Consider the following 115343-nt stretch of genomic DNA (forward strand, 5'->3'; position numbering starts at 1 on the left):
CCACGACGAGCTGCACACCCTGCTGTCCGGTCTGCCGTTGTTCCCGTACATGGCCATCGCGGTCACGCCGCTGGCGGCGCACCCGTCCAAGGTCGGTCTCTGAGGATCAGTCCTTTCTCTTCGCGAAGAGAGGTCCCTTCGAAACGATCATCCCGATGCCGAAGCCCAGCACCGTGATCCCGAACATGAAAAGGATGAAGCCGCCGATCTTCGCCTCGGCCTCGGTGTCCGGGCTGCGCGACGAATTCGACGAACGGGAGATCACGCCGTCCGGATCGGCGATCGCGTCGACCCCTGTGTAGAACAAGGCGATCGACGCGAGGATCAGGAAGATGCCGCCGGCGATGCGCTTGCCGGTCCGGCCCGGTGGAGCGGTGCCCTGGCTGTCCTCAGTGGAGTTGGGCTCAGACATGGGCCGCAACATATCAGCCGTCTAGACGAAGGTGAGGTGGGAACGGCGCCGCAAGCGGAAGCCCGACACGACGGCGACCGCGCCGAGCAGGAGCACGAACGCCGCCACGCCGTGCGCGACTCCCCGGGTCAGGTAGCCGATGTCCGTGTGGTCGATGGCGTAGGTGCCGATCTCACGGCTGGACCAGAACGGCAGCAGCCGCGCGATCAGGCTCGACGGATCGGCCATCATCTGGAGGCCGACGACAGCCAGCAGGACGAGCGTGCCTTCGAGTTCCCTGGGCAGCACCGCGCTGAGCAGGAGCCCGAACGGCGCCGACACGGCGACCGTCAGCACCATGACCACGGCGACCGAGCCGTACCGGACGTCGTGCTGGTCGACGAGGATCAGCACGAAATACGGCGCGGACAACAGGAATCCGACCGTCCACAGTGCACACAAGCGACCGAGGTACAGGTCGCGGGAGCGGTAGCCCGAAAGCCGCAGCCGGGGCTCCATGGCCCGGCTCGCGCTGCCGGCGAACAGCGCGGCGGTGCTCAGCGCCCAGCCGAGGCCGAGGCAGACGAACCGGATCGACTGTCCGAGGTGGTCACCGCGCCTGCTCAGGTAGAACACCAGCGGCAGCAGCAGGAGGATCAGCAGGACCGACCGGCGCCGCAGCAGTTCGCGCAGCGACATCTCGGCGACCGTCAGGATCTTCTTCACGCGACAGCCTTCCTGGCCGGGGAGAGTTCGAGCACCGTGTCGACGCGGTCCAGCTGGTTGAGCAGGTGGGTCACCACCACGATCGCCTTGCCGGCCTCGCGCCATTGCCAGACCTGGTGCCAGAAGTCGAGGTACGTGCCCTTGTCGAAACCCTGGTAGGGCTCGTCGAGCAGGAGCACGTCCGGTTCACCGAGCCCGGCCAGCACGAGGTTCAGTTTCTGCCTGGTCCCACCGGAGAGGTGCCGGGCCTGCGTGCCCCGTCCGGGCGCCCAGTCCAGTGCCGCGGCACGGGCGGTACCGATCCGCGCCGACTCCTCGCGGGCCATCCCGCGCCCGGCGCCGATCAGGACGAAGTGCTCACCCGCGTCGAGGAAGTCCGCCGTGCCGCCGTCCTGCGGGCAGTAGCCGAGTGCACCGCGCACGCGGACCTCGCCCTTGTCCGGGCCGGTGATCCCGGCGCAGATGCTCAGGAACGTGCTCTTGCCGCAGCCGTTCGCCCCGATCACCGCGGCGATCTCACCCGAGCGCACCACGAGGTCGACGCCGTCCAGCACCGTCCGCCTGCCGTATTTCTTCGTGATCCCCCTGGCTTCCAACAGCACCTCGCCAGGACGACGCCGGGGACGTCCCACGCTTTCGGCCACGGCCGAGGCGTACGCGGCGGGCGGCCCGAAGACGCGCACCGGGTCTCCCCCGCTTTCCCGCAGATGCACGGCCGCCTCCGCGACCACCTGCCGCGCGGCGTCCCCGCCGACGCCCCGGCGGCGCAGTTCGTGCGTCAGCGCGGAAAGCCATCCGTCGTGGTTCATCTTCCCTCCCGCAAGATCGAGGCCACCCCGGCGGAGAACTCCTGCCAGTCGGAGGTGGCGTGCCGCAGTGTCTCCCGGCCTTCCGCGGTGATCCGGTAGTACTTGCGCGCGGGCCCGGCCGACCCGTCCCGCCAGCTCGCGGTGACCAGACCGAACCGCTGCAACCGCAGCAGCACCGGATACAGCGTGCCGCCCTGGATGGGGCCCAGCCCGGCGGCGTCGAGCGACTGGGCCAGCTCGTAGCCGTAGGACTCGCGCTCGGCGACCAGCGCCAGCACGCACGGCGCCAGCACGCCCTTCAACCACTGGCCTCGCCGGTCCTGATCCACGCCGAGCAATGTAGCAGTCCTATCTAGGTAGTGCTACAAGCTAGCCCGCAGCCGTGCACGAAGCCGTAACTCGCGTGCTTGAAGCCGTAACTCGCGTGCTTGGAGCCGGATCACCCGGAGTCACGCGAGTTACGCCTCTGATCACGCGAGTTACGGGATAGCGCCCCGCGGGCTACTCCTGTGACCCGGCGAGGAGCTCCAGGGCGAGCGCCTTGAGTTCCGGGCTCGCCTTCGCGGCATCGCCCGAGTCGAACGGCGGCCGCGGGTCGTATTCGACGGCGAGCTGGATGCCGCGGGCGATCCGCTCGCCGGCCAGCAGCGACGCGAGATAAAACGCGAGGTCGATCCCGGCGGACACCCCAGCCGCGGTGACGACCTTGCCGACCTGGACGTACCGCTCGGCCACGTAACGCACGCCGAAGGTCTTCTCCAGGTAGTCCGCCGACGCCCAGTACGTGGTGGCCCGGTCGCGGAGCAGCCCCGCCGCGCCGAGGATCAAGGATCCCGTGCACACCGACGTGGTCCAGGTCGTGTGCCGGTGGACGCGCCGGATCCAGTCGAGCAGGACCGGGTTCTCCATGGCGGCGACCGTGCCGCGGTTGCCCGCACCCGGGACCAGCAGCACGTCGAGGCGGCTCACCTCGACCACCGAACGTTCCGCCACCACCGCGACGTCCCGGGTGTCGGTGCGCACCGGGCCGCGGTGCTCGGCGATCATCGTCACCGTGGCGCCGGGAAGCCGGGACAACACCTCGGCGGGACCGGTCGGATCCAGCAGGCTGAAGCCGTCGTAGAGCAGGATGCCGATCTTCGGCCCCTTGCCTTCCGCCTGGGCCGTCCCGGTGCCGAGGCCGAACGCCGCGGCCGCCGCGGCCCCCGCCAGCACTGTTCTGCGCGTGGTCTTCGCCTTGTTCATGCCGCGAATTCTGGGCCGGTCAACCGACGATCGGGCGTGGCATGTCCGGCATCCTGCGAAGCCTGTCCCCGGACAACCCGTAGTGGTGACGGAACGCCGTGCGCAGGGTTTCCGCCGAGGCGAACCCGCATTGCCGGGCGACCGCGGCGAGCGGCAGCGCGGTGGACCGCACCAGCTGGGCCGCCGCTTCGGTCCGCGCCGTCCGCACGGTCCTCGCCGGGGTGCTGCCCAGCTCGGCGGTGAACAAGCGGGTGAGGTGCCGGGTGGTGACCCCGGCCCGCGCCGCCAGCGCCGGTGGGCTCAGGTCCTCGGTGAGGTGGGCGGCGATGTACCCCACCAGATCCAGCACGATCCGGTTGCCCGGCGGCGGCGCGGCCAGGAACGTGCTGATCTGCGCCTGGTCGGCCGGGCGGTGCAGATAGGTCACCAGTTCACGGGCGACTTCGCGGGCCAGCGTCGGACCGTGGTCGTCCTCGATCAGCGCGAGCGTGAGATCCAGCGCGCTGATGACCCCGGCCGAGGTGATGACGTTCCCGTCACGGATGTAGAGCGGCGCGGGATCCACTGTCACGGCGGGAAAAGTCGCCGCGAGCAGCTCGCTGTACCCCCAGTGCGTGGTGACCCGCCGGTCGTCGAGCAACCCGGCGGCCGCCAGGACGAACGTCCCCGTGCACACCGACGCCACCCGGCGGCTGCGTTCGGCCAGCCGCCGCACCTGGGTCAGCAGTCGCTCGTCCTTGGCGGCCGCCTCCGTTCCCGCGCCCCCGACCACGAGCATCGTGTCCACCCGCCCCGGCACTTCGGCCAGCCGCCGGACACCGGCGAGCAGGATCCCCGACGAACTCCGAGTCGTCCGCCCGTGCACCGTGGCCAGCTCGACGGCATAGGGCGGCACGGCACCGTGCGAGTTCGCGATCTCCAACGCCCCGCTGGGACAGGCGACATCGAGTATCTGCGCACCGTCGAAGGCGACGATCACCACGCGGCGTACCGATTCCAGTCCAGACCCCACAAGGAGAACCTACCCGCCGGACACGGCGCATTCTCCTGAACTGCCTTCTCCGCCGTCGATTCCCCAGTCCCGGGCCGAATTTCCCTATGCTGGACGACAGGTCGCCGCGCAATGACCACAGTGGACACCGCGCGCGGTCGCCGAGGGGAAAGCCAAACGTGCCGTGAATGCTCCGTTCGCCGTATCCGATGCGGTGAAGGACGCCTTCGTCCCGGCCGGGCACGAGTTCCAGCGAGGGGTGAGCCGGATGCCGAGCGTCGCGAAAGCCACTCGCCGCGGTCAGAACAGGAGAACTTCATGAGCGCCACCCGTGTTCACCTTCCGCGCCGGGCAGGCTCCGTGCACTGGACGGTCGTCGTCCTCTGTTTCCTGGCGATCCTCCTGGACGGTTTCGACACCGCGGCGCTCTCGCTGGCGATCCCCACGATGGCGGCCGAATGGGCGGTCACGCCCGCCGCGTTCACCCTCGCCGTCGTGCTGACCAACATCGGTGTGGTCTTCGGCTACCTGTCGGCGGGGTACCTCGGCGCGCGGATACCGGGACGACGGCTGCTGATCGGTGCCGTCCTGCTCTTCGGGGTGGCCACCATCGCCACGGCGGCCACCCTGCGCCTGGAGTCGATCGCGCTGCTTTCGGCGACCCGCCTGGTCACCGGGGTCGGGCTCGGCGTGGTGGTGCCCGCCGCCGTCGGCCTCGCCACGAAACACAGCGCCGAGAACCGCCGGGAGCAGGTCTCCATCGCGGTGGCGCTCGGTCTCGGGGCGGGCGCCGGACTGGGCGGGCTTCTCGGCGGCCGTCTGCTGAATCTCGTGGGCAGCGACGGCGTCTTCTATGTCGCGGGGATCGTTCCGCTGCTCTTCGCGGCCGTGCTGGCTTGGCTGCTGCCCGCCGAGGGGACCGCGGTCACGGCGACCGTCGGCGACAAGAGCGACGCGAAGATCGGCAGGCTCTTCGACCCGGGTCTGCGCCTGCCCACCACCCTGATCTGGGCCTTCTCCTTCCTCGTCTTCATCACCTCCTACGTCCTGATCTCGTGGATCCCCACGTTGCTCACCGGCTACGGCTTCACTCCGTCCAAGGCGCCGATCGGGCTCGCGTTCCTCACCCTCGGCGGCATCGTCGGCGGCCTGGCGTTGCTGCCGCTCGCCGGACGGCTGGGGATCGCCCGCGCGATGATCCTGATGCCCGCCATCGGCGGGGTTTTCATGATCATCGCGGCGAAGGCGTCCCTCGGCGACACCGCCTTGCTCCTGTGCCTCGCCGGTGCGGGGGTCGGCGTGGTGTCGGCCCAGATCGGCCAGCTGGCCCTCGCGGTGGCGACCTATCCGCCCGGCCCTCGGACCACCGGCGTGGGCTGGGCGGCCGCGCTGGGGCGGCTCGGTTCGATCGTCGGGCCGGGGATCGCCGGCGTCCTCATCGGGCAGGCGCTGGCGACACGCGACATCGTCGTGGCGGCCACGGTGCCGCTCCTCTTCGCGATCGTGTGCGCGGTCATGCTGTCGCGTGTGAAGTCGAAAGCGCGCGTCCAGCCCGCCGCGGAGACACCGATGGTGCTGGAAAAGACGCGGTAGGGCTCAGCCGGCCGCGAGGATCTCGGCCAGCCGGTGGGTGTCCTGGAGATAGCGCTCGTAAGGAAAACCGGCCGCGACGAGTGCCTCGCGGAACTCGTCGTAGAGCGGCTTTCCCGCGGCGTGGAAGGCTTTCCGGCCGAGATCGGTGAGCCGGACCAGCCGGCGCCGCGCGTGTTCGGGGTCGACGGTGATCCGCACCAGACCGTCGGCTTCGAGCGGCTTCAAGGCCCGGCTGATCGCCGGGTCGGAGACCGACAGCGCCTGGGCGAGCCGATGCTGCGTCGCCGGCTCGATCTCCTCGAGCGTGCCCAAGAGCCGTATCTGGCTGTAGGTCAAACCGTCGGGGTCTTCGGCGCGCCGACGGGCCGCTTCGCCCATCAGCATGACCACCCGGTGCAGCAGGTCCGCGAGTCCGTCGTCCACGGCCTCACCCTATCACCAGTGTTGACGAGTTAATATTAACAAGGTAAGACTGTAGTCATGAACGACTTCGCCTACCTCACCCAATCCGCCTTCCCCCTGGTCTGGGTCGTCGTGCCCGCCGCCGGGGCCTTCCTCCGCGCCCGCCACGCGGCGTCACCTCAGGAGCGGCTCGAAATCTGGCAGCGCTGGTGGGCCATCGGCGCCTTCGGCTTCGGCAGCCTGTGGATGACGGTCGCCTTCCTCGCCTTCCCGGACGTCATGGCCACGGCGATCGGCTTCGAGCGGACGCCGTTCCTGTTCGAGATCGCCTTCGCCAACCTCGGCATGGCCGTCCTGGGCTTCCGGGCCGCCTCGGCGTCCGCGCGAGAGCGCATCACCATCGGCATCGCCGGCGGGATGTTCCTCTGGGGAGCCGTGATCGGCCACGTCTACCAGTGGTTCGCCAACGGTGACCACGCCCCCGGCAACACCGGCGGAGTGCTCGTCACCGACGTCCTGCTCCCGGCGGTCATGATCATCCTGGCCGTGCGATCCCGGCGATTCGCGCCCGTCCCGCGGCCCGCCGCGGAGATCGCCGCCTGAGGCCCCGCCATGACGACACAGACCGGCCACACGATCGGAAAGGCCGCCGCCGAGCGGCTCAGCATCTTCGTCGACGCGGTGATCGCGATCGCGCTCACCTTGCTGGCGCTGGATCTCCCGGTGCCCCACGGCGACACCACCGGTGCCATGCTGAGCTCGATCTCGGCCCACGGCAAGGAATACCTCGCCTTCGCGCTCAGTTTCGTGGTGATCTCCGCGCACTGGCGCGCGCACCACGAAATCTTCCCCTACGTCCGTTCTCTGAGCGGCCGCCTGATCAGCCTCACCCTGACCTGGCTGTTCATGCAGGTCCTGATGCCGTTCGCGACGCGGGTCATCACCGCCGAGGGCGCCTTCCCGCTCCGGTTCAGCGTGTACGCGATCGTGCAGGTCCTGGCCTCCGCGTCGTTCGCGCTGATCATCCGGGAGATCCGGCGCGGGCACCTGTACGGGACCGGCGGACCGCCGAAGGTGTTCGCCCAAAGCATGACGCGCAGCGTCTGCCTCGCCGCGGTGTTCGGGATCTCCGTGCCCGTCTCGTTTCTGACGAACGACACCGCCGCCTACCTGTGCTGGCTCGCGGCGCCTGTCGCACTCGCCGTCGCCCGCCGCGTCCAGGACCACCGGCCGCCCGCCACCTGAGCGGCCGGATCGGGTCAGCGCAGGGCCGCCAGGACGTAGTCGTCGCCGAACTGCCAAACCGGGGCCACTTCGGCGAAGCCTGCCTCCCGCAGCAGCTTGGTGTGTTCCTGCGGGCTCAACCGGTTGCCGTAGCCGGTCGAGATCCCGCGCAACTCGCCGGCGGTGAACCGCTCCCGCAGTGCGGGATCGGCGGCGACCGCGGCCCACCAGGCTTTCCATTCCTCGTTGGCGCCGACCCCGGCACGAGCCGCCCGCCGGTCCTTCACCACCTCGGCGAGGCCGCGGATGGCCGGTTGTTCGTCGTAGAGGTGGTCGCCGTTGACGAGCGCTCCGCCCTCCCTCAGCGCTCCGGCGAGGTCGCGGTAGACCTCGGCGAGCCGCTCGGGGCGCAGCCAGTGCAACGCGGTCGTCGAGACCGCGGCGTCGACCGGCCCCCACTTCAGCCATCCGCTCTCGGCGAGGTCCGCCTGGAGGTAGTCGATCTCCGCCTCCCGGGGCCGGGTGGCCCTGGCGAGGGCGAGCAGGAACGGGTCGTTGTCGACACCGACGATCCGTGCGCGCGGGAGCCGCCCGGCGAGCCTCGTGGTCAGCGACCCCGGGCCGCAGCCGAGGTCCAGCACCAGCGGCTCGGCTACGTCACGGCATACGTGCTCGACGACGTCGATCAGCACGGCGAAGCGCTCTTCGCGGTCGGCGACGTAGCGTTCCTGCTGGATGTCCCATCGGCGCACCCAGTCCGCCGCGAGTTTCTCGTCCACCGGCCTCCCCTTCGTGATCTTGATCCTGTGTAGCACACCCCGGGCATGGGTTACCGTGGGCGCCACAACGCAAGAAGTGCCCGTCGGGGGAAGCCGGTGTGAATCCGGCGCTGACCCGCAACCGTGATCGGCCGTGCGCCGAGAGCCGGACTGCCCGCCGGGTACCGCCAGCCCCAACTGTCGTGGAGTACGGAGCGGGGTCCCGTTCACGTGCGGCCGCGCGCCCGGGACAGTGCTCGATGTCCCGGAGGTTCCTTATGACGCGTCATCCGCTCACCCGCCGGCGGCTCCTCGCCCTGGCCGCGCTCACGCCGTTGGCCGCGTGCGGGACAGCGCCGGCGGACACCGGCCGGCTGAGGGTCGCGTTCGCCGCGGGCGGCTCGAAGGAGACCCTCGACCCGTCGCAGGTCTCCCTTTTCGTCGACCAAGCGCGGGCCAAAGCGCTCTTCGACACTCTGGTCGCCTACAACGCCGACACCTCGTTGCGGCCGCGGCTGGCCGAGGCCTGGGAGAGCGACGATTCGGGCACGCGCTGGCGGATCCGGCTGCGGCGGGCGGCCTTCCACGACGGCCGTCCGGTCACGGCGGACGACGTGCTCTACACCTTCCGGCGGATCGCCGATCCCGCACTGGCCTCCTCGTCGCGGCAGTACTTCGCGAAGGTGGATTTCGGCCGCAGCAAAGCGGTTTCCCCCACCGAAATCGAGCTGACGCTGACCGCTCCCGACTTCGAGTTCCCGTCGGGCTGGGGCGCTCCCGGCGCCGAGATCGTGCCCGCCGGTACGACGGACTTCACGGCGCCGGTCGGCTCCGGCCCGTTCCGGTTCGTCTCGTTCACCCCCGGCGGCCCGGCCGTGTTCCGCAGGAACGAGTCCCATTGGGACGGCGCGCCGAGTATCGACGAGCTGGAATTCGTTCCGGTCAACGAGGAAGCCGCACGCGTCAACGCCTTGCTGTCGGGGCAGGTCGACTACGCCCACGATCTGGCGGCCGGAACCGCGGCCCGCTTGGCCGGTGACGCGCGCGTCTCGCTGCTCGAAGCCAGGGGAACGACGATGCAGGGCATGATCCTGCGCGTGACGCAGCCGCCGTTCGCCGACCCGAGGCTGGTGCGCGCCGTACTGTCCGGAGTGGACAGAGAGGCGCTGAACCGCGTCGCACTGGCCGGACGCGGCGAGATCGGCAACGACCTGTTCGGCAAGGGACTCCGCGGGTACGCCACCGGCATCCCCCAGCGCGGGCGTGATGTGGAACTGGCCCGCTCGCTCGTCCGGGAGGCGGGCGCGGAGGGGCTGGCCTTCGCCGTCGAAACCAGCGACGTCGATCCCGGCTTCGCCACCGCGGCCACCCTGATTTCCCAGCAGCTGGGGGAAATCGGGCTGAAGGTCACGCCGAACACACGCGCGTCGAGCACCTATTTCAGCGAGATCAAGACCAAGGGGGTCGCCGCGCTCACCCGCACGGCGACCCTGCCGGTGCCGACGTTCCTCAACCAGCGCTTCCGCACCGGCGGTTCGAACAACGTCAACGGCTTCGCCTCGCCGGAGTTCGACGCCCTCATGGACCGGGCCGCGGCCACCGCGGACGAGAGTGCCCGGCTGGCGCTGTTCGGTGACGCCCAGCGGATCGTGCACGCGTCCGGGGGTCTGCTCGCCTGGGGGTTCAGCACCTGGACGATCGGCGCGTCGAAGCGGGTGTCCGGGCTGGTGACCGCGCCGCCGAACACCTTCGACTGGGCGAGGTTCGACCGCGCCCGGCTGTCCTGACGTGCCCGGTTACCCCGCCCGGCGGCTGTGCTTCGCCGTACTGCAGGCGATGTTCGTGCTGGTCGCGACGTTCGCCGTGACCGCGTTGCTCCCCGGCGACGCGGCGTCGGTCGTGCTCGGCGAGCAGGCCACCGACGAGCAGGTGGCGACCGTGCGTCACCGGCTCGGCCTCGACCAGCCGATCCTCGACCGGTTCGGGCACTGGTTTTCGGGGCTGCTCACCGGTGACCTCGGCCGGTCGCTCGTGACGGGCGCCCCGGTGACCGACGAGATCGCCCGCCGCTTCGCCGCCACCGCCGTGCTCGCCGGGGTGACCCTGCTCGTGCTCGTACCGCTCGCGCCGGCCATCGGGGTGACCTGCGGACTGCGCGAAGGGTCACGGACCGACCGGGCGCTCACCGCGGTCACGCTGTTCCTGCACGCGATCCCCGAGTTCGTCCTCGGTCTGCTGCTGGTCGCCGGATTCGCCGTCTACACCGGGTTGCTCCCGGCGACCGCGGCCGGAACGGACCTGACCGCGCACCCCGAGGTGCTCGTGCTGCCGGTGATCGTGCTGGTCGCCCGGCAGCTGTGCGACGTCGCCCGGCAACTCCGGATCGGGATCGCCGAGCAGACCCGGGGCCAGGTGGCCGGGCACCTGCGCCTGCTGGGCCTGCCTGAACGCACCGTCGTCCTGCGGCATCTCCTGCCCGCCGCCGCGGCCCCCGCGGTGCAGCAACTCGCCCGCACCGTCGAGGGGCTGCTGACCGGCACGGTGATCGTCGAATCCCTGTTCGCCATCACCGGACTCGGCACCGGTTTCGTCGAAGCGGTGCAGAATCGGGACATCCCGCAGGTGCAGGGCTACGTGCTGCTGTTCGCCGGCGTGGTCGTGCTCGGGAACCTCGTCGCGGACCTCGTGGCGCACCGGCTCACGCCGCAGCGGGAGCGTGCCACGTGGTGAAACGGACGTTCGGGTGGTCCCTCCTCGCGGTGCCACTGGTGCTCGCGATGGCCGGGCCGGTGCTCGCGGGCCCCGTGGAATCCGTCGGGGCGCCGTGGCAGGCACCGGACGGCGCCCATCCGCTCGGCACCGACGTCCTCGGCCGCGACGCGCTCACGGTGATCCTCGCGGGCGGGTTCCCCGTGATCGGCATGACGGCCACCGCGCTCGGGCTCGCCTACCTGATCGGGGTTCCGCTCGGTCTCGTCGCCGCCGGGCGCGGACGGCTGGCCGACGAGACCGTGATGCGGTCCCTCGATCTCGTGCTGGCCTTCCCGTCACTGCTGGTGCTCATGGTGCTCGCCGCGACCGGGCACCGTGGACCCGGCGTGCTCATTCCCGTCGTCGCCGTCCTCCAGCTGCCCGCGATCACCCGCGTGGTGCGGGCCGCGGCTTTGGCGCCCGGCTGCCGCACCGCCGTGGAAGCCCTGATCCTGCAAGGACAACCGTGGTGGCGGATCCAGCTCGGGTACGTCGCCAGGCACCTCGCCGGTCCCGTCGCGACCGACGCGGGCACCCGCCTCGGCGTGGTGCTCTACCTGCTGGCGTCGGCGAACTTCCTCGGTCTCGGCCTACCGGCCGACTCGGCGGACTGGGCCGTGGTCATCGAACGCAACAGCGAAGCGCTCTACACCTCGCCCGCGGTGGTCCTCGTACCCGCCGCGCTGCTGATGGCGTTGTGCGTCGGCACGAACCTCGTCACCGACCGGCTGCTCGCCGCCAGGCGGGTGATCTCGTGACCGTCCTGGAGATCACCGGCCTGTCCGCGCGCGCCGGGGAAACCGTGCTGCTCGACGACGTTTCACTGTCCCTCGAACCGGGCCGGGTACTCGTCGTGCTCGGTGCGTCCGGCACGGGAAAGACCACCCTGGGGCTCGCCGCGACCGGACAGGCCCGCCCGGGGATCACGCTGTCCGGGTCGGTGATGCTGGCGGGAGCCCCGCTGCTGAACCGGACCGCTTCCGAACTGCGACGGGCGCGGGCAGGCGTCGTCGGCCACCTGCCGCAGCAGCCGTCGGCGGTACTGGACCCGGTCCGCCGCTGCGGGCCGGTGCTGGCCGAACTCGCCGCGCTCCGCCACCACGGCCGTGCCGCTCGGCTGGCGGCGGCCCGCGCCGCACTTGCGGAATCGGGGCTCGAACAGACTTTGTGGCGGCGGTTCCCGCACCAGTTGTCCGGCGGGCAGCAGCAGCGCATGGCCCTCGCCACCACGCTCGTGAACCGGCCCCGGGTGCTGGTCCTCGACGAGCCGACCAGCGGTCTCGACGCGGCGAACAGGGCCGTGCTCACCGCCCGGCTCACGGAGCTTTCGCGGGCCGGGACGGCGCTGCTGGTGCTGACCCACGACCTCACGCTGGCCCGCGCCCTGGACGGCGACGTCGCCGAACTCCGCGCCCACCGCTTGGAGCCGTCCACGACGATTCCCGACCCCGTGCCCTTCGACAGCCCCCCGCCCACGCCGTCCTCACCGGTGCTCGTCGTCCGCGGGCTCACCGTGCGCGCCGGGCGGACGACGCTCGTCGAGGATTTCGACCTGGAGTTGGCGGCGGGCAGCCGGACCACGCTCACCGGCGTCTCGGGCGCGGGCAAGACGACCCTCGCCCGCGCGCTCGCCGGTTTGACCCCGCCGAGTGCCGGCACGATCGAAATCGACGGCGTCCCGCTCCCCCGCCTCGCCCGTCGTCGTACCCGCGCGCAACTGCGTGCGATCCAATACGTCCACCAGGACAGCCGCGCGTCCTTCGACGAATTCCGCGACGTCCTCGACCAAGTGGCCGACACCGCCCGTCTCCTTCGCGGCCTCGACCGCGCGGACGCCCGGCTCGAAGCGACGGAAATTCTGCGGCGCCTGGGAATCGACGCGGCCGACCGGCGTCCCGGCCAGCTCTCCGGTGGCCAGCTCCAGCGCTGCGCCGTGGCCCGCGCGCTCCTCGCCCACCCCACGGTGCTGATCTGCGACGAAGTGACCTCGGCGCTCGACGCGGCCAACCGTGCCCGGCTGCTGGAGGTCCTCGCCACCGAGGCGAAGCTGCGCGGCACGGCGTTGCTCATGATCAGCCACGAAGACTCCTCGGCTCCGTTCGCGATCAGGATGCCTGGGTCACCGGGGTGATTTTACTGTCCACACTGGACAGTTTCGGGGCTTTGGCTTTCGCCGGAGGGCGGGTCTTGTGGCCGCTCTCTTCAGGGCGCGGGTTCGGGTGGCGTCGCCGACCGACGTTGCGAAAGCCACTTTCCCAACACCCAACGTTGCGAAAGTGGCTTTCACAACACACCACCCCGCAGCACCAGTACCTCACACCACCAACCGACCACCCAGCCCACACCCGTGTCGCCAAAGCCACTTTCGAGACACCAGACGTCCCGAAAGCGGCTTTCGCGACACACCACCCCGCCCCCCAGCCGACCGACGTTGCGAAAGCCACTTTCCCAACACCCAACGTTGCGAAAGTGGCTTTCGCAACACACCGCCACCGCCTCAACCAACCAAAGCGTCCTTTGTGGACAAAAGACCGCCTCAGCGGTAACCCCGCACTTTCTCCCGACGTGCCCGGAAAGCCCAGCCCACCAAGCCGGGGTTCCCCGGCAGCGACCACTCACCACCAGGCCATTCGACCGCCGCCGGGCGCCAGCCGAGCAAGGTCTTCCGGAAGACCAGCTCGACCTCCCCTGCGACCAGCGCTCGCATGAGCGCCGCGAACTCTTCGACGTCTTCCGGCGAATCCACTTCGAACGCATCGAGATCGTCGAGGAACAGCTCCCCCGCCACTTCCGGCCATGCGCAACAGCAAGCGCGGCGCATTGGGCACGGCCGGCTCGACCCGGACGACCGTTTCGGCGTCACCGTGGTCGACGGTGATCGAGACCGCCCCGCTCTCGCTCAGCCGCCGGTACGCGGTTCCGAGTGAATCCACGAACCGGTCGGCTGCTGGCTGCCTCATCGTCGTCCTTCGGTCTGCTGGTGGCAGAACGAGCCTACGCCGGGGGATTACGCGGCCAGCCGCTCCGATAGCAGGTTTCGAGAGACGTCCCGGCAGCCCTTGGACGCATGACCGGATTCGGGTCGTTATCCTGTCGGAGATAGGTGTCGGCCGGAGGTCACGACCCGGCCGGCTTGGGAACGGAGCCCGGACATGCCGCGCAACTTCTGGGCCGGGGAGTACATGGATCCGCTGAACGAGGGCATCCGGTCACCGTGAACCCGAGCACGGCGGCCGTGGACACCGACCCCTTCGTCCACCCAGCGCTGTTCTACCGCGGGCAGGACGACTACCTGACCGCCACTGTCCCCTTCATCCGGCAGGGCCTGGACGACGGCGAACCGGTCGCGGTCTCGGTGCCGGGTCCCAACCTGGAACTGCTGCGTACCGCGCTGGGCAAGGACGCCGGGCGGGTACGGCTGCTGGACATGACCGAGGAAGGCCGCAACCCCGGCCGGATCATCCCCGGCGTCCTCCGGGCCTTCGCCGACGCCCACCCCGACCAGCGCGTCCGCATCATCGGCGAGCCGATCTGGGCAGAACGGTCCGAGCTCGAATATCCGGCATGCGCCCAGCACGAGGCGCTGATCAACCTGGCGTTCACCGGCCGCGAAGTCACCATCCTGTGCCCTTACGACGTCACCCGCCTCGACGCCCGCGCGCTGACGGACGCCGAAGCCACCCACCCGCTCCTGATCGACTCCACCGGTGAGCGCACCAGCACCGGCTACGACCCCGACCGCATCATCACCGGCTACAACACCCCACTGCCTGCCCCATCCCCCACCGAACCGGCCGCGTACACCACCCTCGACGCCGTCACCGGCGAGACTGCTTCCTTGGCCCGCGCCCGTGCGATGGCCCGCGGTCAAGCACAGCGGGCGGGCCTCACGGACGAGCGAGTGGGAGACGTCGAACTCGTGGTCGCCGAACTCGTGGCCAACAGCGTGGATCACGGCGGTGGGCGAGGACGGCTCAGCGTCTGGCAGGAAGCCGGCCTGCTGGTCTGCGAAGTCCGCGACACCGGCCACCTGACCGATCCACTGGCCGGACGGCGGCCCGCCTCCCCCGGGCAGCTGCGCGGCCGCGGGCTCCTGCTGATCAATCACCTGTCCGACCTCATACGCCTCCACACCGGGCCGCAGGGCACCACCGTCCGCGCCTGCTTCGCCACCGCGTAGCGCTCCCGGCCCGGCGCACATGTCGCGAAAGCTCGACGGTCGGCTCACACCGGGCAGGCGAGATAATGGCCCGATCCTCGGTCGCCGGAACCAGGCAGCGAGCGCCCCCGGTCAGTTCACCGTCACGGTCCCGGCCACGGGCAGCTCCTGATCCTCGGGCATATGGCACCCGTAGTAGATCGGCTGGGCGAACATGCGAAGGCCGAGCGTGACGGTGCCCGGAGTCGTGAAGGCGACCTGCTCGGTGCCCTCGATGTACCAGTGCCCACCGACCGGGATTTCCGTCGGATTGATCAGCGGGTCGAACTTGACCTCTCCGCTGGCGGCTCCGCCCAGCTTGACGGAAGCGATGGCCCGGATCGCTCGTGCCGCCAGGGGGCTCCCCGTCCGGGGTTTGACGTCCTGGACCTTGAGAAAGACCGGCACGGGCACCCCGCGGGTCACGGTGGCGGGCGCCGTGATCGTCACGTTCACCGTCCGGCCGATATCCGAACCGTTGACCAGGCAGGTCTGGGTGACCGTGCCGGCCGAGGCGGTACCCGCCGTCACGGTCAGGCCGAACCCGGTGGCCACCGCCACGGCGACGGCAGCGATCTTCCGACGAAACACAGGAAACCCCTTTCCGGTGAGTACGTGAGGACTCACCGTCCCGCATCCGGCCGGAGCGCAGCGTCTTCCCCAGTGCGATCGGCTTCGACACTCCAAGATGCGGGCACCGGCCTCCGGTCGCTAGTGACCGGCCGTGAGTTCGCCGGAGAGCTTCCCGTGCATGCGTGCGCTGTGCTTGTTCAGCCCGACGATCTCGACGGTCTTTCCCCGTGACGCGTACTTGGTGGTGATCGCGTCGAGCGCGGCGACGGTGGAGGCGTCCCAGATGTGGGCGTCGGTGAGGTCGACGACGACCTTGTCCGGGTCGTTCGCGTAGTCGAACTGATAGACCAGGTCGTTGCTGGAGGCGAAGAACAGCTCGCCGGTGACGGCGTAGACGACCTGGGTGCCGTCGGGGTCGACCACGGCGGTGACGTCGACCAGGTGCGCGACGCGGCGCGCGAAGATCACCATGGCGGTGATCGAGCCGACGACGACACCGATGGCGAGGTTGTCGGTGGCCACCACGACGGCCACGGTGACGACCATGACGATGATCTCGCCCCACGGCATCCGCTTGAGCGTGGCCGGCGCGACGCTGTGCCAGTCGAAGGTGCCGAACGCCACCAGCACCATCACCGCCACCAGGGCCGCCATCGGGATCTGCGAGACCAGCGGACCGAAGACGATGCACAGGATCATCAGGAAGGTTCCGGCCAGGAACGTCGACAACCGGGTCCGGGCCCCGGCGGTCTTCACGTTGATCATGGTCTGCCCGATCATCGCGCAGCCGCCCATGCCACCGAAGAAACCCGTGACGATGTTCGCGACACCCTGACCGATCGCCTCCCGGGTCTTGTTGGAATGCGTGTCGGTGATGTCGTCGACCAGCTTCGCCGTCATCAGCGACTCCATCAAGCCCACCAGCGCGAACGCGAGCGCGTATGGCGCGAGCATGCCGAGCGTGGCGAAGGTGAACGGCACATCCGGAACGCCGAGTGCCGGCAGCGAAGAGGGCAGCACCCCCTTGTCCCCCACGGTCGGGACCGCGATCCCCGCGGCGATCGTCAGCGCGGTCAAAGCCACGATGGACACCAGCGGCGCGGGGATCACCTTGGTCAGCTTCGGGAACAGCACCATCAGCACGAGACCGCCCGCGAACAGCGGGTACACCGGCCACGGCACGTCGATCAGCTCCGGCACCTGCGCCATGAAGATCAGGATCGCCAGCGCGTTGACGAAGCCGACCATGACACTGCGCGGCACGAACCGCATCAGCCTGGCCACGCCCAGCGAACCGAGCAGGATCTGGAACAGGCCGCCCAGGATCACCGTGGCGATCAGGTAGTTCAGCCCGTGCTCCCGCGCCAGTGGTGCGACCACGAGCGCGATCGCCCCGGTCGCGGCGGAGATCATCGCCGAACGACCGCCCACGATCGAGATCACCACCGCCATGGTGAACGACGCGAACAGCCCGACGCTCGGGTCCACCCCGGCGATGATCGAGAAGGAGATCGCCTCCGGGATCAGCGCGAGCGCGACCACCAGACCGGCGAGGATCTCGGTGCGGGCCACCTTGGGCGACAACCACGCGGGGCGGGTACCGCGCAGGCGTGTGGACATCTGGGTCACAAGACTCGGCACAGACGGACGACCTGACTTTCTCGGGCGCCACGCAGGGCGCGAAACGACCTCGCGCCTCCGCGGCGCGCTGAAGAGACTTCGTGGGCGCGAGCCGGCCCCGGATCAGTCACGGTGCCGGCCCGGCAACTCTCACCTAACGTTAGAGTATGGATCCTCGGTTCGCGAAGCCGCCCGGCTGGATTGCGGGCGGGATCACGTCCAGCGCTACGACGACCGGGTGCGGGAAGGGTCGTGCGAGCGCAGGAGGGCGGCGAACTCCTCGGCGACCGCCAGCTTCGCGCGCAGCTCCGCACACGCCTTTTCGGCGGTCGCGCCGAATTCCGCCAGGCGAGCCGCCGGGTCCTCGATCTCGGGACTTCCCGGGGTGGGGTCGAGAATGGCCAGCAGGTCACGCATCTCCTCCAGCTGGAACCCCAGCGGCTTCATCCGCTTGATCAGTTCCAGCCGGTCCACGTCCGGATCGGTGTAGAGCCGGAACCCGCCCTGGCTGCGCGCGCTGGGAACCACCAGGCCGACTTCCTCGTAATAGCGGATCGTCCGCAACGACAGCCCGGTGCGCTCGGCCACCTCGCCGATCTGCATCCGCTCGCCCACACCGGTTCCTTCCTCAGCGCAACTCCTCCCGTAACACTATGTCGCCTCGCCTGCCGGACAGACGACAGGGATCAGGTGCTCAGGTCCCGGCGGCGGTAGCCGAGGACCCCGAGTGCCACCAGTACTCCCGTGACGAGCAGGAGGAGGACGGTCGCGGCCCAGTCAGGTGATGTTTCGGGCACGGCGGCCAGGTGGGTGTACGGGGAGAAGTAGGTGAGCCACTCGGGCGCGTGAGTGCTCTGCAGGACCACGGTGAGCAGAAACCCGCCGGCGACCGGGAGCGCCCCAGCCGCCGCGACCGCGCGCGGTGCCCAGCCGAGCGCGAGCGCGGCGGCACCGAGCGAGAGCAAGGCGACCGGTGCGACATTCCCCGCTCCGGCGAGTGCCGCGGTGAAGGACAACGGAGCGTCCACGACGGCCGCGCCGCACCACATCATCGATCCCGCCGCGGCCAGCAGGCCCAGCACCCCCAGCCCCGTGACCAGGAATTCGGTGAGCACGATGCGGTGCCGGGAAAGCGGCAACGCCAGCATCGGGGTCAACCGTCGATCGGTCTCGGCCGCGGCGAAGGCGGCGATCCGCGTCGCGGCGTAGAGACCGGCCGGGATCGTGAGCAGGCTGAACATCGTCGCCGCGAATCCTTCGGCGGTGCCGAGGCCACCGAAACCCGCGGCAGCCGCCAGTTCGGCGAACCGCGGGTTCTCGCTCAGGAAACGCAGAATCGACGCGATGAGGACGCCGACGAGCAGGAAGTAGGCCCCGATCGCCAGCGACCAGGCCGTCGTGGGACGCACCGCGCGCCGGACGGCGAAGCCGGTGACCGAACCCAGCAGCCGTACCCTCGGCCGCCGCCTGCCTCCTGAAAGGTTCAGCAGCCCCCGGCCGACGTCCCGGCGCGAGCAGGCGAACACCGCCGCCGCGGTGAGCAGCACCGGGAACACCGCGAGGACGAGCAACGGAGTGATCCTGTCGTCCGCATAGGGCGCGGCCAGAGCGGTCAACCCGAACGGGGTGCCCCACGAGGCCCAGGACAGCGCACCGACCCCGTCGGCGAGCATGCGCAGGAACAAGCCGCCGCCGAGTGCCGCGACAGCGAGCCCGGTGGCGGTGGAGCGGGCGGGCATGAGCTGCCCGGCGAGGACGCCCGCCGCGGCGAAGGTCATGGTCACGCCGAACAGGCCCGCGGCGTGGACGACCGCTCCCCCGGGCCGGGTACCGGTGACCAGGAGCGCCAAGGCCACCGCAGCGGCGATCGCGGCCGCCGCGGCCCCCAGGACGACCAGCACCCGCCTGAGCTGATCGACCGCGCGCAGACGGCCCGCGAGCAGCAGATCCGCGCGGCCGGCGTCCTCCTCGCCGCGAGTGAGCCGGGTGGCGGTCAGCAACGCCCATACCCCGGCCAGGATCTGGAGGGGTGTGCCCGTGCGCCAGACGGTGAACCCGCCCGGATCGTCCAGTGCGACCGGCGGCCCGAACAGAATCCGGATGGCCGGGTTCTCCGCCAGCGCGCGCAGCGCCGCACCGTTGAGCTCGCCCGCGAAGGCGGCTTGATACTGGCCGGCCACGACAGCGGACATCCCCGCGGCCGCGAGGCCGACCAGCAGCGCACCTCGCCGAATCCGCCGGGCGAAGTGCCGCGTGACGGCTCCGCCCGCATCCCCCCGTGCCGCGATCTCCAGTCCCGGCCGCGGCCTCGTCGTTTCCGCCGGTGCCGTGGTCATCGCGCGGTCTCACCGTAGTAGTCGAGGAAGATCTCCTCGAGCGTCGGTTCACGCATCGTGAGCATGGTGACCTCGGTCGCGGCGAGCGCTCGCAACGCCGGGCCCGGTGGGCCGGACAGGGTGAACCGCAGGCGTTCCTCGTCCAGCCGCTCGACCTCCATCACCCCTGGAACGTCCACAAGGGACGGTTCCGGGCCTCGATGGCCGATCTCCACCGAAGTACGGTGAAGACGGCGCAGCTCGGTGATTCCCGAGATCTCCACCAGCCGTCCGGCCCGGAGTATCCCGACCCGGTCGCAGACGGCCTCGACCTCGGCGAGCTGATGTGAGGAAAGGAAGACGGTCTGTCCCCGCTCCCGCGCCTCGGCCACGCATCGCCGGAACACCTGTTCCATCAACGGATCGAGTCCGCTGGTCGGCTCGTCCAGCACGAGCAACGGCGCCCGGCCGGCGAACGCGGCGACCAAGGCCACCTTCTGGCGGTTACCGGTCGAGTAGGTCTTGGCGGGCTTTCCCAGATCGAGCTCGAAGCGGCGCACGAGTTCGGTGCGATAGCCCGGATCGACGCCCGGCCCGACCCTGGCCAGCAATTCGAGGATCTCGGCGCCGGTCAGGTCGGGCCACAACGCGACGTCGCCCGGTACGTATGCCAGCAGGCGGTGCGCCCGCCGCACATCGGCCGCGGGAACGCCGAACACCTCCGCCGTTCCCGCGGACGGGCGGAGCAAACCGAGCAACAGCCGGATGGTGGTGGACTTGCCCGCACCGTTCGGTCCGAGGAAGCCGAACACTTCGCCCGGAGGCACGGACAACGAGAGATCGTCGACGGCGAGCGTGTGACCGAACCGTTTGGTCAATCCCTCGACGTGGACGGCAGGAGGACGTGCTCGGGCGGCGGAAGACATGGGAAGCCCTTTCGTGGTCGGCGAATTCCGTTGCCGACCAGACTTCCCGGCGCACCTGGGGGAAATGTACTCCCGCCGTCACGCGGGCACCAGGGAATTCGTCAGGCGATGGGCGAACCGCCCGAGATCAACGGCCGACGCCCCGCAGTACCGATTCGATTTCCGCGTCGGTGAGACGCCGGGGGCTGACGTAGTAGAGCACCGACCCGGCCGGGAGTTCACCGTCCCACGAAGGATTGACCACCAGGTCGTCGCCGGCCCGGGCGGCCAGAACCGTGGCGCCGAACGCTCGGCCCAGTGCCATCCGGCATTTCTCGGTGCTCAACCGCCCCAGCGACCCGGGCAAGGTCGCCGAGTACGTCCCCGCTCCGCCCGCCGTCATCAACTCGGAGTAGACCTCGCCGATTCCCGGGGAGGTCAGTTCTTCCGTGACCATCCGCGGCGTGTGCCACTGCACGCATTTGATCCGCGGGTCCACGTAGCGGACCAGCTCGGACTTCTCCATGTCCCGCAACGTCACCACGACATGCGCCGACCGGTTCGCGTGGTCCACGGTCACCGCGACGGCCAAGGCCTCGTTGTCGTCGCCCATGTCGACCAGGATGGTGGCCGCCTCCGCGACGGCGGCCCTGCCGAGCACGTCGGCGGTCGTCGGGTCGCCGCGGACGAAGTCCACCGGCTGCGACGGCATGGGATGCACCTGCACCTCGTCGCTCGCGCACAGGACGAGTCCGGTCGCTCCGTCGGCGATCAACTGGGCGACGATGCGCTCGGTGCGGCCCGGCGTATAGCCGATCAGGAGCGTGTGCCCGCTCGCCCGTACGGCTTCCATCCCCTGCATCCGCCGTCCCTTCGCCTGTTCGAGCCTGGAAGCGAGCTTGGTGAACACCGTGGTGAGCGTCGCGATCCCGCCGATGATGACATAGGCCCCGACGAAATGCCCCGCGGTGGTCTCCGGCGAGAAGTCGCCGTATCCGACCGTCGCGGCCGTGACCACGAAGTACCACCAGTAATTCCCCGCCTGGACGAGCTCACTGCCCGCCGGTTCGGCCAGTGTCATCAGCGGCCAGCTGGTCGCGAAGACGAAAATCACCACGACGACCGGAAGCATCCAGCCCTGCTGCAACGCCCAGCGGGCCAGCAGCCGCGCCAAGACGAACGACACCCCGCCTCCTCACCGGCCGCGACCGCGAGCTCACTCGAACCCGCTCCATCCGGCCGCGGTTTCCGATACCAGACCACACCGTTCTCACCGGCGCAACGGACGTTACCCGACCGCTACGGCGGAAGTCGTCGAAGGAAGGAGGTGTCTGAAAAGGACTGTCCACTGGCGACCGGGACGGTCAGTCCTCGAGCGCGAGGGCGATCGAGTCGGCGATCGGCGTGGTGGGCCTGCCGATCAGACGGCCGAGTTCGCCGCCGGTGCCCGCCAGTTCGCCCTTTTCGATGGCCAGCTCCACCCCGGTCAAGGTCGCGGCGAGCGGCGCGGGGAGCCCGGCGTGTCCGGTCAGGATCTCGGAGAAAGTCTCGGCGGATACGGATTTGTAGGCGATCTCACGGCCGGTCTGCCTGCTGAGCTCGGCCGCGAACTCGGCGAAGCCCCATGCGGTGTCGCCACCAAGCTCGTATGCCTTGTTCTCGTGGCCTTCACCGGTGAGCACCGCGACCGCGGCGGCCGCGTAGTCGGCCCGGGAAGCGGAGGCGACGCGCCCCTCGCCGGCCGCCTGGGTGACGGTGGACGACTGGAGCACCGGGGCGAGCCGCTCGGTGTAATTCTCGTTGTACCAGCCATTACGCAGGAACACGTACGGCAGACCGGATTCGAGGATCGCGGCCTCGGTGCCCCGGTGGTCGTCCGCGAGCGCGGCGGTCAAAGCGCCGGGCGCGCTGGTGTAGGCGAACAGGGCGACTCCGGCCGCGCTCGCGGCGTCGAGGACGATCTTGTGCTGCCCGACGCGGCCCTTGTCGAATTCGTTGCCGGAAATGAGGAGCACCTTGTCGCCTGCCGCGAACAGGCCGTCGAAGCTCTCCGGGTCGTTGTAGTCGGCGACCGCGATCCGGACCCCGCGGGCCGCGATACCGGCGGCCTTCTCCCGGCTACGGGCGACGGCGGTGATCTGCCCGGCCGGAACCTTCTCCAGCAAGCCCTCGATGACGAAACGGCCGAGGCCGCCGGTGGCGCCGGTGACGACGATGCTCATGCTTCTCCTTTGAGGTCGTTCCGCCCAACCTTGATCCCACGCTCACCATTTGGGAAGTACCCACCTTGAAGTAAGGTACTGACATGGACGTAAGTGAGATGACGCTGGTGGACCGCGTCCGGCTCGCCGGACACGACACGATGTGCCCGCAGCGCCTGGTACTCGAACACGTCACGAGTCGTTGGGGCACGCTCGTTCTGATAGCGCTGCTGGATCGCCCGTACCGCTTCAACGAGCTACGGCGGCAGATCGGCAAGGTCAGCGAGAAGATGCTCGCCCAGACACTCCAGACCCTGGAACGCGACGGCCTGGTGCACCGCGACGCCAAACCGGTGATCCCGCCGCGAGTGGACTACTCCCTCACGGAACTCGGCAAGGAAGCCGCCGGCCAGGTGAACGGCCTCGCTCGCTGGACGGAGCAGCGGATGACCGTCGTCGAGGAGGCACGAGAGGCCTACGACGCCGCGAAAGCGAAACTCGGCTGAGTACGTCCGCCTGTGTCCGGGCCGCGGCTATGGTGCGTGCATGGCAGAGTTACCGGTCGGCTCGGTCCTGGTCCGCACTTGGTTCGGCGACGACAGCGCGTGGGAGTCCCTGGTCCACGAGGTGGGGACGCCCAGCGATGAGGGTTTCCAGGCGAGTGTCGCCGTGGTGAACGACCCGGCTTTCGCTGGTATGAGCGCGGAAGCGTTGAAGGCAAAGCAAACCGCTGGCGCGATCGTCTCCTTCCTCGCGGACGAGACGACCCTCACGAACGCCGAACATCCCCTCCTCGCCGTCTGGGTTCTCCCGCTCCGGGGTGCCGACCACCAGCCGTTCCGGGTGGTGTCCGCCGAACTGCCGAGCGTGGAGAACAACATCAACCTGGGGAACATGGACTGGGAGGACTTCACGAGGTCGGTGAGCGGCGACGGTGTGTTCCGTGGGTTCTGACGCGGAGATGGCGCCTCGGTGACCCGCCAGGGCAGGGCCTTCGTGACGCAAGCCGATCACGACGCCGACTGTCCACAACGGACACCAAGAGCGCCCTATTCATCTGATTTGGGCGCTTTCCACGGGGGTCGTGAGTGGCAATTGTCGTTCTAACCGTCATTACCACTCACGACCCCCGCTCGAGAATACTCAAAGTACCCAAATCGGGCGCCGAAGACCGTCCTTTAGTCCCTTGTGGACGATCGTGACCAATGCCTCGAGACCCGGCAAAGTCGGTCTTACCCCTGGACAGATCAACCTGGCGTCCGGCTGACCGCGATCAAATGGCTACTAACACCGAGCAGGGACGGTTCGCTTTCGACAGTCCTGACCGCCTGGAGAATGACTTCGCGGTTTACGGGGTCGTCCCACTGCTCCGCGAGCTCCGGCAGCCAGCCCGCGAGCCCCTCGACACCCAGCACGTCGAGCACGTTCAGCCCCGCGTCGAGGCATTCTTGGCGCAGTTCGCCGGGATGATGGAAGTAGCTGGTGGTGAACCAGTGGGGGTGGTCACCTTCATTGCGGTGCTGCCCGGAGGTCAAGTCGGTGCTCACTATCCGCCGGAATTCCGGGTCGAAAAGAAAACCACGGGCCAGGCCATCGAACAACGAGGCGAAGCGGGAGATCGCCGCGACGAATATCCAGCCGCCGGCGCGGACCGCACGGCGGGCTTCGCGCAAAGCCGTCAGCCGGTCGTCTCGGTCGGTGAGGTGATATAGGGGGCCGAGGAGGAGCGCGGCGTCGAAGCTTCCGTCCGGCACCGGCAATTCGCGGGCGTCCCCCAGGGAAGCGGTCATCCCCGGTGTCCCGGCGGCCAGTCGCCCCGCAGCGGCGAAATGTTCCGGAACGATGTCGAACAACGCCACCTGATGGCCGTCCGCGGCGAGCCAGGCCGCGTGCACTCCGGTGGCTCCGCCGATATCGAGCACACGTTGGGGGCCTGCGGGCAGATGACGACGTACGATCTCTTGTGTCCGTACGAACTCCAGACGACCGGAGGCTTCGGTGAGTCGCGTTCCCTCGTCGGCCGCCTGATAGTGCTCGACGATCTCGTGTGGTAACTCCATCACCGCGTGAACGGTACGGACGGCCGCCGGTCGGCGCATCGCAATTTCAGGTCGTCATCCACGCGCGGAAAGATCACGGCGCGCGGCCCAGACGGTGCGTTCGGTGCGCACCAGCAAATCGTCGCGGCGCAAGATGCCGTCGGAGTCGAGCAACCGGTCGAGCGCCGCGAGATCCTCCGGGGAAAGCGTTTCGGCGACAGCTCGGCGGAGGCGCTGCAGGATTCCGAGCGCGTAGCGGCCGATCGCGTCACCACGGGAACCTGGGATGTTCACCGTGACGGTGCGCTCGCCCTCGACCGTGAATCCGGCCGCGGTCAGCATCGGCCCCCAGTCCGCGCCGCGGTGGGCCGGGTGTCCGGAGTGGCGGCGATCGGCCGCGGCGTGCACGCGCTCCTCCAGGCCTGGCGCGTCCTCGGGAGCGTTTTCGGGCAGGAACCTGGGCTGACCGGCCAGTTCGACGACCGCGAACAGGCCGCCGGGAGCGAGTGCGTCGTGGACGGCTCGCAGCGCGCGGTCGGGGTGGGCCATGTGGTGCATGGAGGCCGAAGCCCACACCAGGTCCGGTGAGCCGAGTTCGGGCCACGCCGTGTCGTCGAGGTCTGCGTGCACGGTGTGCACGCGCTCTTCGATCCCCCGTGCGCACGCCTTCGCGCGGACGCGCTGGAGGTATTCGACGGAGGCGTCGACGGCAGTGACGTGCGCGTCGGGGAAGCGGTCGATGAGGGCGAAGGTGCCCGCACCCGTGCCGCAGCCCAGATCCACGATCCGACGTGGAGGCGTCTTCAGCGGCAGCCACGCGGTGATGGCGGCCGTGTGCTCGGCGAGCACCTCGGCATCCAGGTCGAGGATCTCCGTCAAGTCTGCGTGGTGGTGGGCGTGGTTCATGACTTCACGGTAGAGCGGGCATGCGCCTAAGGCACGGCCTATCCCAGTTTACGCAAGACGAAGGCGTCTGACGCTGCCTGAGACGCAAGACGCGGTCATTCGGGGTCGTTCTCCCGCTGATGGCCGCGGCGCGCGTCGCGGTCGTAGATGCCCAGGACGTCGCACGGGCCGCCCTCGGCGCCGATCGCGTGCGGCATCATCGTGGGGAACTCGGCGGACTGGTTGGCCTCGACGCGGATGCGGCGGTGGCCGAGCATGAGAACCGCGGTGCCGGACAGGACGACGAGCCATTCGCGTCCCGGGTGCGCGCGCATCCGCGCCGGGTTCTCGGGCGGCGGCTCGGTCATGCGGTGGCGCACCACGCTCATACCAGGGTCGGCCTTGATGGTCCAGCGCATCCGGCCGTGCGGGCCGTCGATCGACGGGCTGCCGACCACATCGTCGGTCGCGGTCTCCACGAGCTGATCCAGCGTGGTGTCCAACGCACGGGCGAGCGTCACCAGCTGGTCCAGCGCGAGCCGGCGCTGCCCGTTCTCGATCCGGCTCAGGGACGACTGACTGAGGTGGGCGCGGGCGGCCAATTCCTCCAGGGACCAGCCTTGCGCCACTCGCAAAGCCCGGATGCGTTTGCGCACGAGGCTGTCCAGATCGCCATCTTCTTGCGTCATGAGCAAGATTGTATGCCCAGACAGCAAGGGGCGGCTAGCTTCGGCCTCGACTCGACCTGCTGTCCGAAGGGAATCCATGAGTACGAACCAGCTCGCCCCCGCCGCTGAAGCCGAGGGAGGGGCGACACCGGACTCGCGTCGGCTGCGCGCGATCTTGATCGCCGTCTCGATCGCGCTGATGGCGGTCATCGCCTCGGTCTCCGGACTGAACGTCGCGCAAACCCACCTGGCCGTGGAGTTCGGCGCCTCGCAGAACACGATCCTCTGGATCATCAACATCTATCCGCTCGCGCTCGCCGCGCTGCTGTTGCCGCTCGGCGCCGTCAGCGACCGGCTCGGCCGCAAACCCATGCTGATCACCGGACTCGTCGTCTTCGGCGTGGCCACCGTGGTCGCGGGCCTGGCGCCGTCGGCGGGGGTCATGCTCGCCGCGCGGGTGATCAGTGGCGTCGGCGCCGCGATGATCATGCCCATCACGCTGGCCGTCATCACCTCCACCTTCCCCGAAGACCGGCGGGGCAAGGCGATCGGTGTCTGGACCGGCGTCGCCGGAGGCGGCGGGATCCTGGGCATGTTCCTCTCCGCGCTCCTGGTCGACGTCGCCGACTGGCGCTGGCTGTTCGTCCTGCCCGCACTCCTGACGGTCGCGGCACTGGTCACGACGCTGACCTCGGTGCCCGACTCCCGCGAGAACTCGCCACATCGCTTCGACACCGTCGGCGCACTGGTCTCCGCCACAGCCGTGGCCGCTCTCATCTTCGTGCTGCAGGAAGGTCCCGAACGCGGATGGACCTCGCCCGCGACGTTGATCAGCCTCGCCGCCGGGGTCGCCGCCGCGATCTGTTTCGTGGCCTGGGAACTGCGCCGCCGCGATGCCTCACTCCTGGACATGCGCCTGTTCCGGGAGCGCGGCCTCGCGGGCGGCTCGATCACGCTCCTGGTGGTGTTCGGTGTCCAAGCGGGTATCGCCGTGGTGCTGTTCCCGTTCTTCCAGGCGGTGCTCGGCTGGCCGGGCCTGCTGTCCACGGCGGCCCTGATGCCGATGGCCGTCGCGATGATGCTGACCTCCGGGCTGGCTCCCCGGCTCGCCGCGCGGATCGGCTCCCGTTCGACCATGGCCGCGGGGATCGCGTTGGCCGGCGCCGGACTGGCGTCGATGGCCGTGCTCGTCTCCGTCGACGGTGGCTACCCGACGATCCTGCCCGGCATGATCGCCATGGGTATCGGCATGGGCCTGTCGATGGCGCCGTCCACCGAGGCCATCACCGCTTCCCTGCCCAGGGCGAAGCAGGGCGTCGCCTCCGCCCTGAACGACGTCACCCGCGAGTTCGGTACCGCGCTCGGCGTCGCCCTGCTCGGAGCGCTGGTGGCCAACGGTTACCGCGGCGCCATCGACGGCAGGTTGGACGGCATTCCCCAGGGACCCGCGGACAACGCCCGCGAGGGCGTCGCCAACGCCGTCGCGGCGGCGGAGCACGCCGGTCCGCGCGCGCAGGACCTGATCCACGCCGCCCAGGTGTCCTTTGTGGACGGCTGGCGGCAGGCCATGTGGGCGGGCGCCGCCGTGATGGGCGTTCTGTTCGTCTTCATCGCCACCCGCGGCCCCCGGGAGACTGTCATGAAATCCTAATACCGTGTCGGGCACGCTGTCCGCAGACAGCACAAGCACGCCACGGGGGGACATCCGATGCTCTTCCAGCTCCTCGGCCCGATCGAGGTCACCGTACCCGGACAGCCGCCACTCGCGATCAAACCGGGCAAGCCGGCCACCGTGCTGACCGCGCTGCTGCTCGACCGCGGCAAGTGGGTCGGCGTGGACCGGCTGATCGACGCGGCCTGGCACGGCCGGGCCGCGCCGGCGTCGGCCGGGGGCAACCTGAAGTCCTACATCTGCGGGCTGCGCCGCGCACTGGCACCCGCGGCGGACAGGACACGCATCGAGAGCAGGCCCGGCGCGTACCGGATCGTCGTCGACCGCGAGGACACCGATATCGACCACGTCGGCCACGCCTTCACCGAGGGCCGCGAGGCACTCCGCGAAGGCGATCACGAGCGGGCGGCCAAGCTGCTCACCGACGCGCTGGACCTGTGGCGCGGTACGCCGTTCGAGGGTCTGCGGACCCCGGACGCCCTCGCCGAGGTCGCCCGGCTGGAACGTCTGCACACGCAGATCCGCGAAGACCTGGCCGAAGCCGGCCACGCGCTCGGCAGGCACCTCGACGCGGTTTCGCTCCTGCACGGTCTGATCGACGAGGACCCGCTGCGCGAGCACGCCTGGGCGAGGCTGGTGATGGTGCTGAACGAAACCGGTCAGCGCAGCGAAGCACTCGCCGCGTTCCGCCGTGCCCGAGCGATCATCGTGCGGGAGCTCGGGGTCGAACCGGGCGCCGCCCTCACAGACGCTCACCGGACCGCATTGCTGGGCCACGCCACCGGTTGCCGTCAGGCTGCCTGACCCTCACCTCGTGAGCGGCGATTCGGGACCGATCCCGAATCGCCGCTCACTGGTTCGAGCTATTCGACCGTGACCGTGGCGCTCGACCAGGACGAGCCGTCCGGGCTGGACGTGGTGACCGTCCGGGTCTGGCCCGGCTTCAGGCCCTTGCTGTCCACCGATACGTGCCCGGTGCCCGTCCGCTTTTCGGTCTTCTTCCGGTTCTCGCTGTTCTTCCCCTTGTCCTTGCTGTGCTTGTGCTTCTCGGACTTGAGCTTCTTCAGCTCGCTCTTCGCCTTGTCCAGCTCGCTCTTGGCCTTCTTGACCTCGTCCCCCGCCTTGTCGACGAGCTTCTTGGCCGTGTCCAGCGAGCCGGTGGCCTTGGCGACCGACTCGATGATCTTCTTCGAGCTTTCCCGCACGACGGGAGCGGGCTTCTCGACCACGATCACCCGGGGCCGGGGCTGGACGCGGCTGTCCTTGGCGACGGCCGCCTTGACCACCGGGTGCCGCGTCTTCTGGCGTTGCACCTTCTTCACCGTCACCGCGGCGGGCTTGATCTTGGCCACCTTCTTGACCGGAACCGGTTTCGCGGCCGGAGCCGCGAGGATCGCGGCGGGCGGAGCGACCTGCTGGACGAGCGGGTTGACGGGCGCGGCCGGCTGCTGCGGGGCGGCGACCGGTTTCGGTGCGGCGGCCGCGGCCGGGGCGGGGGTGGCCGACGCGGTCGCTTCGTCCGTCCCGTCGAAGGCGCCGAAGGTCCACGCGCCGACGGCGGCGGTCGTCAGGCCCGCGACGCCGAGCACGCCTACACGCTTGATGTTCATGGGATACCTCGATTTCCTGTTGCCTGCCGTGACGTTCACAGCTGGGGTTCGTCTTCGTGACGGCGTTCGTAGAACTCTTCGGCCAGTGAGCGGCCCATCAGGCCGCCGAAGATCCCGGCGGCCACGCCGACGGCGATACCGACGGGAGTGGCGATGACCAGTCCGGTGGTCACCCCGAAGACCAGGGACGCGGTCCCACCGCCGAAGCCGGTGACCGCACTCTTGCTGAGCGGCTTTTCTTCGTGCTCAAGGTAATAGTCGTACTCGACTCGTTCGTCGTCCTCGGTGTCCGGAGTGGACGGTCGCTGGTTCAGCCACGCCTCCTCCGGGATCACCAGATACCGGGGCTGCGGGACGCGCGGGACGGAGAACTTCCGGAAGGCCGCCCACAGCGACAGTGCGGGCCGTTCGGCGAGGTTCGTGGTCATGGCGCTCAGTCCCGGTCGCCGGTCATGATCTTGACCGGCTTGTCGTGATCCTTGAGTTTCTTGGCGCTTTCCCGGAGCTTCTTCAGCTCGCCCTTGGCCTTCTTCACGTCGTCCTTGGCCTTGTCCAGCACCTTGCTCGCGCGCTCCACCGCGTCGTTCGCGGTGTCGACGGCCTTCGCCTTGTCCCGCAGCTGTTCGCGGATCGTGCGCGGAGCCGGCTCGGCGACCGCGGCGCGAACGACGAACTTCTTCTCCGGGAGAACGCTCGCCAGTTTCGGCACGGCCGTCTTCACCACGCGCGGTTTGACGACCGCGGCCTTCTTCACCACCGGGACCGGGTGGGCCACCTTCTTGACCGTCTGCGCGGTCTTCACCGTGCGCTGCACCGGGGCGGCCTGCTTGACGACCGGGGCCACGGGCGCCTTGGCCGGCACGACAGGGGCCACCACCGGCGGCGGAGGGGTCACCTTTCGCGGCGCGGCCGGTTCGGCTCGCGGCTCGGCTTTGGGCTGGGGTGCCGTCTGCTTCGGCGGGGCCGGCTCCGGAGCCTGGACCTGCTGCGGTCTGGCCGCCTGCGCGGTGTCCTGTACCGGTTTCTCGTCGGGCCGGTCGTCCACCATCGCGTTCGCGGTGGTGGCGCCGATGGCCGCGGTGGCGAGACCGGCGACGCCATAGACGGCCGCCCGCCGGAGATTGTTTTTCTGCTTCATCCGTCCCACCTCGCTGTTCCGTGGCGTCGCTGCTGAGAAGCAGCGTGGCGCGGGACGGTTCAGCACCGGTACATCGGCGGTTCATCCGCACTCCCGCGATCGCGTTCTCCGCATTACTCTGCGGATATGCGACCGGAGGACGGGGAAGCGCTCGGCAGCGGATCGGCCGGTGCCGTCTTCGCCCTGTCGACGGACGAGGGCGACGTCGCGTACAAGGTGTTCCCCGGCAGGCTGTACGAGCGCACCCGCCTCCGGCTGGAACGCGAACTGGAGCGGCTTTCCGCGCTGGACGGGCAGATCCTGGTACCCGAAGCCATCGAGGAACTGCCCGACGGCCGGTGCGCGCTCCGCAGCGAACTCTGCACCCGATCACTGCTCGATCTGGTCGAGAGCACCGGCCCGTTGCCGGTCGCGGACACCCTCGTCCTCGGCTCCGCGATCGCGTCGACGGTCGCGAGGGCGCACGAAGCCGGGATCGTCCACGGCAGGCTCACCCCCGCCAACGTGCTGTTCCGCGCGTCGGGTGAACCCGTGATCAACGATTTCGAGCGCACGCTGCGCCCGGTGTTCGTCCGGGATCCGGACCACGGGAGCGACTTCCTCGCCCCGGAAGGGCCCCACGGCGAAGGCGCGGATCTCTACGGGCTCGGTGCCGTGCTCCACTTCGCGCTGACCGGTCTGCCGCCCGGACCCGACCGGCCCGAACTGCACCGGGTGGACGCGCCGATCGATCTCCTCGCCCTCATCGAGAACCTCCTCGCCGAAGACCCGGGGTCACGTCCGGCCGGCATGGCCGTGGTCGAAGAGATCCTCATCGCGCCGGCTCCCGAACCGTCCACTATGGACGAAGAGCTGCCCGTCGAGGTGTCACGAGGGGTACAGGGATTCCCGCTCCTGACCATCGAACCGGCATCGGCACCCGAGCCCCGCAAGAGATCCACCTGGCCGGCGCTCACCATCGGCGCTGCCACCGTGCTCGCGGCCGCCGCCTGGTTCCTCATCCCGGGTTCGACCGAACCGGCGCCGCAGGCCCAGGCGCAGCAGAGCCCGGAGAAGACGAGCACGAACCCGAAACCGGCGCCTCGGGTGGAACTGGCCGCACCGATCGACCACGGCTCGATGGTCGAGCTGGCCTGGCAGGCGCCGGCGGGGTTCGACTCGGCCGTCGTCGTCGCGGACGGCACCGGTGAGGCCAAGACCACGATCGTCCGGCAGCAGCGGACCATGAAGGTCCCCGTGGACCCTGGCCGGAAGTACTGCTTCCTCATCCAGATCACCGACGGCGGCGACGTGCAGGAGAGCGCGCCGCGTCCCATCCGGGGCGCGGTCTGCCGGAAGTGAGCCGGGCCCTGTTGTACCGTGGAGGGGTCCACGGTGGAGAGGGGATCCGGCCGTCGTATGAGCAGCGCCTCCGCCACCATCGTGCCCGGCCCCGGCGATACGGTGCTCAAGGTGTACCCGGGTTCGCTGGACCGGGAGACCCGGGCGGCGCTCGAACGGGAACAGGCCGCGCTCTCCGGAATCGCGTCGATCCTCCAGGTGGAGGAGATCGGCAAGCTCGCCGACGGCCGGACAGCGCTGCGCATGCCGCGCTGCGACCGGTCCTTCGCCACCTTGGCGGAGCCCCTGCCGGTCCAGGACGTACTGATCATCGGTGAGACGGTCGCGCGGGCGTTGACCGCCGCGCACCGGGCCGGCGTGGTGCACGGTTCGGTGTCACCCGGGAACGTCCTGATCCGGCGCACCGGTGAGCCCGTCGTCGCCGACTTCGGAGTGGCGCTCAGACGGCGGTTCCCCCGTGATCCGTTGTACGGCCTCGAGTTCGCCGCCCCGGAGACCGTGCGCGACCAGACGATGGACGAGCGGACCGATCGCTACGGCCTCGGCGCGATCCTGTACCTGGCGCTGACCGGCGAACCTCCACACAGGACGGTCGTCGGCGAGCAACCCGGCACCCGGATCCACCGCGTGCTCGCCGAGCCCGTCGCACCCATCACCCGGCCGGACGTCCCGGCCGAACTGGCGACGCTCGTCGGCGAACTGCTCGCCAAGGACCCGGAGAGCCGACCGGAAGATCCGGAAGCCCGGCTGAAACTCCTGCACCGGAAGCTCACGGCTGCCGGCGCCGGCATCCCGCTCGACCTGCCCGCGGAACCGATCCTCGTGCTGGAGCCGTCCCGTCCGGAGCAGCCACCGCCGGAGACCTCGGCATCGAAGCGGAAATACGTCGTCGCGGCCGCGGTCCTGGCCGGGATCTGCGGCGCCGTCGCCGTACCGTGGCTCCTGTCCGGCAGCGGGGAGGCCCCCTCGGTGGCGCCGATGACGGCCGCTCCCCCGTCGAGCGGGGTCGAAATCGAGCTGTCCCCGCCCGTCGACCACGAAACCTACGTCGAACTGTCGTGGACGTCGAACGCCGAACTGGACTTCGCGATCATCCTCGCCGAGGAGGGCCGGGCGGAGCCTCAGGTGATCTTGACGCAGCGGACCAAGCAGCGCCGGGTCGAGGTCCGGCCCGGCCTGCGGTACTGCTTCCAGATCCAGGGCAGCAGTCCGCAGGGTACCTACGAGAGCGAGTTCCGGCCGCTCCGCGGCGCCGTCTGCAAGCCCTGAGCCGCACCGCGCGAAGCTCCGCTGAACGTTGCGAAAGTGGCTTTCGCAACCTTCAACGTTGCGAAAGTGGCTTTCGCAACGCGTCTCTCCCGGTGGTTTCGCGTGATCGGATGGACGACACACGTGATCAGATGGACGACACGCGTGATCAGACGGACGACTCACGTGTCGTCCGTCCAGTCACGCGTGTCGTCCGTTCAAGCACGCGTGTCGTCCGTCTGATCACGCGGCGCGCGGCGGGAACAGGACCCGGATGTTGACCGCCGCCCGCAGTCTCGCCGTCCAGGACCGGCGTCCGAGTCCTTTTCGGACGGTCTTCACCGCGGCCCACGCCTCGTGGGCGACGTCCGGCGCCGTTCCGGACCACAGCGCGGCGTCGACGGATCTCGCCAGCGAGCGCAGTCCCTCCACTGTGGACTGATCGCCGAAGACGCCCGCGGTGGCGGCCAGATCCCGCACGGTCATCCCGGCGGTCACCCGGAGGCCGTGCGCCCGCAGCCGGTCCCTGGCCTCGGCCCAGGCGCCGATCACCGCCTCCCGGCCCACCTTGCGACGTCGCCGCCAGGCGCGGAACGCGGTCACCCCGGGTACGCCCGCGCCCCACAGCATCACCAGGACCACGAGCCCGACCGCGGCGATGATCGCCGGTGTCCGCCAGTTCCCCATGCCCGAGCCGGTGTCCTCTTCGGACTCCCCGGGCGGCAGTGGCGGGTTCTCCATCTTCTGCACCGGCGGCAGCTGGGTCCGCACCTCCGCCACCGCGGCGGCGATCCCGCCGGCGGCCGCGGATCCGCTCTGCTCGGCGGCGCCGGACGGGTCGAGCGGAACCCAGCCCACCTTGGCCACGGCGACCTCCGGCCACGCGATGATGTCGGAGTTGCGGACGACGTGCGCGCCGTCGGCTTCGGCCCGGTCCGGGGCGCGATAGCCGACGACGAGGCGGGCCGGGATTCCCTTGAGCCGGGCCAGCACCACGTACGCGGCGGCGAACTGCTCGCTCGTGCCCCGTTTGTCACCCTCGACGAGGAACCGGCGCAGCTGCGGCCAGCCGTGTCCGGTCGGCAGGTCGTCGCCCGTGGCGAGCCGGTAGTTTCCGGCGAGGTACCGCTCCAGCGCGACGGCCGTCTGGAACGACGGCCGCAGCTCGGGCGGCAGCACCCGGTCGGCGAGTTCGCCGATCTCCGGGGGAACCGTGCCGAGACCGCCGAGACCACCCGGGAGCGCGGGATCCGTTCCGGCGCCCATCAGGTCCTCCGGACCGACCTGGGGCTCCCACCAGCCGAGGGTGTACCGGCGTGACGACGGCTCCGTGGCGACAAGGGTTCCGCGTGTCTCGTCGACAAGGGCGTCGATTCCGGTGACCGACGCGGGCGACGTCTGGCCGGGGAGCCACGGCCCGGACGGAGCCGTCATCTCGATCGTGGCCTGGCGCCTGGCGGCCGGGACTTCTCCCGTACGGGGCGGGATTTCCGCGCCAAGGCGGCGGAAACCTCCTCCGGGCAACCAGTTCGAGCCGTCGAACTCGTCCAGCACGGCCAGCGGCCAGCGCCGGGAGGCCGGAGTGTCCCCGGTGTAGCGGAACACCTGCGGCGACGGATTCCTGGTCCGGTACGCGATCTCGGACAGCGGGCTCGCGACGGACATTTCGGCGAGCGGGACGGATTCGTCGTCCTTCAAGGAGTACGCGGGGCGCGCGAGCGGATCGGCAACGGCCAGTGCGAGCGCGCAGACGACGCCGAGCACCACGGCGGGCGCGACCAGCTTCAGCAGCCGGGGCAACGCCGTTCCCCCGCCACTGACCAGCAGCAGCCCGGCGATGACCGCGTAGCCGACGCCCGTGGCCACCGCGGCGGCACCGGTCACCGCGACGTAGGCCTGGCTCAGCACCAGGACGAGCAGCCCCGGCACGAGCGCGATCAGGGGCCGGCGCAGCCGGTGCAGCAGTTCGATCCCCAGTACGGCCGCGGCCAGGACGGCCAGCGGCACGAACGAGATCAGTTCCGGTTCCGGACGGGCGGGCCAGGTCGTCCGCAGGGTCAGCTGCCAGCCGTCGACGGCTCCGGCGGCGAGTACCGCGAGCGTCTCACCCGTCGGGATCCCGGCCGCGGTCGTTCCGGGCAGCACCGTCTCGATCACCGCGAGCAGGCCTGCCACCACCGCGAACACCGGCCGCCACGGCACCGTTTTCGGGAACCGCCTGCCGAGTTCGGTGACGCCGTAGGTCACCAGTACCACCGCGCCGATCGGCAGGAGCAGCGCGGCCGGGCCGAAGACCGGCGCGAAGAGCAGTCCTCCGATCGCCGCCGCGGCGAGCACGGCGACGTCCGCGATCCGCGGGGTCACGACACCAGCTCGTTCCACCGGTTCACCGCCTCGGCCGCGTCCGCCGCGCTGACCCTCCGGGCACGGGGAACACCCTCGACGCCGTGCACGCCGAGCCCGTCCATCCCCAGTCCGTGCGTGCCCACCCCGAGCACGTACACCGACGAGAAATGCGGCCGGACGCCCGCGAGTCCGCGCAGATCCGGCCCGGCCCTGCCGGTCACCACGACCAGGCAGCCACCACGGACTCCCTTGCGGGACAACGAGACCGGAATCATCGGCCGGTCGGCGGCGGGGTCCTGGCCGACCTCGCACAGCACGTCCAGCAGCCGCCTCGCCGCCTGCGCGCCGCCGAAGGTCGTCAGATCCTCGCCGGTCGAGGTGAGCAGGCGGCAGCGATGTCCGGCCGTCGCCGCCGCGTTCACCAGTGACGCCGCCAGCTCGGCGGCCTCCTCGAATTCGTTCTCCGACAACACCTTCGCCCGCGTGTCGAGCAGCAGCGTGAACCGGGGATGGTCGGGATCGACGTAGTCCCTGACCATCAGCTGCCCCGTCCGGGCCGTGGCCTTCCAGTGCAGATGACGGACCTCGTCCCCGACGACGTACTCGCGCACGTCCCGCAGGTCCGCCGAACCGTGCAGCGAATCGTCGGTCGTCGGCCCGTCGTGGTGGTGGCGGGGGTGCCCGGTCGCGAGCGCGCGCACGGGATGCAGTTTCGGGTAGACCCACAGCGTCGCGGTGTCACCGGCCGGAAGCGGGCGCCGGACCAGGCCGAGCGGATCGGCGCGCTCCAGGATCAGCGGCCCGACCGTGAACCGCCCGCGCCGCCGCGTCGGCAGTTCGTAGTGGTACGTCGCCTCACCGCCCGGTGCCAGCGGGCGGACCGTGACGGCGAGTTCGGCGCCGTGTTCGCCGTGCTCCCGCGCCGTGAACCCGGCCTGCCGCCGCGTTCCCGGGTTCCCGACCAGCAGCCGGGCCATCGCCGGGCGTCCGCGTTCGACGCGGTCCGGGAACACGTCGCGCCGCACCGCGACCCGCGGGCGCCGGATCGCCAGCGCCACCCCGGCGAGCAACGCGCCCACCGCGGCACCCGCGAGCACGCGCAGCAGTGGGTATCCGGCCAGTTCGCCCGCGCCGTACAGCAGCACGGCGGCGACCAGCAGTCCGGTACCGCGTCGGGTGAGCCTCATCCGGCTCAGACCGCGTTGATCGCGGGTGCGGGAGTCGCCGCCAGCGCCTCGTCGACGACGTCGGCCGCGGACCGCTGATTGAGCTCGGCGTCGGCGGTGAGCACCAGGCGGTGGGCCAGCACCGGTTTCGCGATGGCCTTGATGTCGTCCGGGGTCACGTAATTGCGGCCGTCGGTGGCCGCGATCCCTTGCGCCGCACGGACCAGGGCGATGCTTCCGCGCGGGCTCGCGCCATACCGGACCGCCGCGTGGTCCCGCGTCGCCGCGGCCAGTCTTACCGCGTACGAACAGATCGCGGGGTCCAGGTAGGCGTCCCGTACCTGATCGATGGCACGGCGCAGGGTCTCCAGGTCCACGACCGGGCCCAGCTCGTCCGGGCTGACCCGCGCGCAGTCGCTCATGAGCACCCGGACCTCGGAGTCGTGATCGGGGTAGCCGACGGAGATCCGCATCATGAACCGGTCGAGCTGCGCTTCGGGCAGGCGATAGGTGCCCTCCATCTCGATCGGGTTCTGCGTGGCGACCACCAGGAACGGATGCGGTACCTCGTGCGGCACCGAATCGACCGTCGCCCGGCGCTCGGACATCACCTCCAGCAACGCGGACTGGGTCTTGGGCGTACCTCGGTTGATCTCGTCGGCGAGGACGATGTTGGCGAAGATCCCGCCGGGGTGGAACTCGAACTTCTCGTTGTTCTGGTGGTAGACCATCACCCCGGTCACGTCACCGGGCAGCAGGTCCGGGGTGAACTGGATCCGGTTCCAGCTCCCGCCGATACTGCGGGCGAGACACCGGGCCAGCGTCGTCTTCCCCAGGCCGGGGACGTCTTCGATCAGCAGGTGACCTTCGGACAGCAAAGCCGCGATCGCGAGCCGGACGACGTCCGGTTTCCCGCGCAGCACGCGCTGCACGTTTTCGGCGACCGCCTGGTAGACCCCGGTCGCGGTCGGCTGGTTCATCGTGCCCCCTGTTTCGTGCCCGTCATTTCCACGTGATGGTCTTCGCTATCGAGCCGTAGCCCTTGGGATACAGGGTCACGGTGACCTCGTCCCCCTTGGCGCCGGGATAGCGGACGAGATCCGTGCCGGTGTTGTGCTGGCCGGTGAGCTTGATCGAGAACTCCTCGTTCAAGCCGGGTCCGCTGACGACGACCTTGAGCGTGGCGTTCCAGTTCGCGCTCTCGGTGATCGTCCTGGCCACCAGCCGCACCATCCCGTTCCGCTGGGTCACCTCGATGTCCGGCCGTCCCTTGGGAATCGTCGGATCGTCCCCCGCCGGGCCGTTGCCCGCGGCGCTCATCGCCTCGACGTAGAACCGCAGTTCGGTGCCCACCAACAGGAAATCGGCCACATACCGGCGCGCCGACGCCGGCACGGTCACCTCACCGCAGTCCGGCGGGTCATGCGGCTGGTTGATGCCCTCGCTGTCCGGGCACCAGTAGATCCGGTAGCCGGTGATCGGCGAGCCGTTCGCCGTCGCGGGTGTCCAGGTGATGAGCGCGCCGCCGTTGCCCTCCGGTTGCGCGGCGACGTCGCCGGGGGCGCTCGGCGGTTTGGGCACCACCGGGGTCACCGGGGCGGAACTGGCACCGGGCCCCGTTCCCGCCCGGTTGATCGCGGCCACGGTGAAGACGTACGAAACACCGTTCGTCAGCCCGGTGACCGAGGCCGTCCTCGCGCCGCCGCCGACCGTGGTCTCGCCGCCGGGCCAGGTCACCCGGTAGCCGGTCACGGCGGCGCCGTTCGCGGCCGCGGCGTTCCACCGCACGGTCGCGGAGGCGTTGCCCGGCGTGGCCGTCACCGACCGCGGCGCGCCCGGCGGGCTCGCCGCGACGGGCGGTGGCTTCTTCGTCGTCTGCGGCACGACGGGCCGGTCCGGCTTTCCGGCCTGCGCGGGCGGCGGCTGGGGCTGCGTGACGGGTCCCCGTGTGTCCGGAGGGTTCTGTGGCGGTGGCGGAGCCACTGGTTTCGGATCCTTGGCGGGATCGGGCGCGCCGGTCACCGGGACCTCGTTCACCGCGCCGTCGTGCTCCACCACCAGCACGTGGGAACCGTCCACGCCGTCGACGTAGACCCTGGAGTCCTGGCCGCGCACCGGTGGCCTGCCGCCTTCGCCGGGGATCGGTTTCTTGTCCCGCTCCCGGCCGTCGCGATCGAAGGTGCGCAGTGTCTTGCTGGTGCGGTCGACCACCGCGACGGCGGTCCGCGAGGCGGCGACGCCCGCGTAATCACCCGGTGGGAGGCCGACGGTCACCGGAGGGGTCTTGTTCCGCGTCGCGGCGTCCACCAGATGCAGCCGCGCCCCCTGCGGATCGAGGATCGCCACCCTGCCCTCGACGTCGTTCGACGCCGCGACCGCGGTCTCCGGGACCTCGACGCCGAGCTTCACCGGATCCCCGAGGCCGGTGACGGCGACCGTCCGCGCGGTGTCGTCGGTGGTGTCCACGAACATCGCGGTGTCGCCGACGACGGTGAGGGAACCCTTGTGCCCCTGGGGAACCACGAACGGACAGGACAGCCGCTCCGAACCGGGAGCCAGTTCGCACAGCAGCCCGGTGTCGAGCCGGTGCAGCCAAAGGCGCCCGTCCGGGGTCGCGACCGGGGTCCCCAGCGGTCCCCCGGCCCTGACGGTGACGGCGTGGTCGCCGAAGCGGCTCACCGTCCCGGCTTCGCGGTAGACGGCGTACGGCCCGCCTCGGACTTCGAGGGTCACCGGACGCTCGGGAGCGGGCGCGGGATGGCTGCCTTCGACCGACAACGTCGATTTGCCGAATTCGACGGTCTTCTTCCCCGGGCTGACGATGTAGCCCTGCGTCGGGCCCTGCACGACCTGGCTGTCCGGACCGGCGCCCGGGACGCTCACTTCGGCGTCCGCCCGCTTGCCCGCCCCGTCGATGTGGAACGCCTTGCCGAGCACGGAGTTGTAGATCCAGTGCCCGGTCGGCACGACGTCCAGCCCGGGCAGCGGTTTCGAAGCGCCGCCAACGGCGATGCCGACCACCGCGACACAGCCCGCGACGATCAACGCGATCGGAGCCCTTGCCCGCCAGCGCGCCCCGGCGGTCCCCTTACCTGCACGGATCACATCCGGCAGCGTAACGCGTTCGTGCGGCGTCATGGCTTGCTCACCGGTCCCCCATGGGCAGGGCGAGCTCGAAGATCGCCCCGCCCTCGTCGCGGTTGTACAGGCGCAGCGTGCCGCCATGGATGTCGGCGACCCACTTGACCACGGCGAGGCCGATCCCGGTCGATCCGCCGCCGCTGACGAAACGTTCGAACAGTTCCGCCGCCCCTTCCGGATCGACGCCGGGCCCGCGGTCGGCGATGATCACCCTGCCGTCGAGCACGGTCACCTGGATGTCGGCCTCCTCGCCGGGCCCGCGGCCGTGGTTCACCGCGTTCCCGATCAGGTTCGCGACCGCGCGCCGCAGCAACGTCGCGTCGCCGTCGACGCGGGTGGGCACCGAGGTGACCGAGATCCGGGCGCCGTCGGCGGGCATGTCCTCGACGACCATCTCGACGAGTTGATCGAGCATCAACGGCCCCATGGCCGGTTTCTCGACCCCGGCGGTGACCCGGGCACGGCTCGGCCAGAGATCGATGATGTCGCCCATCATCGACGCGAGCCGGATGGTCCTCGGCAACATCTCGGCCTGCGCGGCCGGGTTCCGCGACGCCGTCTCGGCCAGCGCGCGCAGGCCCGCCACCGGCGTCTTGAGGTCGTGCACGACACCGTCGAGGAGCTGGGAAACCCCGTCCAGCAACGACTTCTGCTGTTCCAGCGCCGCTGTCGCCGGGCGCATGGCACGTCCCGCGATGAAATACCCGGCGGCGCCGAGCCCGAGCACCAGAAGCACGCAGCCGCCGATCACCAGCAGCGTCCACTCGTCGTGCTGTTCACCGACGACTTCGGCGTCGGCCACCACGACGACGGCGCCGACGATCTGCTGCGCGGTGTCCTTGATCGGATCGGCGGCGATGTAGACGGACCGGCCGGCGGCCGTCGTCTCGTAGCCGGTCTTCGAGAGGTTCGTGGCGGTGGCCTCGGCCGCGAGCCGGTTCAGCAGCGCGTCGTCGACGGGGACGCACTCGCGTTTACCGCGATAGGGCTCGAAGCGCGGGGCGGTGCCGGGCAGGACGGCGAACTGCGGGCACTGCTGGTTCACGGTGTCGGTGCCGATGTAGGCGGTGACGATCGCGCCGCCGTCCGCCGCGATCAGTCTGGCCAGGGTCGCGGAGACCTGGCGGACGTCGCTGTCGAGCCGCTGCCTGCCCTGATCGGCGTCCGCCTCGATCACCAGCCACGCCAGCACCACCAGGCCGACCGCGTTCATCGCGGTGAACAGCAGTGTCAGCAGACCGCGGAGCCGTCGCAGCCGCCCGGTCGAGGTCTCGGTCGAAGTGTCGGTCACGAGAGCCGGAACCCGACTCCGCGCACCGTCTCCACCGGATCCGGCTCGCCCAGTTTGCGGCGGAGCCGTTTGACGACGGCGTCGACGACGTTGGCCGTGGGTTCGTTCTCGAGGTCCCAGCAGTGCTCGACGAGATCCGCCCGGGAGACCGCCATCCCAGGACGGGTCGCGAGGTATTCGAGGATCGCGAATTCGCGGTTGCTCAGGGAGAGCAGCACGCCGCCCCGGCGGACCTCACAGCGCGCGAAATCGACTTCGAGGTCGGCGTGGCGCAACACCGGCGCCCTGCTGTCCCGGCGGCGGCACAGATTCGTCACGCGCGCCAGCAGTTCCGCCATCACGAAGGGTTTGACCAAGTAGTCGTCCCCGCCGTGGTCGAATCCCTCGATCCGGGCGCTGCTCGAACCCAGCGCGGTCAGGAACAGCACCGGCACGGCCCAGCCCCGCCGCCTGCGCTCGTCGACGAAGCCGATGGCGTCACCGTCGGGCAGCATCCGGTCGAAGACCGCGCAGTCGTGCGCCTCACCGGTCGCGTCGAGTGCCGCGGCCCCGGCCGCCAGCGAACCGGCGGCGTCCACGGTGAACGACGCGGCGCGCAGCTCGGCGGACACCGCCATCCGGATGTCCTCGTCGTCCTCGACGACCAGCACCCTCGCGTTCATCGGCATCAGGTCCTCGCACCAAAGAGGGAGGTCATGGGGTCACCGTGGGAGATTAGCGTCCTGCGCTCCGCGGAACGGGCGATCACCCGGATACGGCCGTCGGCTACCTTGGCCAAGTGCGGATCCTGGTCATCGAAGACGACGAAGCACTCCGGTCGTCCGTGCACTCGTCCCTGCGTTCCGCCGGGTTCGCCGTCGACGCCGTCGGCGATCTCCGCCCCGCGGACGAAGCCCTGTTCGTCAACGCCTACGACTGTGTCGTGTTCGACCGGATGCTCCCCAGCGGGGACGCGCTGGACTACGTCGAACGGAAACGCGGCACCGGCTGGACGACCCCGGTGCTGTTCCTGACCGCGCTGGGCGACCCCGATCAGCGCGTCGCCGGATTGCGGCGCGGCGGCGACGACTACCTCGAAAAGCCCTTCGCCATCGCGGAAATGGTGGCGCGGGTGCGCAGCCTCTGCCGCCGCGGCCGGGTCCCGCTGCCGTCGGTGCTGCGGGCCGCGGACCTCGAACTGGACACCGGACGGCACGAGGTCCGGCGCGACGGGGTCCTGCTGAGCCTGACCCGCACGGAATTCGCCGTACTGCGCTGTCTGCTGGAGAACGCGGGCCGTCCGGTTTCCCGTGCCCAGCTCATCAGGGCGGGCTGGGACGAGGTGGCCGATCCGGCGTCCAACGTCCTCGACGTCCTGCTGACGAGTCTCCGGCGGAAGCTGCTGAAGCCACCGCTGATCACCACGGTGCCGAGAGCCGGTTACCGCATCGGCTGACCTCGCCGTCCGGATGTCGTCGCCGCGCAACTCGCCACCTGTTTCGTCCGCCTCTGGCCGATCCCGCCGTCACCGGCGGTGCACCGTCTCGATGATGGCGGACGCCGGTTCATCGGCGGTTCATTCCCGGCCGGCGGCCTCGTCGCGAGCCCCCGGCGGAGGTGTCGCGAAAGCCACTTTCGGGACACCAGACGTCCCGAAAGTGGCTTTCGCGACACGCCTTGGCCAGGAGGCACGCGTCGGCGAGGTGGTGAAGGGCACCTTCCCTACCCTCAGGGTAGGCAAGGAGGCCTTCACGGACGAGCAGCGAGGCGGGCCGCGAGATCGGCCAGCGTGCGGTGGCAGGTCTTGCCGGTGCGGCCCAGCGGAAGCTCGGAGAGAGTCACCAGGAATTCCGGCAACTTGCGCACGGCGAGGCCTCGGGCGGTGAGGAACGCCGTGAGTTCGGGCAATGTCGGCGTGTGGCCGTTCCTGGCCGCCACGCAGGCACAGAGCCGTTCCCCCAGTTCGGCGTCCGGGACCGCGACACAGGCGACCTCCCTGATCGCGGGATGCTCGCCGAGCGTGCGCTCCACCTCCGCCGGGCTGATCGTGTAACCGCCGCGGATCACCACGCGTTTGCTCCGGCCGGTGACGTGGAGCCTTCCGCGTTCGTCGAACCGGCCGTTGTCGCCGGTCCGCACCCAGCCGCCGTCGGGCCGGTACGCGGCGTCCAGCTCCGGCGCGGCGACGTAACACAGCGGCGTCATCGGGCCCCGTGCGTGGATTTCGCCGTCGACGATCCGGATCTCGCACACCGCGGGAGCCGGGACGCCCACCCCGTTCTCCGGTTCCGTCGTATGGCAGTTGACGCCGTCGGACGAGCCGTAGACGTCGATCATCTCGACGCCGAACCGCTCCCGGCACGCGGCCAGCGTCGAAGGGGGCAGCGTGTCGCCGCTCGACACGATGGCCGCGAGCCCGGCGGCGTCCACCGTGACGGGATGGTCGGCCATGCGCCGCCACATCGCGGGCACGGCGAACACGTGGGTGGGGCGGTGTTCGGTGATCAGTCGCAGCGCCGCGCCCGCTTCGAAGCGACGCGTCAGGATCAGCGTGCCGCCGAGGCGGCACAGCGTCACCGGCACCCCGAACGAGCCGAATCCCGACGTCGGCGAGACCAGGACGAGGTCGCGGGGAATCACCATGTCGCCGTGGACGGCGCGGAGGTAGTTCGCCCGCCCGCCGGCGAAGGCGTTGTGCGAATAGGCGACCATCTTCGGCGCCGACTCCGAGCCGGACGACACCAGGATCCGCGCCGGGGCCTCCGGATGCGGACGGACGATGCGCGTCGCACGGCGCGATTCACCCGCCACCCGCCCGTTCTCGACGACGAACCGCACACGCGCGCGGTCGAGGAGGTCGTCCGAGCCCGTCGGCAACGGCAGCACCACGGCACCGAGCGCGAGGACGGCCAGTTCCGCGACCACCGAGGCCCGCCCGGCGGGTTCCCGCACCCCGACGATCTCCGTGGAGCCGCATCCGGCGGCCGCCAAGCGCGCTGCCAGCTCCCGCGCCGCGGCGTCCAAGAGCGCGTAGTCGAGCGAGCCCTCGTCGTCGATCACCGCCGTGCGAAGCGGATGCTCGCGCACCCGCTCGCCGAAGAGCGAGTACAGGTCCCGGTCCGGACAGTGTCCACATCGGACCCATTCGCGGCGGAGCCCGGCGGGCACGAGATCGCGCAGCACCATCCCGGTCGCGGAAACCCAGGTCATGACGTGAATTCCCACGGCGACGCGACGAGCACGCAGTCGTCGTGGAACAGCGCGCGGGAAAACCGGGGATCCACGGCGAGCCCGGCGAGGTCGTCGCACACCGGCACGCTCAACGGACGGTCACAGCGCCGCCGGGCGCCCGCGTTGATCCTGCTCGCCGCGGACAGGAGTGACGAGTCGGCCCGCGTCGCGCCGCGCGCCAGAGCCGTCACGACGCCGTGTGCGCAGACGACCCCGCCGAACACGTCGACGATCGTCATCAGCGACCGCGGGACACCCGCGTGGGCCTGCACGACGAAATCCGTGCCCACCGGCGGTTCCGGCCCCAGCTCGGCACCCCATCCCGACGCGTGCGCGTACAGGATCCCCGGCCGGGCACGTGCCAGATCGAGTGCGCTCAACGACCACTGCCCGGCCTTTCCGGGCGCCCAGTTGTGCAGGAACACGTCGGCCCCGACGGCGAGGTCGAGCAAGTGTGCCCTGCCGCAGGGGGTGCTCAAGTCGATCTCGATGACCTCCTTGCCGTCGTTGAGCGCGCGGAACCTGGCCGACGTGCCACCGGCGATCGGCGGGACCCACCGCAGCGGATCGCCACCCGGCGGCTCGATCCGCAACACCGTGGCACCGAGCAGCCGCAGCAGGTGCCCGGCCAGCGGGCCCTGCACCCGGCGGCAGGATTCGAGCACCACCAAGCCGGACAACGGCAGTGGCACCGACGGCCGGGCGGGCCGGTGACCGCGGCCCAGCCCGCTCACCGTGAACGCGGGCAGCCGGTCGAACACCAGCTCCGCCACCCTCACCAGCGTCATCCCGGTACGGACCGCGATCCGCTCCGCCACCGCGATCGGACGTGCCGCGAGCATGTCGAACAGTGCCGACGGCAGTGGGCAGGTCGCGGTCGCGAACCTCTGCAGGAACGGGCGCCAGGAAGCGGAGATCACCCGCCCGTCGACGCCGAGTTCCCCCCAGAACCGTTGCCACACCGTGGGATCGAACGTCTCGATCTCGTAGGCGACGCCGTCGGCCGAGCGGAACGGCGGCCCACCGGGGAAGAAGTCCTCGGCGTGGTCGTCTTCGGCCGTCGCCGCCGCCAGATATTGGGAAATCGCCAGCAAAGCCGCCTGCGCCACCGAAGTGGACACACCGCGCAACGGGATCCCCCGATCACGAGCGAGCCCCAACGCGACGCCGCCCAGTTCGGCGAGTTCCGCAGCGAGGATGGACGCGTAGTCGAGTCCGAGCGGGGTCGGCCTGCCGAAGCGCCGGCCGTGGACGTGCATGATCCCGCAGGCGGCCTGCACGTCGAGCTCACCGGCCAGCGGCAGGTCGACCGGACCCGCGACGGTCACCGCGTCCACCTCGGTGATCATTCGGGGCGCCTTCCGTGCACGGAGTACAGCACGCACGACGAGGCCCGGAACCCCGGATCCGCCATGACCGAACGCACCTCGGCGAGTTCGCCGTCGGTCATCCCCGCGGCGATCAGCCGGTCCCGCAGATGATGGGTGTGGTGGATCAGCAGCCGCAGGCCCGGCGAGCCCGCCCGCCACGGGAAGATCAGCGGTACCGGATCGACGTCGACCAGACCCGCGCCGGCCATCGACGCGGCGACCCGGCGGCCCCAGGTGCCGTCCCCGCCCGCGGTCTCGAACGTCTTCTCCTTGGCCGCCAGGAACTTCTCGTAGATACTCGCCGCACGGGCGTCGGGGGCGAGCAGCACCGGACCGTAGGAGATGTCGAACTCGTCGATCTGCATCCAGCCGCCCGGCTTCAGCGCCTGCGCCATTTTCCGGAGGACGGCCTCCCGCTCCGGCAGATGCTGCAGGACCAGCCGGGCGTGGACGAGGTCGAATTCGCCGCACGGCAAGGGATCGTGGACGACGTCGTGGCGGAGGACGGTCAGCCCCGGCCCGGTTCCGATGTGGCCGGGTTTGATGTCGGTCGCCAGCACCGATCCGGTCGGCGCCACCCTGGCGGCGAGCCACCGCGCGACCCCGCTGCCGCCCGCGCCGACTTCGAGGCAGGACCAGCCCTCTCGCACGCCGGTCTGCTCCAGCCGCGCGAAGGTGACCGGGTCGTACGCCTCGGAGAGGCACCGATGCTGCTCGGTCGCGTGCCCGCTGTGGTTGTCGAAGACGTAGGCCGTCGTCACGTCCACCTTCCCGATCCGTTCGTGGCGGCCGTCCCGGTCAGCCGCTCCAGCAGTTCCAGCCGCCGCACCTTCCCGGTGCCGGTACGCGGGACGTCGTCCCAGGCGAGCGTCACGGGCTCCCCCATCGGCGGGAGATCGGCCACGGCGGCCCGCCACCGCGCCGGATCCAGCGCGGTGCCGGTCACGACGACCGGGATCGGCGCCCGTCCCGCCGCGGAGAGCACGACGCATTCGGCGATGGCCGGAAGCCGGTCCTCGATCGTGTCCTCCACCGAGAGGCAGCTCAGGCCGGGGACGCTGTCGACCTCCCGGTCCAGCAACGTCACCGCGCCGGTCCTGCTCACCACGCCGAGATCGCCGGTGTTCCACCACGCCCCGTGTGCCTTGGCCGCCCAGCGGTCCTGTTCGCCCACGTAGGCCACACAGCGAGCCCGAGTGCGTGCCAGGAGAAGTCCCGGCGTGCCCCGCGGGACCGGCTCGATGGTCTCCGGATCGACGACCCGCAGCCGGGCGAGGCCGGGCAGCGGCCTGCCGATGTCCCGCGTCGCCCGCACGGAGCGCCTGGTGAAGAACCGGAACGAGAGGGGGCCGGTTTCCGATTGACCCCAGCCCTCCATCCACAGTGGACGTTGGTGACCGGTGGCGTTCAGCATGGTCCTGATCACCGGTGGGTGTACGGCGTCGTAGGTGCTGACGAACCGCCGAACCCGCCGGAACGGGTTCTCCGGCGTGTTCGCGAGTGGCCGCCAGCGCACGAACGTCGACGGGAGGGCCTCGACGACGGTCGGCCGATGCCGTCCGAACACCCGCTCCGCCGTGGCGGGCTCGCTCAGGATCACGATCTCCCGTGGAGCGAGGCACAGCGCCGACGCCGTCCAGCAGAACGTCCGGCCGTGCGCGTAGGCGCTGGCGTTGCCCAGCACGTCGTCACGCCGGACGCCGAGGACGGGCCAGCGGATCGCCTCCGGGCGGGCCAGCCGGTCGATGATCGTCCGCGTCGTGTGGACCACCAGTTTCGGTGTCCCCGTCGTCCCCGACGTATGACAGATGAGCAGCGGTTCGTCGGGGTGCCGCCGGTACGGCTGGGGCGGCGGGGCGGCCGCGAAACTTTCGATGGGCAGGGCCCGGTCTCCGCGCAGCGACGGGCGATCGGTGACCACGACCGCGGCGTCCAGCCGTTTCAGCAGGAGTTCCAGTGTGTCGTCCGGTAAGTGACCGGACAGCTTCGCCGCGACCGCCCCCAAACGCGCGGCGGCGCACGCCAGCAGGTCGTAGTCCCAGTGGTTCCGCTTGACGATGGCGACGCGGTCCCCCGGCCGCACCCCGGCTTCGGAGAGCCATCCAGCCGCGTCCCGGACCAGCTCGGCGAGCCCGGCGACCGAATGGACGGTCCCCCGCTCGGGCGCGATGTCGAAGGGCCGGTCGAGCCGCACCGTCGTCCGCGTGCGCGCGCATTCGTCGAACAACGTTCCCATGTCGTGCGGTTTCATCCGGCTCGTTCCTCCTGCGCGGGACACGCGATCCGTTCGGTCAGACGCCGTGCGGCCCGCACGCCGGAGCGGACGGCCGCTTCGCTGCACGGACTCAGGAACACCCAGTCGCCCGCGTAGTCGACGACGCCCCGGCCGAGACCCGCCTCGAAGGCGGAACGCAACGCGAGCGCGCGGGGCGTCGCCTCGGGCGCCGCGTGCCGCACCCGCCGGACCAGGGCGCGGCGGGTCGCCGCCCGCAGTCCGGGGACGAGGCGCTCGGCCGCGTCGGTCAACCGGGTCACCACGTCCTCGTCGGCCGCGGTCAGCAGCTCCGGCACCACGGCGGGATGGGCCATGACCGTGACCAGGCCGCGGCCCGCGGGCGCGCGGCCGGGATGCTTCAGCTGGTCGAAGATGATCGTGGCCACCGTGCCGTTCTCCGCGGTCGGCACGATCAGGGCGTAGTCGGGACCGCCGAGCGGACGATCGAGCAGCAGATGCGCCTTGACCACCGGCGTGAACGAGCAGGCGGCGAGGAAGGCCGACCCGTGTCCCGGGTACAGCTCGGCCGCGACGGGGGCGGGCACGGCCAGCACCACGGCCTTCGCGCTGATTTCGCGCGTACCGCTGACGATTCGCGCCAGGGAACCGTCGTCGACGACCTGATCGACGCGGAAGCCCGTGCTGACGTCGACCCGCTCGGCGAGGGCGCGCGCGAAGGTGTCCATTCCGTCGCGGTACGCCCGCCACGTCGGCGGCGGGCCGACCGAGGTGAGCAGGGCGAGCAACGGCGCGGCCGCCGAGCGCGCCGGATCCCAGCCGAAGAAACCGGAGACGACCGGTTGCAGCAGGTAGTTCAGCAGGTCCGGGTGGTGCGGCGCGGCGAAGTCCGCGACGGTGCGGCCGCCCAGCCGGGAGGCCTCCGGCCGTTCGGTGTCGAACTCGCCCCGCATCGCCCGCACCCCGGCCAGCCGGGCCCGCAGCGACAACCCCGCTCCGGTGAGCAGTCCCCTGGTCTCCGCGACACCGGATCTGGGCCTGCCTCGCCACATCCCGATGCCACGCCCGATCCGGGGTGCGGCGTCGTCGCCGATGCCGAGCTCCGCCAGCAGCCGCCAGGTCTCGCGATAGCCCCGCTCGGCCATCTGCTCGGCGCAGGTGTCGATCAGGAAGCCGTCCTCGCGCAGGGTCGTCATCCGGCCGCCGACCACGTCGGCCGCTTCGAACACCCGTACTTCGCGCCCGGACTTGCCGAGCTCGTACGCGGTGGTGAGCCCGGCGACGCCGGCGCCGACCACCGCCACCTCGACATCGGTCACGCGATCACCACCAGGTTCACCACGACCAGGCTCAGCACGGTGATCCGGTGGATGCGGATGCCGAGCAGCCGGGCCCGCATGATGTCGCCCAGCGCGAACCCGAGCCAGAGCTGCCGGATCCGCGCCACGAGGGTCGGGAGCAACGCGAGCGGGAACCACCACGGGCCACCGAGCGCGGGGACGGCGAAGATCAGCGCGAACTCCGCGGCCGACACGGCGATCACGAAGAACATGTTGCCCCGCGGGGAGGTCAGCGCCGCGACCGTCGGCCTGCCGACCCGCCGGTCACCGTCGACGTCGTTGGTGTTGGAGTACACGCCGAACAGCAGCGGCCCCAGCCCGAAGAGCAACGCCTGCGCGAGTGCGAACCCGGTGAACTCACCGGACGCGAGGCCGTACGGCGCGAGCACGAGCGCCCAGCCGAGCGCCGCGATGAAGAACTCCTGGAAACCGTGGTAGCTGAGCTTGACGCCCCAGGAGTACTGCAGTGAGAAGAAGTAGGTCACCACGATCAGCATTACTGTCCACAAAGGACGATGCGGCGCGATCGCGACGGCCGTCAGCCAGAGCGCGGCGCCGACGACGGCCGTCGCCCACGCGAACCGCAGCACCTGGCCCTCGTCGAGCGTGCCCGCCACGAGTGGTTTGCGGTACCGCTTGCGCTGGGGATCGTCCGGTGAGTAGTTCGTGATGTCGCTGCCGTCCCGGTAGCCCGTGAGATCGTCGAGGGCGACCATCGCCGCGATCACGAACACCTCGCCGAGCAGGAACACGCCGACGGCGGCCAGGACGCCGCCGTCGAACCTCGCCGACGGCGCGAGCAGCGTCCACACCACGATCACGCCGAGGTAGTAGTCGACGATGTCGAGTTTCGCGAGCCGGAAATACGCCTTGCCGCGAGTCGCGGCCAATGTCGCGGTCATCGCCCGTCCAACGCGATCAGCGCGGCGAAGGACCGGTCTCCGCCGTAGTGCAGGTCGTGCCGTTCGAGCAGCCGGGCGCCGGGGAGCAGGGCCAGGTACTCCTCGACGGTCCGCAACCGCGAGAACCTGCCGACGGGGATGTCCGCCTCCTCGTACTCCACGAGTACGAGATGCCGGGCCGCCGCGGCGATCGACCGGCACGCTTCGGCGATCTCGTCTTCGTCCAGCACGTGCATCAGAACCCACACGCAGACGGCGACGTCGAACCGCCTGTCCCGCCACGGCAGCCGCTGAACCGTCGTGCGCACGAAGTCCACAGTGGACAGATGTGCGCAGTTCTCCCTCGCCAGGGTGAGCATGCGCGGGGTCATGTCGATCGCCGTCACCGCGCGGGCCCGCGCCGCGATCGCCGGGGTGAGCCTGCCCATCCCGCAGCCGATCTCCAGCGCGGCGCCGACATCGCCCAGTGAACGCAGGAGCTGGGTGACGAGCCGGATGGTGCGGGTGGTCGTCTCGGCCGCGAGTTCAGCGGGCTGCGAGGCGCGCATGACGCGGGACAGTCCGGCGCGTTCCGCCCGCCTGTGCCACTCCTCGGCGACCTCGCTCGGCGCGGGCGTGCTGGTGATCTGCTGCATCACGACTCCTTCGCGAACTCGCACACCGCGTCGGCGATGCGTTCCACCTGCTCGTCCGTCAGATGGGGGTAGATGGGTATGGCGAGAGTGCGCCGCGCGGCCAGCTCCGCCGCTGGCCAGGTGTCCGACGGCCGGGTGTACCGCGCGAACGCGGGCTGCCGCGGCAGCGGGGCCGGGTAGTAGACGTGCGAGCCGATCCCCCGCGCCGCCAGGTGCGCGCGGAGTTCGTCCCTGCGCTCGGCGAGCAGCGAATAGACGTAGTAACACCGTCCGTCCTTCGCCGGAGGTGGCGCCAGCACCCCGCAGCCCGCCAGATCGGCGAAGCGATCGGTGTAGTACTCCCCGATCCGCGCCCGGCGCGCGAGCCGTCCGGGAAGGCCGGGGAAGCGGTACAGCTGGAACGCGGCCATGATCTCGTCGAACCGGCTGTTGTAGCCGACGCGGTGGTACCGGAACCGGTTCTTCCCGTCCTGGCCGTGGTTGCGCAGCATCCGCACCGCCGTGGCGAGTTCCGGATCGTCGGTCACGACCATGCCGCCCTCACCCGGCATACCGAACGTCTTCACCTGGACGAACGAGTACACACCCGCGTCGCCCCATCGCCCGGCGGGCGTGCCCGCGAGGCTTCCTCCTTGCGCGACGGCGGAATCCTCCAGCAGCCGCACGCCCGCGCCGGTCGCGATCCGGCGCAACGCGGGCATGTCCGCCATGACCGAGAACATATGCGCCGGCATGATCACCTTGGTCCGCGAAGTGACCAGGCGGGCGACCGCTTCGGGATCGACGACCATGGACCACGGGTCGATGTCGGCGAACACCGGTGTCGCGCCGAGCAAGGCGGGCGCGGCCGCGAGCGGCGCGCAGCCGAACGCGGGCACGATCACCTCGTCCCCCGCGCCGACGTCCATCGCGCGCAACACCAGCGTCAGCGCCGAAGTTCCACTGCCGCAAGCGATCGCGTCCCCCGCACCGACCGAGTCACGGATCGCCGCTTCGAAGCGGGCCACCTGATCGCCGAGGATGAATTTCTGCTCCGGTGCGAGGCCGACGCGGCGGACGATGTCCAGCAGTTCGGCGCGATCTTCGTCGAAGAGATCGGGCGGAAAGAACGGGAGTGTCATCCACGCCGCCCGCGATAGAACGCGCGGATCGAGTCGCAGACGCGGTCACAATCCCCGCTGGACATGTCCGGATACAGCGGGAGCGCGAGGGTGCGGCGGCAGGCGTTCTCGGCGTTCGGGAAATCGCCCTCCCGATGGCCGAGCGCGGCGAAGCAGGGTTGCAGAGGCAGCGGCGCCGGGTAGTAGATCTCGGTCTGCACGCCGTCCGCGGACAGATGCGCCGCCAGGTCGTCGCGCGCGTCGGCCTCCACCACGTAGACGTAGAACACGCTGTCCGGCCGCGCCGAGGGCAGCTTGCGCACCCCCTCGACGTCCGCGAGCGCCGCCGTGTACCGGGCGGCCAGTTCCGCGCGGCGGACGATGTCGAGGTCCAGCCTGGTCAGCTTCGCGAGAAGGACTGCGGCCTGGATGTCGTCCATCTTGCTGTTCACGCCGGGCAGGCCGGTCGCCGTCGAGATGGCGGGGAAGTCGGCGATCGTGCCGCCGAAGCGGCCGTGATGGCGGAGCGCGTCGACGGTCTCGGCGATCCGCCGGTCGTCGGTGAGGACGGCGCCCGCGTCGCCGAGCGCGCCCAGCGTCTTGGTCGGGAAGAACGACAGCACCCCGCCCGCGCCGAAGAGCCCGGCGTGCTTGCCGCGAAGGCGCATGCCGATGGCCTCCGCGCTGTCCTCCACGACGGTGAGCCCGAGCCGCCGCGCCACGCCGAGGACGCCGTCGATGTCCGCGAGTCGCGAGAACAGATGCGTCGGCATGACGAAGCGGGTGCGCTCCCCCGCCGCTTCCACCACCGCGGCCGGGTCGATGCCGTACCCGTCCGGCTCGATGTCGGCGAAGACCGGACGGCCGCCCGCGAGCACGACCGAGGTGGCCGACGCCCCGAAGGAGAAGGCGGGGACGACCACTTCGTCGTCCGGTCGCAGGCCCGCCGCCCGCAGCAGCAGGACCAACGCGTCGGTTCCGCTGTTGACCCCGATGACGAACTTCGCGCCGGTGTAACTTGCCAGCGCGGTTTCCAGCTCGGCCACCTTGCGACCGTGCGAATACTTGCCATTTTCGAACACGTCGAGAATATGTCGTCTGGCACTGGGCCACGTTCGCTCGAATGTGCTCGATTGGTTGAAAAATGACACCGACAGCGTACCCACCTCCGGTGGCGTTGAGACCCGTTCCCGAGCGTAGGTCAGGAAAACCGGGCTCTCGGGAGGTTCGCACTTCCTGGTCAACCCCAGGGGAAAGTATTGACAGTTGATCATGGCGGATGTCAGTTTTGCGGTGGATTCCGAATGGGAAACTCTGAGGAGCAGGCTCACCAGTGCGTTCACTCATTGTGGGACTCGGCCGGGCGGGCGCGGGTCTGCATCTGCCGGTCTTGGCCAAACTCCGTACCCGGACCCCGCTGCTCTTCGACGACGCTCCAGTCACCGCGTGCGAACCGCGGCCGAACGTCGCCGCGCGGGCGGGTCTCGAGGTCGTTCCGACCATCGAGGCCGCGGCCGCCGGACTCGACCCCGCCGTCACCGTCGCGCATGTCTGCACCCCGCCGACCGAACGCCTCGCCGTGCTCTCCGAGCTGGCCACGCTGGGCTTCCGCAAGGTGATCGTGGAGAAGCCGCTCGCCGCCGACATCGACGATCTCGCCCGGATCATCCGCCTGCGCCGCAAGTACAAACTGCACGTCGAGGTCGTCGAGCCCTGGCTCGCCAGCACGCTCACCGCGCGGTTGGTCGAGCTGATCCGGAGCGGGCGCTTCGGCGCCCCCAAGTCCATCGACATCGTGCAGAACAAACCGCGGTTCCGCCGGTCGCTCGTGACGCCGGGACATCCGACCGCCTTCGACGTCGAGCTGCCGCACGGAGTCGCGCTCGCGCTGCGGCTCGCGGGCGCCGCGCGGGTCACCCACGCGTCCGGGACCGATCTCGAGGTCGAGGGGAACGTCGGCCCCCGGATGGGCGGCGCCAGCGTCGGCCTCCGGCACAATTCGGGAATCCACACGGAGATCCGTTCGGATCTGACCTCGCCGGTGCGGGAGCGGCGAGTCACCGTCGACTTCGAAACGGGCACCGCTGTCGGGCATTTCGCGGTGAGCGGTGACGACCACCATTCGCAGCTGACCCTGCGGTCCAACGGCCGGTCCGAGCACGTCGTGCTGCGCGACGACGCCATGACCGAGTGGATGTTCCAGGCCTACCGGAAGTTCCAGGTGGACGGGGAGCAGACGCAGGGCTTCACCTTCGCCACCGAGGTGGTGCAACTGCTGTCGGTGGCCAAGAACATCTGCGCGGAACCGGTCTCCCGCCCCGAACCGGACGCGGTGCCGGCCCATGCCGACTGACCCGGTGTTCGCCGGTATCACCGACGAGGCGGCCGACGACCTCGGCGGTCAGCTCGCGGCGCTCGACGCACTGGGATGGCGGATGATCGAGCTGCGCACGGTCGACCGGATCCCCGTCGCCGACCTCACCGACGAGCGGTTCGACAAGATCGCGACGACGCTGGCGGACAGGGCGGTCGGCGTGGTCTGCCTGGCGTCCCGGATCGGCGGCTGGGGCAGGCCGATCACCACCGATTTCCGGCACGACCTGGCGGAACTGGACGTCCTCGCCAGGCGAGCGCGGTCGATCGGCGCGCGCTATCTCCGGATCATGTCGTATCCCGGCGACGGCCTGCGCGAGGACGGTTGGCGCCGCCGGGCCATCGCGAGGATCACCGTGCTCGCCGAGCACGCCGAACGGCACGGCGTGACGCTGCTGCACGAGAACTGCTCGGGCTGGGCGGGTACGAGTGCCGAGCGGATGCTCGAACTGCTGGACGAGGTCGCGAGCCCGGCGCTGAAGCTGCTGTTCGACACCGGGAACGGAGTGGCCCACGGTTACGACGGATTCGACCTGCTGGCCGACATCGCCGATCATGTCGAGCACGTGCACGTCAAGGACGCGGACGAGCACGGCTTCACCCTCCCGGGTAAGGGTGAGGCACGCGTCGCGGACTGCGTGAAGTTGTTGCAGGCCAACGGATACAGCGGCGTATGGTCGCTGGAGCCGCATCTCTCGCTCAAACCCCATGAGCCGGGTGTGCTCGCCGGCGACGCGGCGGCCACGTTCGTCGCCGCGGGCCGGGCGATGGCCGGGCTGTTCCGGTGATCCGCGAGGATCGGGATCTGCTGCTGCGGCTGCTCACCCTGCCGACCGCCGGCCCGCTCGAAACGACCGGTGAGGTCCACCTCTGGGACGCGATGCGGGCCTACGCCGGCGCGGCGACCGGGATCGGTTTCGAGACGCTGTACCTCGGCACGCCGGAACCCGCGGTGCTGGACCGGCCCGGTGTCCCGGTCGCGGTCCGCGAAGCCGGGCCGGACTTCCTCGCCTGCCAGCCGAGCCTGGTGCTCCGGCTCGGCCCGGCCACGCCCGCCATGATGTTCAACGTCCATCTCGACACCGTGGCACCGTTCGAACCGGCGGGTTTCGACGGGGCCAGGTTCACCGGCCGGGGCGCGATCGACGCCAAGGGGCCCGCGGTGGCGCTGCTGGCCGGGGTCCGGGCCGCCGTCGCGGCGGATCCGGCGGTCGGCCGGGACGCCGGCGTGCTCATCCAGGCGGTCTCCGGCGAGGAAGGCGGTGCGATGGGCACGTTCGGCACGCGCCCGCTCGTCGAGGCAGGCTTCCACGGCGAGCTCAACATCTTCTGCGAGCCGACCGGCCTGCGCTACCTGCCCCGCTGCTCGGCGTCGATGACCGCGTGCGTGCGAGTGCGCGGAAACGACGCGATCGACGACGAGCCGCACCGGGGACACAACGCCTCCGTCCTCCTCGGTTTCCTGGCCCAGCACCTGGCGCTCGACCTGGCGGACCACGGCCGGGTCTGCGTGGCGGGGCTGCACACCGGCCACCTGCACAACAGGGTGTACGGCACCGGAGAGCTTCTGCTCAACATTCCTTACGACAGCCGGGAAGCGGCGGCGAAGATGACGTCGGCGCTGGAGGACGGCCTGCGGTCGGGCATCGCCGCGTTCGTCACCCGGTTCAGCGAGACCCCCGCCTTCGCCCGTACCGCGGCCGACGCCGCGGCGATCACCGACGTCCGGTGGCTCAAACGCGATCTGCCCGCCCTGACGGCGCGGGACATCCCGCTGCTGGACGGGCTGGTTCCCCGCTGGCCCGACGACGAGCCCGGCTTCACCTGCGACGCCCTGTGGCTCGCCGACGTCCCCGGCACCCGGACGGCCGTCCTCGGCCCCGGTTCCCTTGGCGGCAACAACGCGCATTCCGCCGGCGAGTTCGCCGACGTCACAGAACTCGACAGGTTCAGTGACCTCGTCCGCGAAATCGTCGTGCGATTCAGCCGGAACGGAGGAGCATGACCGTGCTGATGCCCTACCCCGAGCTGCTGTCCCTGGTCACCGGGATCTTCGTGGACCGTGGCGTTCCCCGGGACCGGGCGGCGATCGCCGCCACCGCCCTGTGCCACGGTGACCTGACCGGGGTGACGTCGCACGGGCTGGTCAACCTGACCCGGCTGTACCTGCCACTGCTCGAAGAGGGACGCGCGGATCCGGCGGCGGACATGGTGATCCAGACCGATCTCGGCGCCTGCGTCCTCGCCGACGCCCGCCGCACGCTGGGGTTGTGGTCGGCGTCGCAGGCCATGGAACTGGCGTGCGCCAGGGCTTCGCGGCACGGCATCGGGATGGTGTCGCTGCGGGGCGCCACGCATATCGGCTGTGCCGGCCACCACGCCGCGCGCGCCGTCGGCCACGGCATGATCGGCCTCGTCGCGTCGAACTGTGGCGGGCAGCGCATCGCCCCGCCTCCGGGCGGCGCCGCGACGATGCTCGGCACGAACCCGCTCGCGCTGGCCTGCCCCGCCGGTGACGCGCATCCGTTCGTCCTCGACATGAGCACCACCGTCGTACCGACCGGGCGGGTGCGGGCCGCGGCCAGGGAGGGCCGGGCCATCCCGCCGGGGTGGCTCGCCACCGACGACGGCGCACCGGTGACCGACGCCGCCGCGTTCGACCGAGGGGACGCCCACCTGCTGTGGCTGGGCGGCGACCCCGAAACGGGCGCCTACAAGGGATTCGGGCTGGGCCTGCTCGTCGAGGTGCTCGGCGCGCTGGTACCCGGCGCCATGCTCGGGGCGCTGTCCGCCGACGGGAACCGCGACGACGACATCGGCGTGCTTACGCTGGCGATCGCGCCGGAACTCCTGCGCGGCGGATTCGCCGCCGACGCGACCGCGCTCTTCACCGCCGTGCGTGACTGGCCCGCCCGCGACCCCGCCGTCCCGGTCGTCTATCCCGGCTGGCACGAGGGTGAACGCGCGGCCCGGTTCCGCGAGCACGGCGTGCCGGTGCCCGACGAGGTCTACGAAGAACTGCACGCGGCGCGGGAAAGGGCGGCGGGATGATCCGGGTCGGTGTCGTGGGGCTCGGTGTCATCTCGCGCTTCTACCTCGCCGCGATTGAACGGTCCCGGGCCTTCGGGCTCGCCGCGGTGTGCGACCTCGACCCGGCGGCGCTCGCGGGAACCGGCGTACCCGGCTACCGGGATCACCGGGAGATGCTCGCCGCCGGAGGGCTCGACGCGGTGATCGTGACCGCGCCCAACGACGTCCACGCGACCGTGTGCCGGGATGTGCTGGACGCCGGCCTGCCGGTGTGCGTGGAGAAGCCGCTCGCCACCGGCCTCACCGACGGCGAGGATCTCGTGGCGAGAGCGGCGAGGCGGGACGTCGCCCTGTTCACCGCGTTCCACCGCAGGTACAACCACAACGTGCGGGCACTGCACGAGGCCCTCGCGGGCCGGGCGCCGATCGCTTCGCTGACGGTGCGCTATCTGGAGCGGATCGAAGAACACGTCGGCGGTGATCGCTGGTACCTCGACACCGCGCGCTGCGGTGGCGGCTGCGTGGCGGACAACGGGCCGAACGCGCTCGACCTCGTCCAGCTTTTCCTCGGCCCGGTGGCGCTGCGGAGCGTGCGGATCACGCGGGACGCACGTGGCGTCGACAGGCAGGCGACCCTCGTGCTCGAGAACGCCGTCGTGGAACTCGACTGGTCGTTTCCCGGCGAGGTCAAGGACATCGAGGCGACCCTGACCGACGGCACCGTCCTGCGCGCCGACATGCTCGCCGGGTTCCCGGCGTTCAAGGAATCGCTCTGGCACGAGTACGACGGGGTGCTGCGGGAATTCGAGGAAGCCGTGCGCAAGGGCGGGACCTGGCGCGACAGCGGTCTCACCACTCTGTCCATAGTGGACGAGTGCTACCGGAAGGAGCGCGATGCGCGAGGACGGGCCGAAACGGGAGATCACCGGCACGGTGGTGAAGGTGCTCGTACATCACCGTGACGACCGGGGAATGAGCCTGGAGCCCTTCGCCAGCCGATGCGTCCGCGCCGGCGAGATCCACGAACTCGTCACGACCGGCCACGAGGACACGGTGCCCGGAGCGCCGATCGACCGGGTCGGTTTCCTCGGCTTCGCCGAAATCGAGCGGGCCGGGGTGATCGACCGAGGCGACGAGGTGTGGATCGGCGGCGAACTCGTCGGCACCGTGCTCGGCTTCGACGGATGCCATTTTCCCAATCACTACAACATCCTCATTCACACCGCGTTGCCCGTCACCGGCGAAGAGCTCGACTTGAAACCGGAACTGGAGGTGCGTTTCCGCGGCCGGTGGTGAGTGTTCCCGGATTCGGGAACACTCACCACGTCGCCGCTACTTGCCGAGCAGGGGCACGTCCGATTTGCCGAGGTGGTAGTCGCGTACCGCGTGCACGAGTTCGTCGACGGTCAGCTTGCCGTTGCCGTTCACGTCGATCGCCCGGAACGCGGGGGCCACGGCCGAGGACTCGACCCCGATGGCCGCCAGCCACTTGGCGAACTCCTGCTGGTTGACCTCGCCGTCGCCGTCGGTGTCGCACAGGCCGACGATCGCGGCGATGGTCGGGCGGACCACGCGGTCGAATCCCGAGTCGCCCTCGGAGAAGATCTGCGCCTCGATCACCTCGGTGAACTGCTTCTCGCTCAGCGCACCGTTCGGGCCGGCGCCCGCCTTACCCGCCAGGTACTCGTACATCGCCACGAAAGAGTCCTTCACCGCGCGCGCTTGGGGCGAGGTCGGCTCTTCGCCGAACGCGTTGATGATCCGGACCGCTTCGGCCTCGAGATCGGACTTCTCGATCTTGCCGTTGCCGTTGACGTCCCACTTCTCGAAACGCTTCTTGAGCCTGTCGTTCTTGACCGCCGTGGTCATTCGTGCACACTCCTTTTCGCGTGTATTCGGAAGAATCTGCGGTACGCGCGTGCCCGCCGGCTCTCGACCCGCCGGACACGGTCAAAGCCGGACGACCTCCTCTCCGGGAGCCTGTCCCGTCACGTCGAACAGCAGCCGGGCCGTCGAGGTCAGCCGGCCGAGGTCGTAGGCGCGGTGCGCCACCAGCAGGACGGTGACGTCCGCGGCTTGGAGCACCTCGTCGAGGTCGGCGGCCGGTGGCCCCAGTTCGGGTACGGCCGCGGCCACCGGGTCGTGGTAGGACAGGTCCGCGCCGAGCGCGCGCAACCGGACGGCGATCCGGATGGCGACGGACTCGCGGGTGTCCGGCACATCGGCCTTGTACGCGACACCCAGCAGCAGGACTTTCGCTTCACGCAAAGGTTTCCCCTGCTCCGCGAGCAGGCGCGTCACCCGGTCGACCACGTGCTCGGGCATCCGGTCGTCCACGATACGGGCGGCGTGCACGACACCGAGCAAGGTTCCTTCGCGCTCGGCCTTGTCCAGCAGGTATTTCGGGTCGACCGGGATGCAGTGTCCGCCGACACCCGGCCCCGGCACGAAAGACATGAAACCGAACGGTTTGGTCGCGGCGCAGTGCACCACGTCCCACACGTCGACACCGATCCGGTCGCAGAAGATGGAGATCTCGTTGACCAGGGCGATGTTCACGTAGCGATAGGTGTTCTCCAGCAGCTTGGCCATCTCGGCTTCCCTGGTGCCGCGCGCCACCACGACCGTGTCGACGAAGCGCCCGTAGAACGCCGCGCAGTATTTGGCGCACAACGGGGTGTGCCCGCTGATCACCTTCGGCGTGTTCCGGATGCCGAAGCGGCGATTCCCCGGGTCGACCCGCTCGGGCGAATAGGCGAGCGCGAAGTCCTCCCCCGCGGTCAGGCCGTGCTTCTCCAGGATCGGGCGGACGATTTCGTCGGTGGTGCCGGGAAAACTCGTCGACTCGAGCACCACCAGCGTCCCCGGCCGCAGCTGATCGGCCACCGTCTCGGCCGCCTCACGCACCGCGGCGAGATCCGGCCCACCCGCCGGGTCCAGGCCGGTCGGCACACAGAGCACGATCGTTTCCGCGGTGCCGAGCACCCCGGGATCGGTGGTCACGGTGAACCCGCTCGCCCGCATGGCCCGCAAGCGGCTCGTGGTCACGTCGGGCACATGCGAACGCCCCGCGGCCACGGCGGCCGCGACCCTCGGCGAGGTGTCGTACCCGACGACCGACAACCCCGCCTCGCAGGCGGCTTCGGCCAGCGGCAGTCCGACGTAGCCGACACCGACCACCACAAGATCGACAGACACGGGACCCCCTCAGTCTCGATGTCACACGAAGCGGTCAGCTGACCGAGAACGACCCGGTGCCCGGCGGGACGTGGGAGCCGTACCCCGCTTGGACGCGCATGCCGGGCGACAAACAGAGCGGGTCGCCGTAGACGACGACCTCGGCCGAGGTCAGGTTGGCCAGGACATGGGCGGCGATGGGGAGTTTGTGGCAGCCCTCGGGATTCCGGTAGGTGTCCAGACGCTGGAACTCGGTCGAGAAGACGACCACTTCCCCCGCCGCGGCCTGGGCAGGTGGGCTCGCGACCATCAGCAGGGCGCCGGCGGACACCGCGCTCAACGCGGCGATGACAAGACGGTTCATCGTATGCCTCCTCCACATTCAAGATCATGACTTCATTCCGCACGCTAACAGTCACTCTTGGTGAAATCGGGGTCTCGCCGGAACTTCACGCGCGCAGGTTGCGGTCCGTCCCGCCAGGTCATACGGATGGCGGCTTCAAGCATTCTTCGCGTGATCTTCGAGCGCGGACGGTTCACATGAACGAGTGGCGCGGGCAATGAAGTCAGGGATGATCGGCGATGATTCGAGACGCTGAGTGTCCCGGGGCCTCCTCGGCCGTAAAAGGCATGCGCGGCCGGACGTTCTCGCGGTCAGTGCCACGATCGGGCTAAGCCGGGCCACGGCCCGGCCAGAACCACGAAGTGTGCGACAACGATTGGCCCGGAGGATTCGTCGGGTTCAAGACGGTGATCTTCTTCGCGTGGGACGGCCCTGCCTCACCGGTTGTTCCCGCCGACCGCCGAGACAGGGTCTTCGTGACGCACGCCGATCTCCGCAAAAGACCGCAAGACGGTTTATTCCCATCGTCTTCACCACTCATGACCAACGGGGCCGGACCGTGGTCTCGCGTGACCAGGTGGACGACACCCGTGACTGGAGGGACGACACGGATCCCGCACACGTGTCGTCCATCTGGACACGCGTGTCGTCCCTCCCATCACGTGTGTCGTCCATCGGAGCACGGCAGTAGGCGGCTGGCTCCAACCCGAAACGCCACTCACGACCCGCACGAGAACGCGCCACGTTCGGCTCACTAGAACGATCCCCCCCGAAGCACTCGAACCGGGCATGATCCGTCCCTTGTGGACACTGTGCTCCAGGTTCGGCACACCGGTCGGTCCCGCTGCCGAACGAGCGGCAGTTTGCCCTTTATGACTTCCCTCGGCTTCTCTCGCCTCCGTAGCGTCGCGCACTGGTTGATCCGCCGCGGTCAAGGAGAAAGGGAACGTCGTTGAGAAGATTGATGGTCGCACTGCTCGGCGTGGCACTGACGTTGAGCAGTACTCTCCTGGTCACCCCGTCGGCGCAGGCCGCGACGGCACGGAACGGCGTCTGCGAGGACGGCGAGTTCTGCTTGTACTACAACAGCAATCAGCAGGGGTCGGTCAGCGATTTCGACGCTTCGGTCGGCAACTACGGCACGGGTTCCGACTGCTATCACTTCCTCGGCGCGGGTGCGGGGAGGGGCCTGTGCGTGAAGGACAACGCGGCCTCGGTGTGGAACCGGCGGGACGCGGTCGTCACCGTGTTCTTCAAGAGCGGCTGGACCGGGCCGATCGACTCGTTCCCGCACGGCGCCAAAGGAAACTTGAGCTCGACGTACAACGAAAACGTCGGGCACCTGCTCGGCCTGGTGGGGAACGGCTGGCTGGAAACCGGGCTGTACCACAGTGACTCCGGCCGCATCACCTCCTATTTCGACGGCTACGTGAGCACGTCGGGCAGGCACGAGGGGATCGATTTCGCGCGCGGCTTCGGCGTTCCCGTGTACTCGATGACCCAGGGCCACGTGATCAGGAAGACCGAGGGCAGCAACGGCAGCGGCGGCCTGTCCACGTTGGCGATCTACAATCGTGATCAGGATTTCACCATCATCTACCTGCATCTCAACCCGTCGAACGGGCTCGCGGCCGGTGAGTTCGTGAACCGCGGCCGGCAGATCGGCACCGAGGAGTATCGCGGCGCCACCGCCACGCACACCCATGTCGAGTACCGGCCGGGCAGGCACGAGAGCGCCTCGGACAGCACCGGCGACCCGGTGCTCGACAACCCGGGCCCGTCGATGTTCTGGCGGAACCACGGCTACAACATCTGCTGCGGATAGCGCCGAACCGGCACTTTTTCGGTGAAGTTTCCGGTTGTCCCTCCCCTGTCGCTTTCCGACCATGATGCGGCATCGGTGACGTGAGTCGCTGAGCGAACCGGAGGACGCCAGTGACTCGAGGTGCTCACATCATCCTGCCCGGCAGGCAAGCGATCGTGCTGGACGTGCTGCTGCTCAACGCGAACCGGGTGGTCGGCATCGACCGATTGATCGACGCCGTCTGGGACACCGAACCGCCCCCCACCGCGCGCACCCAGGTGCGGCTCTGCGTGTCGGCGCTGAGGGCGCACCTCGGCGGGCTCGGGCTGCCGTCGTCCATCGTCACCAGATCTCCTGGATACCTCATGCAGGTGGCCGATGCCGCCCCGGCGCTGGAGGCGCTCGTCCCGGCGGATGGGCAGCCGGCCGGTGCTCAGCGGTGTCCGGCCCACTTCGGCGACTTGCTGCGGAGGCACCGGCAGAGCCTCGGCACGACCCAGCGGCTTCTCGCCGCCCGTTCCACCGTCAGCGTCCGGGCGATCAGGGACCTCGAACACGGCCGGGTCGGCAGGCCCCGCCGCGACACGGTCCGGCTCATCGCGGCCGGGCTCGGCCTGTCCGGCCAGGCGCGCGCCGACTTCGAACGGGCAGCGGCCTCGTATCGACCGACCTCCGGCACGTCAGCGCCGGGAAACCACCGCAAGAGGAGACCCGTATGAAGCATCCGTGGAGAGCGGCACTGGCCGCCACTCTCGCCGCTCTCGCCGCCTTCGCCATCGGCGTACCCGCCGGTGCCGACGTCACACCGCAGGCCGACACCCTGCCACCGCTCGCGATCGAGGACTTCAACTACCCGCAGGCCGCGCAGATCCAGGCGGAGCGCGGGATTCTGCTCAAACGCGGCGACGGCCACGTCGTGCTGCTCGCCACCTGCCCGGCCGACACGACGGATCCGGATCTGCTGCGGATCGCCGAGCGTGGCCAGCCCGGCTCCGGCTACGTGTGCTTCCGCGTCTCGGGGAAGACCGGGCACCTGACCGTCGAGATGCCGTCCGTCTACGGCGTGGACTCCGGGAACTTCACCACCGACGTCGTGCTGACCCCCGACGACGGGGCGACGAAGAAGACGTACAAGGTGCCGCCGAACAGCTACGCGGGCGTCGGCGAGACCGACCCCACCGGCACCGGCGGCGAGTACATGCTCCTGGAAATCAAGGTCTCCCGTTGACCGCCCACCGCTTCCAGCACCGTGCGAGGAACTCAGTCATGAAAAGACCCCTCAGAAGGCCGGCCCTGGTGACCGCCCTGGCCCTGGCCGCCACCGCGGTGACGGCCGCACCGGCGGCGGCCGTCGTCGGAGGCAACGCCGACCACGCGTTCGTCGTGCGGCTGGACATCGGCAACGGCGCCCGCGCCTGCAGTGGCGCGCTGGTCGCGCCCGGCTGGGTGCTCACCGCCTCGAGCTGCTTCGCGGCCGCCCCCGGTACGGGCCTCCCGCCGTCGGGCGCACCTCCCCAGCCCGTCACCGCGACCGTCGGCCGCCCCGATCTCACGACCACCGCCGGCGTGGTGCGGAACGTGCTCCGGCTGGTGCCGCACGAGTCGCGGGACCTGATGATGGCCCAGCTCGACGTTTCCGTCCCGGGCGTCGCCCCGGTCGCGGTCGGCGCGACCGCGCCGACGGCCGGCGAACGGCTGACGCTTCCCGCCTACGGCCGCACCGCGACCGAGTGGGCGCCGCTGCACCAGCACGTGGGCACCTTCACGGTCGACGCGGTCACCGGCGGGGACCTCGCGCTCACCGGGCAGAACGGCGCCGCCGTCTGCGCCGGTGACACCGGCGGTCCCGCGCTCCGCACCACCCGCTCCGGCGTCGAGGTGGTCGCGGTGAACAGCCGCTCGTGGCAAGGCGGCTGCTTCGGCACGCCGTCGACCGAGACCCGGACCGGGGCCGTCGACACCCGCGTCGACGACGTGCGGCCGTGGATCGCGAGCGTCGCACAGACCGCCCGCTGGACCGACGCGGCCACGGTCGCCGGCGACAACCAGACCGATTCGGCGGTCGCGACCTCGCACAGCGGCGCCATGACCGCGGTGGTGTGGGAGGACGACCGGCTGGGCACCAATCCCGCCGACACCGTCGGCACCAACGTCTACCTGCGGCTGTATCAGAACGGGCAGCCCAAGTTCACCCGCGCGGTCACCGGGACCGGAGCGGCGAACTGGAAGCACATCCAGCCGGACGTCGCGGTCCGCGACGACGGCACGACCATCGTCACCTACGCGGACGACCACGACGGCAACGGGTATTACGACATCAGGGTCAAGACGTTCGACGCCACCGCGCGCGAGACCGGCTCGACCGTGGTCAACGCGAACGCGGCCGGGCAGCAGCAGAACCCCCGGATCGCCGCCGACCCGAACGGCACGGGCTTCGCCATCGCCTTCGAAACCTGGAACGGTGCCCCGAAGCAGGTGCGCCTGGCGTTCTATTCCGCCATCACGCTGAAGAAGTGGGAACAGATCATCAGCCCCGGCGCGGGTCCCAGCCAGGACCCCGACGTGGCGATGGGCGCGAACGGGAACGCGGTCGTGGTCTGGGAAATGGACACCGGCGGCGGCGTGTTCGCCATCCGCATCCGAGGGTTCGCCCCGGACGGCTCGGAGTCACTGGGGTACCGCGCCCCCGGCGGCGCCGGGGATCAGCGTGACGCGAGCGTCGCCGCCGATTTCGCGGGCAACTTCGTCGTCGGCTGGCAGAACGACAACGCGGGCACCAGGCAGGTCGGGGTCCGCTCGTACACCGCGGCGGGTGCCGGGGGCCCCATCAACTACGGCCCGAACGGGGCGGAACCGCAGGTCGGCATCGACGGCCAGCGGCGCGCCGTCGTCACGTGGCGGTACGGCGGCGACGTGTACGTGCGAGGCGTCAACGCGGACGGCACCACCACCGGCAGGCTGCCGGTCGTGCGCACCACCCCCGTGGCCAACTCCGGCCCCGACGTCGAGCCCGCGGTCGCCGTCGATCAGGCAGGCGCGATCACGCTGACCCACACCAAGACGATCAACACGGCCGGGTTCAACCAGATCCAGTACGGCACCGGTCTGAGCAACTTCGGCTGGTGACGAGGGCGGGGCGAAGGTGCCGTGGCGGGTCGGACCCCGGCACCTTCGCCTCACCCCTCGGTAAATCCCTGTCCCGCCCTGAAGCAAGCCCCGCTCTGGAAAGGAATCCGTGATGTCCTCGAACGAATGGTCCAGACGCACCGCGCTCCGCGTGTTCGGTGGCGCCGCCGCGCTGACCGCACTGCCCGCCGGGTTCGCACTCGGCAGCGCAGGCCCGGCACTCGCCGTCGCCGACCCGGTGGAAACCGGACTGCCGGACACCGCCCGGGGACGGGCCGTTTGGCAGTACAAGATCGGCGGCAAGGCGGTGCGCCGCGAGGGGAAGAACGCACTGCTCGGCTCCGACGCGGACATCACGGATTTCCTGAACAACCGGCTCCAGCACGCCATCGACGAAGACAATCGGTTCGCGCTCTTCGCCGCGCTGCCGTTCGCGGGCCGCGCGGCGACCGCCGGGATCGGCACCGCCCTGTCCGGTGGCAGCGCCGCGATGTCGGCCTTCCTGCGGGACGGCTTCAGCGCCGCCGTCACCGAGGACAAGCGGGTCGAGGTACTCACCATCAAGAACACGGGTGGGATCTCGGTGCAGCGGGCCGCGACCAACGCCTTGAACACCAACACCCTTGCCGCGTTCACCGCGTTCATCGAGACCGGTCAGTACCCGGCCCGCGACGAGGACGCCAGGGTCCTCGTCTTCACCATGCTCAACACCGCGTCACCACAGGTGAAGCTCTACGCCCAGCGGGCGATCGACGCCGGTACCCCCGAGGCGATCGACTGGTTCCTGCGCACCGGCCAGTACATCGCCCGCGCTCGCGACGAGGAGTCCGCCACCATCGGGCAGCTGGTCGGGATCGTCGAACGGGAAGGCCGCATCGCGCAGCGGTGCACCGATCAGGCCGTCGCCCTGTCCAACGCCGCGAAGGAGGCCGCGGCCAAGGCGAAACAGGCCGCGCTCGCCGCGCTCGAAGAAGCCCGCGCCGCGCAGAACGACGTGCGCCGCTCGGCGAAGGCGGCCAACGCCGCCGCCCGCGCGGCGAAGAACGCGGCCTCCTGTGCGGCCACCGCGATCAGCGCCTCCCGTGCCGCCCAGCAGGCCGCGCGCCGCGCCGCATACGCCTCCCAGGCCGCCGCGCACGCCACCGCCGCGGCGGGCCAGGCCGCCGCTCGCGCCTACAACGCGGCCATTTCCGCGTCCAAGAACGCGAGCGCGGCGGCGGCCGCCCGCAACGCCGCCGTCACCGCCCGCAACGCCGCCGGGCAGGCGCGGAACGCCGCGAAAGCCGCCGAGCAGGCAAGGATCGCCAGCTGGAGCGCGGTCTCGGCAGGCACCTCGGCCGCGGCCGCCGCGACCGACGCGGCTTCGGCGGCGAACGCGTCGGCCGATGCCGCGACCGCCGCCGGGGTGGCACAGGCCGAGGCCCAGGAAGCCCGTCAGGCAGCGGCCGAGGCCACGGCCGCGGCGGCGCGCGCCAACCGGGCCGCGACCGCCGCACGGGGGTTCGCCAACCAGGCCTCATCGGCGGCCGCCGCCGCACGCGATGCCGCGAACAGCGCGGCCGACCACGCGGATGCCGCGGCGGCCGCCGCCGAGGAGGCCGCCAATCACGCCGGCCAGGCGATCGACTACGCCAACAGGTCCACGGCGGCCGCCCAGCGCGCGGTCACCGCGGCCAACCTGGCCATGGACACGGTCGACAAGGCCCGGGAGGTCGAACAGGCGGCCAGGGACGCCGAGACCGCGTCGCTGGCCGAGGAGACCGAGCTCGGTGTCGCACTCGCCCAGCAGGAGGCGCGGGACGAGGCGGACGAACGGGCCAGGATCGCCCGGCAGCAAACTCAGGCCGCACTGACCGACGAAGCGATCCGCACCTTGATCGCCGACGCCGAAACCGCGATGCGCGCCGGCGACACCGGCCGGGCGGCCACGCTGGGACGGCAGGCCGCGCTCCAGCTGATCACGAACGGGCTCACCAGAAGCTGGACCAAGTCGGCGGCGGAGTTCGCCGTCGCGGGGAGTGACGAGGACGTGCTGGCCTGGCTGGGCACCGACCGGCTGCTGTCACAGCGGCAGGACGACGCCGAATCCGTCGCCGCCGTGGCCGGTGTGTCGACGATGACGGTGGCCACCGCCGCCGCCCAAGCGCTGAACGCCGACGATCCCGCGGCGGTCACGGAGTTCCTCACGAGCGGCGCGATCAACGCCGCGGCCGAGGACAACAGGCGGACAATCTTCGCCATTCTCGCCGACAATCCCGGGGCCGCGGTGCGTACCGCCGCGGAGGCGGCGCTGAACGACGGATCGGCCGCGGCGCTGCACCGGTTCCTCAAGGTCTCCATCGTCGACGCGGCCGCCGAGGACGACCAGGTCGAGGCGTACCGGCTGCTCAACGAGGGCGGCCCGTACACGAAGGCGGCGGCGAAGATCGCGCTGGCGGGCACCACGAACATGCGCCGCGGTTTCGTCGCCGGTACCCAGTTCGACACCACTCGACTCGACCACGACTGGGCCACGCACGTCGCCGCCATCCGGGCGGCCATCGCGCACGCGGCGAGGATCGCGTCGGACGCGCTGTCGAACGCGGCTCTCGCGTCCAAAGCCGCCGCTGAGGCCAGGAAGGCCGCCGCCGAAGCGGTCACCTGGGCCAACCGGGCGGCCGGGTACGCGGCGGACGCCCAGCGCTCCGCCACCGAAGCCGCGAACAACGCAGCCGCCGCCGAGCAGTCCGCCGTGGACGCCCGGCGCTCCGCCGACCGGGCCGCGGCCGCGGCCGCCGTCGCGAACAAGGCCCGGTGCTCGGCGAACTCCTCGATGCTGCGCGCGTTCGACTGTGCCGGCCGGGCGGTCAGCTTCGCCTATCAGGCCCAGGCCTCCGCGAACAGCGCCCGCGCGTCCGCCATCCAGGCGGGCAAAGACGCCACGGAGGCGGCGGAGGCGGCGAGCCACGCCCGGCACATCGTCGTCCTGGCCGCCGAAGCCGAGGCCGCGCTCGCGGCGCAGAGAGCGGCGAAGGACGACAGCGAGGATCCCAACGCGAACGGTGACTCGTCGATCATCGGGATGTGGCAGAACAACCCTGATCGGCTGCTGGAGGAATCGGCGAAGTTCTTCGACCGCCTCTCCGACTGGGCGGGTCTGCTCTCCGCCGGGTGCAGTATCGGCGCGCTGCTTCTCGCGGGAGCACCACCGGTCGCCGCCGTGCTCGCCACCGTCGGCACCGCCGCCAAGATCGTGTCCATCGCCTCCGGTTTCCTCTCGGCCGGAGCGTCCGGCATGCGTTACGGCTGGGAAAGCACGGAGTTCCACACGGCTCTCGGGAAGGCGATGGTGAACACCGTCTTCACGGGCATCGGGTCGATCAAGATCGCTGGACGCTCCCTTCCGGAGGGTTGGTCCGCTGTCCCGCAGACGGTGCTCGAGCGCCATTACGAAAAGATCGGCTCAGTGACGTGGGACGCGTTCGAAGGCACCTTCGGCTGGCTGCACCGCCTCTTCAACCCGTGATCCCCGGTTGACCGGGCGGGCCGGATCCTCCCCGAAGGACCCGGCCCGCCCGGCGTTTTCGACCAATTTCGATCAAAATCTTCGGCGAACCTCTACATTCCGGCGTCGCACCCGCTCTACCATGCGCAAAATGGACCCTCGGCCGAGGTCGTTGCTGGCTGAGTCACGGCGGGACGCCGGGCTCACGCAGGAGGAGTTGGCGGAACGCACCGGGCTGACGGTGCGGAGCATCAGCAACATCGAGCGCGGCCGGATCGCCCGGCCGCGGCGCCATTCGGTGGAGGCACTGGCGCTGGGGCTGGGCCTCCAGGGCGAGCAAGCGAGCCGGTTCGTCCGGCACTACTGCCCGGACGCGGTGTCGCCATCGAGAACGCCGGTCGTCTCGGTGCCCGCGCAGCTGCCCTCGGGCATCAAGTCGTTCATCGGGCGGCAGCGGGAGATCGACGCGCTCGACGCCATCCTCGGCGAGGGAGCCGGCGGAGGCGTCGTCGTGGCGGTGCTGGAGGGCATGGCCGGGGTCGGCAAGACCTCCTTGGCCGTGCAGTGGGCGCAGCGGGTCAAACAGGACTTCCCCGACGGGCAGCTGTTCGCGAATCTGCGCGGTTACGGGCCGGGGGCGCCCGCCGACCCGGGTGAGGTGCTGCGGTCGTTCCTGCGGGCGCTCGGCGTGCCCGTGGCGGACGTGCCCGCAGACCTGGACGACCGGGCCGCGTCGCTGCGCAGTGTGCTGGCCGGCCGATCGGTGCTCATCGTGCTGGACAACGCCCGCTCGGCCGACCAGGTCCGGCCACTGCTGCCGGGCCACGCGGGCTGCGCGGTGGTGGTGACGAGCCGCGCGGCACTGCACGGGCTGACGATCAGCGCCGACGCGCACCGGGTGTCGGTGCCGCTGCTGACCGAGCAGGAGTCGTTCTCCCTGCTCGACCGGCTGGCCGGCCCCGGACGGAGGTTCTCCGACCGGACCGCGCTCGCCGACATGGTGTCGGGGTGCGGCGGCCTGCCGCTCGCCCTGCGCATCGTCGGTGAGCGGCTCGCGCACAACCGGAACCTGGCGAACGTGGCGTCCTCGATGCGCCCGACCGGGGACCGGCTCGCCGCACTGACCACCGAAGAGAAGACCACCTCACTGCCCTCCGTGCTGTCCTGGTCCTACGACGCGCTGCCCGGCGACGTGGCGTCGGGCCTGCGTCTGCTCGGGCTCCATCCCGGCCCGCACTGGGACACCGCCGCCGCGGCGGCGCTGCTGGGCACGGACCCGGCGGAGACCCGAAGGCTCCTCGACGCTCTCGTCGACAGCCATCTGCTGCTCGCGCACCGCGTGAACGGCCGGTTCGAATTCCACGACCTGGTCCGCGACTACGCGCGCGTCCGCGCCGACGAGGAACCGGCGCAGCGAAGATCGGCGGCCCTGCGCCGCCTCGCCGAGCATGGTGTGGCCGGGGCGGCCGACGCGGCCAGGGCGATGACGGCGGGCGACCCCAACCGAAGACCGCTGCTCACCCCGGTCGCCGGGAACGTCGTCTTCACCGGCGCCGAGGACGCGGCGACCTGGCTGGCCGCGGAGCTGCCCACCTTGATCGCCATCGCGGAACAGTCGTCGGCCACCGGGGACACCTATGCCCGCGACCTCTCGACCGTGCTGTGGCAGGCGTTGCGGGTGAACGGTCACTACGGCGCCCTGCGCACCCTGCACCGCCTCGCGCTCACCGAGGCACAGCGGGCGGGCGACGCCATCGGCACCCAGCAGGCGCTCGTCGACCTGGCCGCGATCTGCGCCAGGCTCGGCCATTTCGACGAGGCGGTGACACATCTGACCCGCTGCCTCGACGTCGACGGGAGCCCGGTCGTCGCCGGCCGCGCGCTGAACACCCTCGGCACCGTGTACGCGCAGTTGGGCCGGTACGCCGCCGCCGTGGACCATTTGAGCAGGGCGGTCACGGTCTCCCAGGAGACCGGGGACCGCCTCAACGAGGGACGTTCGCTGTCCAACCTCGGCTTCATCCACGAACGCCGGGGCGATCTGGACGCCGCTCTCGGCTGCTACCGGCAGTGCCTCACCATCGCCCAGCGCATCGACGACCGGCTGAGCGAGGCGATCTCGCTGCACAATCTGGGGGACGTGTACCGCGCGCTGGGCCGGTGGACGGAAGCCGGCGACCACCTCGACCGGTCGCTGGCGGTCAGCAGGGCCGAGGGCCACCGGGAGGCCGAAGGGTACGCGCTGGCCTATCTCGGGCTGGTGCAGCTCCAACAGGGCGACGCGGCCGCGGCCCGTCTGCACCAGGAGGCGGCGCTCGACATCGCGGTGGCGACCGGTATCCGGCCGCTGGAGACCCTGGTGCACAACGGGCTCGCGGACAGCGCGCTGGCGTGCGGGGACCGGTCGGCCGCGATGGCGCACTACACGCGGGCCGCCGACCTCGCCCGGCTCACCAGCGAACCGCACGAGGAGGCCCGCGCGCTGACCGGGATCGCCGCGACCCACGACGAAGCCGGTGATCCGGACAAGGCGAGGCCGTTCCGCGAACGCGCGCGGGCGCTGTACGACGCGATGGGCACCGCGATGGTCTCGTCGTGACCGGAACTTCGCCCGCCGAATAGTTCCGGTCGGAGTTCCTGGTCCCGGCGTCGTCCCGCAAGTTCAATCTGCCGAGGTCCGGAAGTCCGGACGGGGCATGAGGGGATTCAGCGGGTTGCGGGCAGATCTGGGTGCGTTCGACCGGGTACACGAGGCGTTCGAGGAGCAGGTGCGGAAGACGCCCCACCGCTGTGCGCTCGTCGTGGGCGACGAGCGGCTGAGCTACGCCCGGCTGGACGAGGCCGCGAACTCGGTCGCGCACGCCCTGCTCGGCCGTGGGGTGACACGCGGTGGCCTGGTCGGCGTATGCCTGCGCCGCGGCCGGTGGCTGGTGCCCGCGCTGCTGGGAGTGCTGAAGGCAGGGTGCGCGTACGTCCCGCTGGACCCGTCCGCTCCCCCTGCGCACGGCGCGTCGGTCGTCGCGGACTCCGGGCTGTCGCTGGTGCTGGCGGACGAACCGGATCCGGTCGCGCTCGCGGACGCCGACGTGCCGGTACTGGCCGTCGGGGACGCCGCCGCGCCTACGACCGCCCCCGTTGTCCCGGGTTCCGGTACGGACCTCGCGTACGTGATCTACACGTCCGGCTCCACCGGCAGGCCGAAAGGCGTCCAGGTCGAGCATCGCAACGTGCTCGCGTTGCTGGCGTGGGCGGCCGCGACCTACGGCGACGACGAACTGCGTGGCGTGCTCGGCGCCGCGTCGGTCTGTTTCGACGCGTCCGTCGCCGAGGTGTTCCCGCCCCTGGTGACCGGCGGGAGCCTGGTGCTCGCCGAGAACCTGCTCGCGCTGCCCGGGCTCGCCGCGCGGGACGAGGTGACGTTCGTGCAGGGCGTGCCGTCCGTACTGGCGGTGCTGGCGCGGACACCGCTGCCGCGTTCGGTGCGGACCGTCGCGATCGCGGGTGAGGCGCTGCACCGGTCGCTCGTCGAGCGCCTGTACGCCAACGAGGGCGTGCGGCGGATCGTGAACTGCTACGGCCCGACCGAGGCGACGGTGAACTGCTCGTGCCACGAGGTCGGCCGGGACGGGCTGGACGACCCGCCGATCGGCACCCCGCTGCCCGGCGCCGCGTTCTCGGTGCGGGACGCCGACGGCCGCGCGCTCGGCGACGGCGAGGTCGGTGAGCTGTGGGTCAGCGGGGCGCTCGTGACGCGCGGATATCTGGGGCAGCCGGAGCTGACCGCCGAGAAGTTCGTGGTCGACGCCCGCGGCGTCCGGCACTACCGCACCGGTGACCTGGTCCGGTGCCGCGACGGCGTGCACCATTTCGTCGGCCGAGCCGACGACCAGGTGAAGGTGCGCGGCTTCCGGATCGAACCGGGACAGGTCCAGGCGGCGCTCCTCACTCATCCGGCCGTCGGGAACGCCGTGGTGCTCGCGCCCGCCGACGAGCACGGGGAGCGCAGGCTCGTCGGATTCGCCGAACCGGCCGGCGACGGGGTCTCCGAGCCGGAACTGTTGCGGTGGCTGCGGTCGCGGCTGCCCGCGCATCTGGTGCCGTCACGGATCGCCGTGCTCGACGCGATCCCGCTCGGCACGACCGGAAAGGCGGACCGGGCCGCGCTGGCGGAGTGGGTCTTCGACCGCGAGGAGACCGAGTACGTCGCCCCGCGCACCGAGACCGAGCGGCTGGTCGCCGACGTGGTCGCGGCCGCGTTCGGGTTGCCGGGGGTCGGAGTGCACGACCGGTTCTCCGAATCGGGCGGGCACTCCCTCGCCGCGGCGCGCGCGGTCACGCGGCTGCGGGAGGGCACCGGCCGGGTGGTGACGCTGGCGGAGTTCCTCTCCGACGGCACGGTGGCGGCGGTCGCGCGGCGGCTCGCGGACGCCCCGGCCGCGGCGCCCTCGGTGGCGCTGCGGGAAAACCCGGACCGTGACACCTACCCGCTGACCGGCACGCAGCGGGATCTGTGGACCCTCGCCCAGCTCGGCTCGACCGGCACCGCGACGACCGTCGCGTGGCGGCTGCGGCTTCGTGGCCGGGTGTCGCTGCCCACGCTGCGGGCGGCCGCGGACGGGATCGTGGCGCGGCACGAGGTCTTGCGCGGCACGATCGGTGACCACGACGGCGAACCGGTCATGGTGGTGGGGCCGCCGGTGCCGGTCCCGGTGGACGAACACGACCTGCGCGGGCTCGCCGACGCGGACCGCCGCGCCGGGGAACTGGCCGAGGCCGCCGCCCGGCACGCGTTCGACCTCACGAAGGACACGCCGCTCCTGCGGATCACCCTGCTGCGCCTCGCCGACGACGTGGCCGACCTGGTCGTCGTGTCCGACCACATCGCCACCGACGGCGCGTCCGTCGGCGTGCTCATGGCGGAACTGGCCGGCGCGCCCGCGGCTTCCTTCGCGCAGGTCGGTGCGGTGGCGTTGCGGGAACGCTCGCTCGCGGAGGTGCCCGGTGAGCGAGACCGGCTGACGGCGTACTGGTCGGCCGAGCTGGCGGGGGCGACGCCTCCGGACGCCCTGTTCGACCGCGTCGTGCACGGCAGGCGCCGTTTCGCCGGGGAGCGGATCAGCACGCCGTTGCCCGAGTCGCTGGGATCGGCGGTGCGCGCCCTCGCCGAATCGACCGGGGTGACGCCGTTCGCGGTGTACCTGTCGGCGGTGGGGGTGCTGGTCGGCGAGCTGGTGCGGGGCCAGGACGTGCTCCTCGGGATGGCGGCCGCCCAACGGGACCGCGCCGAGCTCGAACGCACCATCGGCCCGCTGGTCGACGTCCTGCCGGTCCGGTTGCGGATCGACGCGGACACGTCGTTCCGCGACCTGCTGCGCGCGGCCATGACCACCGCGGCGCACGCCCTCGATCACCGCGGCCTGCCCAGCGGTGAACTCGCCGGACTGTGGGGCGGCGACCGGCCCGCCGGGGTCCCGCTCACACCCGTGTCGATCGCGGTGCAGCCCGACGGCGTCCCGTTGTCGGCGCACGGGCCGGGCACGCGGCTGGACCTGCTCGGCGAGCTGCCGACCGGCGGCAGTCACACCCCGCTGACGGTGTTCGTGAACGCCCACGTCGGCGGTGCCGGACTGGTCGTCGAGCACGACCCGTCGTGGCTGGCTCCCGGTCGCGCCCGCTGGTTCACCCGTTCCCTGCTGCACCTTCTGCGCTCCGCCGTGTCCACACCGGACATCGCGCTGTCCGCGCTGGCGCAGGCGGCGGACGGGGAAATCGCCGAGCTGACGGCATGGGGAACCGGCCCCGCGCTGCCCGCCGACGGTACGACCGGCGTGCCGGACGCGGTGTGGCGCAACGCGTCGCGTGCACCGGACTCGGTCGCGGTGTCTTCGGAGAGCGGGCGGCTGACGTACGCGGAACTGACAGGGCACGCCGACCGGATCGCGCGTGTACTCGCCGCGTCCGGGGTGACGGCCGGGGACACGGTCGGGGTGTGCCTGCCGCGCGACGAGTTCCTGCCCGCCGCGCTGCTCGCCGTCTGGCGGGTGGGTGCGGGGTATCTGCCGCTCGACACCGGGCAACCCACCGCCAGACTGGCCCAGCTCGCTGGTGAGGCGGGGCTGAATGTCGTGCTCACGCGGGGCAGCGCCCAGCCGGTGGCTTCGGAGGTCGCCGACGCCGTAGCGGGCCTGCGCGTGGTCGATGCCGACCGAACCGACGGAGTGCCCTTCGAACCAGTGCTGCCGGACGGCGACGCGCTCGCCTACGTGCTGTACACGTCGGGGTCGACCGGGCGGCCCAAGGGCGTCGAGATCAGCCACGCCAACCTGCACGCGTTCGTCCGGTCCCGGGGGCTCTCCCCAGGCATGACACGGGACGACGCGATGCTCGCGCTCGCGCCGCTCGCCTTCGACGTGTCCGCCGAAGAACTGTGGTGGCCGCTCGCCACCGGCGCGCGCTGCGTCGTCGCCGACCGCGACACCGCCGTCGACGGTCACCGGCTCGCGCGGCGGATCGCCGGGACCGGTGTCACGGTCGTCGACCTGACCCCCACGAGCCTGCGGATGCTGCTCGCCGCGGGCTGGTCCGGCGACCCCGCGCTGCGGCTCATGCTCGGCGGCGAGGTGCTGGACCCGGAACTCGCCGCACGGGCCCTGCCCCTGGTCGGCGAGCTGTGGAACGGGTACGGCCCGACGGAGACCACGGTCGCGGCGACCGCGCACCGGGTCACCGGCCAGGACCGGGACCGTGTCCCGATCGGCTCGCCGACCCCGGGCGCCCGGCTGTACGTGGTCGACGAGGCGGGCAGGCTCGCTCCGCCCGGCGCGATCGGTGAGCTGTGGATCGGTGGCGCCGGGGTGGCGACCGGCTACCGGGCGCGGCCCGAGCTGACCGCGTCCGCGTTCGTCGCCGGCCCGGAGCGGCCGGGCGAACGCTGCTACCGCACCGGTGACCTGGTCCGGTGGCGTGCCGACGCGACACTGGAGTTCCTCGGGCGCGCCGACGACCAGGTGAAGGTGCGCGGCAACCGGTTCGAGCCGGGCGAGATCGAGTCCGTCCTTCGTGGACTGTCCGATGTGGACGACGCGGCGGTGGCGGTGGCCGCGGACGGCGTGGACGCGCACGTGATCGGCTACCTCACTCCCGCGACCGTCGACGCGGCGGCCGTCGAGCGACGGCTGCGGCGGCTGCTGCCCGCCTACATGGTGCCGAGTTCTTGGCGCACCCTGGACACGCTCCCCTTGCTGCCCAACGGAAAGCTCGACCGGCGCGCGCTCCCACCGGCGCCCGCCACCCCTCCGGCCTCGCCCGCGCCGCTGTCGGATGCCGAGGCGGTGGTCGCGCGGGTGTGGCGGGAATGCCTCGAACTCGACGAGGAGATCGGGCCGGACAGCGACTTCTTCGCGCTCGGCGGCCGGTCGCTGGCGGCGACACGGGTGGTCGGCCTCCTGCACACCCGGCTGAGACGCCGGGTCACCGTCCGCACCTTGTTCGACCACCCGGTACTCGCCGACTTCACCGCACGGATCGACGGGGAAGCCGCCTTCGACGACCGCCCGTTCGTCGCCCGGGCGGACCCTGCCGCGCCCGCGCCGCTGTCGCCGGCGCAGCGCATGCTGTGGTTCGCGGCGAAGCTCGACCCGGACAGCGCCGCCTACAACTCCCCCACCGTGCTGCGACTCCGGGGCGCGCTGGACGAGCCGCGCCTGTACCGCGCGGTCCGCGCGCTCGCGACGCGCCATCACGTGCTGCGCAGCCTCTTCACCGAGATCGACGGCGAGCCGGTCGCGCTCCTCGGACCGGCCGACGCCGTTCCGATGTCCACTGTGGATATCGAGGAGCCGTCGGCGGACGCTGCGGTGGCGGCCGAGATCCGGCGGCCGTTCGCGCTGGACGCCGCGCCGCCGCTGCGCGTGGTCCTGTTCCGGCTCGCGCCGGACCACCACGTGCTGACCCTCACCTGCCACCACATCGCCACCGACGCGGCCTCCCAACGGCTCCTGTTGTCCGAAGTGGACCGGTGGTACCGCACGGAACCCGACGACTGGCCGCCGCCACCCTCGCTCCAGTACGCCGACCACGCCGCGTGGGAGCACGGGCAGGACCGGGCCGCGGGGCTCGACTGGTGGGAGCGACGGCTCGCGGACCTGCCCGCGTTGCGGCCGCCCGCCGACCGGCCCCGCCCCGCCGTCGCCGACTGGACGGCGGACGAGGTCCCGGTCCGGCTGCCCTCGGAGGTCACGGGCCGGGTCCGCGCCATGGCGAGTGACGCCGGGACCACGCCGTTCACGATCCTGCTCGCGGCCTGGCAACTGCTGCTCGCGCGGCTGGCCGGGGTACGGGACCTCGCGGTCGCCGTGCCGCACGGTGGCCGCCGCGCCGCCGGGATGCTCGGCTTCTTCGTCGACACCGTGGCCGTGCGCGCCGACCTGGGTGCCGAGGTCCGGTCGGGTCGCGACCTCGTGGCCAGGACACGCGCAGCGGTACTCGACGCGTTCGCGCACGCCGACGTGCCGTTCGACGAGGTCGTGCGCCGGCTCGCGCCGGAGCGGGACGCGGCGAGCACCCCGGTGTGCCAGGTGATGATGAACGTCCTCGACGAACAGGCGACCGCGGAGCTCGGCGACCTGGCCGTGACGGTGCTGCCGCAACCGGTCGTCACCGCGCTGTACGACCTGAACCTGGACCTCACCGCCACCGGCGACGGCTACACGGGAAGACTCGTGTTCCGCGCCGACCTGTTCGACCGCACCACGATCGAACGGTGGTCCCGCTGGTACGGCAGACTCCTCGACCGGCTCACCGCCGATCCGGACGCCGAACTGTCCACAATGGACATATTGGACGAGGCGGAGCGCGCCGCACTGCGCACTTGGGGCACCGGAAAACCTTTGCCCGTCACGCGAACCGTGGTCGCGGAAGTGCTCGCGCAACGCTCCGGCGCGGTGGCGACCTCGTCACCTGCCGGACGACTGTCCTATGGAGACCTGGCCGACCGGTCGGCACAGGGCGCCCGCGGTCTGCTCGCCGCGGGCGTCACCACCGGTGACGTGGTCGGCGTGTGCCTGCCCCGCGACGAACACCTGCCCGCCGGGCTGCTCGCGGTGTGGCGGGCGGGTGGCGCGTACCTGCCACTGGATCCCGGCCATCCCGCGGACCGGATCGCGGCGCTCGCCGCTGACGCCGGGGTCCGCGTCGTCGCCGCCCGCGGCCACGCGCTGGACGTGGCCCGCGCCGCGTTGCCGCACCTGACCGTCGTGGACCTCGACGCCCCTGCCACGGACACCCAGGCCCTGCGAGAGCCGGACCAGGACGACCTCGCCTACGTCCTCTACACCTCCGGTTCGACCGGCAGGCCGAAGGGAGTCGCGGTCACACACCGGAACCTCGCCGCGTTGGTCCACGCCTTCCGCGACGTCACCGGCATCCGGCCCGCCGACACGTGGCTCGCGGTCGCACCGCTCGCGTTCGACACGGCCACCGGCGAGATCTGGACGACGCTGACCGCGGGCGCGCACTGCGCGATCGCCGACCGGGACTGTGCCGTCGACGGGCACGCGCTCGTACAGCGGCTCGTCTCCACCGGCGCGACCCGGTTCAACCCGACACCGACCACCTTGCGAATGCTGGTCGCCGCCGGGCTTCCCGACCTGCCGGGACTGCACGTGTACTCCGGCGGCGAAGCCCTCGACGTCGCGCTGGCGCGGCAGATCACCGCCCGCGTCGCCAGCCTGCGCAACTGTTACGGACCCACGGAGACCACCATCACCGCGACCACACACCTCGTGACCACCGCCGATCTGGCGGCCGACCGGCCGATCCCGATCGGCGGACCGATCGGCGGCACGCTGCTCACCGTGGTCGACCCGTTCGGCCAGGCCGCGCTCCCCGGCGCGGTCGGCGAGTTGTCCATCGGCGGCGCCGGCGTGACACCGGGCTATCGGGACCGCCCGGAGCCGACCGCGGCCGCCTTCGGCACCGACCCGTTGCACGGCGGCCGCTCCTACCGCACCGGCGATCTGGTCCGCTGGCGCGCCGACGGCGTGCTGGAGTTCCACGGCCGCACGGATCACCAGGTGAAGATCCGCGGCAACCGGGTGGAACTCGGCGAGGTGGAACACGTGCTGCGCACGGTCGCCGGAGTGACCGACGCGGTGGTCGTGGTGCGCGCCGGAGAAGGCGAACCGCATCTCGTCGGCTACCTCACCCCGTCCACTGTGGACACCGAGACGGTGGCGGCCGTGCTGCGCGGCCGATTGCCCGACTACTCGGTGCCGCATCGGTGGGTTCCGCTCGACGCGTTCCCGGTCACCGCGACCGGCAAGGTGGACCGCGCCGCACTGCCCGCGCCGTCGGCACCGGCTCGGCCGGACAGCCCGCCCGCGTCGGCGGTCGAGGAACTCATCGCGGTGACCTGGGCCGAGGTTCTCGGCCGGGACCGGGTCGGCGCGCTGGACGACTTCTTCGGCCTCGGCGGACATTCGCTCGCCGCGACCAAGGTCGTCGGCCGCCTCGCCGAGGCGTTCGGTTTCCCCGTCCCGGTGCGGTGCCTGTTCGACCGGCCGGTGCTGCGGGAATTCGCCACGGAACTGGAACGGATCGCGATGACCGCACTGGCGGACGACGGCGCCGACGTCCCGACCGGGAGCACGGCATGACCGACTCACTCGTCACTCCCGCACAGCGACGCCTGCGCGAGCTGCTCGCCGGCCGCGCCACCGCCGCGTTGCAGGGCGGGGCACCCGTCGCGCGGGAGCCCGCCATCCCCCGGCTCCCTCGCGACGGGGCGCCGGTGCCGTTGTCGTCCGCACAGGCCAGGCTGTGGTTCCTGGCCCGCTTCGAACCCGGCGGCCACGCCTACAATCTGCCGCTCGTGCTCGAACTGACCGGACCGGCCGACGAGGCCGCGCTCCTCGCCGCGGTCCGGGACGTCGCCGACCGCCACGACGTCCTCCGCGGCGTGTACCGGGAGATCGACGGCGTGCCGATGCGGTGCGCCGGACCCGCCGTCCCGGTGTCCCTTGTGGACGTCACCGCGGCGGAGCTGGACGCCGAGGTGGCCGCCGAAGCCACCCGTCCGTTCGCGCTCGAGGACGTGCCACCGATGCGGGCGGTGCTGTTCCGCGTCGCCGCCGACCGGCGGGTGCTGGCACTGACGTTCCACCACATCGCGATGGACGCCCCGTCGGCCGCGGTCGTGCTCGACGACCTCGCCGCCTGTTACGCGGCCCGCCTCGGCGTCCGTGACGTGCCGCCGGAACCGCCGCTCCAGTACGCGGACCTGGTGGCGTGGAACGGTTCCAGGCCGGACACCGCCGAGGCCGACCTGGCTTGGTGGCACGAACGGCTCGCCGGGCTCCCACCGGTGCTGGAGCTGCCGACCGACCGGCCTCGTCCGGCCGTGGCCGGGGACGACGGCGCCGAGGTCGAGGTCGAAGTGCCCGCCGCGCTCACCGCGCGGGTACGGGAGATCGGCCGCGCCACCGGCGTCACCCCGTTCATGGTGTTCCTGGCGTGCTGGCAGACGCTGCTCGCCAGGCTGGCCGGGACCACCGACGTGCCGGTGGGGGTGCCGGAGTCCGGCCGCCGCCACCCGGACGCCGAACGGGTCGTCGGCTGCTTCGTCACCACGCTGGTGCTGCGCACCGGCCTGGCCGGAGCGACCACCGGCCGCGAACTGCTCGCCGCCGCCCGGGACACGGTGCTCGACGCGTTCGCCCACCCGGACGTGCCGTTCGAGCGGATCGTCGAACGGGTCGCGCCACGACGCGGGCTCGACGCGTCGCCGATCTTCCAGGTCATGCTCAACGTGCTCGACGAACCGTCGCGGGCACCCGAATTCCCCGGCCTGGCCACAAGGGTCACCGAACCGCCGGTGCGCGGCGTCAAGTTCGACCTGAACCTCGCGCTGTCGCGTTCCGGCGACGGCTATTCGGGCGGGCTGTCCTATCGCACCGACCTGTTCGACCGGGGCACCGCGGACCGGATCGCCCGCTGGTTCGTCACTCTCGTCGACGGGATCACCGCGGACCTCGACCGGCCGGTGGCCGAGGTGCCGATCGAAGTCGTCACCGCCCCGGTGCTGGCGGGACCGGCCCCGGAGCGGACGGAGCTCCGCCCGGTCCACATGCTGATCGAGGACACCGCCGACCGCTGCCCGGACCGGGTCGCCGTGGCCGGCGCGACCGGCACGCTCACCTACCGGCGGCTCGACGAACGCGCCAACCGGATCGCGCACCGGCTGCGGGCGCTCGGCGTGCGCGCCGACGAGCCGGTCGGGCTGCTGCTCGAACAGGGCACGGACGTGGCGTGCGCGGTACTGGGCATCATGAAGTCCGGCGGCGCGTACCTGCCGATGGACACCACCTACCCGCAGGCGCGGGTGGCCGCCATCCTCGCCACCGCGGGTGCGCGGATCCTGCTCGCCGAACCCGGCCTCGACGTCACAGTTCCCGGCGTCACCGTCCTGACGGTCGACGACGCGGTGGCCGCCCAGCCATGCACCCGGCCGGACGTCCCGGTCGCGGGGAACGACCTGATCCACGTGATCTTCACGTCCGGTTCGACCGGTGCGCCGAAGGGGGTCGCGGTCGAGCACCGCAACGTCGCGCACTACCTGTCGGGCATGCTGCCCCGGCTCGGCGACGTGGCGGGCGCGTCGTTCGCGGTCGTCTCCACCCCGGCGGCCGATTTCGGCCTCACCGGCGTGTACGGCGCGCTGACCACCGGCGGCACCGTCCACCTGGTCGACCGGGACACCGCGATGGATCCGGAGTCCTTCGCCGGATACCTCGCCGAGCACCCGGTCGACGTACTCAAATGCGTGCCCAGTCATCTGGAACTCCTCGCCCGGCACGGGGATCTGGCCACCGTGCTGCCGAGGCGGCTGCTGATCCTCGCCGGTGAGGCCTGTCCGTGGTCGCTCGTCGAGCGCGTCGAGGCGGCCCGTCCCGGCCTTCGGGTGCAGAGTCACTACGGGCACACCGAGAGCACGATGATCTCGATGACGTGCGACGTGGCGGCCGTCCCGCCACACGAGCGCACCGGATACGTGCCGCTCGGCACGCCGCTGCCCGGGGTCGTCGGTCACCTCGTCGACGCGCGCGGCGCGGTCGTACCCGAGGGCATGACCGGTGAACTGGTGATCGGCGGGCCGCAGATCACCCGCGGCTATCTGGGCGACGACGCGCAGACCGCGGCCCGGTTCGTACCCGACCCGCTGGGCACCGGCGTGCGGTGCTTCCGCAGCGGCGATCTGCTGCGGGTGCGTGCCGACGGCGCCGTGCAGTTCCTCGGCCGCGCCGACGACCAGGTGAAGGTGCGCGGCCACCGGGTGGAACTGGGCGAGGTCACCGCCGCCCTCCGCGACGTCGACGGGGTGGCCGAGGCCGTGGTGCTGCCGGTCGGCACCGGCCTGGACCGCAGGCTCGCCGCCTGGCTGGTCGGGCCGGGGCTCGACGTGGCGACCGTGCGCCGGACGCTACGGGAACGCCTGCCCGACTACCTGGTGCCCGCCTCGTTCACGGTCCTGGATCGCTTACCGCTCAACGCGAACGGCAAGATCGACCGGGCCGCGCTGCCGGACGTCGCCGAGCGGGAGCCCGCCGCGCGGAGGCCGGTGGCGACCCCGGCCGAGCGGCTCGTGGCGCGGGTCTGGGGCGATGTGCTCGGGAACGCCGACCTCGCCGCCGACGACGACTTCTTCGCCGTGGGCGGTCATTCCTTCGCCGCGGTACGCGTGGCGGGGCGGCTGGGTGAGGCGCTGCGCCGGGACGTCGCCGTGCGCACGGTGTTCGAGCACCCGGTGCTGGCCGACCTCGCCGCCGTACTGTCCGCCGACCCCGGCGGGGTGTTCGGCGGCGCGCCCATCCCCGTGCGGCCGGACCCCGAAGCGCCCGCGCCGCTGTCCTCCGCGCAGGCGCGGCTGTGGTTTCTCGAACTGCTCGGGCCGGGGTCGGCCTATCACGCCGATCTCGTGCTGCGGTTGCGTGGGCCGCTGGACGCGGCGGCGATGGCGCTCGCCGTGCGGGACGTCGCCGCCCGGCACACCGTCCTGCGCAGCGTCGTCGAGGAGCGGGACGGCACCCCGGTGGCCGTTCCGGTTCCCGCCGACCGCGTTCCGGTGTCCATTGTGGACATCGACGCCGACCGGGTGGACGCGGCGTGCCGGGCGGAGCTGGCGCGGCCGTTCGCGCTCGACCGGGAGCCGCCGCTGCGGGCCTCGCTGTTCCGGATCGCCGCCGGTGAGCACGTGCTCGCGCTCACCGTGCACCACATCGCGACCGACAACTGGTCGCGCGGCGTCATCGGCGCGGACCTCGCCGACGCGTACGCCGCGCGGCTCGCGGGATCGGCACCGGACGTGTCCCTGCCCGTCCAGTACGCGGACTACGCCGCCTGGCTGGCCGCCCGCGGGCGCGACGAGGACCTGGACTGGTGGTGCGACCGCCTGTCCGGGCTGCCGCCGCTGCTCACGTTGCCGACCGACCGGCCCCGCCCGGCGGTGGCCGACTGGTCCGGCGGGCACGTCCGGTTCGCCCTCCCCGCCGCGCTCACCGCACGCGTCCGGCAGGTCGCGGCCGAGACGGGCGTGACGCCGTTCATGGTGCTGCTGGCCTGCTGGCAGGAATTGCTCGGCCGTCGCGCCGGGACCGACGACGTCGCGGTCGGCGTGCCGGAATCCGGGCGGCATCACCCGGACGCCGAGTCGACGGTGGGCTGTTTCGTCAACACGCTCGTGTTGCGTACCGACCTCGGCGGCGGCCCGACCGTGCGGGAGTTGCTCGGCCGGTCCCGCGAGACCGTGCTCGGCGCGTTCGCGCACGCCGAGACACCCCTCGAAGGGATCATCGAGCGGCTGCGGCCGGAGCGGTCCGTCGGCGCGACACCGATCTTCCAGGTGTTGCTGAACGTCCTCGACCAGCCGGCGGCGCCGCCCGCCATCCCGGGCATCGAGGTGACGGCCGTCCGCGACGCGGGCGAGCAGGTGAAGTTCGACCTCAGCATGGTGCTGGTCAACGACGGCGACACCTATCTCGGCGGCCTCGCCTACCGGGCCGACCTGTTCGACGCCGGCACCGCCGAGGGGATCGTCGCGGACTTCCAGGCACTCCTGACCGGTTTACTGTCCGATGTGGACCAGCCGGTCGCCGCGGTGGGCCCGGCCCGCACCGGGCCCCGCCCGGTCATCGAGCCCGTTCCCGTGCCGGTGCAGGAATCACGTGCGCCGGAAACGACGGCAGAGCGCCATGTCGCCCGGGTGTGGGCGCAGGTCCTGGAGGTGCCCGAGGTCCGCGCGGACGACGACTTCTTCGCCCTCGGCGGCCATTCGTTCACCGCGGTCCGCGCGGTCCGGCTGATCGACGAGCGGCTGCGGGTCATCGACCTGTTCCTGCACCCGACCGTCCGCGAACTGGCCGCCCACCTCGACGCCGGGCGGGAGACCGACGACGGGCGCCTGCTGCACCGCCTCTCCCCCGCCCGCGCGGGCACGCCGGAGCTGACGCTCGTCTGCGTGCCCTACGGCGGCGGCTCGGCCGCGGTGTTCCAGCCACTGGCCACCGAACTCGCCACCGCCGCACCGGACATCGACCTGCTCGCCGTCGAACTGCCCGGTCACGACGTGGCCCGGCCCGACGAGGCGTTCCGCACCGTCGACGAGGTCGTGGACCTGCTGGCCGACGAGATCGCCCGGACCGTGACCGGACCGGTCGCGGTGTACGGGCACTGCGTCGGCTCCGCGGTGGCCACCGCGCTCGCCGCCCGGCTCGAGGCCGGCGGCCGCGTCGTCGCCGGAGTGGTCGTGGCGGGCAGCTTCCCCGCCGCACGCCTGCCGGGCAGGCTGTCGGCCTGGCTGCAGCGCCGGTTCCCGCGCGAACGCTGGGTGGCGGACCGGCTCTACCGGGACACGCTGCGGGCCACCGGCGGACTGCTGGACGACATGGACGAGTCCGCGAGCGCGGCGATGCTGCGGGCGTTGCGGCACGACGCCGGACAGGCGCAGGCGTGGTTCGGCCGCGCGCTCGACCCGGACGCCGGCGGAAAACCCCGGCTCACGGCTCCGGTGCTGTGCGTGGTCGGGTCGAGCGACCCGGCGACCGAGCTGTACCAGGAGCGGTACCGCGAGTGGGGCGTGTTCGCCGATCGCGTCGAGCTGGCCGTGCTGCCCAAGGCCGGGCACTACTTCCTGCGTCACCAGGCCACCGAGGTCGCCGCACTGCTGCGTGACCGGCTGTCCCGGTGGGCCGCCGGCGACCTGCCGCCCGAAGTCCACGACGTCCCGGTCGCCGCGACCGCGACCCGGCGCGGGCTGCGTGCGTTCTACACCGTGGCGGGTGGCCAGGCCGTGTCGATGATCGGCAACGAACTGAGCACGTTCGCCCTCGGCGTCTGGGCCTACCAGCTCAGCGGCCGCGTCGTCGACCTGGCGCTGGTCATGGTGCTTGCCCGCGTGCCGAGCATGCTGCTCACACCGATCGGCGGCGCGCTCGCCGACCGGGTCGACCGCAGGCGGATCATGCTGTGCTGCGATCTGACGAGCGGCGCGGCGATGGCCGTGCTCGCCGTGCTGTTCGCCTTGGGACGGCTGGATCTCGTGGCGGTATGCGCGATCGTCGGGGTGATGTCGGTGGCGTCGGCGTTCCACCGGCCCGCCTACCTGGCGGCGATCGCCCAGCTGGTGCCGAAGCCGTACCTGCCGCAGGCCAACGCGCTCGCCGACATGGGCGCCGGGCTCGGCACCGTGCTCGGGCCCGTCCTCGGCGGTGTCCTCATGGGACTGTCCGGGCTGACCGCGGTCGTCGTGGTCGACGTCGCCACGTTCGCGATCGGGGTGCTCACCCTGGTGCTGGTGCGGTTCCCGAACCGGATGTTCTTCACCCAGGCCGAACCGTTCGCGAAGGCGGTCACCGGTGGGTGGAAGTTCGTGCTGCGCCGCAAACCGCTGCTGGTGATGATCGGCTACTTCGCGGTGGTCAACTACTTCACCGCCGTGATGTGGGTGGGACTCACCCCGCTGGTCCTGTCGATCGGCTCGACGGGCGAGCTGGGGGTGGTCAGTGCCGTCGGCGGGATCGGGGCGGCGGTCGGCGCGCTCGTCGTGATCACCTGGGGCGGCACCGCGCGCCGCGCCACCGGCATGATCGCCTTCGTCATCGGCTCCGGGCTCGGAGTGGCGCTGATGGGCGCGTGGCCTTCGGTGTTCGTGGTCGCGATCGGCCTGTTCGTGCGGCTGGCGTGTATGAGCATCGGCAACGCGCACTGGCTGTCGGTCATCCAGACGAAGGTCGGCCAGCGGCTGCAGGGCCGGGTGCTGGCGATCAACGTCATGCTGGCGACCGCCATGCAACCGCTCGGGTTCCTGACCGCGGGACCGCTCGCCGACCGGCTCGGCGGCTTCGCCACGCTGATGGTGGTCTCCGGCGCCGTGCTGGTGGTGTGGGGTGTGCTCGGCCTGCGGTACCGGCCGCTGCACGACATCGAGGACCTGCTGCCGGACGCGGCGCCACCGGCGGAGATCGACGCCGACCTCGACCGCGTGCAGGCGGTCGCCGACCGGAACCTGGCGCGGTGACGCCGATGTCCTCCCTCGTCACCGTGGCCGACATCCGTTCCGCCGCCGCGCGGATCCGGCACTCCGTGCACCGCACGGCCCTGCTCGGCCCGGTCGGCGACCTGTGGCTCAAGCCGGAGCACCGGCAGCGGACCGGTTCGTTCAAGGTACGCGGCGCGCTCAACGCGGTCGCCCGGCTCACCACGGGCCACGTCCTCGCCCAGTCGTCCGGCAACCACGGGCGGGCGGTGGCCTACGCGGCGGCACGGCACGGGTTGCGGGCCACGGTCGTCCTGCCCGCCACCGCGCCCGCGTTGAAGGTGGACGCGGTCCGCGCGCTCGGCGCGCACGTCGTGATCGTGCCGCCCGCGCTGCGCGAGCGGGCCGCGGCCGAGCTGGCGGCGCGGACCGGCGCCACCGTCGTCGGTTCCGCCGACTTCGACGTGATCGCCGGGCACGGCACGGTCGGCGCCGAGATCGTGGCCGACCTGCCGGACGTCCGCACCGTCCTGGTGCCGGTGTGCAACGGCGGCCTGCTCGCCGGGGTCGCCGCCGCGGTGAAGGCGGTCTCGCCCGGCACCCGGGTCGTCGGCGTCGAGCCGGCGCTGGCCGGGGACGCGGCCGAGTCGCTGCGGCTGCGCGAACTGGTGCGGTGGCCGGTGGAGCGGACCTACCGCACGATCGCGGACGGGCTGCGCGCACCGGTGCTCGGCGAGCTCGCGTGGCGGCACATCAGGGTGCTCGTGGACGACATCGTCACCGTCGGCGAGGACGACATCGTCGCCGCGCAGGAGTACCTGTCCGGCCGGTTCGGTGTGCTCGCCGAGCCGAGCGGTGCGGTGGCGACCGCCGCCCACCTGGCCGGGCAGCGGCAGGGCACGACCGTGGCGATCGTGTCCGGCGGCAATGTCGCGGCCCCGGCTCCGGTGGCCCGGGGAGAGCGGGTGTCCGTTGAACACGGATGAGTTGAGCGGTGTGCTCGCGACGATCGGCGGCACGCCGCTGGTCGCGCTGGAGCGGGTCGTACCGATCGCGGACGTCCAGGTGTTCGCGAAGATGGAGAAGTTCAATCCGGGCGGCAGTGTCAAGGACCGCACCGCGCTGCACATGCTGCGCGGCAAGATCCAGGCCGGGGAGCTGGTACCGGGCCGGTCGGTGGTGGTGGAATCGACGTCCGGCAACCTCGGTGTCGGTCTCGCCCAGCTGTGCGCCTACTTCGGGCTCGAACTGATCTGCGTGGTCGACACCCGGACGACCGCGCAATCCGTCGCGCTGTTGCGGGCCTACGGCGCGGCGGTGGAAGTCGTGTCCGCGCCGGGCGGCGATCTGCTCGGCGCGCGGATCGCGCGGGTGCGGGAGCTGGTGGCGCTGTTGCCGGACGCGTTCTGGCCCAACCAGTACGAGAATCCGCTCAACGCGGCCGCGCACGAGCAGACGATGGCCGAGATCGTCACCGCGCTGGAGGGACGGGTCGATTACCTGTTCTGCTCGGTGAGCACCGGCGGCACGCTGCGCGGCTGCGCCGACCACATCCGCGACCGCGGCCTGACCACGAAACTGGTCGCGGTCGACGCGGCGGGCAGCGCGATCTTCCACACCCCGACCGAGCACCGGCGCATCCCCGGGCACGGTGCCGGCTGGCGGCCGCCGCTGGTCGGCTCGGCCGATTCCGCCGGTGTGATCAGCGAAATCGTGCACGTGACCGACCTGGAATGCGTGCGTGCCTGCCGGTTGCTGGTGGCGCGCGAAGCGATCCTGGCGGGCGGGTCGTCCGGTGCGACCGTGGCCGCGCTCGGCAAGCTGCGGCACCGCATCCCCGCCGGTTCCCGCTGTGTGCTCGTCTTCCCCGACGACGGCAACCGCTACCTCGACACCATCTACTCGGATTCCTGGGTGCTCGAGCACTTCGGCGAAGTTCCCGAGGTCACGACCCGGCCGTTGACGGCCGCCCGGTAAGGAGAAACCTTGCGCCATCTCATTTCCCTCGACGATCTCACCGACGAGGAACTGCGTTCCGTCGTCGCGCGGGCGACGGCCCTGGCCGTCGACCCGCGGCAAGCGGGCGCGCCGCTGTCCGGTGAAGTCGTCGGCATCTACTTCAGCAAGACCTCCACGCGCACCCGCACGGCGTTCTCGTCGGGCGCCCTGCGGCTCGGCGCGCGCATCGTCTCCTACGGGCCGGGCGATCTGCAGCTCAACACCGGGGAGACCATCGAGGACACGGGCCGGGTGCTGTCCACCATGCTCGACGCGCTCGTGGTCCGCACCGCGGGCGATCCGGCGGAGCTGCGGGCCATGGCCGGCCAGAAGCGGATGTCGGTGGTCAACGCCATGACCGCGGACGAACATCCCACCCAGGCGCTCGCGGATCTCACCACGATGGCCCGCCGGTTCGGGCGCGTCGACGGGCTGCGGGTGCTGTACCTGGGCGAGGGCAACAACTCCGCGGCCGCGCTCGCGTTGGCGCTCACCCGGTTCCCCGGTACCGAACTGCAGCTGCGCACCCCGCCCGGCTACGGACTCGATCCCGCGGTACTGGCGCGTGCGCGATCGCACGCCGCGCGGCACCGATCGTCCATTGTGGAGCGTCACGACATGGACGACCTGCCCCCGTGCGACGTCGTGTACACCACGCGATGGGAGACGACGGGGACGACCAAACCGGACCCTGACTGGCGCACGGTGTTCGCGCCGTTCCAGGTGACACGGGCGTTGTGGCGGACCAGTCCGGACGCGGTGTTCATGCACGACCTGCCCGCGCACCGCGGCGAGGAGGTCACCGCGGAGGTGCTGGACGGCCGGGACAGCATCGCGTTCGCCCAGGCGGAGAACAAGATGTACAGCGCGATGGCGGCACTGGAATGGTGCCGCGGCAAGGATTCGGCATGAGCGAGCAGTGGTACGACCAGGCGGACACGGGACTGTCGGGCGCGGGCCGGGTGACCGTGCTGTCGCGCGCGGACGTCCGGCGATGCCTCGCGACCATCGACCCGGTCGAGATCGTGCGGCGGACGCTGGCCCGCCACGACCGTGGCGAAAGCCTGCTCCCCGCGGAGGCGTACCTGCGATGGGAGAACTCGCGGGGTGCCTACACCCGGTCCATCGGCATGCCCGGCGCGGTGGGTCCGCACCACGGCATGAAGATCATCAACGCCAGCGTGTCCAACCCGGCGGCGGGCCTGGAACGCGCGGGCGGGCTGGGCCTGTGCTTCGACGCCGAGACCGCCCGGGTCACGTCGATCATGGAGGCGGGCCTGCTGAGCGCGGTGCGCACGGCGGCCGTGAGCGCGGTCGGTGTCGACGTCACCGGTTTCGGCGGTGCCGGTTCGCTCGCGATCGTGGGGTGCGGAGCGCAGGGGCGGATGCACGCGGCGCTGCTGACCCGCAGGTTGCCTTCCCTGCGCGCCGTGTCGCTGCACGACCGCGATCCGGCCGTCGCCCACCGGCTCGCGGACCAGCTCTCCCGCGACGACCTCGAAGTGACCGTGCACGACCAGGCCAGCGACGCGGTCGCCGCCGGCGAGATCGCGGTCTTCACCACCACCGCCGACGAGGGTTACGTGACCCCCGGCTGGGTGCGCCCCGGCGCGCTGCTGGTCAACGTGTCACTGGGCGATCTCGCGGACGAGACGTTCCTCGACGCCGCGGCCCTGTACGTGGACGACCTCGACCTGGTGGCGGACAACCCCCGCCGGCCCCTCGGCCGGCTGATGCGCGACGGACTGGTCACCCGTCCGTCGGACGGCACGGCGAAACCCATCGACGCCACCTTGGGCGGCCTGCTCACCGGCCGGTACCCCAGCCGTGGCACCGCCCGGCCGCACGTCGTGCTCAACCCGTTCGGCATGGGCGTGCTGGACGTGGCGCTCTACGGCGCCATCGCCTCGCAGGCCCGGCACTTGGGCTTCGGATCGCTCGTCGATCTCGGTTGATGCCCGGGTCCGGCGTTTTCGAACAACCTCGATCAAGATCACCGGACAAGATCACTAGGCGGCTCCCCGCATTGCCGATAATGTCTGTCGTGTCCAGTTGATTGACTGACGGAAAATCACTCACGTGGGCAGTGGTGCTCTTCTGGCGCGGAATTGCCCCAGAAGGCCGGCTGCCCAATCGAACTCGAAAGAAGGCCCGGCGCGATTCGCCGTGGCATTCGGTCCGAACGACGAGAAAGAGAACACCAGTGAAGAAATGGACGACACGGGTCACGACCGGCCTGGTGGTCGCGGGTATGGCACTCGCCGCGCAGAGCGCGCCGGCGATGGCCGGGGAAGAAGCGGAGACCGCCACGGTCGCCGCCTCGGAGGCCGACGGCGGCTCGGCCGGGGTCACGCTGACCGAAGAGACTTCGGAAGTCGGCACCGCCGCCTGCGGCGATTGGCGTCGCGCCCTGGCAGGCTACGGCAAGTGGTCGGTGAGCAAGTACGGCTGTGGCTACATCAGCCCGGATTCGAAGAAGAACCCGCAGCACCGCCGCTACACGTGGAAGATCCCGGCCGGCAGCAACGGCCGGGTCTGCGTCCAGGCGGAGGGCCACTACTGGAGCACCAAGAAGAAGAAGAGCGTCTCGACCTGGACGACGGCGGGCTGCGGGACCGGCGGCACCGTTGTCGTGCGCTGGTCGGGCCCGCCGAAGAAGGGCGGCGGATACCTCGGCCTCGCCTCGACCCCCAGGGTGCGGGCGAAGGTCCAGCCGGGCTTCGGCGGCGCGGCGTACAGCTGGAAGTGAGCCGGCTCGCGCCGGTATGACCACCGCGGGTCCGGGAGGTCTTTTCCTCGACGACGTCCCGGACCCGCGGTGCACCGGCCGCGTCCCGCATAAGGCGAATTGGCGCGGGCCTCTTTGCCGACCCCGTCGGCGTCATGTCGCGAAAGCCACCTGGGCAGCCGCCGACGTTGCGAAAGCCACTTTCCCAACCTTCAACGTTGCGAAAGTGGCTTTCGCAACACGCCACATTTGCATTACCCCGCCGGAACGACCATTGCCACTCACGACTCGCCGGACACCGACCGGCCCAGGCCGATCTCGGTGAGCAGGGCCTGCGCCTTCCGCCTGTGATCGTCGGCCATGCCGGCGTCGCCGGAGACGGCCGCTCCGTGCCCGATCCCGTTGTGCGCCCGTGCTTGCTCGTAGCGGTCGCCCAGTTTTTCGGCGACCGCGAGCGCTTCCCGGTGCCGGGCGATCGAACCCGCCGCGTCGCCCAGGTCGCCGAGTGCGATACCGATGCCGTTGAGCGCCTTGATCTCGAACTCGCCCAAGCTGTTCCGGCGCGCGAGGTCCAGTGCTTCGGTCAGGTGCGCCAGGGCGTCGTCGTGCTCGCCCAGCCGCGCGAGCAGCGCGCCGATGTGGAGCAACGCCTCGGTCTCCGGGAACGGGTAACCGAATTCGCGTGCGGTGGTGAGCGCCCGCCGGTAGTGGCCGAGTGCCTCGGCGAAGTGCCCCTGCTGCTCGTGCACCGTGCCGAGGTTGCCGTAGGTCAGGCATTCCCCCACCTGGTCCCCCACCTCAAGCATGATCGCCAAGGCCTCGTCGAGGTACGCCTCGGCCTTGTCCCAGTCTCCGACGCGCATCGCGCTGTTCCCGAGGTTGCCCAGCGCGCGGCTCTCGCTGGTGCGGTTGCCGGTCTCCCGGTGCACGAGCAGCGCCTGCCGGTAGCAGTCCTCGGCCGCCGCGAAGTCGCTGAGCCGGTCGAACGCGTTGCCGAGGTTGTTCAGCGCCCGCGCCCAGCTGGCCCGGTCACCACCCGCGTCGTACCGCGCGAGCGCCCGCTTGAGCTGGTCGATGCTCTCCTGATAGCGATTGGAACGCAGGTAGACCGCGCCGAGGCTCATATACGCGCTCGCCTGGACCAGCGGGTCGGCGGCGCGGACCGCGACACCGTGCACGATCTCCGCGTCGGCGAAACGCAGCGCGTTGTACAGGTACCGGTTCAGGATCGGCGACATCGTGGCCGCGTCCTCGTGTGCGCCCCGCTCCTCGGCCAATACGGTGTTGCCCACCAGGTTGTGCCGCTCGGTGTCCAGCCACGCCGTCGCCGCCGCGACGTCGGCGAAATCCGGCGCCGGAACGTCCGAAGTGGACACGACCGGTCTGCGGTCGCACTCGTGCGGGGCGTAGCGGTCCATGGCGCGGCAAGCGGCGTGCCGGTAGTAGCCGAACAACCGGCCGAGTGCGGCCTGCCGCGCGGAGGCGGCGTCCACGTCCCGCGCCAGTCCCGCCGCGTAGAGGCGGACCACGTCGTGCAGGCCGAACCGATCCTGGACGCTCCGCTGCACCAGGCTGCCGGCGACCAGTTCGCCCAGGAGTGCCTCCGCCTTGGGTAGATCCACCCCGGCGAGCGCGGCCGCCGCCCGCGTGTCGACGTCGCGGCCGGGGTGGATCGCGAGGAGCCGCAGCAACTGCGCGGCCTCGGCGGGCAGGTCGGCATAGGACAGGCCGATGGCGTTCTCCAGCTCGTCCTCGATCCGCAGGCTGTCCCGGCGTTCGGCGAGCCGGGCGGCGTGGTCGCGCAACGTCCAGTCGCACCGGTTGCGGATCCGGCCCGCCACCACCGTCAACGCGAGCGGCAGATGACCGACCAGCTCGGCGATCCGCACGGCGGCCTCGGTGTCCTCGGCGACCTTCGCTTCGCCGACCAGCCCGCGCAACATGTCGAGCGACTCTGTCCCCGGAAACGCGTCCAAGTGCACGAGCCGCGCACCGGCCAAGCCGGTCAGGCGCCGTCTGCTGGTGATCAGGACGACGCCGCCCGCCCGGTCCGGCAGCAGTGGACACACCTGGCGGGCGTCGGCCGCGTTGTCCAGCACCACGACCGGCCGCCGGTCCGCGAGCAGCTGCCGGTAGGCCGCCTGCCTGCCGTCGGGGCCGAGGCGGTGGATCTCCTTGCCCGGCATACCCAGCCGCCGGAGGAACTCGTCCAGCACCGCGAGCGGATCGGCGGGCGCGCGGTCGGCGTCGTAGCCGCGCAGGTCCGCCCACAACCGGACCTCGGCACCGTCCCGGTGTGCCAGCCGGTGCGCGGCACGGACGGCGAGACTGGTCTTGCCGACCCCGGCCATACCGTCGATCACCACCACCGGCGATCGCGGCCCGTCGCCATCGGACCCGGTGATCGCGGCCAGCTCGGCGTGCCTGCCGACGAACTCCGTGCCGTCGGCGGGCAGCTCGCCCGCCACGGTCACCCACGACGAGTCGGCCGTGCGCCCCGCGATCACCTGGCACACCTGCCGCCACCGCGCCACCACCGCCTCGTCGGCGGCGAGCGCGCGCACGATGTCCGCGACGAGGTCCACGTCCATCCGCCGCCTGCCCGGCTGCAGGCAGCGGTAGACCGTGTTGAACACCGGCAGGTCGGGGTTGCCCGCCGTCCGCCGCGCCCGGACGACCCGCCGGTGCAGCTCCCGGTAGGACACGCCGGCCCAGCCGCGCAGCGAGTTCAGCCGGGCCGCCAGCTCATCGAACGAACCTGCGCCCACCGGCTCCGGCGCCCGGTCGGGATTCATGATCGAAAAGGGTAGTCCGTTCGGCCGATCGGCGATGTCCGAATGGGAGAACCCGCCGGTCGCCGAGTTCGCCCATCCGGCCCACCCGGTCGCCGATCTCGACTATGGTCGGTCGGCATTCGGTCCGGGAGTCACCGCCGGGCGGATCGGTTCACGTGTCCAGGGGGTTCCCGTGCCGGAGGAACGGCCGCCGAGTCCGATCGGAGCCCGGTCGTACGACGAGCTCTCCCAGCGGCTTCGGCAGGCGCTGGCCTGGGCGGGCTTGAGCCATCGGGAACTGCACCGGCGGGTGCGGCGCTTGCGCACGGCCCGGGGAACGGCCGGCCTTCCCGCCTACAACACCGTGTACCGCTGCCTGCTGCCCGGACGCAAACGACTGGACGTCGAACTGGTCGTCGACATCGCTGCCGTGCTGCTCGGCATGGACGTCGCGGCGGAATGGCGGCAGGCGCACCGGGTGATCACCGGGCACGCCACCGAGGCGGCGGTGATCAGCGTGGCCAATCACCTGCCCGCCGCGGCAGGCGGGTTCGTCGGCAGGCACGCGCAGCTGCGCCGGATACTGGAGACCGAGCCGGACGACGCCGGTGTCTGGGCGATCTCCGGAATGGCCGGGGTCGGGAAGACCCGGTTCGCCAGCGAGGTCGCGCGGCTACTGGCCAAGCGGGGCCGGTTCGCAGACGTGCGGCTGGTGGTGAATCTCCGCGGCTTCGACGCGGAGAGGCCGGCCGCGGACCCGGCCGCGGTACTCGAAGGCTTTCTGCGCCGGCTCGGGGCGTCCGGCAGCGAGATCGGCTGCCTCACCCTCGCCGGCCGGAGCGCGCTGTTCCGGCGGCTGCTGGACGGACGGCGCGCGCTGATCCTGCTGGACAACGCGGCGTCGGCCGACCAGGTGCTGCCGTTGCTGCCCGCCCTGCCGACCTGCCTGGTGCTGGTCACCAGCAGGCGCCGCCTCGCCGGGCTGGACACGGCCCGGCACGTGGCGCTGGACGTGTTCACGCCGGAGGAGTCGGTCGAATTGCTCCGCGACGGGATCGGCGACGATCGCGTCGACGCGGAGAAGGGCGAAGCGGCCGACATCATCGAACTGGTCGGCCGGTTACCGCTGGCCCTCGCGCTGGTGACCCGACGGCTGGCCGCCTCGGACGAGTGGACGATGGCCGACCATCGGGATCGCCTCGTCGATCTGAGGACCATGCTGCGGCTGGACGACGGGGTCGAAGTCGCGTTGCGCACGTCGTACGACGAGCTGGCCGAACCGGACCGGGTGTTGCTCGGCTTGCTCGCCGTCTATCCGGGGCGCGATTTCGACGACCACGCGGCGGCGGCGTTGGCGGGCGTCGAGGTCGGCGTCGTCCGTCGTCAGCTCGACGACCTGGTGACGGCCAACATGATCACCGCCCGCGCGTCCCGGTTCGAACTGCACGACCTCGTCCGGGTGTTCGCCGAGAAACGCGTCCGGGAGAACGTCCAGGCCAGGATGCGCCGGGCCGCGGCCGTGCGGCTGCTCGACTTCCAGCTCGCCACCGCCCGTGCCGCGCTCGTCACCTGTTATCCCCATGAGGCGGAGCGGTGGGAGGACCTGCCCACCTCCGCGGCGCGGGCTCTCGTGTTCGACGGGGCGGACGAGGCGATGGCCTGGCTGGACACCGAGCGGGTCAACCTCGTCGTCGCGTCCGGCTGGGCGCTGAGCGAGGGGCGCGACGACCACGTGACGCGGCTCGCGTGCGTGATGACGAGCTATTTCGAGGCCCGCGTGCACGTGAGCGACGCGCAGGCCCTGTTCGGCAACGCCGTCCGGGTCGCCTCCGGTGTCACCCGCGGGCACGTTCTGAACGGGCTGGCCATGACCCATTGGCAGCGGGGCGACACCGCCGAGGCGCTCGTCGTCCTGGAAGACGCGATCAGGGAGTTCTCCGCCGCCGGTGAATCCGATTACGTCGTCAACCTGTCGGGCAACGTCGGCCTGTTGCTGACCGGTCTCGGCGACTACCGCGCCGCGTTGCCCTGTTTCCGGCGGGCCATGGAGTTCGCCGTCGCGCGGAACAACGAGTCGTTCCGGGCACGGCAGTTGTGCAATATCGGCCTCGCCGAAATGCGGCTGGGGAATTATCCCGCCGCCGTCGACAATTTGTCGCAGGCGCTGGAGGTGACCAGGGCGAGCGCGGACCACCTCTGCGAATGCCGGGCGCTCGACGGTCTCGGCACCACGTTCTGGCGAATGGGAAAGGACACCGAGGCAGCGGCCTATTACGAGCAGGCGCTCACCTTGGCGAGGCAGTCGCACAACCGGGCCGACGAGGGCAAGGTGCTCAACCATCTCGGGGTCCTGCTGGTCGCGGCGGGGCGGTTCGACGAGGCGTTGGCGCAGCACCGGCAGGCCATCGAGCTGGCCAAGGAAATCGGTGGCAGGGAAGGAATGCTGGCCGCGAGCACCGATATGGCGGCGACCCTGCTCGCCGCCGGGCGGGCCGCCGACGCCGTGCGTTGCCTGCGGCGGACGATCGAATCGGCGACCGCGGCGGACAGCCGCTACGAACTGGCCAGAGCCCAAAGTGGACTCGGCGACGCACTGTCCGCGGTCGGCGATCCGGTCGCCGCGCGGAAACACTGGCAGACCGCGTACGCCGCGTACACCGCAATGGGTGTGCCGGAAGCCGCCGACGTCCACGAACGTCTCGCGACGGAGGCGTCGTAGGGCGGCCCGCCGGAGCGGCGGTCTCGCCGCCCCGACGGGATCCGGTCGGTCGTCGAGGGCGTCGAGTACGCGTCCGAGGTCGGCGAACTTGAAGTTCGTGGCGTCCCGGCCCTGTTCCTGGAGGGTGGTGACCGCGCCCTGCCGGTCCGTGAAGGCCTCCTTACCTACCCTGAGCGTAGGGAAGGGGCCCTTCACGGACTTTTCCGTCTGGCGGCGAGGTGACCGGCGCGGGTGAGTGGCTGGGGCGAAGGGAGCCTTCACCCCGCCCACGACCACGTCACCTTTGCCTTGTCTCGGTTTACCCTGGCCGTATGCCATCGCCTGATCGTCTGGCCGCTTTCGCGCTCGCGTCGTTCGTCCTGATCCTCGTCCCGGGCCCCGCCGTCCTGTTCGCCATCAGCCGCGCCTTGGCGTACGGCCGGCGGACCGCGCTGATGACCGTGGTCGGCGGTGCGGCAGGCAGCTTCATCGCCGCCACGGCCGTCGCCATCGGAGTCGGCGCCATCATCCAGACCTCCGCCGTGATCTACACGGTGATCAAACTCGCCGGCGCCGCTTACCTCGTCTACCTCGGTATCCAGGCGATCCGGCACCGCCGGGCACTACGGGAGGCCTTCGAGGCGAAAGCGGTCCCGATCAGCGGCGGACGCACCCTGGTACAAGGGTTCGTCGTCGGCGTCACGAACCCCAAGACCGTGGTGTTCTTCGCGGCGATCCTGCCCCAGTTCGTCGACCCCGCCGCCGGGCACGCCGGCCTTCAAATGGTGGTACTGGGCGCGGTGTTCGCCGCGATCGCACTGGCGATGGATTCCGTGTGGGGGGTGGCGGCCGGGGCGGTCCGATCCTGGTTCGCCCGCTCGGCACGGCGCCTGGACCTGGTCGGCGGAGCGGCCGGTCTCACCATGATGGGACTCGGCGTCGGCCTGGCCGTCAGCGGCCGCAAGGAGTAGCGCTCGCGGCCGGTGGGTTCGCGCTCAGCCGAGGTGGTCGTTCGCGCCACTGGCCCACGCGGCGTATCGCTCGGCGGAACGGAGAACGGCGTCTTTCGCGCCGGCAGGCACAATGCCTCCGGTGAGGCCGTAAAGCCGCTCGAACTCGAAGGGCGCGAGCCGTTCCGCGATCCGCCGGACCAGCCCGGCCGAAAGCGGGATCGCGTTGGGATAGCTGCGCATGAAGCTCACCCAGCCCGCGGCGGCCACGGGCACGATGGTGTCACCGACCAGCAGCGAGCCGCCGTCCGTGGCGACGTGGGCGACCGCGGCACCCGGGAAATGCCCGCCCGCCTCGACGAGGGTGACCCCGGGAAGGATCCGCTCGACACCCTGCCACTCCCGGATCACGGGATCCTCCCGCCGCACCCACCGCCGGTCGGCGGAATGCACCAGGACCGGAACGTTCCCGAGGTGGTGGCTCAGACTCACCTGTGAGCCGTACATATGCGGATGGCTCGCCACGATCGCGGCCGCCCCGCCGAGTTCGGCGATCTTGTCGAGCAGGGGCCAGTCGAGCGCGTTGGGCGGATCCCACAGGAGATTTCCCTGATCGGTCTGGACCAGGTACGTCCACTGGCCGATCGCGAACTCCGGTTCCCGGTGCAGGCGGTGGATTCCCGGCTCCGGTTGTTCGTGTACCAGTTCGTGCGGCTCCGCGGCGAGTTCGTCCACTGTGGTCCAAGCCTGCCCGGAGCCACGGACGTACTGCCGCTCGTCCGCGCAGATCCGGCACACCCCTGCCGGTGGTTCATCGGTGTCGGGATGCTCGACGCCACAGGTTCCACAGATCCAGATCGTCATGGGCCCAGCTTGGAACCTCCAGCCGACTGGAGGTCAAGGCAGGCAGGCACGTCGCGGATCCATGGCAAGTGATTGCGCCATCCCGCCGTCGCGGTCTATCTTCCTACGTGTCCGAATAGCGTTCCACAGTGTCCGAATATCGGACGCATGCCAGTCCGGCCGACTCGACGAGGAGCGAAAGTGACGAACGTGCCCGCCTCGCACGAAACGGCCGGTTCGAGGTCTCAGCCGATGCCCGGCGGCGTCAGCAGGTCGGCGTTCAGGCGGGTCCTGGCGGGCAGTACCGCCGGCGCGGTACTCGAGTGGTACGACTTCGCGCTCTACGGGATTCTCGCGGCCACCGTGCTCGGGCCGCTGTTCTTCCCCGGCGGCGACGGGTTCGCCCAGTTGCTGCTCGCGCTGGCGACACAAGGGCTCGGCTTCGTCGCGCGCCCGATCGGCGGCATCGTCTTCGGGCATCTCGGTGATCGCCTCGGGCGCAAACCCATGCTGGTGACCACTTTCCTGTTACTCGGGCTGTCGACCTCCGCGATCGGGCTGCTCCCCACCTACGCTCAGGCCGGTATCGGGGCGACGATCTCGCTCGTCGTGCTGAGGCTGATCCAGGGGTTCGCGCTCGGCGGCGAGTTCGGCGCGGCCGTGCTGATGGTCAGCGAGTACGGAAGCCCGAAACGGCGAGGTTTCTGGTCGGCGTGGCCGCAGGCGGGAGCACCGCTGGGCACGGTGCTCGCCACGGCCGTGGTCGGCGGGATCGCCTTGGTGCTCCCCGAAAACGCCTTCGACCAGTGGGGATGGCGCATCGGTTTCCTGTGCGCGATCCCGCTCCTGGTCCTCGGTTTCTGGATCCGGCGGCGTATCGACGAGTCGCCGGTGTTCCAGGAAGCGCAGGCGCGGGCCGCGGCGTCCGCGGACGCCGTCCGGGAGCGGTCGAGCATCCTGGAGACACTCGCCCACCCCGGTCCCGTTCTCCGCGGTCTCGGCGTCCGGCTGGGCGAGAACGTGGCCTTCTACGTCTACACCGTCTTCGTGGTCGCCTATGCCACGAAGACCTTCGGCTACGACAAGTCCGACGTCCTCCTCGCCGTGGCCGTGGGGTCCCTGCTGCAGTTCGCGGGGATGCTGGCCGGCGGCTACTGGTCGGACCGCGTCGGACGGCGTATCGCCATGCTGGTCCCGGCGGCAGGCCTCGCGGTGTGGGCACCGGTCTTCTTCGCCGTCGTCCAAGCCGGCAACCTGCCTCTGCTCTATCTCGGCGTCGGCGTCGGTGCGGCACTGCACGGGCTCCTGGCCGGGCCGGAAGCCGCGTGGATCGCCGAACTCTTCCCGACCCGCCGCCGTTTCGCCGGCGCTTCCCTGGTGTTCCAGGGTTCCTCGATCATCGCCGGCGCGCCCGCACCCCTCATCGCCGTGTGGCTGGCCGAAAAACAGGGCCCGACGGCGGTCGTGCTGTACCTCGTCGGCACGATCGCGGTCACCCTCGTCGCGTTGCTCCTGAGCGCGGAAACCCGGGGCGCCGATCTGAATTCCGACAGCAGGTGACCCTGTCCACTGTGGATCGAATCCTGCCCTGACGGCAATTCGAGTGCGGGAAGTCCTGGCGGCCGCTACGGTCCTGGCCATGACCTCGGATGAGTTCGTACCGGCCGGTTTCGTCCCTCCGACCACACTCGTGACCGAACGGTTCCGTCTCGAACCGCTGGGACCGCACCACAATTCGGCCGACCACGCCGCGTGGACGTCGAGTATCGAGCACATTCGCTCCACTCCCGGCTATCCCGACGGCGACTGGCCGCCGCGCGACGGCATGACCCTCGAGGAGAACCTCGGCGATCTCCGCCGCCACGCGGCGGACTTCGCGCGCCGCACCGGGTTCACCTTCACTGTCCTCGACCCGGCCGACGACGCCGTCATCGGTTGCGTGTATCTGTATCCCCCGGACTCCGAAGGGTGGGACGTCACGGCGCAATCCTGGGTACGGGCCGACAAATCGGATCTCGATGCGCCACTCGCCGACGCCGTCGCGCGCTGGCTCGCCTCGGAATGGCCGTGGAAACGCGTGGACCGCTGCGGACGCGAGACCGGCGAACACCACTTCTGATCTGTCTTCCCGGTTCGCACCGGTGGAAGGATCGACGACCATGACCGACGCCGGATCGCCGGACGCCGACGCCGACGCCGACGCCGACGAGGCCACGTTCATCACGGTGGTCCGTTCCGGCGATCCGGCACGGTTCGCGCTCATCACCGAGCGCCACCGGCGTGAGCTGCAGGTGCACTGCTACCGGATGCTCGCGAACTACGAGGACGCCAAGGACATGACGCAGGAGACGTTCCTGCGAGCGTGGCACCGGCGGGAGTCGTTCAAGGGCCACGCCGCGCTGCGGACCTGGCTGTACCGGATCGCGACGAACGTCTGCCTCGACTTCCTGGACAAGCGCGACCACCGCACCCCCGTACCGTCCGGGCTGGCGGACTCCGGCTCCGAGCTGGGGTACCTGCAGCCGTACCCCGACCGGATGCTCCCCGAAGACCCCCAGGAAGCGGTGGTGGCGCGGGAGACGATCGAGCTGGCGTTCATCGTCGCCGTCCAGCGGCTGCCGCCGCGGCAGCGGGCGGTGTTCATCCTGCGCGACGTCCTCGGCTGGCCGTCGCCGAAGGCCGCCGATGCCCTCGACCTGACCGTCGCATCGGTGACCAGCGCGCTGCAGCGGGCGCGCGTGACGATGCGCGAGCAGCTGCCCGGCCGCCGCCTCGACTGGCGGAGCGCCGCCACCCACGAGCTGTCGGATGACGAGCGTGGCGTGGTGAGGTCGTACATCGACGCCCACGAGCGCAACGACCTCGACGGGCTGATCTCCCTGCTGCGCGACGATCTGCGCTTCGCGATGCTGCCCGATCCGGGCACCGTGCTCAGGACGGCCGGGGACGCGGTGGACGGCTGGATCTCCGGCGGGCTCTTCCAACCCGGCCACGACGACTGGCGCGGTGTCATCACGACCGTCAACCGCATGCCCGCCGCCGCGCTGTACCTCCGCGCCCCCGGCGGCCCGGACCACCGGCTGTTCGCCATCGCGGTCCTGCACGTCGTCGACGGGAAGATCGCCGAACTCACCGGATTCGACGCCACCGGCAAACCGTGGCTGGGCCTGCCCCCGGCACTGTGATCACACCTGCCTCGTCGCGTACCGGGTCAGCATCACGCCGCCGGGAAACGTGCGCGTCTCCACGAGGTCGAGGTTCACCCAGCCGTCCAGGGCGGTGAAGAACGGCGTGCCCCCGCCCACCAGGACCGGATGGGTGACCAGCAGGTACTCGTCGATCAGCCCGGCCCGCATGGCGGCCCCGGCGAGCGTCGCGCCGCCGATGTCCATCGGGCCACCGTCCCCGGCCTTGAGCCGGGTGATCTCGGTGACCGCGTCACCGGTGACCAGGCGGGTGTTCTCCCCGACCGTGCCTGCCGTCGAGGAGAACACCACCTTCGGCATGTCCCGCCAGCGGCGGGCGTACTCGATCTCCGCCGGGGTGGCGCCGGGCCGCTGGTCGGCGGTCGGCCAGTGGGAGCTCATCTCCTCCCACAGCTTGCGCCCGTACAGTGCCAGACCCGTCGCCGCCACCCGGTCGGACCACCACTGGAACAACTCGTCGCCCGCCGACGAGTCCGGGCCGTCACCCCCGCTCCAGCCGAGGTCGTCCCCGGGCGCGGCGATGTAGCCGTCCAGGGTCACATTCATGCCGAAGGTCAGTTTCCGCATGGCGTCAGCCTCCTGTGAGTCGCTCTCACACGTACAGACGGACGGGGCGTGAAAACCTGATCGGTGCGCGATGCCGATCGAGTCCGTGACGAGCAGGCCGGGCGCGGCACCGGCGGCCGGGCGTCGCCGTTCCGGCCATCGAGCTGTGACGATAATCATCACCGGCCAACGCTGTTGATAACGATTATCGCATGCAGTTAGGCTTCGGCGTCCTTCCACCACAGATCGATCGGCGCCCCCCATGGTTGTTCGCTCGCGGCGGTCCGCGTCGCCCTCGGACGTTCGCGACCGGAACGCGGCACTTGCCCGGTCCCGGCTGCTGCATCGGGGAACGGTCACGATCCTCGCCGTCGTGATCCTCGTGATACTGGTCGTCTCGGGTTCGGTGGGGACGGTCGAGGTCGGGTTGGCGGATGCGGCGCGGATCGTGGCCGGTCACCTGGTGCCGAACCTGCCGTGGATGTCGGACGGCAGCCTGACCGTGTTGCAGGACCAGGCGGTCTGGCAGTTCCGGCTCCCTCGCGCGCTGCTGGCGGGCCTCGCCGGGGCGGGGCTGGCGCTGGCCGGGGCGATCATGCAGGTGATCGTGCGCAACCCGCTCGCGGAGCCCTACCTGCTCGGCGTGTCGTCCGGCGCGGGTGTCGGCGCGGTACTCGTGATCACCTTCGGTTCGGCCGCCGTCGGCGGGCTTCCGCTGGGCGCGGCGGCTTTCGCCGGGGCCTTGGTGGCCAGTGTGTGCGTCGCGCTGGTCGCCCGGCATCGCGGCATCCTGTCGCCGACCAGGATGATCCTTTCCGGTGTCGCGCTCGGTTCCCTGTTCAGCGCGGTCACGAGCTATCTGACGCTGACGACCGAGGCGCAGAACGTCTTCAGTGTCCTGTTCTTCTTGCTCGGCAGCGTTTCCGCCGCCTCGATGTCCTCACTGGCCGTGCCGGCGGTGGCGTTCGCGGCCGCCTGTGTCGTCGTCGGACTGCGGACCAGGGCGATGAACGCGCTGCTGAGCGGCGACGAGTCCGCGACCGCGCTGGGGGTCGACGTGAACCGGCTCCGCGCCGTGCTTCTCGTGACCGCCGCCCTCCTGACCGGGTCGATCGTTTCGGTCAGCGGAGGCATCGGGTTCGTCGGTCTCGTGATCCCGCACGTGGCGCGGATCCTCGTCGGCTCGGATCATCGCCGGATGCTGCCGGTGGCGGTGCTCGGCGGTGCCGTCTTCCTCATGGTCGCCGACCTGTTGTCGCGCACGGTCGCGGCGCCCGGCGAGATACCGATCGGGATCCTCACCGCGGTCGTGGGCGCGCCGTTCTTCCTGTGGCTGATGCGCCGGGACACGGCCACGCGGGCGGGGTTCGGCCGGTGAAGGTCCATTTCCACGACGTCAGCGTCGCGCTGGGCGGCGACCAGGTGCTCCGGGAGGTGGACATCGAGGTCCGCTCCGGCCGGTTCCTCGGGCTCGTCGGCCCGAACGGCAGCGGCAAGTCAACCTTGCTGCGCACGCTCTACCGCGCCGTCGCGCCGTCCTCGGGCCGGGTGCTGCTGGGCGAGCACGACGTGTGGCGCACCGACAGGCGGACCGTCGCCAGGGCGGTGGCGGTGATGACCCAGGAGACGTCGTCCGAGTTCGATCTGACGGTCCTCGACGTCGTGCTCCTGGGCCGGGTGCCCTTCCAGCGCGGGTTCGGCCGGGACACCGAAGCCGACCTCGATCTCGCGTGGACCGCGCTCGAACGCGTCGGCGCCACCGACATCACCGACCGGCCCATCGGACGGCTGTCGGGCGGACAGCGGCAGCGGGTGATGCTGGCCCGCGCGCTGGCCGCGGACTCCCCCGTCCTCGTCCTCGACGAGCCGACCAACCACCTCGACATCGCCTTCCAGCTGGAGCTCATGCGGATCGCGGCCGGGCTCGATCGCACGATCGTCGCCGCTCTGCACGACCTCAACCTCGCGGCCACGTATTGCGACGACATCGCGGTGCTCGACGCCGGCCGCGTCGTCGCGACCGGAACACCGGACGAAGCGCTCGCCCCCCGTGTCGTGGAAGACGTCTTCGGGGTGGCGGTCGACCAGCTCACCCATCCGCGCGACGGCAGGCCGGTGCTGGTCTTCGGCCGTTCCTCGGAAACCCGTTCACATCCCAGCACACCCGGAAATGAGACCCATGCGTAAAACCCTGTCCCTTGCCGCGTTCGGTGTCAGCATGTCGCTGGTCGCGGGTTGCGGCTCTTCGGTCACTCCGGCCGCGCCGTCGAACAACGCGAGCACGGCGGTCACCGTGTCCAACTGCGGCCGGGACGTCACCGTCGGCGCCGTCCCCCGCGCCGCGGTCGGGCTCAGCCCGTCACAGACGGAACTGTTGCTGCGGCTGGGTCTCGCGGGCTCACTCGTCGGCCAGGCACAGACCGCCACCGCGCCGCTCCCGGAAGACGTGGCCGGACAGGCCGCCGCGATCCCGGTGCTGAGCGAGTCGGGGCCGCCGAGCCGGGAGAAGCTGCTTTCCGTGAAGCCGGACTTCGTCTTCTCCCCCACCACGTACGAATTCACCGCGGAGAAAGGCTTCGCCAGCCTGGAGCAACTGCGGCAGGGCAACGTCGCCGCCTATGTCGCCGCGGGCGGTTGCGCCGAACGCCGGATGAACGGCACGGTCGAAGATCTCTTCACCGACCTGGAGAACCTCGGCAGGCTCTTCGCCGTACCGGACAAGGCGAAGGCACTGGTCGAGCAAGGCCGGGCGGATCTGGCCGCCGTGGACAAGGCCATCGCGGACCGCCCGAAACCCACCGTCGCCCAGGTGTTCCTGGAAGGCACCACCGTCACCGCGATCGGCGCCGGCATCGAGTACGACATCATCCGCCGGGCCGGCGGGAACAACGTGTTCTCGCCGAAGGACCCGCAGTTCGCCAAGTTCTTCGCCGCGCAGATCACCCCCGAGGCGCTCGCCGCGAAGAACCCCGACGCGATCGTGTTCGCCGTCAACGGCCCCGCGCAGAAACAGGCGAGCATCGACTACCTGACCCGCACCTTCCCCGCCATGACCGCCGTCCGCGAACAGCGCTTGATCGCGATCGACGCCGCCGACACCTATCCCGGCACCCTCGGGAACATCTCGGTGGTGCGGGAGATCGCGCAACAGCTCCACGCGGACGCGTTCGCCCGGTGATCCATCGCAGGCTCCTGCGACTGGCGGGGGTCGTCCTCGCGCCCGTCCTGCTGCTCGCGGCGCTGTCGGTGCTCGTGTCGGCCTGCTATCTCGGCGGAGCCGTCCTGGCGGCGGCCGTCCTCACCGATCTCCTCCGCGGCGGGGACTTCCCCACCGTGGCCCCGGAGATCGCGGCACTGACCGGCGTCGTCGCAGTGCGCGCGGTCCTGCTGTGGGCACGAGAGGTCGCCGCGGCCCGGTTCGGCATCGCCATCCGCACCAGGCTGCGCGGCGAACTACTGCGCCGCATCGCCGCGCTGGGGCCCGCCTGGACACGGGGAGAGCGCGCGGGGGCGATCACGCACACGGTCGTCGACGGGGTCGAAGCCCTCGACGCCTACTACAGCCGCTATCTGCCACAACTGCTCGTGACCTGTCTGGTCCCGGCCGCCGTCGCCGGGTGGCTGTTCACCGTGTCCGTCCCCGCCGCCGCGATCCTCGCGACGGCGGTCCTGTGCGCCGTCGCCGTCCCGCGTTTCTGGGACGCCCGGTTGCTCCGCACGGGCCGAACCCGTTGGAGCGCCTACGAAAAGCTGGCGGCAGACTATCTGGAGGCGACCCAGTCGATCGCCGTCCTCCGGCTCTTCGGCGCGGGCCGCCGGGCGGGCGAGGCACTCGCCGGTCGCGGCGACCGGCTGCACCGGGTCACGATGGCGCAGCTGCGCGTGTCGCTGGTGGAAGCGGGAGTCAGCGCCTTGGCCTTGCACCTCGGCCTCGCGGCCACGATCGTCGTCGCGTGCGCCGGGGTCGTCGGCGGTCAGGCACCCGCGGCGTCGGTTTTCCTGTTCCTGTTGTGTGCCAGGGAATGCTTCCGCCCGGTGCTCGACCTGTCCGCCCACTGGCATCTCGGCTACCAAGGGCTCGGCGCGGCCGAGGGCATCGACGAGATCATGACGGCGCGTCCGCCGGTCGCCGACACCGGCACCCGCACCGAACCCGCTCGGCACGGGGCACGACTGCGGCTGCGTGACGTCGGATACCGGTACCCGAACGGCGCGGGCGTTTCCGGCATCGGCTTCGACTGCGCGCCGGGGAAGACGACGGGGATCGTGGGCCCGTCGGGCGCCGGGAAGAGCACCATCGCCCGGCTTCTGGTCCGGGAGGCCGACCCGCAGCAGGGAACGATCGAGCTCGACGGAACCCCGATCACCGACTACACCCTCGCCGCTCTGCGCGCGAGCATCGGTGTCGTCGGCCAGCACACGTATCTCTTCCACGGAACCGTCGAAGAGAACCTCCGGCTCGCCCGGCCCGGCGCCACGCCCGGCGAGATCCGCACCGCCGCCCACGTCGCCGACGCGATCGAGTTCGTCGAGGCGCTCCCCGACGGCTTCGCGACGGTACTCACCGAGAACGGGACCCAGCTGTCCGGCGGCCAGCGGCAACGCCTCGCCATCGCCAGGGCCGTGCTCGCCGCGCCTCCGGTCCTGCTGTTCGACGAAGCGACCTCGGCACTGGACGTCGACACCGAGAACCGCGTTCTCACCCGGCTCGCCGAGTACTGCGGCGACGCCACCAGGGTCGTGGTCGCCCACCGCGAGACCGCCCTGCGCGGCGCCGGAACCATCGTCACGATCGAGTCCGGCCGCGTCACCGGGCAGGCGGTCCACTCGTGAGCGGACCACTCCGGCGGCTTCTGCCGGTCATCGGCGAGCAGCGGGCCACTTTCGCCTCGACGGTCGCGAGCAACGCGGCCGTCCAGCTCGGCGCGCTGACGACGACGGTGCTCGGCACGTGGCTGGCCGGCCGGGCCGCGGCGGACGCCACCGCGCCGCCGGCCGTCGCCGTGACCATCCTATGTGGACTGGCGGTGGTGACCGCGGCGATGACCTGGCGCGAGTCCTGGGTCTCCCACGATCTGGCCTACCGCCTGATCGGCACCTTGCGCGCCCGGGTGTTCGACCGGCTCCGCGTGAGCCTGCCCGATCGCCGGAAGCCACGCAGGAGCGGCGATCTCGTATCCGTCGCCTTCTCCGACATCGACCGGCTCGAATGGCTCTACGCCCACACCGCGGCCCAGGCACTCACCTCGGCCATGCTGATCGCCGCCACCGCGACCCTCTCGCTCCTCGTCACGCCGTGGCTGCTGCTGGCGTGGGTGCCGTTCGTCGTCGTGACCGCGGCCCTGCCCTGGCTGTCCGGCCGCGCGGGAACGCGACAGGGGGCCGAACTCACCGAAGCCGCCGCGACCCTCAACGCCGAACTCGTCGACACCGTCCGCGGACTCGGCGAACTCAGCGCCGCGGGAGCCCTGAGCCGTCGCACCGCCGCCCTTGGCGAACGGACGCGTGCGCTGACCGCCGTGCAAACCCGGATCGGCTCGCGGTTCGGCCGGGAACGCGCCGTCACGGACGCGGCTCTGGCGCTCAGCGCGATCGGCGCGCTCGCCGTGTGCGCGGCGAATCTCGACACGATCGACCGCGCGCTCGCCCCGGTCGCCATGGTGCTGGCCACCGCGGCGCTGGGTCCGATCGCCCAGATCTCCGATCTCCTGCGCAACGTCGGCACGCTGCGCGCCGCCGGGACCCGGATCACCGGAATCCTCGACCGGGCACCGGCGGTCCAGGAGCCCACCGTGCCCCGGCCCCTGCCGCCCCGTGACCGTGCGTCCGGACTCGTCTTCGATCGCGTGACCTTCGGCTACCGTGCCGGCGCCCCGCCGGTCCTGCGCGAAGTGTCGTTCGCGGTCCGCCCCGGCGAACGGGTCGCGCTCACCGGGCCGTCCGGTGCGGGGAAGACCACGTGCGCGCTGCTCGCGACCCGGATGTGGGACCCCGACGCCGGCCACGTCACCCTGGACGGCGTCGACCTCACCGAGCTGACCGACGCCGACCTCCGCCGCGTGATCAGCGCCGTCCCCCAGGAACCCGGCCTGCTCACCGGGACGATCGCCACCAACATCAGGCTCGGGAACCCCGATGCCGGCGACGCCGAGGTCGAACGGGCCGCGCGCCGGGCGGGGATCCTGGACCCGGGAGCCGGATTCCCCGCCGGACTCGGCACCGTCGTCGGCGAATCCGGTGACGGACTGTCCGGTGGCCAGCGGGCACGAGTCGCCGTCGCCCGGGCCCTGCTGGTGAATCCGCGCGTTCTCATCCTCGACGAAGCCACCGCCAACCTCGACCCCGAAGCGGACGCAGCCATCACCGCGGCACTCGCCTCGGCCGGGGACGACATCGGTGTCCTCGTCATCGCCCACCGCCCCGCCACACTGGCCCGATGCCACCGTGTGGTCGCCCTGCGGCAAGGCCGCTGCGCCTGACGACCGGCCGCCTGCGATCGCGCACACTGAGGTAGCCCGGCCGGGTGAGCGGCACCGTGAGCCGATCGCCGCTTGCAGCCAGTTTGATCTCGCCATCAAACTGTTACCCCGAACGGTCTAAGGCCGTCGTATCTTTCGGACCACCACCTCTGACGGTTATCACCCAACGGAAGAGAACAAGTAGGAGCCCGCTCCTTTCCCGCGGTCGGCGCGGTCGCGGAACCACCCCAAAGGTGCGGGCGAGGCGAAACCCGCTTTCGCCAAGCGCGTCATCCGCGCCGAGCCCGGACGTTCACCGGGATGGCGCGACATCGTGAAGATTCGCTCGCAGCGCACGACATCGGACCGCACCGTCCGATGTGGACGCCGAGGCGACGCGTTGTGCCCTTCAGCTTCGTCCTCAACGGGCGGCGACCCCCCGTTGACGAATCGGTTCGGGAGAAAGAACGTGGTAATGAACACTGCCGTCAATCGACTGTCCACAGTGGACAAACAGCTCGGCCATGGCCATCGATACCTGTGTTTTCCGCCAGCCGGGGGGACGGTACTCGGCCTGCGCGGGCTCGCTGCCGCAGCAGCGGAATCGGTGGTGTGGGGCGTGGAATATCCGGGACACGGCACACTTCTCACCGAACCGCCCGCCGAATCGCTCGCCGTCCTTGCCGATGAAATCGCTCGGCAATGCGTCGCTCGCATCGGTGTCGAAAGTTTTTCACGAACGGTGTTGATCGGCTTCAGTATGGGCGCGTTCGTCGCACTCGAAGTGGCCCAGCGCGTCCTCGGCCGAGGACGACCGGGCCCCGCGGGGCTGGTCGTCGTGGGGGCGTGCGCGCCCCAGCGGCGAGTCCCGGGGAGATACGCGAAGGCGGACGCCGCCGAGGCGGAACGGCTGCTCGACCTGCATTGCCCACCCTCGTCGGCGGGCTACCTCGACTGCCCCGAACTCCGGGAGTACGCGCTCGATCTGTTCCTCGGCGACCTGCGGTTGACCAGCGCCTACCCCGGCCCCGCGAAAGTACCGTTGTCCTGCCCGATAGTCGCGATCCGGGGAGAGGACGACCTGGACTTCGCGACCGGTGACGAGGAGATCCGAGCTTGGCGGGCCTGGACGACCGGGCGATTCACCGGCTGTGTCGTGCCAGGGGGCCACCTGGCGGTTCTCACACCGGGCAAGGAAGCCGGCTTCTGGGACCAGGTCCGGCTCGGGACGGAGCCGTGCGATGACTGACCCGGCGTTGTCCTCGGTGAGCGGCGTGGCGCGAGGGCTTCCCCGCGTGACCTGGTGCGACTTGTTCGAGTTTCAGGCCCGGAAGGCCCCCGCCCGGGTCTGCCTGGTGGCCGACGAGGTCTCCTGGACGTTCCACGAACTCGACCTCTGGGGCGAGCGGCTCGCCCAGGTGCTGCGGAACGCGGGCGCGTCGCCGGGGACGGTGGTGGCCTGCGCGATGACGCGGTCCGTCCTGGCCGTGCTGGGTGTGCTCGCGACCGCGAAGGCGGGGGCGGTCCACCTTCCGGTCGACCCCGCCCTGCCGGCCGCACGCGTCGACGCGATCCTCGCCGACGCCCACCCCGCCGTCGTGCTGACGGATGCCGTGAGTCTCGCGGAGCGGGCGGACGTAGTCTTGTCCACAGAGGACTGGAAGGCGGAGCTGGCGGGGCATACCGGGCACCGGTCGCCCAGAGACGTCGCCGGTCCGGCGTACCTCGTCTACACCTCCGGCTCGACGGGCTTGCCCAAAGGGGTCCTGGTGGGACACCGGAGCCTGGTCAACCTGTACGGCGAACTCGCCGACCGCTTCTTTCCCGCCGGCCGCGGCCCGCAGCGGGTGGCGCACGGTCTGCCGCTGGTCTTCGACGCGTCGTGGAACCCGCTGTCGTGGCTGGCGGGAGGGCACGAGCTGCATCTGGTCCCCGATCCCGTCCGCACGGATCCAGGCTCCTATGTGGACTTCGTGCGGGAACACCGGTTGTCCGTCGTGGAAGCGGTGCCCGCGCAGATGTCGGCACTGCTGGAAGCCGGATTGCTCGACGGACCGGCTCGTCCGCGAATGCTGCTGATGGGCGGAGAGGCCATCGGGCAAGACCTCTGGTCACATCTGCGTGGCGCGGCGGAGGTCACCGCGCTGAACCTCTACGGCCCGACCGAGTGCACGGTGTTCACCACGTCCTGCGGTCTCGACGAACGCGCGACGCCGTCGATCGGGCGGCCCGTCGGCAACACCACCGCCCAGGTCGTCGACGAGGAGCTGCGGCCGGTGCCGATCGGGGAACCCGGTGAACTCCTGATCAGCGGCTCCTGCCTCGCGCTGGGCTACCTCGGGCGACCGGAGCTGACCGCGGACCGGTTCGTCACCGCGGGAGAACGCCGGTACCGGACCGGCGACCGGTGCCGTCTCACCCGCGACGGTCACCTCGAATGGCTGGGCAGGCTGGACGATCAGGTCAAGATCCGGGGCCATCGGGTCGAGCCGGGTGAGGTGGAACAGGCACTGCTCGCCTCTCCCGGGGTCCGGCAGGCCGCGGTCCGGGTCGAAGGCGCCGAGCCGCGGCTGGTCGCCTACGTCGTGCTCGACACGGGAACCGCCGCGCGGCTGCGGGAACGGCTGCGGGCGGTGCTGCCGGCGTACTTGCTGCCCTCCGCGGTGATCCCGCTGGACGCCATGCCCCTCGGACCGACCGGGAAGATCGACCGGGCCGCCCTCGCCCCGCCCGTCCCCCTACGGCGGACGGTCGTGCTGACCTCCACACAGGAGCTCGTCGCCGCCGCGTTCCGTGTCCAGCTGGAGATTCCGGCGGTCGACGCGGACAGCGACTTCTTCGACCTCGGTGGGCACAGCCTCTCCGCCGCGGCGCTCGCCGCCCGGCTACGGGCACTGGGCGTGCCGTGTTCGCTGCGGGACGTCCTGCTGCGCCGCACGGTGGCCCGGCTCGCCGAACTCGTTCCCACCACAGAGAAAGGAGTGGCGCCGTGATGGACGACTACGACGTGATCGTCGTGGGTGGCGGACCGGGTGGATCCACCGTCGCCGGTCTCACCGCCGCGGAAGGTCACCGGGTGCTGCTGCTGGACAAGGACCGCTTCCCGCGCTACCAGATCGGGGAATCCCTGCTGCCGGCCACGATCCACGGGATCTGCGCGATGCTCGGGGTCCGGGACGAGATCGAACGGGCCGGATTCGTCCGCAAACGGGGCGGCACCTTCAAATGGGGCGCCGGTGCCGAGCCGTGGACGTTCTCCTTCGCCGCGTCCGACCGTATGGCCGGGCCCACGTCGTACGCCTACCAGGTCGAGCGCACCCGGTTCGACGCGCTGCTGCTCGACGGGGCACGTCGGCTCGGCGCCGAGATCCGGCAAGGACATCGAGTACTCGGCACGATCCAGGCCGGCGAACGGATCGGCGGCGTCCGCTACCTCGACGACACCGGGCACGAACGGCACGCGACGGCCAGGTTCGTGGTCGACGCCTCGGGGCACGGCAGCAGGCTCCACCACGACGTCGGTGGCACCCGCGAGTACTCGCCGCATTTCCGGAACCTGGCGCTGTTCGGGTACTTCGAGGGCGGTCGCCGGATGCCCGCGCCCGGCGCCGGGAACATCCTGTGCGTCTCGTTCCCCGACGGCTGGTTCTGGTACATCCCGCTGTCGGACACCTTGACCAGCGTCGGAGCCGTCGTCCAACACGAGTCGGCGGACCGCGTCCAGGGCGATCCGGACGTGGCCTTCTCGGCGTTGATCGACGATTGCCCGCTCATCAAGGAGTACCTCCGCGACGCGCGCCGCGCGACCGAGCCACCCTACGACCGCCTCCGCGTGCGAAAGGACTACTCCTACGACCGGACCGTCCTGTGGTCGCCGGGCATGGTGCTCGTCGGTGACGCCGCCTGCTTCATCGACCCGGTGTTCTCCTCTGGTGTGCACCTGGCCACCTACAGCGCGTTGCTGGCCGCCCGGTCGATCAACAGCACCCTCGCGGGTTTCGCGGACGAGAAGCGATGCTTCGCCGAGTTCGAAGCCCGCTACCGCCGGGAATTCGGACTGTTCCGGGATTTCCTCATCAGCTTCTACCGACTGGACTCCGACGAGGACGACTACTTCCGGCAGGCGCGACGGCTGACCGGCCGGCACGGGGCCGCCGACGCGGCTTTCGCCGGCCTCGTCGGCGGAGTGTCCTCACAGGACTTCTCCCGCGCGATGTTCGGCGACGTGCTCGCCGAAGGTGTGCAACTGCAGCTACGCGGCCTGCTCGGCGAAGGCGCGGGCGACGAGCCGCCGATGTTCCCCGGCGGGCTCGTCCCCACCGCGGACGGCAGGCGGTGGCGGGTGCCCGATGCCTGATCTGGCCGTTCTGCTCGCCGCGCTCGCCGTCCTGCTGGCCCTGGCCCGCTGCTTCGGCTGGGCGTTCACCCGGGCCGGGCAACCTGCCGTCCTCGGTGAGATCATCTGCGGGCTCGTCGTCGGCCTAGCCCTGCAAGCCGGACCGGGCCTCCCCAGCGGCGTCGACACGACGCTGGACGCGCTCGCCCAGCTCGGCCTGATCCTGTTCCTGTTCGGGGTCGGCGCCCGCCTCGCGCCGTCGATGACCGCGGCGCGGATCACGGCGGCGTTCGTGCCCGCGCTGGGCGCGACCGTCGTCCCGGTCGTCCTCGGCGCGCTGCTGGCTTTCTGGCTGGCCACCCGCCACGCTCCGGCCGGGGTCGCCCCGTTCGTCCTGTTCGCCGCCGCGGCCATGGCGGTGACCGCCTTTCCCGTGCTGGCAAGGATTCTGGCGGAACGGCGGATGCTGGACGACGACCGAGGCCGCCGCGCGCTGACCGCCGCGGCGCTCACCGACGCCACCGCATGGGCGGCGCTCGCCGTCGTCGCGTCCATCCACAGTGGAACGCAGGGCTGGACGCTTCTGGCGGCGTTCCCGTTCCTGCTGGTCCTGCTCGTCCTCGCCCGGCCGTGGTTCGGCCGGACGATGGATCGCCTGTCCGGGCCGACCGCCGTCGCGACCATGGTCGCCCTCGCCTGCTCCGGGGCCGCGATGACCGACGCCATCGGCCTGCACGCCGCGATCGGTGCGTTCCTGGTCGGCGTGGCCACCGGGCGGCCCGCGTCCCGGCACGACCCCGTCGCGCTGATCACGCCCCTCGCGTCCCTGCTGGTCCCGCTGTACTTCGTCCTCATCGGACGGAAGGTCGACCTCGGCGAGCTCGACGGCGCTCTGGTGACCGAAACCCTCGCGATCATCGCGGTCGCCGTCGTCGCGAAAGGCGGCGGCGCCTACCTCGGCGCCCGCCTCGCCGGGCAGCCTCCGCATCCGGCGGCGGTGTTCGCGACCCTGATGAACACCCGCGGCGTCACCGAACTCGTCTTCCTCGGCATCGGGCTCGGCCTCGGCGTCATCGACAGCGCCTTCTACACCGCGATGGTCGCCATGGCCCTCGTGACGACGGCCATGACCGGCCCGCTCCTCAACCACCTCGAACGGAACAAGGTGACTCGAGATGCCTGACCACCCAGCAGAACCCTGGCGGATCAAGATGGTCGAACCGATCCGCACCACCACCCGCGAATACCGAGAGGAAGCCTTACGAGCCGCCGGCTGGAATCCCTGTCTGCTCCGCTCCGACGACGTCTACATCGACCTGTTCACCGACTCCGGCACCAGCGCGATGTCCGACCGGCAGTGGTCGGCGCTCATGCGCGGTGACGAAGCCTACGCCGGTGCGCGCAGCTTCTACCTCTTCGAACAGGCCGTCCGCGGCCATTACGGCTACGAACACGTCATCCCCGTCCACCAAGGACGCGGTGGCGAGAACATCCTCTCCCGTTGTCTCATCCGCCCGGGCAGCCACGTCCCCGGCAACATGTACTTCCCCAGTACCCGCGCCCACCAGGAACTCAACGGCGCCACCTTCCACGACGTCATCATCGACGAAGCACACGACGCCGTCGACGAACACCCGTTCAAAGGCAACGTCGACCTCGCCAAGCTGCAGGCCGTCATCGCCGAACACGGCGCCGCCATCCCCTACGTCTCGCTCGCCGCCACCGTGAACATGGCGGGTGGCCAGCCGATCAGCGTCGCCAACCTCACCGCCGCCTGCGACCTCGCCCACGCCCACGGAATCCCCGTCTTCCTCGACACCGCCCGCGCCGTCGAGAACGCCTGGTTCGTCAAACAACGCGAACCGGGCTGGGCACACCAGTCGATCGCGGACATCCTCCTCGCGC

93 protein-coding genes (2 of these 93 running past the window's edge) are annotated in these 115343 nt (G+C 71.0%); 50 read left to right on the plus strand and 43 right to left on the minus strand.

Translation table 11 applies throughout. The annotated features are described in order from the left end of the window. Positions 1-103 carry the end of a muconolactone Delta-isomerase gene (catC, locus tag ACZ3HL_RS22265; protein WP_465533272.1) on the plus strand. Its footprint begins 179 nt before the window's first position, so 103 of the gene's 282 nt are visible here — the last part of the coding sequence; its start codon lies off the left edge, out of view; the stop codon is at positions 101-103. 3 nt (positions 104-106) lie between these two features. Here the strand turns inward: catC and ACZ3HL_RS22270 are convergent, their stop codons facing one another. From ACZ3HL_RS22270 to ACZ3HL_RS22295, 6 genes are all read right to left on the minus strand, one after another. Beyond that, positions 107-412, minus strand: coding sequence for a hypothetical protein (locus tag ACZ3HL_RS22270; RefSeq protein ID WP_465533274.1), 306 nt, complete (start codon positions 410-412; stop codon positions 107-109). Between the two features lie 21 nt (positions 413-433). Continuing rightward, positions 434-1117 carry an ABC transporter permease gene (locus tag ACZ3HL_RS22275; protein WP_465533276.1) on the minus strand — a complete coding sequence of 228 codons (684 nt, stop codon included), beginning with the start codon at positions 1115-1117 and terminating at the stop codon, positions 434-436. Further along, a complete protein-coding gene (locus ACZ3HL_RS22280; protein WP_465533278.1) occupies positions 1114-1926 on the minus strand; it encodes an ATP-binding cassette domain-containing protein in 813 nt (270 codons plus the stop codon). The genes ACZ3HL_RS22275 and ACZ3HL_RS22280 overlap by 4 nt, the downstream gene beginning before the upstream one ends. After that, positions 1923-2255: a PadR family transcriptional regulator gene (locus ACZ3HL_RS22285; protein WP_192741387.1), complete on the minus strand. Its 333-nt coding sequence runs from the start codon at positions 2253-2255 to the stop codon at positions 1923-1925. Before ACZ3HL_RS22285 ends, ACZ3HL_RS22280 begins: the two co-directional genes overlap by 4 nt. Positions 2256-2427: 172 nt before the next feature. Beyond that, a complete protein-coding gene (locus tag ACZ3HL_RS22290) occupies positions 2428-3171 on the minus strand; it encodes a DJ-1/PfpI family protein (protein ID WP_465533280.1) in 744 nt (247 codons plus the stop codon). A gap of 19 nt (positions 3172-3190) precedes the next feature. Beyond that, on the minus strand, positions 3191-4183 hold the full coding sequence (locus ACZ3HL_RS22295; protein ID WP_465533282.1) for a GlxA family transcriptional regulator: 993 nt from the start codon (positions 4181-4183) through the stop codon (positions 3191-3193). Positions 4184-4480: 297 nt separating this feature from the next. Here ACZ3HL_RS22295 and ACZ3HL_RS22300 point away from each other — a divergent pair, with 297 nt between their 5' ends. Further along, the gene (locus ACZ3HL_RS22300) at positions 4481-5755 is read left to right on the plus strand and encodes an MFS transporter (protein ID WP_465533284.1); all 1275 of its coding nucleotides are present in this window, start codon (positions 4481-4483) and stop codon (positions 5753-5755) included. Positions 5756-5758: 3 nt separating this feature from the next. Here the strand turns inward: ACZ3HL_RS22300 and ACZ3HL_RS22305 are convergent, their stop codons facing one another. Continuing rightward, a complete protein-coding gene (locus ACZ3HL_RS22305; protein ID WP_465533286.1) occupies positions 5759-6178 on the minus strand; it encodes a MarR family winged helix-turn-helix transcriptional regulator in 420 nt (139 codons plus the stop codon). Between the two features lie 57 nt (positions 6179-6235). Here ACZ3HL_RS22305 and ACZ3HL_RS22310 point away from each other — a divergent pair, with 57 nt between their 5' ends. Both ACZ3HL_RS22310 and ACZ3HL_RS22315 read left to right on the plus strand, forming a co-directional pair. Beyond that, positions 6236-6760 carry a DUF6790 family protein gene (locus tag ACZ3HL_RS22310; protein WP_465533288.1) on the plus strand — a complete coding sequence of 175 codons (525 nt, stop codon included), beginning with the start codon at positions 6236-6238 and terminating at the stop codon, positions 6758-6760. A 9-nt stretch (positions 6761-6769) separates the two neighbouring features. Beyond that, complete coding sequence (locus ACZ3HL_RS22315; RefSeq protein ID WP_465533290.1) at positions 6770-7402, plus strand: TMEM175 family protein; 633 nt, start codon at positions 6770-6772, stop codon at positions 7400-7402. A 14-nt stretch (positions 7403-7416) separates the two neighbouring features. Here ACZ3HL_RS22315 and ACZ3HL_RS22320 read toward each other — a convergent pair whose 3' ends face one another. Beyond that, the gene (locus ACZ3HL_RS22320; protein ID WP_465412736.1) at positions 7417-8160 is read right to left on the minus strand and encodes a class I SAM-dependent methyltransferase; all 744 of its coding nucleotides are present in this window, start codon (positions 8158-8160) and stop codon (positions 7417-7419) included. 257 nt (positions 8161-8417) lie between these two features. On the opposite strand from ACZ3HL_RS22320, the gene ACZ3HL_RS22325 reads away from it, so the two are divergent. From ACZ3HL_RS22325 to ACZ3HL_RS22340, 4 genes are read left to right on the plus strand one after another with little or no spacing between them, the layout of a single operon-like run. Then, positions 8418-9926 (plus strand): ABC transporter substrate-binding protein, encoded by a 1509-nt coding sequence (locus ACZ3HL_RS22325; protein WP_465533292.1) that lies wholly within the window; start codon positions 8418-8420, stop codon positions 9924-9926. A gap of 1 nt (position 9927) precedes the next feature. Further along, positions 9928-10869: an ABC transporter permease gene (locus ACZ3HL_RS22330; protein WP_465533294.1), complete on the plus strand. Its 942-nt coding sequence runs from the start codon at positions 9928-9930 to the stop codon at positions 10867-10869. Further along, complete coding sequence (locus ACZ3HL_RS22335; RefSeq protein ID WP_465533296.1) at positions 10863-11648, plus strand: ABC transporter permease; 786 nt, start codon at positions 10863-10865, stop codon at positions 11646-11648. Before ACZ3HL_RS22330 ends, ACZ3HL_RS22335 begins: the two co-directional genes overlap by 7 nt. Continuing rightward, on the plus strand, positions 11645-13021 hold the full coding sequence (locus tag ACZ3HL_RS22340) for an ABC transporter ATP-binding protein (protein ID WP_465533298.1): 1377 nt from the start codon (positions 11645-11647) through the stop codon (positions 13019-13021). The genes ACZ3HL_RS22335 and ACZ3HL_RS22340 overlap by 4 nt, the downstream gene beginning before the upstream one ends. 405 nt (positions 13022-13426) lie before the next feature. On the opposite strand, the gene ACZ3HL_RS22345 is transcribed toward ACZ3HL_RS22340, so the two are convergent. Further along, positions 13427-13678, minus strand: a complete 252-nt coding sequence (locus tag ACZ3HL_RS22345; RefSeq protein ID WP_465533300.1) for a hypothetical protein — start codon at positions 13676-13678, stop codon at positions 13427-13429. Between the two features lie 426 nt (positions 13679-14104). Between ACZ3HL_RS22345 and ACZ3HL_RS22350 the strand changes: the two genes are divergently transcribed. Then, entirely contained in the window at positions 14105-15070 is a 966-nt protein-coding gene (locus ACZ3HL_RS22350) for an anti-sigma factor RsbA family regulatory protein (RefSeq protein ID WP_465533302.1), read from the plus strand. 111 nt (positions 15071-15181) lie between these two features. Here the strand turns inward: ACZ3HL_RS22350 and ACZ3HL_RS22355 are convergent, their stop codons facing one another. From ACZ3HL_RS22355 to ACZ3HL_RS22385, 7 genes are all read right to left on the minus strand, one after another. Continuing rightward, positions 15182-15679: a hypothetical protein gene (locus tag ACZ3HL_RS22355; RefSeq protein ID WP_465533304.1), complete on the minus strand. Its 498-nt coding sequence runs from the start codon at positions 15677-15679 to the stop codon at positions 15182-15184. Between the two features lie 120 nt (positions 15680-15799). Then, positions 15800-17281 carry a SulP family inorganic anion transporter gene (locus ACZ3HL_RS22360; protein ID WP_465533306.1) on the minus strand — a complete coding sequence of 494 codons (1482 nt, stop codon included), beginning with the start codon at positions 17279-17281 and terminating at the stop codon, positions 15800-15802. Between the two features lie 225 nt (positions 17282-17506). Further along, on the minus strand, positions 17507-17896 hold the full coding sequence (locus tag ACZ3HL_RS22365; protein WP_465412727.1) for a MerR family transcriptional regulator: 390 nt from the start codon (positions 17894-17896) through the stop codon (positions 17507-17509). A gap of 71 nt (positions 17897-17967) precedes the next feature. Beyond that, entirely contained in the window at positions 17968-19617 is a 1650-nt protein-coding gene (locus ACZ3HL_RS22370) for a polyketide antibiotic transporter (protein ID WP_465412726.1), read from the minus strand. After that, on the minus strand, positions 19614-20522 hold the full coding sequence (locus ACZ3HL_RS22375; protein ID WP_465412725.1) for an ABC transporter ATP-binding protein: 909 nt from the start codon (positions 20520-20522) through the stop codon (positions 19614-19616). The genes ACZ3HL_RS22370 and ACZ3HL_RS22375 overlap by 4 nt, the downstream gene beginning before the upstream one ends. 127 nt (positions 20523-20649) lie before the next feature. Next, positions 20650-21687 carry an ion channel gene (locus ACZ3HL_RS22380; protein ID WP_465533308.1) on the minus strand — a complete coding sequence of 346 codons (1038 nt, stop codon included), beginning with the start codon at positions 21685-21687 and terminating at the stop codon, positions 20650-20652. 178 nt (positions 21688-21865) lie between these two features. Further along, positions 21866-22723 carry an NAD(P)H-binding protein gene (locus ACZ3HL_RS22385; protein WP_465533310.1) on the minus strand — a complete coding sequence of 286 codons (858 nt, stop codon included), beginning with the start codon at positions 22721-22723 and terminating at the stop codon, positions 21866-21868. 83 nt (positions 22724-22806) lie between these two features. Here ACZ3HL_RS22385 and ACZ3HL_RS22390 point away from each other — a divergent pair, with 83 nt between their 5' ends. Further along, positions 22807-23208 carry a winged helix-turn-helix transcriptional regulator gene (locus ACZ3HL_RS22390; RefSeq protein WP_465412722.1) on the plus strand — a complete coding sequence of 134 codons (402 nt, stop codon included), beginning with the start codon at positions 22807-22809 and terminating at the stop codon, positions 23206-23208. A 40-nt stretch (positions 23209-23248) separates the two neighbouring features. Continuing rightward, positions 23249-23656 (plus strand): DUF6924 domain-containing protein, encoded by a 408-nt coding sequence (locus tag ACZ3HL_RS22395; RefSeq protein ID WP_465412721.1) that lies wholly within the window; start codon positions 23249-23251, stop codon positions 23654-23656. Positions 23657-23949: 293 nt separating this feature from the next. Here the strand turns inward: ACZ3HL_RS22395 and ACZ3HL_RS22400 are convergent, their stop codons facing one another. From ACZ3HL_RS22400 to ACZ3HL_RS22410, 3 genes are all read right to left on the minus strand, one after another. Next, on the minus strand, positions 23950-24801 hold the full coding sequence (locus ACZ3HL_RS22400) for a class I SAM-dependent methyltransferase (RefSeq protein WP_465533312.1): 852 nt from the start codon (positions 24799-24801) through the stop codon (positions 23950-23952). Positions 24802-24816: 15 nt separating this feature from the next. After that, positions 24817-25647 carry a class I SAM-dependent methyltransferase gene (locus tag ACZ3HL_RS22405; protein WP_465533314.1) on the minus strand — a complete coding sequence of 277 codons (831 nt, stop codon included), beginning with the start codon at positions 25645-25647 and terminating at the stop codon, positions 24817-24819. Between the two features lie 95 nt (positions 25648-25742). Then, positions 25743-26315 carry a helix-turn-helix domain-containing protein gene (locus ACZ3HL_RS22410; protein WP_465533316.1) on the minus strand — a complete coding sequence of 191 codons (573 nt, stop codon included), beginning with the start codon at positions 26313-26315 and terminating at the stop codon, positions 25743-25745. 76 nt (positions 26316-26391) lie between these two features. On the opposite strand from ACZ3HL_RS22410, the gene ACZ3HL_RS22415 reads away from it, so the two are divergent. Beyond that, entirely contained in the window at positions 26392-27945 is a 1554-nt protein-coding gene (locus ACZ3HL_RS22415; RefSeq protein WP_465533318.1) for an MFS transporter, read from the plus strand. Positions 27946-28002: 57 nt separating this feature from the next. Further along, positions 28003-28770: an AfsR/SARP family transcriptional regulator gene (locus ACZ3HL_RS22420; RefSeq protein WP_465412716.1), complete on the plus strand. Its 768-nt coding sequence runs from the start codon at positions 28003-28005 to the stop codon at positions 28768-28770. A 59-nt stretch (positions 28771-28829) separates the two neighbouring features. On the opposite strand, the gene ACZ3HL_RS22425 is transcribed toward ACZ3HL_RS22420, so the two are convergent. From ACZ3HL_RS22425 to ACZ3HL_RS22435, 3 genes are read right to left on the minus strand one after another with little or no spacing between them, the layout of a single operon-like run. Beyond that, on the minus strand, positions 28830-29576 hold the full coding sequence (locus tag ACZ3HL_RS22425; protein ID WP_465533320.1) for a hypothetical protein: 747 nt from the start codon (positions 29574-29576) through the stop codon (positions 28830-28832). Positions 29577-29611: 35 nt separating this feature from the next. Beyond that, positions 29612-30004 (minus strand): hypothetical protein, encoded by a 393-nt coding sequence (locus ACZ3HL_RS22430; protein WP_465533322.1) that lies wholly within the window; start codon positions 30002-30004, stop codon positions 29612-29614. Between the two features lie 5 nt (positions 30005-30009). Next, the gene (locus tag ACZ3HL_RS22435) at positions 30010-30714 is read right to left on the minus strand and encodes a hypothetical protein (RefSeq protein ID WP_465533324.1); all 705 of its coding nucleotides are present in this window, start codon (positions 30712-30714) and stop codon (positions 30010-30012) included. Positions 30715-30840: 126 nt separating this feature from the next. Here ACZ3HL_RS22435 and ACZ3HL_RS22440 point away from each other — a divergent pair, with 126 nt between their 5' ends. Beyond that, a complete protein-coding gene (locus tag ACZ3HL_RS22440) occupies positions 30841-32055 on the plus strand; it encodes a protein kinase domain-containing protein (protein WP_465533326.1) in 1215 nt (404 codons plus the stop codon). Positions 32056-32112: 57 nt separating this feature from the next. Beyond that, positions 32113-33324 (plus strand): serine/threonine protein kinase, encoded by a 1212-nt coding sequence (locus ACZ3HL_RS22445; RefSeq protein WP_465533328.1) that lies wholly within the window; start codon positions 32113-32115, stop codon positions 33322-33324. A 222-nt stretch (positions 33325-33546) separates the two neighbouring features. On the opposite strand, the gene ACZ3HL_RS22450 is transcribed toward ACZ3HL_RS22445, so the two are convergent. Genes ACZ3HL_RS22450 through ACZ3HL_RS22475 form a run of 6 tightly spaced genes read right to left on the minus strand, consistent with a single transcriptional unit; the run spans position 33547 to position 41915 of the window. Beyond that, entirely contained in the window at positions 33547-35685 is a 2139-nt protein-coding gene (locus tag ACZ3HL_RS22450) for a transglutaminase TgpA family protein (protein WP_465533330.1), read from the minus strand. Further along, entirely contained in the window at positions 35664-36836 is a 1173-nt protein-coding gene (locus ACZ3HL_RS22455) for a DUF58 domain-containing protein (protein WP_465412709.1), read from the minus strand. Before ACZ3HL_RS22455 ends, ACZ3HL_RS22450 begins: the two co-directional genes overlap by 22 nt. A gap of 5 nt (positions 36837-36841) precedes the next feature. Then, a complete protein-coding gene (locus tag ACZ3HL_RS22460; RefSeq protein WP_465533332.1) occupies positions 36842-37795 on the minus strand; it encodes an AAA family ATPase in 954 nt (317 codons plus the stop codon). 22 nt (positions 37796-37817) lie between these two features. Next, positions 37818-39920 carry a fibronectin type III domain-containing protein gene (locus ACZ3HL_RS22465; RefSeq protein WP_465533335.1) on the minus strand — a complete coding sequence of 701 codons (2103 nt, stop codon included), beginning with the start codon at positions 39918-39920 and terminating at the stop codon, positions 37818-37820. 40 nt (positions 39921-39960) lie between these two features. Further along, a complete protein-coding gene (locus ACZ3HL_RS22470; RefSeq protein ID WP_465533337.1) occupies positions 39961-41247 on the minus strand; it encodes a sensor histidine kinase in 1287 nt (428 codons plus the stop codon). After that, a complete protein-coding gene (locus tag ACZ3HL_RS22475) occupies positions 41244-41915 on the minus strand; it encodes a response regulator transcription factor (protein WP_465533339.1) in 672 nt (223 codons plus the stop codon). Before ACZ3HL_RS22475 ends, ACZ3HL_RS22470 begins: the two co-directional genes overlap by 4 nt. Positions 41916-42025: 110 nt before the next feature. Here ACZ3HL_RS22475 and ACZ3HL_RS22480 point away from each other — a divergent pair, with 110 nt between their 5' ends. Beyond that, complete coding sequence (locus tag ACZ3HL_RS22480) at positions 42026-42682, plus strand: response regulator transcription factor (protein ID WP_465412704.1); 657 nt, start codon at positions 42026-42028, stop codon at positions 42680-42682. A 293-nt stretch (positions 42683-42975) separates the two neighbouring features. On the opposite strand, the gene ACZ3HL_RS22485 is transcribed toward ACZ3HL_RS22480, so the two are convergent. From ACZ3HL_RS22485 to ACZ3HL_RS22525, 9 genes are read right to left on the minus strand one after another with little or no spacing between them, the layout of a single operon-like run. Beyond that, complete coding sequence (locus tag ACZ3HL_RS22485) at positions 42976-44436, minus strand: class I adenylate-forming enzyme family protein (protein ID WP_465533341.1); 1461 nt, start codon at positions 44434-44436, stop codon at positions 42976-42978. Continuing rightward, positions 44433-45806 (minus strand): CoA transferase, encoded by a 1374-nt coding sequence (locus ACZ3HL_RS22490; RefSeq protein ID WP_465533343.1) that lies wholly within the window; start codon positions 45804-45806, stop codon positions 44433-44435. Before ACZ3HL_RS22490 ends, ACZ3HL_RS22485 begins: the two co-directional genes overlap by 4 nt. Continuing rightward, positions 45803-46594: a class I SAM-dependent methyltransferase gene (locus ACZ3HL_RS22495; protein WP_465533345.1), complete on the minus strand. Its 792-nt coding sequence runs from the start codon at positions 46592-46594 to the stop codon at positions 45803-45805. Before ACZ3HL_RS22495 ends, ACZ3HL_RS22490 begins: the two co-directional genes overlap by 4 nt. Next, positions 46585-48078 (minus strand): class I adenylate-forming enzyme family protein, encoded by a 1494-nt coding sequence (locus ACZ3HL_RS22500; RefSeq protein ID WP_465533347.1) that lies wholly within the window; start codon positions 48076-48078, stop codon positions 46585-46587. Before ACZ3HL_RS22500 ends, ACZ3HL_RS22495 begins: the two co-directional genes overlap by 10 nt. Beyond that, a complete protein-coding gene (locus ACZ3HL_RS22505; protein WP_465533349.1) occupies positions 48075-49379 on the minus strand; it encodes a protoporphyrinogen/coproporphyrinogen oxidase in 1305 nt (434 codons plus the stop codon). Before ACZ3HL_RS22505 ends, ACZ3HL_RS22500 begins: the two co-directional genes overlap by 4 nt. Further along, positions 49376-50302, minus strand: a complete 927-nt coding sequence (locus ACZ3HL_RS22510; RefSeq protein ID WP_465533351.1) for a UbiA family prenyltransferase — start codon at positions 50300-50302, stop codon at positions 49376-49378. Before ACZ3HL_RS22510 ends, ACZ3HL_RS22505 begins: the two co-directional genes overlap by 4 nt. Next, on the minus strand, positions 50299-50937 hold the full coding sequence (locus ACZ3HL_RS22515; protein WP_465533353.1) for a class I SAM-dependent methyltransferase: 639 nt from the start codon (positions 50935-50937) through the stop codon (positions 50299-50301). The genes ACZ3HL_RS22510 and ACZ3HL_RS22515 overlap by 4 nt, the downstream gene beginning before the upstream one ends. Further along, positions 50937-52058 (minus strand): DegT/DnrJ/EryC1/StrS family aminotransferase, encoded by a 1122-nt coding sequence (locus ACZ3HL_RS22520; protein WP_465533355.1) that lies wholly within the window; start codon positions 52056-52058, stop codon positions 50937-50939. The genes ACZ3HL_RS22515 and ACZ3HL_RS22520 overlap by 1 nt, the downstream gene beginning before the upstream one ends. Further along, a complete protein-coding gene (locus tag ACZ3HL_RS22525) occupies positions 52055-53203 on the minus strand; it encodes a DegT/DnrJ/EryC1/StrS family aminotransferase (protein WP_465533357.1) in 1149 nt (382 codons plus the stop codon). The genes ACZ3HL_RS22520 and ACZ3HL_RS22525 overlap by 4 nt, the downstream gene beginning before the upstream one ends. Positions 53204-53370: 167 nt before the next feature. Between ACZ3HL_RS22525 and ACZ3HL_RS22530 the strand changes: the two genes are divergently transcribed. From ACZ3HL_RS22530 to ACZ3HL_RS22555, 6 genes are read left to right on the plus strand one after another with little or no spacing between them, the layout of a single operon-like run. After that, a complete protein-coding gene (locus ACZ3HL_RS22530) occupies positions 53371-54390 on the plus strand; it encodes a Gfo/Idh/MocA family protein (RefSeq protein ID WP_465412694.1) in 1020 nt (339 codons plus the stop codon). Further along, on the plus strand, positions 54380-55198 hold the full coding sequence (locus ACZ3HL_RS22535; RefSeq protein WP_465533359.1) for a sugar phosphate isomerase/epimerase family protein: 819 nt from the start codon (positions 54380-54382) through the stop codon (positions 55196-55198). The genes ACZ3HL_RS22530 and ACZ3HL_RS22535 overlap by 11 nt, the downstream gene beginning before the upstream one ends. Next, positions 55195-56415: a M20/M25/M40 family metallo-hydrolase gene (locus ACZ3HL_RS22540; protein ID WP_465533361.1), complete on the plus strand. Its 1221-nt coding sequence runs from the start codon at positions 55195-55197 to the stop codon at positions 56413-56415. The genes ACZ3HL_RS22535 and ACZ3HL_RS22540 overlap by 4 nt, the downstream gene beginning before the upstream one ends. Beyond that, complete coding sequence (locus tag ACZ3HL_RS22545; RefSeq protein ID WP_465533363.1) at positions 56412-57461, plus strand: Ldh family oxidoreductase; 1050 nt, start codon at positions 56412-56414, stop codon at positions 57459-57461. Before ACZ3HL_RS22540 ends, ACZ3HL_RS22545 begins: the two co-directional genes overlap by 4 nt. After that, positions 57458-58402 (plus strand): Gfo/Idh/MocA family protein, encoded by a 945-nt coding sequence (locus ACZ3HL_RS22550; RefSeq protein WP_465533365.1) that lies wholly within the window; start codon positions 57458-57460, stop codon positions 58400-58402. Before ACZ3HL_RS22545 ends, ACZ3HL_RS22550 begins: the two co-directional genes overlap by 4 nt. Then, entirely contained in the window at positions 58335-58736 is a 402-nt protein-coding gene (locus tag ACZ3HL_RS22555) for a DUF6917 domain-containing protein (protein WP_465533367.1), read from the plus strand. The genes ACZ3HL_RS22550 and ACZ3HL_RS22555 overlap by 68 nt, the downstream gene beginning before the upstream one ends. 36 nt (positions 58737-58772) lie before the next feature. On the opposite strand, the gene ACZ3HL_RS22560 is transcribed toward ACZ3HL_RS22555, so the two are convergent. The 3 genes from ACZ3HL_RS22560 to ACZ3HL_RS22570 form a co-directional block, all read right to left on the minus strand. Further along, positions 58773-59309 (minus strand): EF-hand domain-containing protein, encoded by a 537-nt coding sequence (locus ACZ3HL_RS22560; protein ID WP_465412688.1) that lies wholly within the window; start codon positions 59307-59309, stop codon positions 58773-58775. Positions 59310-59390: 81 nt separating this feature from the next. After that, positions 59391-60638, minus strand: coding sequence for a nucleotide sugar dehydrogenase (locus ACZ3HL_RS22565; protein ID WP_465533369.1), 1248 nt, complete (start codon positions 60636-60638; stop codon positions 59391-59393). A gap of 34 nt (positions 60639-60672) precedes the next feature. Further along, positions 60673-60981: a hypothetical protein gene (locus ACZ3HL_RS22570; protein WP_465533371.1), complete on the minus strand. Its 309-nt coding sequence runs from the start codon at positions 60979-60981 to the stop codon at positions 60673-60675. Between the two features lie 931 nt (positions 60982-61912). Here ACZ3HL_RS22570 and ACZ3HL_RS22575 point away from each other — a divergent pair. The 13 genes from ACZ3HL_RS22575 to ACZ3HL_RS22635 all read left to right on the plus strand — a co-directional run bounded on the left by ACZ3HL_RS22575 (position 61913) and on the right by ACZ3HL_RS22635 (position 91648). Next, positions 61913-62785 carry a peptidoglycan DD-metalloendopeptidase family protein gene (locus ACZ3HL_RS22575; protein ID WP_465533373.1) on the plus strand — a complete coding sequence of 291 codons (873 nt, stop codon included), beginning with the start codon at positions 61913-61915 and terminating at the stop codon, positions 62783-62785. A 110-nt stretch (positions 62786-62895) separates the two neighbouring features. Then, positions 62896-63483 (plus strand): helix-turn-helix domain-containing protein, encoded by a 588-nt coding sequence (locus tag ACZ3HL_RS22580; protein WP_465533375.1) that lies wholly within the window; start codon positions 62896-62898, stop codon positions 63481-63483. Next, on the plus strand, positions 63480-63992 hold the full coding sequence (locus tag ACZ3HL_RS22585) for a hypothetical protein (RefSeq protein ID WP_465533377.1): 513 nt from the start codon (positions 63480-63482) through the stop codon (positions 63990-63992). The genes ACZ3HL_RS22580 and ACZ3HL_RS22585 overlap by 4 nt, the downstream gene beginning before the upstream one ends. Before the next feature lie 38 nt (positions 63993-64030). Further along, on the plus strand, positions 64031-65890 hold the full coding sequence (locus tag ACZ3HL_RS22590) for a trypsin-like serine protease (RefSeq protein ID WP_465533379.1): 1860 nt from the start codon (positions 64031-64033) through the stop codon (positions 65888-65890). Between the two features lie 112 nt (positions 65891-66002). Further along, the gene (locus ACZ3HL_RS22595; RefSeq protein ID WP_465533381.1) at positions 66003-69395 is read left to right on the plus strand and encodes an ALF repeat-containing protein; all 3393 of its coding nucleotides are present in this window, start codon (positions 66003-66005) and stop codon (positions 69393-69395) included. 130 nt (positions 69396-69525) lie between these two features. After that, positions 69526-71973 (plus strand): ATP-binding protein, encoded by a 2448-nt coding sequence (locus ACZ3HL_RS22600; RefSeq protein ID WP_465533383.1) that lies wholly within the window; start codon positions 69526-69528, stop codon positions 71971-71973. A 97-nt stretch (positions 71974-72070) separates the two neighbouring features. Further along, positions 72071-80029: an amino acid adenylation domain-containing protein gene (locus tag ACZ3HL_RS22605; protein WP_465533385.1), complete on the plus strand. Its 7959-nt coding sequence runs from the start codon at positions 72071-72073 to the stop codon at positions 80027-80029. After that, entirely contained in the window at positions 80026-86943 is a 6918-nt protein-coding gene (locus ACZ3HL_RS22610) for a non-ribosomal peptide synthetase/MFS transporter (RefSeq protein ID WP_465533387.1), read from the plus strand. Before ACZ3HL_RS22605 ends, ACZ3HL_RS22610 begins: the two co-directional genes overlap by 4 nt. A 5-nt stretch (positions 86944-86948) precedes the next feature. Continuing rightward, positions 86949-87887 carry a threonine ammonia-lyase gene (locus ACZ3HL_RS22615; RefSeq protein ID WP_465533389.1) on the plus strand — a complete coding sequence of 313 codons (939 nt, stop codon included), beginning with the start codon at positions 86949-86951 and terminating at the stop codon, positions 87885-87887. Continuing rightward, on the plus strand, positions 87874-88878 hold the full coding sequence (gene sbnA / locus ACZ3HL_RS22620) for a 2,3-diaminopropionate biosynthesis protein SbnA (protein ID WP_465533391.1): 1005 nt from the start codon (positions 87874-87876) through the stop codon (positions 88876-88878). Before ACZ3HL_RS22615 ends, sbnA begins: the two co-directional genes overlap by 14 nt. Before the next feature lie 9 nt (positions 88879-88887). Further along, the gene (locus ACZ3HL_RS22625) at positions 88888-89811 is read left to right on the plus strand and encodes an ornithine carbamoyltransferase (RefSeq protein ID WP_465533393.1); all 924 of its coding nucleotides are present in this window, start codon (positions 88888-88890) and stop codon (positions 89809-89811) included. Beyond that, positions 89808-90854 carry an ornithine cyclodeaminase gene (locus ACZ3HL_RS22630; protein ID WP_465533395.1) on the plus strand — a complete coding sequence of 349 codons (1047 nt, stop codon included), beginning with the start codon at positions 89808-89810 and terminating at the stop codon, positions 90852-90854. Before ACZ3HL_RS22625 ends, ACZ3HL_RS22630 begins: the two co-directional genes overlap by 4 nt. A 248-nt stretch (positions 90855-91102) precedes the next feature. Beyond that, positions 91103-91648 (plus strand): hypothetical protein, encoded by a 546-nt coding sequence (locus ACZ3HL_RS22635; RefSeq protein ID WP_465533397.1) that lies wholly within the window; start codon positions 91103-91105, stop codon positions 91646-91648. A 260-nt stretch (positions 91649-91908) separates the two neighbouring features. Here ACZ3HL_RS22635 and ACZ3HL_RS22640 read toward each other — a convergent pair whose 3' ends face one another. Continuing rightward, a complete protein-coding gene (locus tag ACZ3HL_RS22640; RefSeq protein ID WP_465533399.1) occupies positions 91909-94422 on the minus strand; it encodes a tetratricopeptide repeat protein in 2514 nt (837 codons plus the stop codon). Here ACZ3HL_RS22640 and ACZ3HL_RS22645 point away from each other — a divergent pair. Both ACZ3HL_RS22645 and ACZ3HL_RS22650 read left to right on the plus strand, forming a co-directional pair. Beyond that, positions 94421-97120 carry an ATP-binding protein gene (locus tag ACZ3HL_RS22645; RefSeq protein ID WP_465533401.1) on the plus strand — a complete coding sequence of 900 codons (2700 nt, stop codon included), beginning with the start codon at positions 94421-94423 and terminating at the stop codon, positions 97118-97120. The two genes, ACZ3HL_RS22640 and ACZ3HL_RS22645, sit on opposite strands and share 2 nt — an antisense overlap. Before the next feature lie 311 nt (positions 97121-97431). After that, on the plus strand, positions 97432-98070 hold the full coding sequence (locus tag ACZ3HL_RS22650; RefSeq protein ID WP_465533403.1) for a LysE family translocator: 639 nt from the start codon (positions 97432-97434) through the stop codon (positions 98068-98070). Between the two features lie 24 nt (positions 98071-98094). Here the strand turns inward: ACZ3HL_RS22650 and ACZ3HL_RS22655 are convergent, their stop codons facing one another. Beyond that, positions 98095-98913, minus strand: coding sequence for an MBL fold metallo-hydrolase (locus ACZ3HL_RS22655; RefSeq protein ID WP_465533405.1), 819 nt, complete (start codon positions 98911-98913; stop codon positions 98095-98097). Between the two features lie 231 nt (positions 98914-99144). On the opposite strand from ACZ3HL_RS22655, the gene ACZ3HL_RS22660 reads away from it, so the two are divergent. From ACZ3HL_RS22660 to ACZ3HL_RS22670, 3 genes are all read left to right on the plus strand, one after another. Then, on the plus strand, positions 99145-100452 hold the full coding sequence (locus tag ACZ3HL_RS22660; protein ID WP_465533668.1) for an MFS transporter: 1308 nt from the start codon (positions 99145-99147) through the stop codon (positions 100450-100452). A gap of 79 nt (positions 100453-100531) precedes the next feature. Beyond that, positions 100532-101011: a GNAT family N-acetyltransferase gene (locus tag ACZ3HL_RS22665; RefSeq protein ID WP_465533407.1), complete on the plus strand. Its 480-nt coding sequence runs from the start codon at positions 100532-100534 to the stop codon at positions 101009-101011. A 40-nt stretch (positions 101012-101051) separates the two neighbouring features. Then, positions 101052-102077 carry an RNA polymerase subunit sigma-70 gene (locus tag ACZ3HL_RS22670; RefSeq protein WP_465533409.1) on the plus strand — a complete coding sequence of 342 codons (1026 nt, stop codon included), beginning with the start codon at positions 101052-101054 and terminating at the stop codon, positions 102075-102077. Here the strand turns inward: ACZ3HL_RS22670 and ACZ3HL_RS22675 are convergent, their stop codons facing one another. Continuing rightward, positions 102078-102665, minus strand: coding sequence for a dihydrofolate reductase family protein (locus ACZ3HL_RS22675; protein WP_465412666.1), 588 nt, complete (start codon positions 102663-102665; stop codon positions 102078-102080). Between the two features lie 352 nt (positions 102666-103017). Between ACZ3HL_RS22675 and ACZ3HL_RS22680 the strand changes: the two genes are divergently transcribed. The 10 genes from ACZ3HL_RS22680 to ACZ3HL_RS22725 all read left to right on the plus strand — a co-directional run. Beyond that, positions 103018-104022 carry a FecCD family ABC transporter permease gene (locus ACZ3HL_RS22680; RefSeq protein WP_465533411.1) on the plus strand — a complete coding sequence of 335 codons (1005 nt, stop codon included), beginning with the start codon at positions 103018-103020 and terminating at the stop codon, positions 104020-104022. Then, positions 104019-104831, plus strand: coding sequence for an ABC transporter ATP-binding protein (locus ACZ3HL_RS22685; protein WP_465533413.1), 813 nt, complete (start codon positions 104019-104021; stop codon positions 104829-104831). The genes ACZ3HL_RS22680 and ACZ3HL_RS22685 overlap by 4 nt, the downstream gene beginning before the upstream one ends. After that, a complete protein-coding gene (locus tag ACZ3HL_RS22690) occupies positions 104824-105822 on the plus strand; it encodes an ABC transporter substrate-binding protein (RefSeq protein WP_465533415.1) in 999 nt (332 codons plus the stop codon). Before ACZ3HL_RS22685 ends, ACZ3HL_RS22690 begins: the two co-directional genes overlap by 8 nt. Then, positions 105819-107477 carry an ABC transporter ATP-binding protein/permease gene (locus ACZ3HL_RS22695; protein WP_465533417.1) on the plus strand — a complete coding sequence of 553 codons (1659 nt, stop codon included), beginning with the start codon at positions 105819-105821 and terminating at the stop codon, positions 107475-107477. The genes ACZ3HL_RS22690 and ACZ3HL_RS22695 overlap by 4 nt, the downstream gene beginning before the upstream one ends. Then, positions 107474-109123 (plus strand): ABC transporter ATP-binding protein, encoded by a 1650-nt coding sequence (locus ACZ3HL_RS22700; protein WP_465533419.1) that lies wholly within the window; start codon positions 107474-107476, stop codon positions 109121-109123. The genes ACZ3HL_RS22695 and ACZ3HL_RS22700 overlap by 4 nt, the downstream gene beginning before the upstream one ends. 454 nt (positions 109124-109577) lie before the next feature. Then, positions 109578-110351, plus strand: coding sequence for a thioesterase II family protein (locus tag ACZ3HL_RS22705; RefSeq protein ID WP_465533421.1), 774 nt, complete (start codon positions 109578-109580; stop codon positions 110349-110351). Further along, a complete protein-coding gene (locus ACZ3HL_RS22710; RefSeq protein WP_465533423.1) occupies positions 110344-112095 on the plus strand; it encodes an amino acid adenylation domain-containing protein in 1752 nt (583 codons plus the stop codon). The genes ACZ3HL_RS22705 and ACZ3HL_RS22710 overlap by 8 nt, the downstream gene beginning before the upstream one ends. Next, a complete protein-coding gene (locus tag ACZ3HL_RS22715) occupies positions 112095-113459 on the plus strand; it encodes a tryptophan 7-halogenase (protein WP_465412658.1) in 1365 nt (454 codons plus the stop codon). The genes ACZ3HL_RS22710 and ACZ3HL_RS22715 overlap by 1 nt, the downstream gene beginning before the upstream one ends. Beyond that, positions 113452-114621: a cation:proton antiporter gene (locus tag ACZ3HL_RS22720; protein WP_465533425.1), complete on the plus strand. Its 1170-nt coding sequence runs from the start codon at positions 113452-113454 to the stop codon at positions 114619-114621. The genes ACZ3HL_RS22715 and ACZ3HL_RS22720 overlap by 8 nt, the downstream gene beginning before the upstream one ends. Continuing rightward, on the plus strand, positions 114614-115343 hold the 5' portion of the coding sequence (locus ACZ3HL_RS22725) for a tryptophanase (protein ID WP_465533427.1). 668 nt of this gene lie beyond the right edge of the window; 730 of the gene's 1398 nt are visible here — the first part of the coding sequence; the start codon lies at positions 114614-114616; its stop codon lies beyond the right edge, outside the window. Before ACZ3HL_RS22720 ends, ACZ3HL_RS22725 begins: the two co-directional genes overlap by 8 nt.

The organism is Amycolatopsis sp. NPDC000009 (assembly GCF_055563465.1).

Excerpts from the sequence above, each read along its gene's own strand:
- ACZ3HL_RS22270 (WP_465533274.1), bottom strand. The coding sequence starts at position 412 with ATGTCTGAGCCCAACTCCACTGAGGACAGCCAGGGCACCGCTCCACCG.
- ACZ3HL_RS22280 (WP_465533278.1), bottom strand. The coding sequence starts at position 1,926 with ATGAACCACGACGGATGGCTTTCCGCGCTGACGCACGAACTGCGCCGC.
- ACZ3HL_RS22290 (WP_465533280.1), bottom strand. The coding sequence starts at position 3,171 with ATGAACAAGGCGAAGACCACGCGCAGAACAGTGCTGGCGGGGGCCGCG.
- ACZ3HL_RS22300 (WP_465533284.1), top strand. The coding sequence starts at position 4,481 with ATGAGCGCCACCCGTGTTCACCTTCCGCGCCGGGCAGGCTCCGTGCAC.
- ACZ3HL_RS22310 (WP_465533288.1), top strand. The coding sequence starts at position 6,236 with ATGAACGACTTCGCCTACCTCACCCAATCCGCCTTCCCCCTGGTCTGG.
- ACZ3HL_RS22315 (WP_465533290.1), top strand. The coding sequence starts at position 6,770 with ATGACGACACAGACCGGCCACACGATCGGAAAGGCCGCCGCCGAGCGG.
- ACZ3HL_RS22325 (WP_465533292.1), top strand. The coding sequence starts at position 8,418 with ATGACGCGTCATCCGCTCACCCGCCGGCGGCTCCTCGCCCTGGCCGCG.
- ACZ3HL_RS22360 (WP_465533306.1), bottom strand. The coding sequence starts at position 17,281 with ATGTCCACACGCCTGCGCGGTACCCGCCCCGCGTGGTTGTCGCCCAAG.
- ACZ3HL_RS22370 (WP_465412726.1), bottom strand. The coding sequence starts at position 19,617 with ATGACCACGGCACCGGCGGAAACGACGAGGCCGCGGCCGGGACTGGAG.
- ACZ3HL_RS22375 (WP_465412725.1), bottom strand. The coding sequence starts at position 20,522 with ATGTCTTCCGCCGCCCGAGCACGTCCTCCTGCCGTCCACGTCGAGGGA.
- ACZ3HL_RS22385 (WP_465533310.1), bottom strand. The coding sequence starts at position 22,723 with ATGAGCATCGTCGTCACCGGCGCCACCGGCGGCCTCGGCCGTTTCGTC.
- ACZ3HL_RS22390 (WP_465412722.1), top strand. The coding sequence starts at position 22,807 with ATGGACGTAAGTGAGATGACGCTGGTGGACCGCGTCCGGCTCGCCGGA.
- ACZ3HL_RS22395 (WP_465412721.1), top strand. The coding sequence starts at position 23,249 with ATGGCAGAGTTACCGGTCGGCTCGGTCCTGGTCCGCACTTGGTTCGGC.
- ACZ3HL_RS22400 (WP_465533312.1), bottom strand. The coding sequence starts at position 24,801 with ATGCGCCGACCGGCGGCCGTCCGTACCGTTCACGCGGTGATGGAGTTA.
- ACZ3HL_RS22405 (WP_465533314.1), bottom strand. The coding sequence starts at position 25,647 with ATGAACCACGCCCACCACCACGCAGACTTGACGGAGATCCTCGACCTG.
- ACZ3HL_RS22410 (WP_465533316.1), bottom strand. The coding sequence starts at position 26,315 with ATGACGCAAGAAGATGGCGATCTGGACAGCCTCGTGCGCAAACGCATC.
- ACZ3HL_RS22415 (WP_465533318.1), top strand. The coding sequence starts at position 26,392 with ATGAGTACGAACCAGCTCGCCCCCGCCGCTGAAGCCGAGGGAGGGGCG.
- ACZ3HL_RS22420 (WP_465412716.1), top strand. The coding sequence starts at position 28,003 with ATGCTCTTCCAGCTCCTCGGCCCGATCGAGGTCACCGTACCCGGACAG.
- ACZ3HL_RS22425 (WP_465533320.1), bottom strand. The coding sequence starts at position 29,576 with ATGAACATCAAGCGTGTAGGCGTGCTCGGCGTCGCGGGCCTGACGACC.
- ACZ3HL_RS22430 (WP_465533322.1), bottom strand. The coding sequence starts at position 30,004 with ATGACCACGAACCTCGCCGAACGGCCCGCACTGTCGCTGTGGGCGGCC.
- ACZ3HL_RS22435 (WP_465533324.1), bottom strand. The coding sequence starts at position 30,714 with ATGAAGCAGAAAAACAATCTCCGGCGGGCGGCCGTCTATGGCGTCGCC.
- ACZ3HL_RS22440 (WP_465533326.1), top strand. The coding sequence starts at position 30,841 with ATGCGACCGGAGGACGGGGAAGCGCTCGGCAGCGGATCGGCCGGTGCC.
- ACZ3HL_RS22445 (WP_465533328.1), top strand. The coding sequence starts at position 32,113 with ATGAGCAGCGCCTCCGCCACCATCGTGCCCGGCCCCGGCGATACGGTG.
- ACZ3HL_RS22455 (WP_465412709.1), bottom strand. The coding sequence starts at position 36,836 with ATGAGGCTCACCCGACGCGGTACCGGACTGCTGGTCGCCGCCGTGCTG.
- ACZ3HL_RS22460 (WP_465533332.1), bottom strand. The coding sequence starts at position 37,795 with ATGAACCAGCCGACCGCGACCGGGGTCTACCAGGCGGTCGCCGAAAAC.
- ACZ3HL_RS22475 (WP_465533339.1), bottom strand. The coding sequence starts at position 41,915 with ATGCCGATGAACGCGAGGGTGCTGGTCGTCGAGGACGACGAGGACATC.
- ACZ3HL_RS22485 (WP_465533341.1), bottom strand. The coding sequence starts at position 44,436 with ATGACCTGGGTTTCCGCGACCGGGATGGTGCTGCGCGATCTCGTGCCC.
- ACZ3HL_RS22490 (WP_465533343.1), bottom strand. The coding sequence starts at position 45,806 with ATGATCACCGAGGTGGACGCGGTGACCGTCGCGGGTCCGGTCGACCTG.
- ACZ3HL_RS22500 (WP_465533347.1), bottom strand. The coding sequence starts at position 48,078 with ATGAAACCGCACGACATGGGAACGTTGTTCGACGAATGCGCGCGCACG.
- ACZ3HL_RS22510 (WP_465533351.1), bottom strand. The coding sequence starts at position 50,302 with ATGACCGCGACATTGGCCGCGACTCGCGGCAAGGCGTATTTCCGGCTC.
- ACZ3HL_RS22515 (WP_465533353.1), bottom strand. The coding sequence starts at position 50,937 with ATGCAGCAGATCACCAGCACGCCCGCGCCGAGCGAGGTCGCCGAGGAG.
- ACZ3HL_RS22520 (WP_465533355.1), bottom strand. The coding sequence starts at position 52,058 with ATGACACTCCCGTTCTTTCCGCCCGATCTCTTCGACGAAGATCGCGCC.
- ACZ3HL_RS22535 (WP_465533359.1), top strand. The coding sequence starts at position 54,380 with ATGCCGACTGACCCGGTGTTCGCCGGTATCACCGACGAGGCGGCCGAC.
- ACZ3HL_RS22545 (WP_465533363.1), top strand. The coding sequence starts at position 56,412 with ATGACCGTGCTGATGCCCTACCCCGAGCTGCTGTCCCTGGTCACCGGG.
- ACZ3HL_RS22550 (WP_465533365.1), top strand. The coding sequence starts at position 57,458 with ATGATCCGGGTCGGTGTCGTGGGGCTCGGTGTCATCTCGCGCTTCTAC.
- ACZ3HL_RS22555 (WP_465533367.1), top strand. The coding sequence starts at position 58,335 with ATGCGCGAGGACGGGCCGAAACGGGAGATCACCGGCACGGTGGTGAAG.
- ACZ3HL_RS22560 (WP_465412688.1), bottom strand. The coding sequence starts at position 59,309 with ATGACCACGGCGGTCAAGAACGACAGGCTCAAGAAGCGTTTCGAGAAG.
- ACZ3HL_RS22570 (WP_465533371.1), bottom strand. The coding sequence starts at position 60,981 with ATGAACCGTCTTGTCATCGCCGCGTTGAGCGCGGTGTCCGCCGGCGCC.
- ACZ3HL_RS22585 (WP_465533377.1), top strand. The coding sequence starts at position 63,480 with ATGAAGCATCCGTGGAGAGCGGCACTGGCCGCCACTCTCGCCGCTCTC.
- ACZ3HL_RS22590 (WP_465533379.1), top strand. The coding sequence starts at position 64,031 with ATGAAAAGACCCCTCAGAAGGCCGGCCCTGGTGACCGCCCTGGCCCTG.
- ACZ3HL_RS22595 (WP_465533381.1), top strand. The coding sequence starts at position 66,003 with ATGTCCTCGAACGAATGGTCCAGACGCACCGCGCTCCGCGTGTTCGGT.
- ACZ3HL_RS22600 (WP_465533383.1), top strand. The coding sequence starts at position 69,526 with ATGGACCCTCGGCCGAGGTCGTTGCTGGCTGAGTCACGGCGGGACGCC.
- ACZ3HL_RS22605 (WP_465533385.1), top strand. The coding sequence starts at position 72,071 with ATGAGGGGATTCAGCGGGTTGCGGGCAGATCTGGGTGCGTTCGACCGG.
- ACZ3HL_RS22610 (WP_465533387.1), top strand. The coding sequence starts at position 80,026 with ATGACCGACTCACTCGTCACTCCCGCACAGCGACGCCTGCGCGAGCTG.
- ACZ3HL_RS22615 (WP_465533389.1), top strand. The coding sequence starts at position 86,949 with ATGTCCTCCCTCGTCACCGTGGCCGACATCCGTTCCGCCGCCGCGCGG.
- ACZ3HL_RS22630 (WP_465533395.1), top strand. The coding sequence starts at position 89,808 with ATGAGCGAGCAGTGGTACGACCAGGCGGACACGGGACTGTCGGGCGCG.
- ACZ3HL_RS22645 (WP_465533401.1), top strand. The coding sequence starts at position 94,421 with ATGATCGAAAAGGGTAGTCCGTTCGGCCGATCGGCGATGTCCGAATGG.
- ACZ3HL_RS22640 (WP_465533399.1), bottom strand. The coding sequence starts at position 94,422 with ATGAATCCCGACCGGGCGCCGGAGCCGGTGGGCGCAGGTTCGTTCGAT.
- ACZ3HL_RS22650 (WP_465533403.1), top strand. The coding sequence starts at position 97,432 with ATGCCATCGCCTGATCGTCTGGCCGCTTTCGCGCTCGCGTCGTTCGTC.
- ACZ3HL_RS22655 (WP_465533405.1), bottom strand. The coding sequence starts at position 98,913 with ATGACGATCTGGATCTGTGGAACCTGTGGCGTCGAGCATCCCGACACC.
- ACZ3HL_RS22660 (WP_465533668.1), top strand. The coding sequence starts at position 99,145 with ATGCCCGGCGGCGTCAGCAGGTCGGCGTTCAGGCGGGTCCTGGCGGGC.
- ACZ3HL_RS22665 (WP_465533407.1), top strand. The coding sequence starts at position 100,532 with ATGACCTCGGATGAGTTCGTACCGGCCGGTTTCGTCCCTCCGACCACA.
- ACZ3HL_RS22670 (WP_465533409.1), top strand. The coding sequence starts at position 101,052 with ATGACCGACGCCGGATCGCCGGACGCCGACGCCGACGCCGACGCCGAC.
- ACZ3HL_RS22675 (WP_465412666.1), bottom strand. The coding sequence starts at position 102,665 with ATGCGGAAACTGACCTTCGGCATGAATGTGACCCTGGACGGCTACATC.
- ACZ3HL_RS22690 (WP_465533415.1), top strand. The coding sequence starts at position 104,824 with ATGCGTAAAACCCTGTCCCTTGCCGCGTTCGGTGTCAGCATGTCGCTG.
- ACZ3HL_RS22705 (WP_465533421.1), top strand. The coding sequence starts at position 109,578 with ATGAACACTGCCGTCAATCGACTGTCCACAGTGGACAAACAGCTCGGC.
- ACZ3HL_RS22710 (WP_465533423.1), top strand. The coding sequence starts at position 110,344 with ATGACTGACCCGGCGTTGTCCTCGGTGAGCGGCGTGGCGCGAGGGCTT.
- ACZ3HL_RS22715 (WP_465412658.1), top strand. The coding sequence starts at position 112,095 with ATGGACGACTACGACGTGATCGTCGTGGGTGGCGGACCGGGTGGATCC.
- ACZ3HL_RS22720 (WP_465533425.1), top strand. The coding sequence starts at position 113,452 with ATGCCTGATCTGGCCGTTCTGCTCGCCGCGCTCGCCGTCCTGCTGGCC.